Origin of the sequence: Bradyrhizobium sp. sBnM-33, assembly GCF_032917945.1 — a bacterium.
Lineage (GTDB): Bacteria > Pseudomonadota > Alphaproteobacteria > Rhizobiales > Xanthobacteraceae > Bradyrhizobium.
This window is the reverse complement of record NZ_CP136624.1, coordinates 7,421,377-7,536,719: the sequence shown is the minus strand read 5'-3', so window position 1 is coordinate 7,536,719 and position 115,343 is coordinate 7,421,377. Positions and strand designations below refer to the sequence as shown.

Below are 115,343 nucleotides of genomic sequence, written 5' to 3'. Positions count from 1 at the left end.
CAAACAGCTACTTTGCGTCGCCAGTGCGGTGGCATTTCCCCTCCTTTTGGATGTGCTCACGCTGAATTCGCATCGCGCCTTCGCCCAAGCAGAACCGGCACCACAAGCTGCCAGTCCCCGCTTTCGTGCGGATGGACCGACTGCAGACGAATTTGGCCAGAAGGACGGATATCCGAATTGCAAGGGTATCGACTATGTTGACCAAAAGCGCTGCCGGGTAGGCGCGCTAAGCCGCTATGACACGCTGTTTCCTGCACGCACTATCAGTGCTCCGAAACAGTCAATCCCGCTGGCTCGCGCAGCGCACGAACCCGTCATTCAATATGCCTTCGCCGGACTCAAGCTGACGCTCGACGACTACCTCAATCGCCAACCGGTCACCGGCCTATTGATCGCGAAAGACAATACGATCCTAGTCGAGCGTTACCAGTACGGACGCACCGATAGGGATCGCCTAGCGTCCTTCTCGATGGCGAAGACCGTGCTTTCGCTGCTAATCGGGATCGCCGTTAAGGAGGGCGCTATCCGGTCCGTCGATGATCTCGCGGGAAGCTATGTCCCTGACCTGAAGGACACCGAATACGGCCGGACACCGATCAAGGCTTTGCTGCTGATGTCTTCAGGTGTCGCATTCTCGGAGGATTACGGCAGCAGATCCAGCGATATTAACAAGCTGGCCCGTCTCACGATCGAGCTGGGCTCTCCCGGCAGCCTCTCCGCGGTGAAGCAGTTCAATACCCGTCTCTCCCCGCCCGGCGTGCGTTTTTCTTATTCGTCCGCTGAATCGCTGGTACTGGGCCTAGTGCTCGCGGCTGCCACCGAGCGAACCGTGTCCGACTATGCCGCCGAAAAGCTCTGGCAGCCAATGGGGGCGGAAGCTGATGCGACGTGGATCGTCGATGCGACCGGGCAGGAAATCACGTTTGCCTATGTCAACGCGGTGCTGCGCGATTGGGCGCGGCTCGGCCTGATGCTGGCCAATCACGGCAATTGGAATGGAAAGCATATCGTGCCTGCAGACTGGCTCACGGCATCGGCTGCTGATGCGCTTCCCACAGACTCACCCCTGGCGAAGTACGGTTATCAAGTCTGGTATTCCGCAGACACCAGGCGTTTCTCGCTCCAGGGCCTCCGCGGACAATTTGTCTTTGTCGATCCGGACCTAAAGCTTGTTCTCGTGCAGACCGCGCTCGGCGGTGAGCAGACCGCGACCGCTGAGCTGTTTGCTCTTTGGAATGCGCTGCGAGCGCAGGTTCGGTAGGCCGCGGGTGGCAAGACAGCGTTTCGGTTTGTGGCCCTTAGCGAACTTCAGAAACTGCACCGCGACAGGTCGGCTTGTGGCCGATTCCGTTGAAGAAGTCGGCCCGCGAGCGAGGCGAGCCGCAAATGCGGCACAGCCGACCGCTTCTCAGGCCGGATTTGGCTGCGGCATTGGGACCAGCTTGGCTAGTTTCCGGAGGTTCTGGGCGGTTGCTGCAAGGAGGAACTCGTCGCGAGCCCCGTTTGGTCCACGTAATCGCAGTCGGTCGAGCTTGAGAATGCGCTTGAGGTGAGCGAACAACATTTCGACCTTCTTACGTAGCCGTCGCGATGCTCGACCTTCCCAGGATTTAGCAATCGCCCGCGCCATGTCGCGGGCTCTCTCATGGATCGAGCGAGGCACCTTTCGAGCAGGCGTGTTCGGGCAGCAGTGTGGCCTCAAGGCGCAGGCGTCACAGTCAGCCTTGCTCGCTCGATAAAGCAACGTCTCGCCATCATTCACACGCGTCCCTGTTGTGGTCAGCGTCTTGCCGCCAGGACAGATATAGACGTCGCTGACTGGATCGTAGTTGAAGTCCTCCCGTGTGAAGGTCCCATCCTTGCGCGCTGATTTGTCGAACACGGTCACATGCGGCTCGATGCCGTGCTCATCGACCAGCCAGCCCAGCATGTCGGCTGAACCATAGGCGCTGTCACCGAGAAGCCTGGACGGGTGAAGACCGAAGTTCTTTGCGGTCCGCTCGATCATGCGCTTGGCAGCGAGAACTTCTGCCTGCCGGATCGCTGTGGTCGGCTCAACGTCGACAATGATCGCATTTTCCACATCGATCAGATAGTTCGTGGAGTAGGCAAAGAAAGCCTGTCCGCCATGGGCACCGGTCCAGCGCGCGGCAGGATCAGCCGGTGAGATGAACTTGGGGACGATCTCGGTCGCGGCCCCAAACGCCGCATCGTCCAGGACAGCTAGATACTCGTCGACGGCACGGCTTGCGGCTTTTGGCGGCAACCCCTTTTCGCCCTCGACGCCGTTCTGCCGGTTAGCATCGGCCTTGATCAGGCTAGCATCGACCGCAAAGCCTTCTCCGCCAACCAGACCCTCGTCGATGCAGCGGCGCAAGACGTCTTCGAACAGCCGTCGCAGCAGATCACTATCGCGGAAGCGGCCATGTCGGTTCTTTGAGAAGGTCGAATGATCGGGCACGTCACCATCGAGCCCAAGGCGGCAGAACCAGCGGTATGCCAGGTTGAGGTGAACCTCTTCGCACAGGCGCCGCTCCGAGCGGATGCCGAAGCAGTAACCGACCAACAGCATCCGGATCATCAGCTCGGGCGCGATCGAGGGCCGCCCGATCGTGCTGTAGAAGGGGGATAGCTCTCGCCTTAACCCATCGAGGTCCACGAACCTGTCGATCGATCGCAACAAATGATCGGCCGGAACGTGCCGCTCGAGCGAAAACTCATAGAACAACGCGACCTGCTCAACTCGCTGATGTCCCATCATGATTCAGTCCTCTCGCAACGACTGAATCAGCGAACATCAACCAGCGCAACCGAAGACTTTTTCAACACAATCGGCCACAAGGGGACATTACGGGCGTCGATTGATCACCGGGCTCGCTGAGAGCGGCTGATGAGAATCAATCATATAACCACTAAGGGGATCGCGGCGGCGTGGTACCAGCCGAGCCTTTCGCCAATCAATGCCATGGCCTGGACGGCGGCGAAGGCAGGGGTAAGGGTAAGCGACGCCGCGGTCAGCACCGGGCCATTGCGGGTCAGCGAGATGTTGTAGCCGAGGTAAGCGCCGATGCCCGTCGCGAGCACAACCACGGCTATCCACGGAAGCGTTTGTTCATCAATGATGGGCAAACCCGTTGAGACGATTTCGCTCGCGGCGAAGGGCAGCACGGCAATGCTCGCGCCGACGGACATGACGGCGAACTGCGCCATCGGCGTGAGGCGCGCTGGCATGCGGCGCATGGCCACCGTGTATCCCACAAACACAAGCATGCCCGCGGCCGCCCACAAGTCTCCCGGATTAAAACGCAGAGCTGCGAGTGCGTCGGGATGGCCCTTGGTGAAGATCAAGGTTGCGCCGAGGAGGCAAGCGGAAATGCCGACGATAAGCGGCGTGCTCGCGGCTTGGCGGCGGGCGACGATCTCCCATGCTGCCACCAATGCGGAGGCGCAGCCGTAGATCAGGCCGATGTTGGTAGCTTCCGTCGTCCGTGAGGCGACGTAGGCGGCAATGGAGCAGAAGCCCATACCGAGCGCAGCGAGGACCGACAACTGTAGCAGATGAGAGAGAGGGGCCTGCCAGCGGTCGTAGCCGGGCCGCATAAGGGCGAGTGTCCCGATAACGAGGCCCGACAGCGACCAGCGCACGAGCGTAAGTGTGGCCGGTCCGAAGGCGTCCACCAGCGCGCGCCCCGCGACCGGATTGAAAGCGAAGCAGGCGGGGGCAAATGCAAGCAGCAGAAGATACATCGGCTTAAGGCCGGTAGGAGCCGAATCTGTACCGCCTCCATCCGTCGAAGAGGCGTTCGCCGACCCACTATCCATGTTCCTGCCCTCGGTCTTCCTGCACAACAGTCACCATAGACACATCACTTAACAAGTCGCCAGATCAGAGGACGCGACTTCCGGTATGGGTCGATTGTGTTGAAAAAGTCTTCGGTTGCGCTGGTTGATGTTCGCTGATTCAGTCGTTGCGAGAGGACTGAATCATGATGGGACATCAGCGAGTTGAGCAGGTCGCGTTGTTCTATGAGTTTTCGCTCGAGCGGCACGTTCCGGCCGATCATTTGTTGCGATCGATCGACAGGTTCGTGGACCTCGATGGGTTAAGGCGAGAGCTATCCCCCTTCTACAGCACGATCGGGCGGCCCTCGATCGCGCCCGAGCTGATGATCCGGATGCTGTTGGTCGGTTACTGCTTCGGCATCCGCTCGGAGCGGCGCCTGTGCGAAGAGGTTCACCTCAACCTGGCATACCGCTGGTTCTGCCGCCTTGGGCTCGATGGTGACGTGCCCGATCATTCGACCTTCTCAAAGAACCGACATGGCCGCTTCCGCGATAGTGATCTGCTGCGACGGCTGTTCGAAGACGTCTTGCGCCGCTGCATCGACGAGGGTCTGGTTGGCGGAGAAGGCTTTGCGGTCGATGCTAGCCTGATCAAGGCCGATGCTAACCGGCAGAACGGCGTCGAGGGCGAAAAGGGGTTGCCGCCAAAAGCCGCAAGCCGTGCCGTCGACGAGTATCTAGCTGTCCTGGACGATGCGGCGTTTGGGGCCGCGACCGAGATCGTCCCCAAGTTCATCTCACCGGCTGATCCTGCCGCGCGCTGGACCGGTGCCCATGGCGGACAGGCTTTCTTTGCCTACTCCACGAACTATCTGATCGATGTGGAAAATGCGATCATTGTCGACGTTGAGCCGACCACAGCGATCCGGCAGGCAGAAGTTCTCGCTGCCAAGCGCATGATCGAGCGGACCGCAAAGAACTTCGGTCTTCACCCGTCCAGGCTTCTCGGTGACAGCGCCTATGGTTCAGCCGACATGCTGGGCTGGCTGGTCGATGAGCACGGCATCGAGCCGCATGTGACCGTGTTCGACAAATCAGCGCGCAAGGATGGGACCTTCACACGGGAGGACTTCAACTACGATCCAGTCAGCGACGTCTATATCTGTCCTGGCGGCAAGACGCTGACCACAACAGGGACACGTGTGAATGATGGCGAGACGTTGCTTTATCGAGCGAGCAAGGCTGACTGTGACGCCTGCGCCTTGAGGCCACACTGCTGCCCGAACACGCCTGCTCGAAAGGTGCCTCGCTCGATCCATGAGAGAGCCCGCGACATGGCGCGGGCGATTGCTAAATCCTGGGAAGGTCGAGCATCGCGACGGCTACGTAAGAAGGTCGAAATGTTGTTCGCTCACCTCAAGCGCATTCTCAAGCTCGACCGACTGCGATTACGTGGACCAAACGGGGCTCGCGACGAGTTCCTCCTTGCAGCAACCGCCCAGAACCTCCGGAAACTAGCCAAGCTGGTCCCAATGCCGCAGCCAAATCCGGCCTGAGAAGCGGTCGGCTGTGCCGCATTTGCGGCTCGCCTCGCTCGCGGGCCGACTTCTTCAACGGAATCGGCCCCAAGCCGACCAACTTCATCGTCTGCTGCTGGTCTGGTATTGAGGGCATTCCGGACTCCGCAGCAGCGCTGCTTCGACCGCCGCTTGTGACCCAAACCGGTCATTCGGGCGCGCGAAAACTTGATGCAGATTCGCGTCCTCTGTGCTGCTCCAAGTGCCGAGGGACCATGGCACGATTGGCATGTTTTGTATAACATCAGGGCGGGAATTCTGGCCAACATGCGGTGAGTTGCCCGCACTTCACCTACGGGGGTGCAGGATGGACGGTCTACCCAAAACCCACTACCTGAAGAGCGACGACGTTCACATTGCCTATCAGGTCTTCGGCGAGGGTTCGCTCGACTTGCTGTTCGTTCCGGGTTTCGTTTCGAACATCGAAGCGATCTGGGAATCACCCGACCACCGCGCATTCTTCCGGCGCCTCGCCTCGTTCTGTCGCGTTATCCTTTTCGACAAACGTGGCACCGGCATGTCCGACCGGGGCTCACAGATCTTCACGCTTGAGCAGCGCATGCATGACGTTCAAGCAATCCTTGATGCAGTCGGGTGCGAGCGGGCGGCGCTGTTCGGAGTGTCTGAGGGTGGACCGATGTCGCTGCTCTATGCCGCGACGTACCCTGCGCGCACGTCGGCCCTTGTGCTGTACGGCTCCTACGGCAAGCGCTCCTGGGCGCCGGACTATCCGTTTGGGTGGAAGGACGAGCAATGGGCGCGCGTGTTTGACGACTTCGAACACCACTGGGGGACGCCGCAAAGCATAGCTGTCACAATGTATGCGCCGAGCCTCGCCGGCGACCCCGAGGCTTCCGAGCGCCGGGCTGCCTATTTCCGCGCATCGGCAAGTCCGGGCGCGGCCATCTCGATTATGAAGATGAACCGCGAAATCGACGTGCGGCACGTGCTGCCTGCCATTCGGGTGCCAACGCTCATCCTGCACCGCGCGGCGGACCGCGCGATCGACGTTGCGAACGCACGCTACATGGCGGAGCACATTTCGGGTTCGAAGCTTATCGAGCTTGTTGGCGTGGACCATAGTTACCTCGTAGGCGACCGCGACGCGCTGCTAGATGAAGTCGAGGTCTTTTTGACCGGCGTGCGCCATGTGTACGAGCCGGAACGCGTGCTCGCTACGGTGCTGTTTGCCGATATCGTGGGCTCAACAGAGCGCGCCGCAGCGCTTGGCGACAATGCCTGGCGTGAATTACTTGAGGCATTCTATGCAAAGGTTCGCGAGGTTCTGCAGCATTACCGGGGACGTGAGGTCAACACTTCGGGCGACGGCTTGCTCGCCGCCTTCGACGGGCCAGCGCGAGCGATCCGCTGTGCCGGCGCGATCCGTGATACCGTGCGTTCGCTCGGTCTGGAGGTGCGCTGTGGCCTGCACACCGGCGAATGCGAGCTTGTCGGCAAGGACCTCGCCGGAATCGCAGTGCACATTGGCGCGCGCGTTGCCAGCCTTGCCGCGCCGGGTGAAGTGCTAGTTTCGCAGACGGTGCGTGATCTAGTGGCCGGCTCCGGCCTGGTATTCGAGGAGCGCGGCCCACAGAGACTGAGAGGTGTGCCGAACGAGTGGCTTATGTTTCGGGCTCTTCCAAATGAACTCGTAAGGTGAGCGCGCCGATGCATCGGCCATCCAGCCGTGCAAGTTCGGTGCTGATCATCAAACCCCAAAGCCGCCAAGGCGCTCGGCCTCATGATACCAGAATCATTCCTACTGCGCGCCGACCAGGTGATTGAATAAAGCTGGTAATTGCTGCGCTGCGTGAGTCTCCTGTTGGCACAAATGCGAAGTGCCGACTGACACTGGGATCGTCTGCTTATTGGGGTAGAGCGGAAGTCATCGGCGCTCAGTCAGAACGGCGCTTTTGACCCGAACCGGACGTCGATTGGGCGGAAATCGAAATGAAGGAGCTTCGAGGCCTAATCCCAAGAAATGCCATCAACGCTGACAGTACCGCGCATATAACCACGGCTGGACCGTCGCCCGCGAATGCGTTGTTCTTTGATTTCACCGGCAATCAAATGAGGACGCTGGTGCCCGGGCCTAGGTACTTATCCGATATCCGGAACCATGTCCCAAGGCGACGATGTCGGATAAGATCGTTGCCAGATCGAGCGAACTCGGTCCTCGCAAGAACGGTCACGGAGGAACGTCATGTCTAGGTGGAAAATATTAGCAGCGACGACGGCATTGGCTGCGATGATGATCGCCACGACAGCGTCGCTACCAGTCTGCGCACGCGAACTCCAGCCCCTCGCCACGGCAACGCCTGAACAGGTGGGCATGTCACTCGAGCGCCTTGGGCGCATTACCTCGGTGCTAAGGAAAGAGATTGCCGATGGTAAGTTGCCAGGGGCGGTAGTCATGGTCGCCCGCAAGGGGAAGATCGTCTATTCGGACGCCATTGGCTTCCAAGACAAGGGCGCGAATACGCCCATGAAGCTCGACTCAATTTTCCGCATTTACTCGATGACCAAGCCGCTTGCCTCGGTGGCGGCGATGATGCTGGTCGAAGATGGCGTCATCCAGCTCACCGATCCCATCTCCAAATTCCTGCCAGCCTTCAAAGACATGCAAGTGAGCGTGGCAACCCCTGGTCCCGATGGTAAGGCCACCTATACGAACGTACCGGCTGCCAAGCCGATCATCGTGCAGGACCTTCTGCGACATAGCGCGGGTCTTGCCTATGCGGAGATCACCAAGAACGAGCCAGTTAAGGCGGCCTACGTCGAGGCCAAGTTCTCCCAGCCGGGCATCATCGAGTACGACTCCCGCGGCATGACGCCAGCCGAGCAAGTCGAGCGCATCGCCAAGGCGCCCTTAATTCATCAACCTGGCACGATGTGGGAATACAGCATGGCCGTCGATATTCTCGGCCGTGTCGTCGAGGCTGCGTCGGGCAAGCGGCTCGCCGTCTTTTTGGATGAGCGGCTGTTCACGCCGCTCAAGATGGTGGACACGAGTTTTTGGCTTCCTGTGTCAAAGATGTCGCGCCTCGCGCAACCACTGCCAGTCGACCCGGCGTCGGGCCAGAAAATAAGCGTACTTGATGTGTCTGCGGAGCCGGGGAACGATTCCGGCGGCGCTGGAGCACTTTCAACCGCCACTGATTATTTGCGATTCGGACAGATGCTATTGAATGGTGGCGAGCTCGACGGCGTGCGCGTGATGAGCCGCTCCACCATCAAACTGATGACCTCAGACCATCTCGGCACGCGCATCGCAACACCGTTCCAGCCGGGTGAGCTTCTGCTGGGAACGCCAGGCTATACATTCGGCCTTGGCTTTGCAGTGCGCCAGAGCGACGGGATTGCTGGCGTTTCCGGCTCCGCGGGCGAGTTCATGTGGGCTGGTTACGCCGGCACTTTTTTCTGGGTAGATCCCAAGGAAGAGATCGTCGGTGTCTACATGACACAGGCGCCGAGCCCGATACGCGCGTATTACCGCAAGATGTTCAAGTCGCTCGTTTATCAGGCACTCGCGGATTGAAGTCGTCACCCTACCCGCCGTCGCATTCCGAAAAGCGAGGCAGTGGCTTGTCCCTGCCTCGCTATTCAATATTCGAACGGACGTGAGCCCGGCTTCGACCCTGGCCGCTATGGGTCGGGTATCAGGTGCGACTAGCCTGCAAGTGGCACACTTTTCGGACCTGATAGGCCCAGCCGATGATGTCTGTTCTTGAGAGTAAAGCGGACTGCCGAGTTGCACGATCGGACTTCCGAAATTGACCCGGAGCAGAAGTCAGAGATCAAGATAGTCTGAATCTCTGACACCGGTACCAGCCTCGAATCCGGAGTCAGGAGCTCGAACCTCTTCGGGCGCCACTACGCCGTTCAAGCCATTGGGAGGGGTCACATCCGTGAATTGGGTAGGTTCAGCATACGTGTCCTGTTTGACCTTGCGGACACTGCACCAATGAACGCCGATCCGTGGATTGCCTTACTAGTCCAACTCAGCAAGTAGCGCGGCGGCTTCTTTGAGATGGCGCGTATCGAAGCCTTCGGTGAAGGAGCCGTAGACCGGCGCAAGGAGATCGCGAGCCTCGATGCGCTTGCCGTGGTCGCGCCAGAGGCGAGCGAGACTTGTGGCGACGCGCAGCTCCCAAAACCTGGCCTCCTGGTCTCGAGCCACGGCCAGGGCGTGGCGGAGCGAGGCTTCGGCTTCCGCAGAATCACAGGGCGAGCTCGCAAGGACCGCCTCGGCCCTGAGGCGATGCAGCTCCGCTTCAAACCACCGCTCCTGCGTTCTGTCGACAATTCCCAGCGCCTCGGTCAGCAGGTCACGCGCTTCGGTTGGGTCTCCAGCTTGAGTGCAAATGTCTGCCAGCAAGCCCAGAAGGAAGGGTACCTGGTTGACAACGCCCAGGCCTTTGTTGGCCGCTATGGCACTGCGCATCTGCGCAGAGCCTGCTGTGACCTCACCAGCGGCGGCGAGCGCCCAGCCGTACCAAAACGCAGCACAAACTTCCCAGAGCGGAAAACCGTGCTCCGCGGTAAGCTTCATCGCCGCCTCCGCCCGCTCTCTCACGGTCGTCGAATCGCCGAGATGCTGATAAAGCCAGCAGTTCAGATGCAAGACATGACTGAGAGTATAGGCATCATTTAGCTCCTCTGCCGCGGCAAATGCCGCGCGGCTACGCGCTATCGCCTGGTCTATTTCGCCCCGCCACAGCAGGATCAAAGGGATAAAATTCAGCGAGGCGACCCGGCTGTCAGACGCCGACAGGAACACCGGGGATCGGCGATCAGCCTGATCCCAAAACGCGAGCGCCCGCTCGAAGTGCGCGAGAGCAAGCTGCTGGTTGCCACCGTGGAGCGCGCTCCCCGCTAAAAACCGGTGCCCAACGGCACAAGCAGCTGGGTCTTGCCGCTGTTCTGCGAGGCGCAGCAGCTCCTCGGCAACGTCGTACGCGACATGGACGCCGGATCGATGCAGATGATGCCCGAACAAACCGGACAGAACGGCGGGCAACTCGGGATGATCGGCCCGCTGCCGGCACAGTTCACGGGCACGTTCATAGGCCCTTCCGACCTCCAGCGCTGCGAAGCCCTTGGTGGCGGCGATCGCCGCCCCCAACGCCACCTGCACGTCAAGCTCGAGATGGTCACGCTCGTCTCCGGCGGGCAGGTCGGCTAATAATTCCAGACCTTGCGCCAACTGGGCCACGGCCTCGATCATCGCCGAGCGCGCCATCGCGTGACGTCCGGCCCGGTGCCGATAGGCGACCCCTTTCTCAATAAGACCCGCTCGTGTGCAGTGGTGGGCAAGAAGCTCGGGCTGTGTTTCGCCGGTACCTGGAAACTGCTCCTCCAGCACCCGCACGATGCTGGCGTGAAGTTGCTGGCGCCGGCCGCGCAGCAAGGTGCTGTAGGCGGCATCCTGTACAAGCACGTGCTTGAAAGTGTACTCCGCGTCAGGCGGCGTCCCGCGCCGGAAAATCAACTCGGCGCGCACGAGCCGCACCAAGGCATCGTCCAGTTCCTGCTGCGGCATCCGCGACACCGCGCCGATCAACTCATGTGAGAATTGTCGGCCGAGCGCCGCTCCGATCTGAGCCACTTCTCGCACCGGCGCCAATCGATCGAGCCGGGCCAGAAGGGAGGCTTGGAGCGTCGTTGGGATCGCCAGATGGTCGCCGGCATCGATCCTCCGTCCGCTCTCAACGACAGACTTGGTCAGCTCCTCGATGAATAGCGGCACGCCGTCCGTGCGATCAATGATCTGATCCGCAATCTTCTTGGGCAATGTCTTGCCCCCAGTTACGTGCGCGATCATCTCGGCGCGGTGGCGGGGTGCCAAGCGGTTGAGACTGAGCAATGTCACGTGCGGACGGCCGACCCAGGGCGGCGTGAACTCGGGGCGAAATGTGAGTATCATCAGGACCCGCAGCGTCGCGGCGCGGTCTATGAGCAGATCCAGCGACTCCAGCGTGGTGGGGTCGCTCCAATGGATGTCTTCCCATAGCATCAGCAGCGGCTGCCGCGCCGCGAGTCCTTCGACCTGGGCCACCTGCACATGAAGCGTTTTCTGTTTGCGCTTCTGCGGCGTGATATTGAGCGGCGGGTAGCGGTCGCCGGTCGGTATCGACAGCAAGTCCGCCAATAGGGGGACGGCTTCGCTCAGCTCCTGGTTGGCCAGTGCCAGCACCGCCACAAGCTTATCCAGGCGGGTCTCGGCCGTATCCTCGCGTCGAAATCCGGCCGCCTGCTCGAGCTGGGTGATGCTGGGATAAAGCGCACTGTGCTGATGATGTGGCGAGCAGAAATAACGCAGCCGCGTGTGCGGCTCCTTGCCCAACTGCTCCTGCAGACTTTCTGCGATGCGCGACTTGCCGATGCCCGGCTCACCGACGATCAGGACGACGGAACCGTCGCCGGCCTTGGCCCGCTCCCAGCGGCGCGTCAACAACGCGATCTCTTCCTCGCGACCGATCAACGGCGTGCTGGCGGCGCGCAGGGCCTCGAACCGACTGCCGACCAGGCTCGCGCCCACGACCCGCCAGACACGCACCGGATAGTGAATTCCCGCGATCGGCATTGTGCCCAGATCGCAATAATCAAACAGGCCGCCAAGCAGGCGGCGCGTGTCATCTGCGATGACAACCGAGTTCGGTTCGGCAAGCCCCTGTAGCCGTGCCGCGAGGTTAGGGGTTTCACCAATGACCGCCTGTTCCTGGGCTGCGCCCTCACCGAGCAGATCACCGACGACGACGAGGCCCGTGGCGATACCGACACGCACCCGCAACGAGGTCCCCTGGCCTGCATCGAGCTTGGCCACGGCTTCGATCAAGGCGAGGCCCGCGCGCACCGCTTGTTCGGCGTCCTCCTCATGTGCCTGTGGGTAACCGAAATAGGCCAGCACGCCGTCGCCGAGATACTTGGCAACAAAGCCGCCAGTCTTGGTGATGACCTCGGCGCAACGGCGGTGATAGGCGCCGATGATGTCGCGCAGCTCCTCTGGGTCGAGCCGCGCCGACAAGGCCGTGGAACCGACGAGGTCGGCGAACATGACCGTGAGCTGGCGGCGTTCGGCTTCGGGAGCCTTGCCGCGGGGGCGGTTGGGCTCGACCGAATGTGTGGTCGTGTCGTGAAAACTCTCGGTTCGCAAGGCGGCGATCGCATCGAGGAGAATACGGCGATGGCCAACTGCCGTCACGCCGAGGTCTTTGAGGTCCTCCGCGGTCAGCTTGGGCAGGATTGCCTCATCGATCGCGTTTTCCCGGAATGCCTGCTCGTAGCGTTCCAGGCCGAGGCCGCGCAGCCAGGCAGAGATATCCATGGCGTTCACACGCACACTTGGCCGCACTCATCCACTGGCGATGGCCGCCGCCACGCTGGCTGTGCGCTGTCGGTCGAGCCGTTCGGGGTCAAACCCGTCGCACCAGAATGAGGTAACCAGTTTACTCCATCCCTTGGGGCGAAGCATGTTTTTTTGGCTTCTGACGCGTTTAATCCGGGAACCACCCCGAAGCGAGCCTGGGAGGACTCCCCAGAAAACGGCGCTCAGCCTCACGATCCGGCCGCACTTCTCGTGCTCGCTGAGGAGGTGATCGAGTGAGAAGGCTCCTTCCGTTGTTGGCACGGAACGGACCAACTGGGCCAGCGTGGCGATGTCCGTTGATCGGGGTAGACCGGAAGTGGCTGGCGGAGGGGCAAGACGACGCGATTGACCCATTTCGGAGATCAGCATAGCCAGACATTGGTCCACAATTGTGCTATATGAACATTAAGTTTCCCCGAGCCCCGGGGGTGCATCTTGAGCAGAGAGCACGTAGAGCGGCGACTGGCAGCGATTCTGGCGGCGGATGTTGCGGGCTCTTGCCGCTTGATAGGGATCGACGAAGAAGGCGCGCTGGCGCAACTGAAAGCTCTGAGAAAGACGCTTTTTGATCCCAAAATCAGCGATCATCGCGGGCGCATCGTCAAGAATACCGGGGACGGCGCTCTCGTTGAGTTCGGGAGCGTCGTAGATGCCCTACGCTGCGCCGTCGAAATTCAGCGCGGCATGGCCGAACAAAATATCGATGTGCCGCCGGTCAAGCGGATCGAATTTCGCATCGGCATTCATGTCGGTGATATTGTTATCGAAGAGAACGATATCTTTGGCGAAGGGGTCAATATTGCGGTGCGTCTCGAAGAGATCGCAGAACCGGGCGGCATTAGCATTTCCGACGATGCGTACCGGCAAATTCGTGGCAAGGTAGATATCACCTTTGAGGACACCGGTTCGCAATCTTTGAAGAATATCGCCGAACCGATACGGGTCTGGCGCGTGCGCATTGCCGCTATCTCTTCTCCGGCAATGGTAACAAACCTATCGAGCGAGACTGCGCAGCCGCTCCCTCTCCCCGACGAGCCCTCCATTGCGGTGCTGCCGTTCGAGAATATGAGCGGCGATCCGAAACAGGAGTATTTTGCCGACGGGATGGTCGAGGACATCATTACCGGTCTGTCGCGGTCCAAATCGCTTTTCGTCATCGCGCGGCACTCCACCTTCACTTACAAAGGCAAAGCCTTCGATATCAAACAGGTCGGCCGCGAGCTTGGCGTCCGCTATGTGCTGGAGGGCAGCGTCCGCAGGGCCGGCAATCGCGTTCGCATCTCGGGACAGCTCATTGATGCCGCAACAGGAAAGCATATTTGGGCGGACCGGTTCGACAGCCAACTCGATGATATTTTCGATCTGCAGGATCGGGTCACCATGAGCGTGATCGGCGCAATCTCTCCTCAGCTTGAACGCGCCGAAATCGAGCGCGCAAAGCACAAGCCGACTGCGAGCCTTCAGGCCTACGACTATTATCTTCGCGCGCTCGCTTATTTTCGTAAATTCACCAGTGAAGCGAACATTGAAGCGCTCAAGCTCACCAAAAGAATTGCCAGCGATATCGATCCCGAATTCGCGGCAGCGTACGCGCTCGGCGCTCGTTGCTATGTACAAAGGAAAACATTCGGATGGAGCACCGCGGCTCAGGAAAGAGTTGAAGCCCGCCGGCTCGCGAGGCGGGCGATCGAACTCGATAGAGACGATCCATCGGTGCTCGCAAGGGCCGGAAATGTGCTCGCTTTCCTAGGTGAGGTCGAGGAGGGCGCAGCGCTCCTCTCACGCGCGATTAATCTAGACCCAAATCTGGCTACCGCACGACATTGGAGCGGTTGGGTCCACCTTTATCTCGGTGACGTAGATGCTGCGATCGAGCAATTCCAGGTCACCTTGCGTTTGAACCCGCTGGATCCACGGATCTTCATTGTCCAGACCGGGCTGGCCTATGCTCATTTTTTCGCTGCCCGCAATGCGGACGCCACATTATGGGCGACAACTGCTTTTCGGCAGCAACCAAATTATCGGAGCGCACAATTTATTCTGGCGGCATGCCATGCGACGTCTGGACGGATTGAGGAAGCACGAGAGATCTGCGCGCAACTGAACCCGCCCCCACGAATTTCTCGAATCAGGGACAGAACCCCATTTCGCAGGGCGGAAGATATCGACAGATTGGCGCAGGCTTTCCGCATCGCGGGGATGCCGGAATGACCATTATTGGGCACGAAACGGACATGCCGGGGCGGCCTAGCGACGTCCGCTTTTGGGGGTACAACGGACCTGCCGTGCGAGCAGAGACACTTCCGAGTTTGACCCGGGACGGACATTCCTACCAGCCGGTCGACATAGGGCGGACAATAGAGATTGGCTCGGCGTGTCCCACGACGCCGGCGCGTTTCCGAGGTGAAGTCTGATAGGCAAACCATCCATTCTGGTCGCGGGACGCTCAATGGGCGGAATCCGCCCACTGTTAACGATCTCTTAACCATCACAACTTAACTTTCGGTTAATAGACCGCGCGGTTCGTTCCAGGAGAACAGCCGATGCCTGTTGAAACACTGACATATGCCGCACTTGGCGCCCGCTTGACAATCTCGCCTAATGCCGCTCGTTCGCTTGTCAAGCGGCTCCGGCTGCCGCGCTCACTTTCAGATGACGGCAAAGCAATGGTGAGCGTGGATCTCACGGAAATACGGCACAAGCGTCGGCCACCACGTGAAGCAGGCAAGGTCGTCCTAGCTGCAAAGATCTAGCATTGCAGGGGAGATCGCGCGGCTCGAAGCAACAGCAGCGGGTCACCGGGCCGATTTCGAGCGTGAGCGCGCCGATCGGCTGATGGTTGAAGTGCTACAGGCGACCGCCGAGGCTACGGCAGCTAAGGAGGCGACGGCGCGGCTCGAAGGTTTTCTTCGGAAAGATGGCCGAGCTGGTGATGGCTCGACCGACAGCCGCGGACTAGCTGCACCCCGCCCGGAGCACCTAGCTGCGGACTTAATGGCAGCAGACCGCAAGGCTGCTCGTGGGTAAGCATGCGTGTCCCCGACGTAGCGGAGCAATCGGGAGAGAAAAAATGACCAGCATTGCCGATATCAGCGAGATGAAGGCGCGCATTATCGTGTTTGGGGTCGGCGGCGCTGGCGGCAATGCCGTCAACAACATGATCGCGTCTGAGCTGCAAGGCGTCGAATTTATCGTCGCTAATACCGACGCACAGGCGCTCGCCATGTCAAGGGCCAACCGGATCATCCAGATGGGCGCCCAAGTCACCCAAGGCCTTGGTGCCGGCTCGCAGCCCGAAGTGGGGCGCACGGCGGCCGAAGAGGCAATCAATTCGATCCGCGATCATTTAACCGGCGCACACATGGTGTTCGTTACTGCCGGCATGGGCGGCGGTACCGGCACTGGGGCAGCGCCGGTTATAGCCAAGACCGCCCGTGAGCTTGGCATTCTCACCATCGGTGTAGTCACCAAGCCGTTCCACTTCGAGGGCCAGCGCCGCATGCGCTCTGCCGAAGCAGGCATCGCGGAACTGCTCAGGGCGGTGGACACTCTGCTGGTCATCCCAAACCAGAACCTCTTCCGGGTGGCCAACGAGAAGACCACCTTCGCCGATGCCTTCGTGCTGGCCGATCAAGTGCTTTATTCCGGTGTGGCCTGCATTAGCGACCTTGTAGTCAAGGAAGGCCTGATCAATCTCGATTTTGCCGACGTTCTCACCGTAATGCGCGAGAAGGGCAAAGCCATGATGGGCAGGGGCGAGGCTTCCGGTACAAAGCGCGTGCTCAATGCAGCTGTGGCCGCAATTTCCAATCCATTGATCGATGACCCGTCGATCAAGCGCGCCAGTGGCCTCATAATCTCCATCACCGGCGGCAAGGACCTTATGCTGTTCGAGGTAGACGAAGCCGCGACCCGCATTCGCGAAGAGGTCGATAAGGACGCCAACGTCATCGTCGGCGCCACTTTCGATGAAAGCCTGCAAGGTATTGTCCGCGTGTCGGTGGTAGCGACCGGCATCGATAATCTTGGTGCGACGCGCCAGACGCAACCAACGGGCTCACTTACGGAACTCGCTAGCAGGCTGCGCAAGGAAAATCATCGCAGCCCCCAGCGGATCGAGAGTAGTGCACCGCGGCCGAATTTATACAGCCGCTTTTCCACTGTGCGCAATTCGATCGAGCAAGTTGTTTGCGATATCCCGGCCTTCCTGGGCCGCAAGGCTAACTGAATTCTCGTAGGAACCAAATCGGCTCGCTTAAAAGCGGGCCTAAGCGGACTTGCCAGTTGGCGCCTGTGATGTCCGCTTTGGAGGTAGAGCGGGCTGAGGCCCGGTAGACACTGAGGTCTGCTATTGGCCGATATTGTTGCAAAAGTCGAAAGTTGCAGGGCTCAAGATTTTTCGCGACAACGCTAAGCAGCGAGCGATCGCTGATTCGTATAACCTTTACCGAAGTCGCCTGTGAATTTTGCGTGAGGCCGTGAGGTCCCTCACATCTTGTACACGAAGGTCGCGCCCACGGCCCGCAGAATTTTGGTCATCGGCGAAAATCGACTTTTGCAACAATATCGGCCGAACGCAGACGGACTGCGAGCTGGCCATGATGTCCGCTGTTGGGAGTAGGGCCGACCACCGCAGGAGTGCTGGGACTTCTCGGACAAGAGTTGCGGTTGTCGCGCCGTCCCGCCTTGCCGGCTCCCCTACAGCTCCCCGTGCGGGCGCATGCTCAATTAATGTAAGGTGCTTGAAGGCGCTTGTCGCTCCGATTCTAACCTTCACAGGGTTGGGGGCGCAGGCAGGGCGAAAGCATCAAACCGGGCGCAGAAACATCTTGCGTTGGAGCTTGAAGATTAACCAGCGGTTACGTTTGACGGCGAGTGCGATCAATCGCGAGTTCCCGCTTCATTCGTCCAACTTTGCCTCAGCCGGTCCGCAGAGGCGCCCGGCTCTACTGTTTTCGGGAAAGATCTTACGCGTTGCAACGAGCCGGCGTTAAGAGCCTCACATGCCGTGGCTGGCAAATACTTTTTGGCAGCTCTTGCTCAGTCTGGCCCTGTTCTGCCGCAAGCATTGTTGAACCGCTCCATCATTGCCAAGTTGCTGTCGGCAAAATCGCTGCGCATCTCGCCTGCAGGCCTGCTGCTCTTGTGGCGTGCCCATGTGACCCTGCGCAAAAGATAGCGAAGTTTCAGTCAGCAAAAGTACTAGAACGAGGACAATGAAGCGCATAACGATCTCCCTATTGACACTAGCAGATGCACACATTGCCGGCTGCGACGGAATGACTCGATGTCTTGATTTGGCCTTCCGCAGCGACGGTCTGCTGTGATTCTGTATCTGGCACTTCGATTCCATTGAGGTGCCAAGATGTTGAACGAACAATTCAGGCTTGGTCGGTTCGGGGATGGCCGTCTCGATAAAGGGGGGCGGCTCTGCTCGAAGGGATGGTCACGCGCGCCAGCTCGTGCTTGCGTCGAGCGGCGGATGGTGATCGGGCCAAGATAGTCCGATACGGCCGATTTCTCGCCAATGAGAACGTGAGCTTGGAAGCACTGCTCGCAGGCTGGGGCGAACAGACGGCGGTTGCGGCGGCCGGCCGGCACGTGCTGGCGATCCAGGATACAAGCGAGATCAACTTTAGGACCCAACCCGAGCGTCGGCACGGGCTGGGTGAGATCGGCAAAGGGAACAGCCACGGCTTGCTGTTGCATGCGATGGCCGCCGTGGATGCCGCCAGTGACGCCTGTCTGGGGCTGGTAGGCGGGAAGATTTGGACGCGCCAGGGCCGGGTTACGGTGCCGCACGATCAGCGGCCACTGGAGCAGAAGGAGTCGGAACGTTGGATCAGCACGGCCCATCGAGCCAAGCAGGTGCTCTCTGCGGCCACGATGGTCACGGTGATCGACGATCGCGAGGGCGACATCTATGCCAAATGGGCGAGCGTATCGGCCTCAAACTTCCATCTGTTGACGCGGAGCATGCATGATCGCGTGCTGGCCGACGGTGCAAGCATGTATGCCACCGCCAGCAGTTGGCCCGTCGTCGACACTGCCACCATCGACGTTGTGGCGCGTGCCGATCGGCCCGCCCGACAGGCCAAGCTGGTGCTGCGGTTCGGTCGGGTCACCCTCAGAAGGCCGCAGAACGCGTCTGCCGACTTACCGCGGACAGTCGAACTCGCTTTGGTCGAGGTCGTTGAAGTCGATCCGCCAGCGGGCGTCGAGCCGCTGCACTGGTACCTGCTGACGACCCATGACGTCAACGATGTCGCGTCTGCCTGGCAGATCGTCAACTGGTACAAAAAGCGTTGGATTATCGAGCAGCTGTTCCGCCTGATCAAAACGCAGGGGCTGCAACTCGAAGACAGCCGGATCGAAACCGCCGATCGGCTGCTCAAGCTCACCGCGATCGCCGCCAAGGCTGCCGTCGTGATCCTGCAACTGGTTCAGGCTCGCGACGGACGCAGCGCCGAACCTGCCAGCAACGCGTTCAACAAAGAGCAGATCAAGCTGCTCGCCGCACTGGCCACCAAGTACGAAGGCAGAACCAAACTCCAAAGCAATCCACATCGCCCGCAAACCTTGGCTTGGGCCTCATGGATCATTGCTCGCCTCGGCGGATGGGATGGATACCCTCGCACCAAACCCGGCCCCATCACCATGAGGCATGGCCTCCAATACTTCTTGGGCGTGGCTTCCGCCTGGGAGACCCTCAAAGATGTGTGAATCAGCTAGCCTATTGACAGGGACAAAACGTTGCTTCCCGTCTGCCGGTTCCTCGATAGACATACCGATACACTGTGCACCCCAACAGAGATACGCTGTTGCGCACGAAGCGGACCTTACGAAGCAGCTACAATCCCGCTCGTCCTTGACTGAGTGGGATCGCTTGTGGAGACCTGGATGCCTCAGCCCCGCTTACTGCGCGCGAGGTAACCGGCAGTAACCTCGTCTTTGTGGGCGGCGAAGGCTGCCAGGACTTCGGCTTTCTCGCGCTTCGGAACCTTAGCAAAATCCAGGCTCCGAGCGAGTTCGGCTGCGACCTCGTCAAATTCTGCCGGGGAGATCCGGAGCTCGCGGTGGGCCTCCTCAAGGCCAAGCGGCGTCGTCCCGGGCTTCGTGGCCTTGAACCGGAAAGGCCCGCCGGAAACGTCGCAGACCCATAACGTGCGCATGAACTTGAGACCGGGCAGCCTTGTCAGATTCTTGGTGTGCCATTGCCGCAGCTGCGGGTTCTTGGATTTCCGGCCAACGATGGGATTCTTCATGACGGCATCGCTAAAGTGATCAACTACTGCCGCGATGGCGAAAACACCGCCCAGCCGCTCATACAGAGTTTTTTCGGGCTTGGTCTGCTGCGTCTGCGCGTACGCGTTGCCAGCTCCTGCCAAAGCCGCCGGGGCGGCGGCCAGCGCCAGCCCGGTGACAATGTTTCGTCTTGTCATGGAAGTCGAAAGAGGTCGTGCCATTGGTTACCTTCTTGAGCATAGTTCGAAAGTATTCCCTTCCAGCGGGTGTGGGCGCTGGACTAGTTTGGCAACGACCGGTGACATCACAAACGGGTCCGTCGGCTTTGCGCGCGTCCGCCTACCAGTCACATCGGCACTTTGTTGCCGTCCCGTTGGATGGGATTGGATAGAAAAGGTTCCCGGCAAAAAACCGCCGCTGGTTCACTATCTGTGCGGCGCTCTCAGCGCGAGCTGTGAGAGAGATGAATGTCCGTTCCTCGGAGTAAATCGGAAATCGTTTAGGAGAGCGCCGAAGTCCGAAAATGACCGATTTTGTTGCAAAAGTCGAAAATCGAACGATCCCGAAAATCTCGCGAAAGGTGATTTTCAGAGAGCTGTAACGTTGCGAAGCCACATCACGCCGCTACGCCAGGTCCGTGGTCGTTTTTCCGAGGAACGACGTGGTTCCCTCACGTCGCCACGTGCAACACGCGTCAGCGCCCCTGAAAATTTTCGTTCGTCACCCCAAAAAGACTTTTACAACGAAGTCGACCCAGAGAGGACATTGGCCTCTACCGCGGTCCAGTGCTCCGGAGCGGACTTCCTTCCATGGCGCGAAACTGAGCATTTGCATAAGATTAACCCCCGTCCTTGTCCTGACCCACCCGAGGGAGCGAAATGCGAAAACGCGGTGGACGCAAACAACCGGTCGAAGGTCGGCGCGCGACTAGGGCTCACAAAGTATCCATCGCCGCCGCATCCATCGCCGACCTACAGAATCAGGTAGGCGCTCTCGCTAGCGAACTGAAAGAGGCGCTTGAGCAGCAGACGGCTACCGCGGAGATTCTCCGCCTGATCAGCGCCGTGCCGGCCGATCCGCAGCCGGTATTCGAGATGATCGTGCGCCGCGCCGTCGCGCTTTGCGGCAGTTTGTTCGCGAACGTGTTCCGCTTTGATGGAGACCTCATCCATTTCGTCGCCAGTCACAACGTCGGGCCGAGCTACGTCGATATGCTTCGAGCGACCTACCCGATGCGGCCCGATCATTCTCAGGTATCCGGACGCGTACTGCTTAATCAATCAGTGGTCCGGCTCGCCGATGCGCTTGCCGATCCAGACTACGATCAGCGGTTTCCCCGGGCCATGGGTTGGCGTCGCATGCTGGGAATGCCGATAATGCGCGATCGCGATGTGCTCGGCGTCATCGTGGTGGGTTGGGCCGAGGCCGGACCTGTCGCTAAGGCCCAGGAGGAGCTTCTGAAGACCTTCGCCGACCAGGCGGTGATCGCGATCGAGAATGCCAGGCTATTGAACGAATTACGCGAGCGCAACGAGGAGATCGCCGGCTGGAATCGCGACCTGGAAGCGCGGGTCAAGGAGCAGGTTGAGGAGCTGGGCCGGGTTGGGCGGCTGAAGCGGTTCCTTGCGCCACAGCTTGCCGAAATGATCGTCTCGCAAGGCAATGAAAGGATCCTGGAGAGTCACCGCCGTGAGATCGTTGTCGTATTCTGCGATCTTCGCGGCTACACCGCCTTCACCGAGACCGCCGAGCCCGAGGAGGTTTTGGATTTCCTGCGCGAGTATCACGGCGAGCTGGGGCGTCTAATCAGCCAGTTCGAGGGGACGCTCGACCAATTCTCGGGCGATGGGATCATGGTGTTCTTCAACGACCCCGTGCCTGTCCCCGACCCGGCCGAACGTGCGGTCAAGATGGCCGTCGCGATGCGCGAGGCTGTGTCGACGCTGATCGCCGCGTGGCGCGAGCGGGGTCGCGAGTTGGGCTTTGGTGCTGGCATCGCACAGGGTTACGCGACCTTGGGCCAGATCGGATATTCCGAGCGCTCCGGATACACTGCGATAGGCACAGTGTGCAATGTCGCGGCACGGCTCTGCGGCGAGGCCAAGGACGGCCAAATTCTGCTCAGTAAGCGCGTAAACGTGGCGCTCAACGGAAGCGTAGCGACTGAACAAGTTGGCGCTCTCGCATTGAAGGGTCTCACCCAGCCGGTCGTCACCTACAACGTTCCGCTCACCGCTAGTTAACCGACTCTCCGCGTTATAGACGGAGGTAGTCACTAGACAGCCAGTCAGCGAACAGAGTCCGGTTGTGGCACCTTTCGGACCTGCTGATCCTCGCAGTGAACGTCGGCTATGAGGTGTAAATCGGAAGTGGCTCGGACATCGCTAAATCGACGCGATTGACCCAACTGAGACATTGGCGCGGGGCTTCTGTCCCGCGTTTTGCGTTTAGGACCACGGCGGCTCTTCGCTCGCCCCGGCTGCCTCGTGGTGGATCGTGACACCCGCCGAACGCAACCCGGTCAGCAATACAGTTCTTACAGAGGCAGGATCGAATCCAATATCCTTGGCGTTTGGTGGATGTGCCTCGCGGCCCTTCAATCGGAGCGCCAAGTGCAATTGCTCGCAAAGGTGCTGAACGACGAGATTGACCTGATCGTCAGTCATGATCTGCTTTTCCTGCTACCATTTTGCTACCCAACTAGGTTAGCACACATGAAAATAGGGCGGTACGCGATTGGACCGCCCCAAGGATCAACCCCACGCGGGTGGGGTCAGTTTGATTATGGCAGGATTGTTAACTCGAACCGGACAGTCCGAAGCGCATATTGGGGGCATGTCAGAATCCAATCATCGCACTTGTAAATGCGGCGCGGTTTACGACCGAAGCGAGCACATTGTAGAGGAGCGCGAGATCAGCAGCTTTGGAATGCGCCGTGTGCGGTGCAACTATCGAGAACTGGAACTCCGCTTGGGTTCCTCGATATCGATTCATTGCCCGTCCAGCTAGGACGCCCAATGACGCCAAATCCATCGTGGATATCGCGACGGGGCAGAAGCCGGACCGCGATCCCACGCTAGAAGAGCAGGGCAAGGACCCGGCTGCGGCGGAGTTGGGCGCCAGCTCTCACCTTCCATCGTCCAGGTGATGCCGGGCGGTGCAGGCCGGCCGCGCGGCTAATTAAGAAATCTTCGGGCGCGAACCGGCGGGCGGGTGCCGACCTTTCCTTCCACATATCGGCGAATTAACTCGCGTTTGGGCCCTGGCGGCGCATAATCAAACAATCACCGCTCCGCCTTCCAGGCATTACCGGTGACAGAGAGTGTTGCGCTCCCGCCCCTCCGAGCAGCCGACCTGAAAACCGTTGGCGAGGTGCGCGAGATATCGGACGAGACACTGATCAGCCTTCCGGATTTTGGAAAGGGCTCGCTCTCTGATCTACGCAGGAAATTGGGACTGCCGTCGACCGACGGGGTTAGATCCTTGGGCAAAAAAGCCCGCCTGATTTGCTGATTTGACATTCCGCGCCGGATAGTTTTGTGCGTTTGCGCGGGGCCCGCCATGGCAGTTGGAGAGTGCGATGCATAAGGCTACGACCTTCGAACACGGCGGCAAGGTCTACGAAGTTCGCGCGATCCCAACGTTAAACGGTTGGAAGGTTCGCATTTTCGTCGAGGGCATCCCGGCAACTGGCTTCACTTATTCAGTCGACGCCGAAGTCTATCAAGATGCTGCGATCGACGGAGTGCCGGAAGATTTGGTGGCCGGGCTGATGGAAACAGCGGAGCGTGATTTTCGGCGCGGCCTTGCCCAGGAATTGGTGGCCGCCGAAGAGGCTCCCGACGACGATATCGCGGCGGAAAACGATAAATTCAAACCATGAGATCACCCCCTGGCGCTCTTGCGAGATCCAGAAGCGGCCAGCTGACGCCGCGAATACCAGACCGACCGCAACCTGCGGTCGATGGCAATAGTGCACCTGCTAAAGCCGCTCGTGAGGGCTTGGCTACTGCGCGTCCGGTGGTTTGATTGTTGTCGGACGACCGGCTTGAACCGGCGCGCCGTAGGCGCATATTCCCGAGATGTCCGAATACCGACCCGCTTTCGTGGCGCGAAAAGGTAATCCCGGATTTGGCTGGGTGGTCGATGTTCTTTGGCCCGATGGCGAGACGGAAGTAGTCAAGGGTTTCGCCACCGAACAACAAGCCGCCGAGTGGATCGCCAAACATTCCGAGGGCTGGCAGGGAAAACTAAATGAGTTCTAAGAAATGGAATGATCCCCAACTCGACGCTGCTCAGTTCGCCATCGGTACCGCATACGGGTAACGCGGTCTGCACGGCCTGCGGGGCTGCGCCAGAGTCGTGGTGGAAAAGCCCCACGTTCCCTCATTCGAACTTGTCAAACGTCCGGACGGAAAGCCCGGTAGTAGGTCAGTTTGATTGTGGCAGGATGACTGGCTTGAACGGCAGCGCAGCCGGAGGCGCATATTTAGAAAATGAACCCCGATTTGTCTGCGCCATTGACCCACGAAGAATTCGTCTCGTTGCGGGACTGCGCTAAGGATTTGATGCACCACACAATCCCAGCCGAACACAAAGTCCGATTGATCCAACTAGGGTACATACAGGAATTGTCGGGCGGACTTCGACTAACGAACGCCGGCAGGCTGAGGATTGCGGAAGGCAAATGACCGACAAGCACTCCAAACGTCCATACGGGTTCTCCGTTTTCACGTCATAGCCGCTCAACAGCTAATGGCCACGTTGTCGCTTGCGCAAACGAGGACGTCGAACAGCCAACCTGCATCAAGGGTTCAGATCCTCAGTGGTCACTACAACACCGCGGTCAGAGTGCCCCTCCCGCTGCAACTTCGCGAGAGCGAGATGTTCGATCTCGGCTCGGTGCCTTACAAAGGTAGCGATGAGCTGTGCATAGCCTGCGTCCTTTCTGCTCATACGCTCTCTGTTCAGAAGGGCAGTCGCCGTTACCCGGCACTTTTCGATTTTGCCGCCGTACTCCACAACGAAATGGACGTAATCGCCGCCAGCAACAACCATGAGAATGGTCCTCAGACGGGGGTGAGACTAACATATGGTGGTTTTTCCGGCCCCCTACAAGCGAGGACTGCATGAGCATTAATCTGCCAGCGCCCATCTTCCATAGACCGACGCGATAAGCGTTTGGGCAATGGCCACGCCCGCGCGCGTCGGCATCGGATCAAGCGCGCCGTAGGTCCAATTCGGCCCCGTTCCTTTAGGGTACATGCGAATTATCTCGACGCGCTTAATGCCTCGCGTGTGCGGATCCATCGCCAGAAGCCGAAGGCACTCGGCCTCAAGTTCGGCTGCGGATTTACGCGGCATCTCCTCCATCAAGGTTCTCCGGCTTCGGAGATATCGACCTCTCGGAGGTGGTGCTGTTACCGCTCAAGCTCAAGCTGGGACCCGGTCATCAGTGAGGTCGGCAGCCATTTCGAGACAGGCTCTAAGGGGCGACCACCCCTGTTGCGCCGGCCGTCCCGCGGGTGTTTGCTTGTTCCATGCAGGCGGAGCAGTCAATCGTCGTTGACCCAGAAAGTCCTGGCGGCATCAACTCTCCGCACGGCCTGATCCTGTTCGACGGCGTATGCGTCCTATGCTCGCGCGGCTGCCGCTTCGTGAGCAAACGTGATCGCCGCGCCTATTTTCGCTTCGTTCCGATCCAGTTGGCCGAGGGACGTCCGCTCGCTGAGCAGCTCGGCATCGATCCTGATCACCCGGATTCCTTTGCCTTCTTGGCGAGCGGCCAAGCTTCCTTCCAATATCCGCGAATTAACTCGCGTTTGAGATCCCTGGAGGCGTATACTCCGACAATCACCGCTCCGCCTCCCAGGCATTACCGGTGACAGAGAGTGTTGCGCTCCCGCCTGTTCGAGGGAAGCATCATGCCCCAATCTCAATGCCTCTCGTCCGTCATTCCATTCGCTGCAATTGAGCGCCCCGCCTGTCCGAAGTGCAAGGCCCAGATGATGCTCGTTAGCATCGCGCCAGCACGCGCCCGGGGCGTCGACTTGCAAACGTTTGAATGCGCTGTCTGCAATCAGGTACTTACGAGCTTTGCCGCGTTTGAAGACCCCATGAAGTCCAAGGGCCTTGGACGCTGGCTTCAAGGCGATTTGCACTCATCGAAGTAAGGCCCGCCGACGTGAACCGACCGACCGGACGGCGCAGGACTAGCTCGCGCCCTCGTTGTCAGATCTCCTCGGTTTCAGCCTCCGGCTGGCTGCGGTAGGCGTCTCGGAGCCACAGGCGATTGAGGGGAAGCGTCCGCGCCAAACGCGCGCGAGCCGCCGGGCTTCCCCCAGCGGCTCAAGCGTTGCGTAGCGATGTGTTGCGACGCGCAGCGTCGCGTGGTGGAACGTTACGATGCGCCGAGGCGCGTCGCGTTGCCTACCGTGATGTCGATAAGTCCTACGCGTCTCATCGACGACCCCAACATGGTGCAGCCGCGGGGTGACTTCAAGACGGCGCTGCTGCCATAAAACGTGCGATGCCATCTCGTTATGATCGTGCTTAAGAAGGCCGCAACTCGTAACGAGATGTAACAAACCATGCGCGTCGTTTTTCGATTGCGAGCCTGCCTCGTCCGAGCCGGTCATCCTCATCAGCACCGACCTATTCGAGGAGTGAAGAGCTTTCGCGGCCATTGAGGACGCAACTATCCTCGAACGAAGGAGAACAACCCGTTTGTCGCAGTCTCCTAATCGACAACAGAAAAATAGAAATCTTCAAAGCCTCGGCATTGTCCGGGACATTTGCTTATAGCCTTCTCAGTGGCGCTCTCCTCGTCGTAAGAAATGCAAGCGCGCATGTCGCCTATTGGCACCTTTGAGACATCCCGAGGCTTGGTGTGGATGTCGCTTGCAGGACGAAAGCGGAAGTCGACCGGACATCCCCAAACTGTCGCGACTGACCCTGATGTATGGTCCGGCCGTGCGGTGCAAGAAGATTTCGATGATCCGGTAGATGCGGTCTTGCATCAATGTATCCGGCCTCTGCTTGGAGCGCAGTGCTCCGGGCCATCATGGATGTCAGCGCGCATGTGATCTGGTTAGCGGACAGGCCTCGACCGGGCCATTTGGGTCACCAGTGTTCGCATGCGTCGGGAAGACCGATTCTCCATCGTCGTCTCATCTTCTCGCAGACCTCGGCGGGTAAGGGGTGTTGTTACGTCATCGATAGCTCCTCACTTCGCGCTGTTCCTTTGTTCGTGCCTGGCGGTCGTTCCTTCGTCCCGGCCTGCGCGCGCAGACGCGCCGCGCGCAAGGGGTCGTCAAGGCCGGCCGTCGTGCTTTCCTGACGTCTTGCTCTCTGCTGCCAGGCTGCGCCTTGACGGCCCCGCGCACGGCGCGAGGGTCAAGCAGGTCGGGACGCTGTCTCCTCCGTCTTGACGCTCGCGAAGGCGCGTCCCTTGTTGAGGACCGCCCAGGCAATTCGGGCGAGTTTGTTAGCGAGCGCAATCGCCAGCACGTTGTGATGCAATCGTTTCTTGGCGGCTCGGATCCAAAAGTTGAGGCCATAGCGCTCCCAACACCTGATCTTGACCAGCACAACCCAAGCGGCTTGCACGAACAGCGCGCGCAGGTAGCGATTGCCGCGCCTTGATATACTGCCGAGGATCGTGCGGTCGCCGGTCGATGTCTGCTTCGGCACAAGTCCAAGCCAGGCGCCGAAGTCGCGGCCTTTCGAGAACACGTCTCCAGCGCCGATCGCGGCCACCATTGCGCTCGAGATGATCGGGCCAATACCAGGCACCGTCATCAGTCGCCGGCAGGCCTCATCTTGATGGGCTAGTGTTTCGATCTCGCTAGATAGCCTCTCGATACGCTGATCCAGCCGGCGCCAGTCTTCCACCAGGCCCTCGATGATGAGCGACATGCGAGGCGAGAGCACATCGATGCGTGTCGCCAAGATGCCCGGCAACTCGAACCGCAGGGAATGCAGGCCTTGCCGCACGGCGATGCCCCGCTCCAGCAGGAACGCACGGATCTGATTGATGACGCCGGTACGCTGACCGACCAATCGATAGCGGACGCGGTGCAGTGCCTGAAGGGCGAGCTGTTCGGCGGTCTTGGTCGCGACGAACTTCATCGTCGGGCGTTGGACCGCCTCGGCGATGGCTTCCGCATCTCGGAAGTCATTCTTCTGTCCCTTCGAATACGGACGCACGTACTTCGCCGGCATCAGGCGGGCGTCGTGGCCAAGCATCTGGAGTTTGCGGCTCAGATGATGGGCGCCTACGCAGGCCTCCATACCGATCAAGCACGGCGGCAGGTTGGCGAGCCGCGTTTCCACCTGGCCGCGTGACCACTTCTGCCGCAGCACGATGGCACCGCGGTGATCATGCCCCACGATGTGGAGCGAGTTTTTGCCAATATCGATGCCGATCACGGCGATTGCTGCGTTGATTTTCTGAGACATGGCGTGCTCCTTGTCTTGAGCGCCCCTTGCCAGCTTCTCGTGCTGGCAGGGCCGGAGCACGGCCGGACCATCCCATTAGCGGACAGTCGGTTGCTGAAAACTGATATCTTGTCCAAAATGCAATGATGCGAAGGCTCGACAGTTTCCAACCTTGGTGGTGCGCAGTGGCTTTTCTGGTCGCCGTGGCAGCACCTGCGTTGGCTATTGAACCGCAAGGGTCTGCCGGTCGCGGAGCACCCACAACAACATGACTACTCAATTAAAAATCGTGAGCGACGCCCTCGCGTCGGCCGAGTGGATATCAAGAGCGCTTTCGCAGTCGGGCTATAAGGCGGATTTCACCTTGGAAAGCCTTAAGCAAGTTGACCGATTTTTCGAGGAGCAGGCGGAGAACGGACAGCCTAAGGCGGGTGGACTTCTGTCACAACAATTGGGTGCACGTCTGTTTGCAATCGGTGCCTATGTTGGCGAGGTCATCCGTCGTCAGAATAGTGGCGAGTGGCAGGGTGACGACAATGACACTCACGCCGAGATCAATGTTGCCGTTCGCCTAAAGACGGGCACGATTTTATGGCCGGTGCAGCGCGTCATGAAACGCTTCAAGAATGGAGCGGAGGACGGCATTTGGATATACGGTGTCACAGCATCGGCGCCCGGGATGAAGCAATGACAGGTGTTGGCACTTTTCGGACCTGCCTTGTCACCTGACGATTTCCGCTTCTGAGGGCAGACCGGACACCTCTGCTACGAGGCCAAATTTCCGAAAGTGACCCAATTGAGACATCTGCTGCGCTTCGGTGACGTTTGGACGATGCCAGTGATGCGCGGCAATCTCGATCCTCGCCGCAGGACGACCTGCCCCCGGGAGGTCCACCATGAGTGTTAGTCGCATTGGTCTCGATCTCGCCGCATCGATCCTTAAGTGCACGGGTCAACTCTGCTGGCCACGCCGCCCTCAGCTGACGCTTGGCCACAGCCAGCTGCCCTGACTTTTAATTCAAGCTGCCAGCGATCCTCGAGACGTTCTTTCCGCGCGTCCCGTGCGAATGAAATTGCGAAGCACATCGCAAAACTCGTCCGTGGCCGAGAACATCGGGTTGTGCCCCTTGCCTTCAAACATGTAGAGCTGCGCGCCCGGGATGCGGGACGCGATAAATTCGCTCGCGGCGCTGGTGACGAGCTGGTCTTCTCGGCCGTGCGCGACAAGCGTCGGAACAGCGATCGATTCGAGCAGGGGCGCGATGTCCATGCCCGGATCCGGATCGTAGAAGCTGAGGATCGTCTCGGTTGGCAACTTGCACATGCGCTCGATGGCCATCCGCCGCAAATCTTCTGCATCTGGCTCGCTGTAGACGTACCGAGTTTGCAAGCGGATCAATTCCTCAACGCCGCCCCGAGCGTAGGCGTCCTGACGATGCGCCATGTAATCTGGGTTGAACACCGGCCGCCCGTCCGGCAGCGCTCCCATCATCGGCGTGCCCACCGTCATAATCTTTCCGACGAGTTCACGGTGCGCATGGGCGAGCTGGATCAGCAGGTTGGAGCCGCGCGAGATGCCGACGCCGACGATCGGGACGGCAGCGGCGGCCTCGATGATCGCGCGGAGGTCCTCCATGTGTTGGAGCGTCGAGTAAGGACGCACCAGAGGTGCGGATCGTCCGGCGCCCCGGCAGTCAACCGTGATGACACAGAATTCCTGGCGAAGCTGCTCGAGAATCGGCTCAAAGGTCGACAGCCCGTAGACAATTGGATTGATGAATACGATTAGCGGCTCGCCGCTGCCGTGCTCGTAGAAGACGAGACGCGCGCCGTCTCGCTCCGCGTACCGGGCGCGGTGAACGCAGTTGCGCGCGCGGTCGCGGTCGGCATCGGTCTCGCCGAGCGCCATCGCGCGCTCGTAGTAGTCGTTCGCTCTGTCGAGATCGTCCTCAACGCCGGCCAAGTCACCCAACATCAGGAGGCACTCGCGCTCGGTGCCTCGATCGGCCGATGGTGCATTGTCCCGAGGACGGGCCGTGAGCTGCAGGCACGTTTCAAGGTGGGAGATCGCCTCTTTGACCGCATGCCGCGCCTTTGCCAGCCGACCGGCGGCCAGAAGAAAGACTGCCCCTTGGTCGAGCAGGCCGCCTTCGATGAAATGATGGGCGACGATCTCGGGCTGGCCCGCCGCGATCTCCGGCCGCAACCGCTCGATCGCTTGCGCGATATGTGCATGCAGCTGCTGACGCGGTGACTTAAGCAAGGTGGCGTAGGCCGCGTCGCGGACGAGCGCGTGTTTGAAGCTGTACGTATGATGAGGCGGCGTCCCACGTCGTTGGATGAGACCCGCCCGGCATAGCTGATCGAGCACCGCCGTCAGCTGCTGCAGATTTGGGTATCCCGCGACCGCACCGACGATCTCCTCGTCGAACTCCCGGCCGATACAGGCAGCGATCTGCGCCACCTCGCGTGCCGGAGCCAGGCGGTCGAGGCGCGCCATGAGCGACTCCTGCAGCGTCGCCGGAATGGCCAGCGGCGGAAGTGGGCCGACGAGCTCGAGATGGTCATCGCCGGCCGTTGTCTTCCAGATCACCGATTCGAGGACCGCTTTCGTCAATTCCTCGACGAACAGCGGCACGCCCTCAGTGCGGGAGAGGATGGCTTCGATGACGATGGGCGGAAGCTGCCGTCCGCCCGCTGCACTCTGGATAAGCGCGCGGGATGCTGGCCGCCCGAAGCGATTGAGGCTGAGGAATGTAACATGCGGGAAATTCGTCCAAGGCGTCGGCACGTCGGGCCGCAATGTGGTGACGAGAAGTATCGGCAGAACCCGGATCCTGTCCACCATCCGCTCGAAAAGCTCCGCCGACGTCGGATCGAGCCAATGCGCGTCCTCAAGGACCATCAGCATCGGCCGCTGTCGTGAGAGCCCCTCCATTTGCGCCAAGAGGATGCCAAAGACGCGCGCCTTTTTCTCTTGCGGCGTGCCAGCGGGCGCTGCGTAGCGTCCAAGGAGCGGCAGCCCCATCAGGTCAGCGAGCAGCGGCGTCGCGTCCTCGCCGAACCCGCCCGCTTTGTCGAGGAGCTGCTCCAGCTTCTCGAGCTTCAGCGAGGGTGCATCTTCACGCAGATACCCTGCCGCCCGTTGGAGCTGCACGAACACGGGCCAGAGCGCGCTATCCATATGATGCGGCGAGCAGGAATAGCCGATCCGGAACCGAGGTTCGTTGCGGATACGCTCACGCATCGCAAGGACAATGCGAGACTTGCCGATGCCGGCCTCGCCGGACAACACGACGACCTGACCTTCGCCGCCCTTGCCCATCTCCCAGCGATCGAGGAGGAGAGCGAGTTCCTGTTCGCGGCCGATCAATGGACCCACCTCCGCGCGTCGCAGGGCCTCGAACCGATCCTCGGCGGCCGCTTCGCCAAGAACTCGGAACGCCAGTTCCGGGGACTCGATCCCCCGGATCTGTTGCGGGCCCAGGTCGGTGAGCGCGAACCAGCTGCCAAGAAGGCGTCGTGTGCTCTCGGAGATCACCACGCCGCCGGGTTCTGCGAGCTGCTGCAGACGCGCGGCGAGGTTGGGCGTGGCGCCGACGACCCCTTCTTCCTGGGCAGCGCCATCCCCGATCAGATCGCCGACCACGACCAGCCCGGTCGCAATCCCAACGCGCGCGGAAAGAGCTGCGCCGGCTCGTTTCTCTAACCCCTCTACGGCTTCCACAATAGCAAGCCCGCTGCGCACCGCACGTTCGGCCTCGTCCTCATGCGCCTGCGGCCAGCCGAAATAGACCAGCACGCCATCGCCCATGAGCTTGGCGATGTATCCCTCGAAACGGGCCACCTCCGCTGCGACCGCCTGGTGGTAGGCGGCAAGGATCTCCCTCAACTCCTCGGGATCGAGGCGCACCGAAAGGGCAGTCGAACCAACGAGGTCGACGAACATCACCGTCAGATGACGGCGCTCGGCGGGGCGATTTTTAATCGACGGTCGCGAAGGGCTAGCCTCCGCTAGCGGCGGCCCGCGATCGTCCTCCAGCCTGCCAAGTGTTGGGGATAGTGCGGCGATCGCCGCGAGGAGCTTCTTGCGGTGACCCAGCGATGTGATGCCGAGTTCACGCAGATCCTCTGCCGTCAAGCTGGGCAGGGTCTCCGCGTCTACGTCGTTGTCGCGAAACACGCTCTCGTACTGATGCAACCCGAGGCGGCGCAGCCAATCCGCTATGTCCACATCGACCTCCCGCAAGAGGGTCGTGTTTAGTCGCAGGTCGAGCCTACCGCAGCCTGTGACAGCACACCATCCCCGGTCCAACCAACTGGCAAAGAAATAGACTAGCTGGGATCGGCGCCGGCTCGAGTTGCCAGCGCAATCGCAATCATCGTCTTACCCGAGTAACCCCACCGGCGAGCCACGCGTAATGTCGGCTTCTGGCACCTTTCGGATCTGCCGATCCTCGCAGCGAACGTCGGTTATGAGGGGTAAAGCGGAAGTGGCTCGGACATAGCCAAACCGACCCGATTGACCCTCAACGGACCATGAAAGGCGCTGCGCGCAGGTCCGCTCTGCGAGGCCGAGCTGGCCTCAAGGAGCTGGCGCATGCGAGGAGATTCGATCCCGTGCCGGCTACTGAGCAAGGCCACAGTGCTTAGCCAACCGCAATAGTTCTAACTGATGACTCATTGTGTGACGAAAGCGTGCCACTTCCAATGCAGGAATGGAGTGCTTCTCTCAAGCCGGCGCTCGGCGCGCTGAAGGTTATAGCGCGTTTGCGAATTCAACCAGGGAATCGGGACCCTGCACTTTGCAGAGCGATTCGCAATTGCCGTCGCGTTAGTTATCGGCGTTACCTCTCACGATGGGCGGTCCAACGGCCGGCGTCGGTGCGCGACTCCTGATATCCCCAATAGCCATCGAACCCTGCGCCGCCGTCGGTCGCGTGGAGAGCGCCATGGCCATAGCTGGTGGCCCATTCCCAGACGAAGTACAGCGTGTCGCCGTCGACAATTCCTTTTGAGATCCGTCCTGCACCAAGGCCGAAGCTGTACTCGCCGGTTACGCTGTTGCCGCTGCGGCGCAGGGTGACAACGATCGCGCCCGGCTCATCCGGGTCGGAGTATTGTGTGAACTGCCCGACGAAACGGCCATTGAATGCTTGGTCGGTGGCCCCAGGCGACTGCCGGAGCGTCGCTGGCGCGCCCGGACGCCGAGGACCGAGATCGGCGGGGGTCGTGGCTTTGCCGACCGCGATGATGCTGGCCTGGATGTCCGGTTCGGCGAGAAACTTGCCGAGCGTGGCGATCTTGAGCGCGAGCGTCCGGTCGGAGAGGCGCGCCGCCAGAGCGCGCAGCCGGTCGGCACTCAAGGGATGCGTCGCGTTTCGTTGTGGCGGATAGTCCTCCATCTGCGCGTCCGCCATGAAGAAAACCATGATGCCGAGCGCCGGCAGCGGGGTGCGCTGCATCACATCGACCGCGAAGGCGTCGGCCTGCTCCTCGTTTGAAATGCTCGATCCGTCGTGGTGAAAGCGCAGATGGCCGAGCTCGTGCGCCAGGATAAAGGTACGCGCGGTGACGAAGTGGCCGAGCGCGAGCTGGGCCACCTCCTTGTCGCTGAGCGCGTCGACGGGGATGCCGAGCGTCGGGAGCACCGGCGGCAAGCTCGGCAGATCTTGGTATTTGAGCATTGCGACGTAGTCGGAAATCGTCTCCAGGCTGTAGTTGTGCACTTGAAGCCAAGCATAGGCTATGCAGAGATCGTCGAGGAATTTGAGTGACAGTATAGGAAGAACGATCTTGCCGCCGCCTGGATCGCTCACGCTATAGTAGCCGAAAGGCCTGCTGGCGCGCGGATCCTCGCCGGGCAAGGGGTAGAATATCTGCACCTGGCCCAGGGCGCGCCGCTCCTCCGATAGCAGAACCGGCGCAATGACCTGATCCAGGATCTTCCCGGTGGAGGCCTGGTAGCGCTTGCCCCAGTATTGCAGCGTCGCGCGATCGTAGAGGGCCGACAGGTCATTCATGTCGCCTCCTTTGGCCGGCGCCGTGGCCATCCAGGCAACGAGGGTCGCTAGCAACAAAACGAGTTGCCTCATGGTCGCACCCGCTTGGAGTTTCCGCTAAAGTAGAGTTCTGCCGCGTCGATGAGCGCGGGAGGCGGATCAGGGCGATCGCTTGCGAGCCAGCCGTCGAACGTCGACGGATCGCCCCAGCCGCTTTCCCAGACCGAACGCAGCAATTTGAGTTTTACGCGGCGGACCAGCTCGCCGACCTCGGCTCGATCTGGTTCCGCAAGGTCGTCCCGCAGCTTGCCCGAAAGCGCATTCAGCTCGACCATGTCCCGCCGCAGCAGCTTGCGAGCATCGGCGCGCTGCGCTGCGCCGCTGTCGGTGGTGTGCGCGCTGCCAAGACCGGCGAAGGACCGCGTCTCCACGCGAGATCCTGTGTCGGCATTCACGGTCACAGGAGCTCGGGCGACGTCGTGGCGCACGCTTGAATAAAGCGACAGCGCCACCACCGCCGTGCCGAACAGGGCGAAGAAAGCGCCCGGGCCGACCCGCGAGAGGATGACCTTGATATCAAGCGGGAGGTGGAACTCGCCGCTTGCGTTACGGATGGCGGGGAGCGCAAGGAACAAGCGGTAGCCGAGATAAATCGACATGCCGCCGATGCCGACCGCAAGCAACCGTTCGATCATTCTAAGTCCGGCTACAATATCCATGTGCGGGCTCCCTTCGTGAAAGGCAACACCGCTCCTCGTCAAGGAAGCTGAGCTACCTTAACAATTCGCCTGGAGAGTATAACAAGCCGCGCTCGGAAAGGCTCGGTCGACGCCCGTAGATGTTTCCTACAACATCTGAGTTGCCCTCAAAGCCCCAATTTCCGTTGGGCTGAAGCCAGTAGTAACCGTAAGGCAAGCCTCTGGCGGCCATGGCCTGTGCCACACTGAGAGAGGCCGGCTGGCGGTTGATATAGTACCAATCTTGTGCCCTTGCGGCAGAAACGGTCGCTACGAATCCGAAAGCTGCCACCAACCAAACTACAAGTTTTGAGCGTGTGCTTGTCATTGGTTTCATGACGCGTCTCCACTCTTTCAGAAGTGGCTTGGAAGCATGGCACAAGCAGGATTGCGCGTTTGTGATTTGCATCACATATCCCGAAATTCCTTTTTGCGCTTAGCGCCGCATTATTCAGTGCTCGGCCCTACCTGCCCCCTCAGCTACTTGCACTTGCCGACGAGGTGATCGAGTGAGGTCAGTCGACTTCCGGTAATGGCACTTTTCGGAACTCGTGCTCTGGGTCGACGATGTCTGTTGGCTGGGATAAAGCGGACCTGAGTACGATGTGCCGTTACTTCCGAAAATGACCAAAGCGGACGCGCGATTGCAAAGGACTTGGCCATAGACGCTATTTCTTTGTCCTATCGGAAAGATGCAGAGTGATCATTTCTATTATGCGATCGGCCGCGGTGCCTGACGGAAAGAAGCCGATATATTTCCCGCCTTTGTCGACCAAGTACACGAACGAAGAATGGTCGATGACGTAATTCGGGCCATCAGGCGGATGTTTGGCGTAGTAGACCTTGTAAGCGAGCGCCACGCGCCGAATCTGCTCCGCGTCGCCGGTTAGGCCGATTAGCCGCGGGTGGAACAGCGGCACGTACTCGGTGAGGTGCGCAGCGGTGTCGCGTTCGGGATCAAGGGTGATGAAGATCGGCTGGACCGCGTCCGCTCCGGCGCCTAATCCATCGACCGCCAGACCAATCTGCTGCAGATCGGTTGGGCACACGTCCGGGCAATAGCTGTAACCGAAGTAGATCAGCAGAAGTTTGCCGCGAAAATCCTCGTCCGTACGCGGTTTGCCGGTGTGGTCGATCAAAGCGAACGGTCCGCCGATCGGGCCGCGGTTCCACATCAGGTCGTCCATCAGCCGCGCGGCCGAAGTCGCCTCGGACGATTGCACTCGCGACGACCGTCCTGGGCCGGCCAGCAGGAGACCGGCCGCGAGGCCGAGAAGGCGCCGCCGGGTCGCAATCACGCCACGCCGAAATTGAGCCGCGCCGCCGCCGAGGCCAGCAGCAGCTTGTCCGGCATGATCTTGCGCACGGAATCGACGAAGGTCAGGCCGCTACAGTGCATCGGCACTACCACGTCCGGCTCGAACGTCTTGAGTTCGCTGACGACCTGATCCGCATAGTCCGGCGTTGCGGGCCCTAGATGGAAGCCGCCGATCAGGGCGTGCAGCTTCTTGATGCCGGATACCTCCTGCGCCTGCCGGATGATGTTGAGAATGCCGACGTGGCCGCACGAGGTGATGACGACGAGGCCGCGGTCCTTCACGTTGAAGCAGGTCGCGTGCTCGTGGGTATGCTCGTCCGGGACGATCTTGCCCTGCAGCTCCGCCGCGGTGAAATGGGTGTACTGGGTGGCATCGCAGCCGAGCCCGTCCTTGATCCCGTACTCCACCATGGTGTTGGGCAAGACCTTCTCGATGCCGGAACGCCTGATCTGCCCGGTGGTGAAGGCGTGGCCGGCAATCACGGTCGGGTGCTCGCATAGAACAGTCGCAACCTTCTGAGCAGCTAGAGCGCGCCGGTCGAGCGTGCCGTAGTCGGTCAATTGGCCCGGCGCCCCGGCCAGGCGATGGCAGAAATTGTCCTCGCCGCCGGCGTAGAGCTTCACGTCCGCCGGCAGTGCGCCACGGTACTTATCGAGGAATCCCATCAGGCCGCCGAAATGATCGAAATGGCCGTGGCTGAGGATCAAGGCGTCGACCTTCTTCACGTCGACGCCCATGATGCCCATATTGGTGATAAGCACGTCCGGCGTGTAGCCGTAATCGAGCATCAGGGTGCGGAGCTCGTTGCCGCGCTGGGATTCGAGCCAGAGCGACAGGCCCCATTGGGTGTGAATCACATTCGGAAACCCCGTCTGGAGGGGAGTCGGCTGCACGCTCACGCCGTTGACCGTGCGGGGGCGCAGGAAAAGATCGTGGGTGGAGTCGACGAGCACCCTGATTGACAGCTTTTCGACCATCGGCACCTCGATCGGTGCCGCCGAAGCGAATTCGACGCACATGAAGCCGCTACCCACCGCCGCCCCAGCGAGCGCCGCAGAGCCTGCGAGGAGGTCACGCCGTCCCAATATACGGGTCATACGGGTCATGTCGGCCTCCGTACTATGCTTTGAGGCCCCCCGACTGGCGCGCAGCATAACAAACTTCGCGACTGCCCGGAAGTCAGGCCCCGCGCTGGGGCGGCCAAACGCTAACTTCCGGTTTTGGCCGATTCCGTTGAAGAAGTCGGCCCGCGAGCGAGGCGAGCCGCAAATGCGGCACAGCCGACCGCTTCTCAGGCCGGATTTGGCTGCGGCATTGGGACCAGCTTGGCTAGTTTCCGGAGGTTCTGGGCGGTTGCTGCAAGGAGGAACTCGTCGCGAGCCCCGTTTGGTCCACGTAATCGCAGTCGGTCGAGCTTGAGAATGCGCTTGAGGTGAGCGAACAACATTTCGACCTTCTTACGTAGCCGTCGCGATGCTCGACCTTCCCAGGATTTAGCAATCGCCCGCGCCATGTCGCGGGCTCTCTCATGGATCGAGCGAGGCACCTTTCGAGCAGGCGTGTTCGGGCAGCAGTGTGGCCTCAAGGCGCAGGCGTCACAGTCAGCCTTGCTCGCTCGATAAAGCAACGTCTCGCCATCATTCACACGTGTCCCTGTTGTGGTCAGCGTCTTGCCGCCAGGACAGATATAGACGTCGCTGACTGGATCGTAGTTGAAGTCCTCCCGTGTGAAGGTCCCATCCTTGCGCGCTGATTTGTCGAACACGGTCACATGCGGCTCGATGCCGTGCTCATCGACCAGCCAGCCCAGCATGTCGGCTGAACCATAGGCGCTGTCACCGAGAAGCCTGGACGGGTGAAGACCGAAGTTCTTTGCGGTCCGCTCGATCATGCGCTTGGCAGCGAGAACTTCTGCCTGCCGGATCGCTGTGGTCGGCTCAACGTCGACAATGATCGCATTTTCCACATCGATCAGATAGTTCGTGGAGTAGGCAAAGAAAGCCTGTCCGCCATGGGCACCGGTCCAGCGCGCGGCAGGATCAGCCGGTGAGATGAACTTGGGGACGATCTCGGTCGCGGCCCCAAACGCCGCATCGTCCAGGACAGCTAGATACTCGTCGACGGCACGGCTTGCGGCTTTTGGCGGCAACCCCTTTTCGCCCTCGACGCCGTTCTGCCGGTTAGCATCGGCCTTGATCAGGCTAGCATCGACCGCAAAGCCTTCTCCGCCAACCAGACCCTCGTCGATGCAGCGGCGCAAGACGTCTTCGAACAGCCGTCGCAGCAGATCACTATCGCGGAAGCGGCCATGTCGGTTCTTTGAGAAGGTCGAATGATCGGGCACGTCACCATCGAGCCCAAGGCGGCAGAACCAGCGGTATGCCAGGTTGAGGTGAACCTCTTCGCACAGGCGCCGCTCCGAGCGGATGCCGAAGCAGTAACCGACCAACAGCATCCGGATCATCAGCTCGGGCGCGATCGAGGGCCGCCCGATCGTGCTGTAGAAGGGGGATAGCTCTCGCCTTAACCCATCGAGGTCCACGAACCTGTCGATCGATCGCAACAAATGATCGGCCGGAACGTGCCGCTCGAGCGAAAACTCATAGAACAACGCGACCTGCTCAACTCGCTGATGTCCCATCATGATTCAGTCCTCTCGCAACGACTGAATCAGCGAACATCAACCAGCGCAACCGAAGACTTTTTCAACACAATCGGCCCTTAGCCGACATCGGCGTTGAGCCGAATGTCCGCTTTGCGCCGATTCCGTTGAAGAAGTCGGCCCGCGAGCGAGGCGAGCCGCAAATGCGGCACAGCCGACCGCTTCTCAGGCCGGATTTGGCTGCGGCATTGGGACCAGCTTGGCTAGTTTCCGGAGGTTCTGGGCGGTTGCTGCAAGGAGGAACTCGTCGCGAGCCCCGTTTGGTCCACGTAATCGCAGTCGGTCGAGCTTGAGAATGCGCTTGAGGTGAGCGAACAACATTTCGACCTTCTTACGTAGCCGTCGCGATGCTCGACCTTCCCAGGATTTAGCAATCGCCCGCGCCATGTCGCGGGCTCTCTCATGGATCGAGCGAGGCACCTTTCGAGCAGGCGTGTTCGGGCAGCAGTGTGGCCTCAAGGCGCAGGCGTCACAGTCAGCCTTGCTCGCTCGATAAAGCAACGTCTCGCCATCATTCACACGCGTCCCTGTTGTGGTCAGCGTCTTGCCGCCAGGACAGATATAGACGTCGCTGACTGGATCGTAGTTGAAGTCCTCCCGTGTGAAGGTCCCATCCTTGCGCGCTGATTTGTCGAACACGGTCACATGCGGCTCGATGCCGTGCTCATCGACCAGCCAGCCCAGCATGTCGGCTGAACCATAGGCGCTGTCACCGAGAAGCCTGGACGGGTGAAGACCGAAGTTCTTTGCGGTCCGCTCGATCATGCGCTTGGCAGCGAGAACTTCTGCCTGCCGGATCGCTGTGGTCGGCTCAACGTCGACAATGATCGCATTTTCCACATCGATCAGATAGTTCGTGGAGTAGGCAAAGAAAGCCTGTCCGCCATGGGCACCGGTCCAGCGCGCGGCAGGATCAGCCGGTGAGATGAACTTGGGGACGATCTCGGTCGCGGCCCCAAACGCCGCATCGTCCAGGACAGCTAGATACTCGTCGACGGCACGGCTTGCGGCTTTTGGCGGCAACCCCTTTTCGCCCTCGACGCCGTTCTGCCGGTTAGCATCGGCCTTGATCAGGCTAGCATCGACCGCAAAGCCTTCTCCGCCAACCAGACCCTCGTCGATGCAGCGGCGCAAGACGTCTTCGAACAGCCGTCGCAGCAGATCACTATCGCGGAAGCGGCCATGTCGGTTCTTTGAGAAGGTCGAATGATCGGGCACGTCACCATCGAGCCCAAGGCGGCAGAACCAGCGGTATGCCAGGTTGAGGTGAACCTCTTCGCACAGGCGCCGCTCCGAGCGGATGCCGAAGCAGTAACCGACCAACAGCATCCGGATCATCAGCTCGGGCGCGATCGAGGGCCGCCCGATCGTGCTGTAGAAGGGGGATAGCTCTCGCCTTAACCCATCGAGGTCCACGAACCTGTCGATCGATCGCAACAAATGATCGGCCGGAACGTGCCGCTCGAGCGAAAACTCATAGAACAACGCGACCTGCTCAACTCGCTGATGTCCCATCATGATTCAGTCCTCTCGCAACGACTGAATCAGCGAACATCAACCAGCGCAACCGAAGACTTTTTCAACACAATCGGCCAACAGCGGACATGCGCCGCCTCACCACCGATACCGCAAGCTCGTCAGCACCCGGCGCCACGCAATCGAATACCCGAAATGGTCGACCAAGCAAAATTTTGTACTTGAGCTTGACATCGTCATATCGCATCGTTCAACGGTTAGTTATCATTTCGATGTGAGTGATCATGTAGGTTGCACTCGGACATCTCTTTAGCGATTTTCTTTCGACCATCCTTTTTGTGATCGTCTTTGGACTAACCGGCAACCTCTATCTGGCCGTAGCGATTGGCGTCGGGATTGGTCTGCTGCGTATCGGCATCCTGAAACTTAGAGATAAGCCGATTGAACCGATGCAGTGGATGGCTCTTGGTCTTGTGCTCGTGTTTGGTACAGCTTCGCTCATTACCAATGATAGTCGCCTCCTAATGGCGAAGCCAAGCATCAGCAGACTAGCGATCGGTTTGATCATGTTGCGGCGAGGTTGGATGTGCCGCTATCTGCCTCAAGTTGCGCGCGATACATTGCCGAAAGTCATCATTGACCGCGCCGGATATGCTTGGGCAGCACTAATGATGACGCTTGCTGTCCTAAATATAGTCGTCGCCACGACCTTCGATTTCCAGACTTGGGCTTGGTTCGCTTCATTCGGTGTCATTGGTGCCAAAGTTGGCGCGTTCACGGTAAACTATGTGCTCTTTAGGGCGATAGTGAACCGCAAATTGGGCCCAGCGCCAGCGCGATGATGATCATTCGCGACCGCGCTGGCGAGGTCCGCTAAGGGTCGATTGTGTTGAAAAAGTCTTCGGTTGCGCTGGTTGATGTTCGCTGATTCAGTCGTTGCGAGAGGACTGAATCATGATGGGACATCAGCGAGTTGAGCAGGTCGCGTTGTTCTATGAGTTTTCGCTCGAGCGGCACGTTCCGGCCGATCATTTGTTGCGATCGATCGACAGGTTCGTGGACCTCGATGGGTTAAGGCGAGAGCTATCCCCCTTCTACAGCACGATCGGGCGGCCCTCGATCGCGCCCGAGCTGATGATCCGGATGCTGTTGGTCGGTTACTGCTTCGGCATCCGCTCGGAGCGGCGCCTGTGCGAAGAGGTTCACCTCAACCTGGCATACCGCTGGTTCTGCCGCCTTGGGCTCGATGGTGACGTGCCCGATCATTCGACCTTCTCAAAGAACCGACATGGCCGCTTCCGCGATAGTGATCTGCTGCGACGGCTGTTCGAAGACGTCTTGCGCCGCTGCATCGACGAGGGTCTGGTTGGCGGAGAAGGCTTTGCGGTCGATGCTAGCCTGATCAAGGCCGATGCTAACCGGCAGAACGGCGTCGAGGGCGAAAAGGGGTTGCCGCCAAAAGCCGCAAGCCGTGCCGTCGACGAGTATCTAGCTGTCCTGGACGATGCGGCGTTTGGGGCCGCGACCGAGATCGTCCCCAAGTTCATCTCACCGGCTGATCCTGCCGCGCGCTGGACCGGTGCCCATGGCGGACAGGCTTTCTTTGCCTACTCCACGAACTATCTGATCGATGTGGAAAATGCGATCATTGTCGACGTTGAGCCGACCACAGCGATCCGGCAGGCAGAAGTTCTCGCTGCCAAGCGCATGATCGAGCGGACCGCAAAGAACTTCGGTCTTCACCCGTCCAGGCTTCTCGGTGACAGCGCCTATGGTTCAGCCGACATGCTGGGCTGGCTGGTCGATGAGCACGGCATCGAGCCGCATGTGACCGTGTTCGACAAATCAGCGCGCAAGGATGGGACCTTCACACGGGAGGACTTCAACTACGATCCAGTCAGCGACGTCTATATCTGTCCTGGCGGCAAGACGCTGACCACAACAGGGACGCGTGTGAATGATGGCGAGACGTTGCTTTATCGAGCGAGCAAGGCTGACTGTGACGCCTGCGCCTTGAGGCCACACTGCTGCCCGAACACGCCTGCTCGAAAGGTGCCTCGCTCGATCCATGAGAGAGCCCGCGACATGGCGCGGGCGATTGCTAAATCCTGGGAAGGTCGAGCATCGCGACGGCTACGTAAGAAGGTCGAAATGTTGTTCGCTCACCTCAAGCGCATTCTCAAGCTCGACCGACTGCGATTACGTGGACCAAACGGGGCTCGCGACGAGTTCCTCCTTGCAGCAACCGCCCAGAACCTCCGGAAACTAGCCAAGCTGGTCCCAATGCCGCAGCCAAATCCGGCCTGAGAAGCGGTCGGCTGTGCCGCATTTGCGGCTCGCCTCGCTCGCGGGCCGACTTCTTCAACGGAATCCGCCAAATCCGGACATGAGCCGAGGCCATGGTTAGGATGAAGACCGTCCGTCGTTGCGGCTGAAGAAGTAAAGCTTGGTCAAGAAGTAGAGCGGCAAGACGAAGAGGCTCTCGAAAAGCAGCACCGCGGCTATGAACAGCACAGGCTCTTCGGACGCAACAATCGTTCTGGTCAAACCGAGTTCTTTCCATCCAATTGTCAGGTGCCCAACTAGGCAGGGATACAACACGAGCACAATCGCCCCCGTTGCAAGCCTGCGATATTGAGCCACTTCTCCCAAAGCGGCCGAGCGGCCAATCGTCTGAACTGCTCGGTCTTGAACTTTTGGCGTTCGGCATCGCTCATGAGCAGGACGTGGCGGTTAAGGATGCCGACGTTAGCGAGCCATCGTTTCCACCGCGGCCAAGCCGTGAAGCGCTGAGCTTTGCTCTCTTCGGATTCAATGGTGTTACGAGAATGAAGACGAAGCCTGTCTCCGGACAATGTCCGCTATGATCTGAGCGGTTGTTCGTATTGTGAAGCTGTAGAAGCAGCGAACGGAATGGGAAGGCCACCAGCCTTAATTTCGTTCTAAATTGCGCGCCACCGATCTCTGAGTTGGGCCCTCGATTTGACAGCATCTCAGTCATTTCCGGTCTGCCCCTGACAGCCGATGTAGAGACGAGTGTTGGGGTTGGTCGGTACGGGCCACAAGCGAAAGGTTGCAGCGTCAAGCCACAAGAGCCGTCACGCTTCCAGCAGGCGTTGAACGGCTCGTTGGCTAAATCGTGCGCTACTCCGCTTGGCCCCCACGGCACCGACGCGCGAGCTTCAGAGATTCGAAATCTGCAAAAGCTTGCGGTCGCCGATCCAGGTTTTGGCAAGGTCGGCCTCGGCCTTGCGGGCCGCGCTGGTGCTGCCGCGTGCCTTGTACAGTTCCGCCAGTCCGTAATACGACCAGCCATTGGATGGCGCTCGGCGAAGCGCACGCTGGAACTGTCGCTCTGCCTCCGCGTAGCGGCCTGCCTGCAGCAAGGCAGCGGCGAGAGACTGCCGGATCGGATAGTACCAATAGGGTGGTTCGGTATATGGTAATTCGTCCTGCAATAAGGACGCCTGCTCGAACCGGGCGATGGCAGTGCGACGGTCGCCTTTAGCTTGGGCCACGCGCGCCAGGATCACTGTGCGCGCGATGCGAAGCACCTCCTGCGCAGGGACGTTCGACTCCTTCAGCAACTTGAAGTCCGCGGTGCGCTCCAGCGTCTCGATGGCGTTGGCTGCCGCCACAGCGCTCGCGAAGTCCCGGCGCACTGCCAGTGCGATGCCGCGCGCGTAGAGCCATATCGCTTGGACATAAGGGATGGCATCGCCGGGATCGGGGAGCGCCAGGATGATCTCGGGCGTACTGAACTGCGCGTGCGCGAAATAAGGCGCCGCCTTGACCGGCTGCACCATCGCAATGCCACGGGCAACCTCGTCGGGAATGAGATCGCGCAGCTTCTCCGCGGCGGCGATCACCGTCTGACCGTCGCCAGCCATCTGCGCCGACGCCATCACGAAGTGCACATTGTGCGGATAATACCCGAGCCGATAGACGCCCATCGGCGCGTTGGTATCGGCCAGGTATTTTTCATCGACCTCGGCCGCAACCTTGTTGTCTTCCAGCGCGTCGAGATAGCGGCCGATCCGATAGTAGATGTGGCTCGGCATGTGCACGAGATGGCCGGCACCGGGGATCGCACCGCGCAACCGGTCGGCATAAGGCTCGGCGCGCCTGGGCCGATCTGACGCCTCGACCGCATGGATGTAGAAGTGAATTGCACCGGGATGATTCGGATTGCGAGCCAGCACGCGCTCCAGTGTCGGCACGATTGGCACGCTCTGCGGGTTGGGTTCGCGGCCGCCCGGCTTCCAGTAGTCCCACGGGCTGAGATCCATGAGCGCCTCGGCATAGAGCGTGGCGATTTCGTCATCGTCGGGAAATTGCGTTGCAACCTTCGCCATTTCGGCCGCATAGGCTGCATCTAACGGCGCGCGAGCGGCCTTCGGATCGCTGCCGTAGCGCGCCGCGAGAGCACCGATCAGTGCCTGCTCGCGTGGGCTTGCCTTGCCGGCAAGCGCCTTCGCCTTCTGCGCGGCAGCGTAGGCGGGCGCGACCGCGTCCTCCTGCATCGGAAGATTGATGTTGGGACCGAGCACCAGCGCCTCGCCCCAGAAGCACATGGCGCATTCCGGATCGAGCTTGTGCGCCATGCGGAACGCGCGCTGCGCCTCAGCATGATTGAACGCGTAGGCGAGACGCAGGCCCTGATCGAAGTAAGCCTGTGCGCGCTCATTTCCGGTGGTGATCTTGTAAGTGATGGAGCCGAGCCCGTCCCACAGCGGCGGCTCGGTGTCCGCGAATGCTGCCGCGGATGTGGCTGCACTCATCTCGGCCCGTGGCACTTCGGTCTGTGCCAGACGCAACATCATGTTCGGCGAGCCGATTTCGGCCGGCGTGCGGCAGACCGGAAAATCCGGGCCGGCGAATGGGGGCGATACGTCGACGGCGGTTGCGCCCGCACCCGCGATGGTAATGATGTTGCCGGCCAGCAGCGTCACCAGTGCAGCGCCGCCGAGTGCCGCAGCTCCCGCGGAAACCAGTAATCTCTGCGATTGTGTGAATGTCGCCATGTCGTACTCCAAAATAAGGCGGAGGAAACATCTGCCAATGCGAAATTCAATGGGCCGGCACTGAGTCGAAATTTAAAGAAGATCTTTAGCGCGAATTCTGAAGCTTTTCCGGTCGTGCCACAAGACAACTGCAGAGATGACCGCGACACTTAAGCGTGATGCACTTGCGAGTCATGCGTTGGCCAGGTCCCCTGATGGGATGGTCCGGCCGTGCTCCGGCCCTGCCAGCACGAGAAGCTGGCGTGGGGCGCTCAAGACAAGGAGCACGCCATGTCTCAGAAAATCAACGCAGCGATCACCGTGCTCGGCATCGATATTGGCAAAGACTCGCTCCACATCATGGGTCATGATCACCGCGGTGCCATCGTGCTGCGGCAGAGGTGGTCACGCGGCCAGGTGGAAACGCGGCTCGACAACCTGCCGCCGTGCTTGATCGGTATGGAGGCCTGCACCCATCATCTCAGCCGCAAGCTCCAAATGCTTGGCCAAGACGCCCGCCTGATGAATATGAGTCGCGATCCGGAGCAGGAATACTTTGCCGACGGCATGGTGGAAGACATCATCAGGGTCTGCCGCGTTCATCCCTTAACGATTGACGACCTTCAGCGCGACGCCCTCTCCGGCATGTGGTAGGGGAAACTCGAGATCGCGTGCGCTCTCAGCGGCATGTGTGAGGTAGCGGAAACCAGCTATATCGGCCGGCCTCCCCACCAAATAGCCCTGAACTTGATCGCACAGCTCGGCACCCAAGAAACCGAGTTCCTCGCGCGTCTCAACGCCTTCAGCCAACACCGGCAGCTTGAGCCCGCGTCCAATTCCGAGCACCGCCCGAACGATGGTCGCCGCCTGCTCGTTGGCCTGGACCGACTTGATGAATGAGCCATCGATCTTGATTTTGTCGAACGGGAATGCCCGCAAGTTCGACAATGACGAGTAACCCGTCCCGAAATCGTCCATCGCGATCCGAACCCCAAGCGCCTTGAGCTGACGCAAGGTCGCCAGCGCCCGATTGAAATCGCGGATCAGCGCGGTTTCGGTGATCTCCAGTTCAAGCCGTCCCGGCTTCAGTCCGGTTTGAACAAGGATTTCGTGAACAAGATGTGTAAACTGCGGATTGTGCAGTTGCATCGCGGAGACGTTCACGGCGACGCTGAGCGGGTTAGTCCAGCCGCTGGCTTCCTGGCATGCCTGCCTCAGCACCCATTCGCCAATGTGCTGTATCGCACCACTTTCCTCCGCGACGGGAATGAACAAGCCCGGTGGAACCTGACCGCGCTGCGGATGGCGCCACCGCAACAAGGCTTCGAAGCCAGCGATCTCGCGCGTATCAAGCCGGGCTTGCGGCTGATAGGCCAGTTCAAACTCATGGCGTGCAATCGCGCTGCGAAGATCGCGCTCCAGCATGCGCCGATCTCGCACCTCAATGCCCATCTCGGCTTCAAAGAAGCGATAAACTCGGCGACCATCGGTTTTGGCGCGATAGAGTGCAGTATCGGCGTGGGTGAGAAGGCCCCGTCCGTCCTGAGCGTCGTTTGGGAAAATCGCTATGCCAATGCTGGTGGAGACGAACGAGGCCGTGGTCGATGATTCGTTTTCGATCCGCAGCGCGTCGATGATATTCTCGGCGATGCGGCCCGCCGCCGATGGTCCAGAGAGATTTGTTGCGATAATGGCAAATTCATCGCCACCGAGCCGCGCCATCATCTGGCTCCGATCGAGAACGGCGGTAACGCATTTCGCAACCCTCTTCAGGAGTGCGTCGCCGGCGGCATGACCGAACAGATCGTTTACCTCCTTGAAGCGATCAAGATCGAGACAGAACACGGCAAATGACTGACCTGAGACTTGGTGCACCTCGATTTCGCGGTCGAGCCGGGCGTTGAAGCTGTTTCGGTTAGGCAAGCCCGTTAGTGCGTCGTGGTGCGCCAGGAAATGAATATGTTCCTCGGCTTTCTTCCGATCACGTAGATCGCGGACGGCGATTGCATGATGCGGCTGACCGGCGAAATCGATCGAGCGAAGGATGAACTCAGCCGGAATGAACTGGCCGTTGACGTCGCGCAATTCAGCCTCGATCCGCTCGCGCGGCCTCGCGACCAGCTTGCGCCTGACGGACTCCTCCGGCAGGCAGATCGCCAGGGATTCTCCGATCACATCGTCGGGGACATAGCCTGTCAGTTCCGTTAGGCTTGAATTGATCGAAACAATCTTGTCGCCGTAGCAGACCAGCAGCCCCTCGGCCGACGCATCAGCAAGGCCGCGCATGCGATCGACTTCCAGTTCGGCGCGATGGCGTTCGCGAATATCGAGCGCAAGACCTGCGCAAGCGAGAAACAGGATCGTCAGCGACGCAAGCGCGACGCCGAGCGCAAGCCAGCCGGCCGGAAGCGCCATTTCCGAAACCACGACCGTAGGGTCCGGGATTATCGAAACCGCGCCCATGGCCGTGAAGTGGTGACTACAGATTGCCAGCGTGAGCAGCACCGCCCCGATGGCCTTCCATTTCATCGATCCGTCGCGCAAACCTGCTGGCAGCGCGGTTGCTCCGATCGCCGCCCCCAGCACGATGGAAACGGCAACGAAAACAGGGTCCCAATGAATCCGTCCGGCGATCTCGAAAGCTGCCATTCCGGTATAGTGCATCGCCGCGATGCCGCCGCCGACGGGTCGCTCCACCGATCCAGCGCCCGGCAGGCACTCTATTTCCGGACGCGATCGAAAGACCCACGCCGGTGAGCAGGATCGCCGCGAGGAGCGACAGTATGGTAAGGATAATGTTGTATCCGCTCGGAATGCCTGGCGAGTACGCAAGCATAGCGATGAAGTGAGTCGCCCAGATGCCGAAGCCGCTGGCGGTGGCGGCGACGCACAACCAGACATCGCGCATGTAGCCCGTTGTCTTGCGGACATGATTTAAGAAGTTGATTGCTGCGAAAGACGCGAGTGCACATACCAACGCCGCCATCACCACCAGTCGCAGGTCATGCTCGTAGGCGATGCAGTTGTATATGGTAAACATCGAGGTAACGCCCCGGTGAAATATCTTGCATATTTTCAATTCTGCTGACCGTGCGGCCGTCGGCCTTGCGCAATCCTGAACAAGGCTTACACAACTGACACTATGGTTTTTTTTAAGTGACTGCCCGTCGGTAACCGGTCCGAGAGTCCCCAGAAGCTTGTTGATTGTCGTTACGTTGTCCGAAGGTTGGATAGGCCAATTCGCTGGCGGCCTTGTGCGCCTCCTCCGCAAACTCTGCGACTGTGTGATCAGGAATGTCCCGTGAGCCGCTCCCGTCAGGTGGCACGCATTCGCTGGTGGGCCTGGAGCGGCGGGTCGTTTGGCGCGATCTTCATCGGACTTTCGAGCGTTGTCGCGAACCAGCTTCGGGCCCGCGGCGCTGATCACTCTTCTGCTGACGGAGCAAATGATCGCATGCATCACTATCGATCACTTCGGCTGACTGGGCCTGGCGCAAAGGTCGATTGATCTTTCCCTTCCTCATCGGCGGAAGGCTCCTCATCGCAGGGATCCGTCGTTGAGACTTTGTGGGACCAGATCAGTTCCGTTCGGACGCCGAGATAAGCGTCGGCGCGCCTTCGACTGCTTTGGGTCAATCACGGCGTTCTGTGGGTGCGCTGATGACTTCCGGTCTACCTCGACAAGCGGACATCTCTGGGAGCGACCACGATTTCGCAAAAGCGGATGAAGAGAGAAACGGTCTACTGTGCCGGTAGGGGTATGGGCAGAATGCTCGACACTTGCCAGCCCGTTGGTGTTCGCATCAAGATCTGATTCATTAGAAATCTCATTTGCTGCGCTGGCTGGCCCGGCGCTCCGATCGAGAAGGTGATTGGGACATAGATTTGCGCTACGCCGTCACCGAGCATCATAATTTTTAAACCTGATACATCCGGATCGAGGCGCCACGTTCCTTCGTACAATGCACTGAATCGTTTGAGCGCCGCGTCCTGTCCCCAGACGGGGATGCCGCGTGTAATCCAGAGGAAATCGGGTGAAGCCCTCAGCAGAGATTCCACCGCCTTGACGTCATGCGAGTTTTGCGCCGTGACGAAGCGGTCGAACGTCGCCCGGACCTCATCTTCGGATGCAGCCGCGGCTGGCTTGATCGCGACAAAAATAGCCGCAAGCAAGGTGCAGGCAACCAAAAAGCTTGTGATGCAACTGCGCAGGTTGGTCCGGTTCGCGGGACAGTTTGTTAGATCGTCCATGCCACGTTCCTCCATAACTGCGAGTGACGCTTCACTTGCAATCAAATGATCGCGCCGCGGTTGGTCCAAGGTCCCTGCGATTTCCTTAAATTTTTCCTGCAAATTTGCTAAGCTTGGGCGATGCCCGACGAGATCGATCAGATTTTCGAGTTCGGTGACTTCATTTTGTCGCCTAAGGAGAGGTTGTTGCTCTGGGGCGGCGAGCCGGTTGCTCTCACAGCAAAGGCCTTCGATTTGCTTGTCGTACTCGTCCGTCACGCCGGACACCTCGTGAGCAAGGAGGAGCTGCTGAGCAAAGTCTGGTCCGACACCTTCGTTCAGGAAGTGAATCTAACCGTAAATATCTCCGCATTGCGCAAGGCCCTGGAGCGAGGACGCAACGGAGGCCGACTGATCCAGACTGTGCCGGGACACGGTTATCGCTTCATCGCGCCTGTACTGACGCGAAGCGTATCGGTCACTCACGGTCGTGCTCGGCACATTACAGCCAACGCGGATGCATACCGCGCCTATCTTCAAGGGCGCCATGATTGGAGTTTGAGATCGGAAGAAGGACTGAAACGGGCGATCGAGAAGTTTCGTCGCTCCGTCGGGATCGATCCGCGCTTTGCGCCTGCCTATTCCGGGCTCGCAGACTCCTTCGCGACGCTGGGGTACTTGAGTTATTTGGCTCCGGCGGAGGCATTTTCAGCCGCGAGATGGCATGCGACAAAAGCTCTGGAATTGGATCCGTCACTCGCCGAGCCGCATGCGTCGTTGGGTTTCGTGAAATTGTATTTCGACTGGGATTGGTCAGGGGCCGAAGCGGAATTCCAGCGTGCAATCGGGCTCGATCCGCACTATCCGGCGGCACACCAGTGGTACAGTATCTATCTGCTCGCGGCTGGTCGGCCTGCGGAGGCATTTCACGAAATTCAACTCGCGCGACAGCGCGATCCCCTTTCCTTGCCGATAAACTCAGACCTAGGCTTTCACTACTACTACACGGGCCAGTACGACGAAGCCGCAAAACAATTGAAATTTGTTCTGGATCTGAACGCAGATTTTCCGCCGGCGCACCTCTGGCTCGGCCGAACTTACCAAGAACTGGGACGATTCAACGAAGCAATCGCCGAATTTCGGCGCGTGGAGAAAAGACTGCACGAATGGCCGGTTTCAATCGCCGCGCGCGGATTCGTCGCCGCAATTGCTGGCCGCGCCAATGAAGCCCGGAAGATACTAGCCGAATTGGATAGGCTGGCGGGCAAGAAATTCGTGACATCCTACGGCGTCGCGCTTGTCCACGCTGGCCTCAATGAAAACGACGCCGCTTTCGCGTGGCTCAATAGGGCTGTCCACGAAAGATCAAACTGGCTGGTCTGGCTGCGGCTCGATCCCCGCTGGAATCAACTACGCCCGGATCCAAGGTTTGCGGAGCTCGAGACACGCATAGGATTTCCGCATTAGGCTCGGCTCAGGTAGTGTCCCGCCGCTGCGTGGCCATGTCCGATGAGGGTCAATCGCCTCGGTTCGCGTTACCGCTGACCACTTCCGGTTTTCCCTCAACTGCAGACATCGCGCATCGGGACGACGACTTCCGAAAAGTGCCAACAGCCGACATCGCGCCTGTGCCGGAATGACGAAAGAGGCCGCCGATTGAGGCGGCCTCTTTTTATGCTTCGGCGCTTCGTTTTTACTTCTTGCGCGGATCGTCGGCTGGATCGATGAACACGATGCCCCCCGGCCCGGTGAATACAATTTGGACCATCGTTTCTTCGTTTGTCGTCCAAACATAATGGGGATGCTTCGCCGGCAGCGCGAAGACGGAGCCCGGCTTCAATATCTCGCCTTTGGAGGGATCAAACTTTTCCCCCATGGCGTTCCCAAAGCTGCCACTCATCACGGTGACGACCTCGGCATAGGGATGAGTGTGCGGCGGAACTTTATAATTCGGCGGGAATTTCACCCGCTGGACGATCGTCTCGGCCTTTGTTGGGTCACCGATCAAGATGGCGGTTTGCACGCCCCTGAAGACCGGATGCTCTATCCACGTCAGCCCATCGGGCTTGACCACCTTCATCGCATCTTGAGCCATCGCAGAACTTGCCAACGCGATCAAAGTGGCGGCGACAAAGGACTTGTTCATCCTAACCTCCTCCCAAATGTTGCGGAGCTCGAAGGCCCAATAGGATACAGCAAAAACTCAGACTGAAGCGCTTAAATTCATTTTCGGATCGGCTTGAACCGTCCATCGCGAACCAAGTCCGAATTGGCTCAGAACCAGAAGTGATCCAGCCAGGATGGCGTGTCCGTACTACCCCTCTCAAGAGCGGACATCGTCGGACCGTCCAGGCATGTCAGTTTGGTGCCAGATTCGGAAGTGACTAACCGGGCCAGCGCGTCGGCCTTCCGGTTGAACCTCCTCGCAGTTCCGATGACCCACAGAAGCGGGTTTGGGGGAACGGAGGTTCCCATGACCAGTTCCAATAGACGCCGGCCGACGCGGCTTTATCGGTTGATTGTAGCCTGCATGATGGGATTGAGTGCGGTTGTTTTTTTTCGGGATCAGCACAGCCTATCCGCATAACCCGATGCGACCAGAACTCAACACGTGGTTCAAAAATCTCAAGAATAAAGCGGGTGAACCGTGCTGTGACACCGGAGATGGCCAGCACGTGGAGGCCGAGTGGGATATGGCGAAGGAGGGGTATAAGGTCTTATTGAAGGATCCGCGTAGGCCAACCAAACCGGGGCAATGGTTCGACGTGCCATACTCCGCCGTGATCGACCAGCCGAACCTCAGCGGCATCGCGATGGTTTGGTGGTCGCCGTCCTACAACAACATCGATGGAAGAATGACCCCTGTGTGGCGCTGCTTCATTCCGGGACCGGGGGATGATCCTCACTGAGCAAACAATAACGCCCAGCTAGGGGTCAAAGCAAACCAGCCAGGAAAAAATATCTTCGCTCGCGAGTATTGAGGGAATTTGCCCGAGGAATTGCATTCAAAAATGGAGCTGATCATGAGCAGGATGGCACTGGTGATTGCATTCGTGCTGGCGTTGATCGGACCAGCGTCGGCGCAGAAGGCAGAGATTGAGGCGGCAAACGCTAAATTGACCGAATTCTTCAACAAGGGCGATTTCGCCGGGATCGCGTCATTGTACACCGCTGATGCCATCGCACTTCCGCCCGGTTCTGCGATGGTGCAGGGCCGAGTGGCGATCGAGTCAATGTGGAAAGGCATGGCCGAGCAAGTTAGCGATCCGAAACTCACAACCCTGGACGTCAAGCCGCTCGGCCCCTCCGCGGCCCGCGAGATCGGGACGTTCAGCCTGAAGACTAAGGGCCCGACGCCACAGGAGGTGAGCGGGAAGTATGTTGTGGTTTGGGAAAAGGTCGGAAATGACTGGAAACTCGCGACCGATATTTGGAACGATGGTAAGTAGGCTTCTCGCGGTTTTTGGCTGCTGCCGCTCGTGATGTTTTTGGCTCGCCGTTGCAATCGTGTTGGCAAGATCATCACGGCCCGCAACTGTAAGTGTCCAAATCAGGAGAGCAACCTGAGAGGTCCGTTGTGGGTCAATCGCGTCGCTTTGACATTCGGCCAGCCACTTCCGGTCTACCCCGAGCAACGGACATTGTCAGCGCCAGTCGGCAGGTCTGTTTCGTGCCAACAACGGAAGTCGCGTCACTTATTCAATTACCTCGTCGGCACGAACGATGATCGATTGAGCCCCTATCAAATCAAGCGACTCAGCGGGGTTTAGATTGATTACGGGTTGAAATTTGGTGGTTGATAGAACGAATTTCGCCCGGTTTAGCCCCGTTGAGGATCTGGTGTAGGTCATTAGCAAGACGCTCGGCGAGTTCGCCAAGCGCCGGCGCATACGACGTCAGTCCACCTGCGTCCACGTAGTCGCAGTACGGATAGATAAAAGGGAGACGGTATTTCCCGGCCTGCTCAACCACTAGGGCACGTCGGGCCCAAAAGCTGCCCCCTCGTCGACGATGGCGGGCCGGCGGCCCTGTTCTATGCAAAGGGAATTGCGGCTGCTCGCAATCTCTAACAGTACTTAACTGGCAATTTCCAGGCTTCTGCGCGAATGTTATTTGGCCTCAGCTCGGTCAACGCAACTGCACCCAAACCTAAGGAGCTCGATATGAGCAGTACTCAGGCCCGCAGAGAAATGAGCCGACTCGATGTGATCCGCCTGTTCGCCTTCGGCATGCTGTTGATCCTCCCTGCGGCTTCTGGGGCTCAACAGCTCCCACCGATTGCCGAACAGATGGCAAAGACCTACGGCCTTGATTCATTTCCGCAAGTCGAGGCAATCCGTTACACTTGGAATGCGGAACTTCCTGATGTCAAACTTTCTCGCACGTGGGAATGGAGCCCGAAGAACGACACGGTCTCTTACGAGGGGAAAGATAAGGAAGGCAAACCGGTAAAGGTTAGCTATCAGCGCTCGCAGCTCAGCAGCCAAAGCGATGCCATAAAGAACGAGATCGATCCGGCATTCGCCAACGATCAGTATTGGTTGCTCCTCCCGTTGCACGTCGTATGGGACGGCCCGACTGTGACCGCTGAGGGCACGCACAAACTACCCCTGGGTGATGCTTCCGCTGAACGGGTCGTGGTGAAATACCCATCGGAGGGTGGCTACGAGCGCGGCGACACCTGGGACCTGTACGTTGGCGTCGATAAGCGAATAAAGGAGATCGTCTATCACCGGGGCGGAACCAAGCCGCCCAAACTCGTGATCGCGACGTGGGCCGACTACAAGAACGCTGGCCCACTCCTCATCTCAACGGATCACCGCGGGACGTTGGATGGAAAGCCCATGCGAATTTCGTTCTCGGAGGTGTCGGTTAAGCTGACGGGATCAGAGAACTGGATCAACGCACAATGAACATCGGAAAGGTTCATTCGAGCAACTGATTGTGTGCTTCACAAATTAGTCGTGGCGCTTCCTGAGCCAGCCGCTCGCCAGCGGGGGTACGCGCGCTGTCGAAGTGAACCGGCGCTCTTCAGCGCAATAACAGCATGTCTTACTGCCTAGTAGCCTAGGTAGGCGCACCCCCTCGATCGCCCGCGCGGGCGGTGCGCCTTGTCACCTAACCGATACGTCGGCAGCCGTAGATATAAAGCTTCAGAAGAACCGAGGGGGAGGCAGGCCGCCCTGTCGCTGCAGGCTCGACGCCTTCGAAACCGAGATCGGCCAGATCGAGCGCGGCGACAAAGGAATCCGCCACACGTACTGAATTGCTATCCTCGACCCACTCACCGACGCATTCCGGCAACAGCGTCCATTGTCCGCGATCGGCACCCTCAACGAAGCGCTTCATCCATTGCCCCCGGCACGCAGCCAGGGTCATTTTTGGACCTGAGCGCGATGGCGGTTAAGTCCGCCTTGGCCCGATCAACGAACACCGCCAGCGCGACTCTTTACTTCCGAAAAGTGCCACTTCCGGACATTCTGCTGCACGCCTATTTAGATCGTACGAAGGTGACGATGCTGCGCGTCATCCCCTTGTCCGGCCAATTCGGGTTCACTCGCCATGGCGACAACACTTGCAGCCGGTCACCGTCCACCGTGAGAGATCGGACTTGCTCGGTGCCGACCCACTCGGGAATCCACGCCACCTCGACCTTGGTAGTCCACTTGTGCCCTTCAATGCGATACGTGCCGGTATAGGCGATGAGTGTGGCAAATAGTTCGGCACGTTCCTGGGCCGCGGGAAGCCGTACAGCGCGCCGGAGCGATAGGCGACAGGACGCCGGGCAAACCGCGCCAGCGCATCCACAGCCCATCGCGCGACAGGGACCCCGCGCAAGGGACACTATACGGACGCCACTTTTCCGTTTAGCCCGCTGCGTCAATCGGTTAGGTAGAACTCCCTCAAGGGCAGAAGGGAAGGGCCAAACCCATCGGCGAGAATGCTTACGCCACCGACACCAAAAACTCGGCGGAAACCTGTCGGGGGGAACGTAGGTAGCGCTCCACCGACTGAACCCCCGACTGGATCCTTCTTGGCCAGCGCGCTCCAGATCGAGACGTTCGCGGGGGTATGCGGTACCGCATCGAGAGCGGCGAAGTTCTGTGCGTGGCACAACCGGCGGTCTACCGAAGCTCGGGGTAGCCAGGAGCTACAACGTCGGCACGTGGCCCTAGGGCCTCCCCCGAACCGCGCTACCATCAACAATGCGCTGACCAATTTGTGAGCAGACGACGGACGGCACCTCCGATTGTCGCGGATGTTTTTCTACACATGGCCGGGTCATTTTGCATATTGGTTCGACGGCGCGCGTCCCAGGCTCAAGACACCGCAACCTTCGTATCCCCTGCGGGCCCTTTCGTATAATGGAGCCTCAATCTCAATCATTGCAAATAGTTAACAGCTCGAGGAGGGGCGACAATTTGGACCAGCGGCTGTTCCGTTCCCGAAGCAGGGCTGCGCCGAATCCACGCGGCCTGCGCCGATCTGCAGCGGACCACTCAAGTCCTGATGCTGCCATTGAGATGGCCCGCATCCTGGATGAGCCGCCGGTACTGGTGCCTGAGGTTTTGCACGGTGATACGCGCCTGACTCGGAAATGGGCGCATGGCGGGTTGCAAGAGGATTACATGCGGGGCGTTGCTGGGCACGTCGCTGTCGGCTGCTACGAAGGACAGCACGAGATATCCTGGCGGATTGAGAACAAGCGCCTGACTTCCAGAACCAACTCGAAAGCCTTCACCCTCATTCCGAAAGGCGTTGACGGCCACTGGAACATTGCTGGCCCGGTGGTCGTCTCGCATGTCTATCTCACTCAGGAACGTCTCCAGGCATGCGCCGACGAGATTGCGGGTGGAAGACGTGTCGAGATTCTTCCGCGCGTGGCTTTCGCCGATCCAGCGGCGGCGGGGCTGCTTGAAATTCTAAGTCACGAGGCGACGCGGGACAGTGCATCGTCTCGTCTGTTCGTGGAGCAGGCGATCGACCTTCTCTGTTCGCGGCTGATCCGGGAGCATTCATCATTTGGCAGCTTGCTTGCTCCCGTCAGAAAGGGCGGCCTTGCTGACTGGCAGGTGCGGCGTGTCACGACGTACATGCGCGAGAATCTCGAACAGCATATCGGGCTCAACGAGCTCGCCACCCTCGTCGGCCTGAGCCGCTTCCACTTCTGCACGGCTTTTCGCCAGTCGACCGGCCAGACCCCGCATGCATGGTTGACCGCGCAGCGCATGCGCCGCGCCCGCGAGCTTCTCGCCAATTCAGGCCTGAGTGTCACAGAGGTCGCGCTTGCAGTCGGTTACGAGACGCCATCAGCCTTCACGGCGGCTTTCCGTACGATTGTCGGAGTGACCCCATCGGTGTTCCGGCGCGCTCTGTAGGTGCGCGGTGGCAATTCATCGCAATACTGCGATAGCCGCCGCAATATCCGAACGGTACGCCCCATCGGGTTCATGCTTAGTTCGCGGTGCCCTGGGGCGGTGGCTCGGCTGCACTTGATACTCGTGCGCAGCACAATCCGATCCGCCTCAGAGCGTCGAAGAGGAATTATGGCGCCATCCTGTCGCAGTCATCGAACGATCATCATCAATCAGCAAGCGAGCAGACGACCATGAAAAACGATGAGCCGTTCACCGACGGTGCTGTCGAGACCGAACAAAGGCGTGGCGGATTATCGCGCCGCTCGGTCCTGCTTACGGTCGGCGGAGTAGCCTCTCTCGCGGTAGCATCGGAAGTTGCCGCGCAACCCATATCTGATCGACCTCCCGCCGCATCCACAGGACGGGTCCGGCTGGTAGTGAACGGCAGGCAGCATGAACTTGACCTGGATCCCCGCCGCTCACTGCTCGATGTGCTGCGCGAAACGCTCGATCTCACCGGCACGAAGAAGGGCTGCAATCAAGGCGCCTGCGGCGCTTGCACTGTGCTTCTTAATGGCAGGCGGATCGTCTCCTGCCTGACGCTGGCTGCGATGCATGACGGGGCTGAGATCAAGACGATCGAGGGCCTTGAAACGAATGGCGAGCTTCATCCGCTCCAGAGTGCATTCGTCGAGCATGACGGTTTGCAGTGCGGCTTCTGCACCCCGGGACAGATCATGTCGGGAATAGGCTGCATCGCGGAAGGCCATGCAGGTTCGCCAGATGAAATCAGGTTCTGGATGAGCGGCAATATCTGCCGTTGCGGGGCCTATCCGGGGATCGTCGCCGCGGTCGCCGACGCTGCCAAGAGGGCCTGACCATGCTTCCATTCACGCTCGAGAAGGTGACCTCCGTTCAAGCCGCCATCGCCGCTGCATCGTCCGGCCGGCGTTTCATCGCCGGCGGCACGACGTTGATCGACCTCATGCGGGAGGAGGTGGAGCAGCCGGCGCATCTTGTCGACATCAATATGCTCCCGCTTTCCGAAATCCGCATCGAGGGTTCCGATCTCGTTATCGGCGCGCTCGCCCGCATGGCCGATGTCGCCGCCCATCCGGACGTGCAGCGCCTGCACCCGCTTATCGCCGAAAGCCTGATCGAGGGCGCCTCGCCGCAATTGCGCAACATGGCTTCCATCGGCGGCAACCTGCTCCAGCGTGTCCGCTGCCCCTATTTCCGGATGCACGATGCGCCCTGCAACAAACGCACCCCGAACTCCGGCTGCGCCGCGATCGATGGCCTCAATGCCGGCCACGCCATTCTGGGCACGAGCAATCATTGCGTGGCAACGCATCCTTCGGACGTCGCCGTCGTGCTGGTCGCGCTCGACGCCACAATGCAGGTGAGGGGGCCGCGGGGCGAGCGCAGCTTTCCAGTCGAGGAACTGTTTCGGCTGCCGGGAGATACGCCGCATCTCGAACACACGCTGCTGCCCGGCGAACTCATCCTCGCCGTGCGGGTACCCGGCGGTCCGTACAGCCGGCGGGCGCGCTATCTCAAGGTGCGCGACCGCGCTTCTTACGAGTTCGCGCTCGTATCCGCCGCGGCCGCACTCGATGTCGGGGACGGCGTGATCCGTCAGGCGCGGCTCGCTGTCGGCGGCGTGGGCACCCGGCCATGGCGCCTGCGCACGGTGGAGAAAGCAATGATCGGCAGGGCACCGGATCGCAAAATCTTCGAAACAGCCGCCCGGCTGGCGCTCGAAGGAGCCCGTCCCTTGTCGGACAATCATTACAAGCTCGAACTCCTGCCGCGGACGATCGTCCGCGCTCTTGAAATGACGGGAGAAGCCGCATGACAACGAACGTGATCGGAAACCCGCTGCCGCGCGTGGATGGTCGCGCCAAGGTCACGGGCGCGGCGCGCTACGCGGCCGATTTTAACCAGGGCGGCCAGGCCTATGCGGTGATCGTCGGTGCCACGGTGGGGCTCGGCCGCGTGACCGGTATCGAGACCGCGCCGGTTGAGAAGATGCCGGGCGTCGTTGCCGTCATCACGCATCGCAACGGTCCACGGCTGCCATACGCGCCGCACAAGAGCTATATCGATCCGGCAACTGGCGAGCGGCTGCATGTGCTGCATGACGACCAGGTGCGCTTTTACGGGCAACCGGTAGCGATCGTCGTCGCCGATACGCTCGACCAGGCGGAGCGCGCGGCTGCGGCGCTGCGCATCTCCTACACGGCCGAGCAGCCCCTCGTTGATCCTGCCGACCCCAAAGCCCGACCTGTCGTTCCGGAAGCCGGGAAGCAGCCGGATGCGAGGCTGCCGGCCGACACCGCGCGCGGCAATGCCGACAGCGCTCTCGCGGACGCACCGGTGAAGGTCGATCAGATCTACGAAATCGCGCGCGAGAACCACAATCCGATGGAGCCGCACGCCACCGTTGCAGCCTGGAATGGCAATCGGCTGACGCTGTGGAGCAAGAGCCAGTTCGTCGTCAACGAACAGGCCGAGATCGCAGCCGTGTTCGGCGTGCCGCCCGAGAACGTACAGGTGATCTGTCCGTTTATCGGCGGTGCCTTCGGCACGTCGCTCAGGACGTGGCCGCATGTGACGCTTGCGGCCATGGCGGCGCGACAAGTGGGACGTCCCGTCAAGCTCGTACTCACGCGCAAGCAGATGTTCTTCATGACGGGCCACCGGCCCCGCACCCTGCAGCGGATGGCCCTCGGGGCCACGGCGGACGGCAAGCTCACCAGCATTGTCCACGAAGGCACCGGAGAGACGAGCCGCTACGAAGAGTTCATGGAGGCCCTGACTTCGGTCACGAGCTTCCTGTACTCCACGCCGAACGTGCGGACCCGCTATCGGCTGCTGCCACTCGATATCGGTACCCCGAACCATATGCGCGGCCCCGGCGAGGCGAGCGGTGTCTTTGCGCTCGAATGTGCCGTCGATGAACTGTCGTACAAGCTCGGAATCGATCCCATAGATCTGCGACGTCGCAACGAGCCGGCGATCGATGAGGGCGAGAACAAGCCCTTCTCCAGCCGATCGCTGATGAAATGCCATGACCTTGCCGCCGAACGTTTCGGCTGGTCGCGGCGGTTACCCGAACCGCGTTCGATGCGCGATGGCCGGCTGCTGGTCGGCATGGGCGTGGCATCGGCGAGCTATCCGGCTTTCCATGCGCCGGCGAATGCGCGGGCGCGTCTGCTCCCGGACGGCACCGCTGAAGTTGAAGTCGCGGCAAGCGACATGGGTCCCGGCACCTACACGTCCATGACGCAGGTTGCCGCCGAAACGCTAGGGCTGCCCGTTGAACGGGTGCGTTTGAGCCTTGGCCGCTCTGACTATCCGCCGGCTCCATCCCATGGCGGCTCATGGACGATGGCCTCGGTCGGCTCTGCGATCCGCGCCGCCTGCATTGCCGTGCAAGAGGAAGCCGCAAAGCGCCCTCGGGACGGCCGACCCATCGAGGCTACGGCTTCGGCTCAGCGCGTTCCTGGTGTGGCCGCCCGATTTTCGATGCACTCCTTTGGAGCCGTATTTGCGGAGGTGGCTGTCGATCCGGACGTCGGCACGATCCGGCTGCGCCGCGCCGTGGGCGCTTATGGCATCGGCCGCGTCGTCAATCCGCGACTTGCCAGGAGCCAATGCATTGGAGGCATGATCGGCGGGATGGGCATGGCGCTCATGGAACGCACTGTCCTCGATCCGCGCGACGGCCGCCCGGTCAATGCCCATATGGCCGATTACCTGCTGCCCGTGAATCTCGATATTCCCCAACTCGAGTCGCACTTCGTTGCGGAGGAGGATCCACACGTCAATCCCCTCGGCGTCAAGGGCCTCGGCGAAATCGCTCTTGTCGGTATGGCGCCGGCCATCGCCAATGCCGTCTTTCACGCGACGGGCAAGCGCGTGCGTACCCTGCCGATCCGGATTGAAGATGTGCTAACCGTGTAGCTCCCATCTCGCTCCTAGCGTGCAGCGAAGCCGCGAGAACAAGCATGAGGGCCTAGAAGCCCAGCTTAGATGTTGCCGTTCTTGGGGCCAAACTCTGAGTCCTTATCAAGCATTTTGGGACCGGCAGGGTTGAGCCCGTCCTTCCCGACGACTTGAACCTTGATGGTAGTGTTTGGGGTGTTATTCCGATCAGGCGAGCAGGTGGTTGCGATCTGGAACGCACGCAACATCGGCAAATAGAACCCGCGCAGCGCTTGGCATCGAATTGGCGAATTCGACGAGTTCAGGCTCGATATTACAAGGTCCGAGCCTTTCCGGACGAATTGGTTTAGCCGGTATGGATTTCACTTCGGAGATATTTCGCGGGGCGGCCTCTTGGTTGAGGACATTGGCTCCGCCGTGGCTAGAATGATATCCGATATTTTTATTTGCGTTGATGGGATGCTACTAACTGGCGAATGGACGTTTATTAGACGCTCTTGAGTATAGTGCTCAGCTGCCCAGTAGCTGGCTAGGCCCGCTGCAGCCGGGTTAACGGCAGAACTTTACGGGCGCACGTACTTCGCCGATCACGGCGATCGCTGCGTTGATTTTCTGAGACATGGCGTGCTCCTTGTCTTGAGCGCCCCTTGCCAGCTTCTCGTGCTGGCAGGGCCGGAGCACGGCCGGACCATCCCATTAGCGGACTATCGACTGCTCCGCTCTAGAGTGCAACGTTTCCGATTTGAGCGATGCAGTATGACAGCGGCTCCGCTCTCGCGTGTTGAAATCCATGCGCACCAGCGCAACATGGCTTAGCAATGTATCCGGACGAAAATTGGTGAGCCACACGTTGTGGCACGCGCTAGCAGCGCGTACGAGCAACCGACCGGCAACGGTGACGACTGTGAGGAGGCGCACAACGCAGCCAAAACGCAAGCCCAAGTTCGTCGAGTATTGACGGATGCGCTAGACGCGGTGCAAAGATTCCGGGTGAAACGTTGCTTCTCCTGCCGGCCAGGCGATGGTCACTAGCTCACCAATATCAACAACTAAACCGACCGGACTTCCGCTATTCAGTCGGACACGTTCTCCTATCTTCAGGGGTATGCGACGGCTCGCGCCTGATCTCTTCTCCAAAAGAAAGCTAACAACCGGCAGCGCAACCGCGACAAGAACGACAATCCGTGCCCAGTTGATTGGTTGCTCGTAACCGTCCGCGATGCTTGTTGGATCAATCAAGTCGCCACTCCTTCTTTGCCTATGCCGCGAAGGTCGCGAAACCGGGAAATTCGGGCGTACTGGCCGCCTCATCGCGCTCGCCTTTGATTTCTGGAGCGAGCGTGACCTGCGCGGAGTGAATTTGGGCAAGGTCGGCCCAACGCATGTCTTTGTAATTAAAGCCGCGCGCGAGCGTGGGCTTGATGACCATGAAGTAGGGCGAAATGTCGAAATCGCGTGGCGCATAAAAAGACGAGTGACGGATCTCGGCGACTTCGCGCCGCCCTGTCTCGCCCTCGACGCGCTTGATCTCGGGCAGGATCGGATAACGCACGGCGTCGAAAGCTTGCGCAATCAGCGAAGAACAGATGATGCGGCTGGTATCGCCGGAACCGAGCGCGATCGTTCGGCGACGCCAACGCTGCGTTACCGGACTTGGCAATAGATACCGCATCAGGTCGATGACGTTCTTGAAGTCGTAGCCGAGACCAATGCGTTCGGAAGGGTAGCGGCAGACCGTCTCGCAGTCCGCTTGGGTGAGGCCCACCGGCCGGCAGATTCGGGTTCGACAATGCAGATACTTCGACAGCGGCGCCGACACGACTCCTTCATCGATATTGGCTTCGATCAGGACGTGGGGTTCGCCCTCGGTTTCTGCGTCGGCGATCGGCCCGACGTACAACGCCGAATGCGACCAAGCCGACTGAGTGAGATATTTGATGCTGCCCGAGATACGACCTTTGCCCTCGACCAGCAAGACATCGCCGGGTCGCAGGGTCTCGCGTAAAGCGGTCAAATCGTTTGGAGCGGGCGGCTCACAGCTGACTGGCTGCTGCAGCCGGGCAATCAAGCGTCCGACATTGCCGAACAACGAGCCCATGTCGTCCCTCACGTTGGTGTTCCCTTATGGCAGTGCGGAGCAGCTCACGTGCCGCCCACTACCAGGTTCCTCACCAAGCGTAATCGTGAGAGGTGGACCGGACAACTGAACAGAGGTTGATCCGTATGTAATCTTTTGCAGAGGAGGGCATACCTAAGTTTGACCGGCCGTGTCGCCAATAAGAGTGATGGGAATGGTGCACCTCGTTCAGCTGGCGACACCCCTCATCGTTGATCGCGCTCCAAAAAGACCTAGCGAGTGATGAAAGTTCAATCCTCTGCGGAGCTTTGCAGGGTCGAACGATGACTCCACCTCAACGCTGGGCATTCTCGTCTCATCTGGCCCACCGCGTCATTTCGCTGCTGCGCAGTAATCTCGCCGCTTTAGTACGATTGTGTTGAAAAAGTCTTCGGTTGCGCTGGTTGATGTTCGCTGATTCAGTCGTTGCGAGAGGACTGAATCATGATGGGACATCAGCGAGTTGAGCAGGTCGCGTTGTTCTATGAGTTTTCGCTCGAGCGGCACGTTCCGGCCGATCATTTGTTGCGATCGATCGACAGGTTCGTGGACCTCGATGGGTTAAGGCGAGAGCTATCCCCCTTCTACAGCACGATCGGGCGGCCCTCGATCGCGCCCGAGCTGATGATCCGGATGCTGTTGGTCGGTTACTGCTTCGGCATCCGCTCGGAGCGGCGCCTGTGCGAAGAGGTTCACCTCAACCTGGCATACCGCTGGTTCTGCCGCCTTGGGCTCGATGGTGACGTGCCCGATCATTCGACCTTCTCAAAGAACCGACATGGCCGCTTCCGCGATAGTGATCTGCTGCGACGGCTGTTCGAAGACGTCTTGCGCCGCTGCATCGACGAGGGTCTGGTTGGCGGAGAAGGCTTTGCGGTCGATGCTAGCCTGATCAAGGCCGATGCTAACCGGCAGAACGGCGTCGAGGGCGAAAAGGGGTTGCCGCCAAAAGCCGCAAGCCGTGCCGTCGACGAGTATCTAGCTGTCCTGGACGATGCGGCGTTTGGGGCCGCGACCGAGATCGTCCCCAAGTTCATCTCACCGGCTGATCCTGCCGCGCGCTGGACCGGTGCCCATGGCGGACAGGCTTTCTTTGCCTACTCCACGAACTATCTGATCGATGTGGAAAATGCGATCATTGTCGACGTTGAGCCGACCACAGCGATCCGGCAGGCAGAAGTTCTCGCTGCCAAGCGCATGATCGAGCGGACCGCAAAGAACTTCGGTCTTCACCCGTCCAGGCTTCTCGGTGACAGCGCCTATGGTTCAGCCGACATGCTGGGCTGGCTGGTCGATGAGCACGGCATCGAGCCGCATGTGACCGTGTTCGACAAATCAGCGCGCAAGGATGGGACCTTCACACGGGAGGACTTCAACTACGATCCAGTCAGCGACGTCTATATCTGTCCTGGCGGCAAGACGCTGACCACAACAGGGACACGTGTGAATGATGGCGAGACGTTGCTTTATCGAGCGAGCAAGGCTGACTGTGACGCCTGCGCCTTGAGGCCACACTGCTGCCCGAACACGCCTGCTCGAAAGGTGCCTCGCTCGATCCATGAGAGAGCCCGCGACATGGCGCGGGCGATTGCTAAATCCTGGGAAGGTCGAGCATCGCGACGGCTACGTAAGAAGGTCGAAATGTTGTTCGCTCACCTCAAGCGCATTCTCAAGCTCGACCGACTGCGATTACGTGGACCAAACGGGGCTCGCGACGAGTTCCTCCTTGCAGCAACCGCCCAGAACCTCCGGAAACTAGCCAAGCTGGTCCCAATGCCGCAGCCAAATCCGGCCTGAGAAGCGGTCGGCTGTGCCGCATTTGCGGCTCGCCTCGCTCGCGGGCCGACTTCTTCAACGGAATCGTACCAAAGCGGACATCAACCTCGTTGCGTGACACCACCAGAGTTATGATGGGGTGGACGCCCCGCCGACGGCATCGATGTGCCAAAGTGGAGGTGTTGAGCACCACTTAAGGGAGGCGTCCGTGTCAGAGGTTATCACAGTCGGTCTCGATATCGCCAAGCATGTTTTCCACGCTCATGGAGCGGACGGGCGGGGGCGAGCGATATTCAGCAAGCGGATCAGTCGTAGAAGGCTGCTGGATTTCTTCGCAGCCCAGCCGAGCTGCACGGTAGCGCTGGAGGCATGTGGTGGAGCACATCACTGGGCCCGTCAGCTCACCCAGCTTGGCCATGAAGTTCGGCTGATCCCGCCCGCCTATGTAAAACCGTTCGTGAAGCGGCAGAAGAACGACGCGATCGATGCTGAGGCGATTTGCGAAGCAGCGCAGCGGCCGAGCATGCGGTTCGTGGCCGTGAAGAGCGAACAGCAACAGGCGGCGGGTCTGGTGTTTCGGACCCGTGACCTGTTAGTGCGGCAGCGAACGCAGCTCATCAACGCGATCCGGGGACACCTCACTGAATATCGTTGGGTCGCACCTAAGGGGCCGTCGCATGTGGCGATGCTTGCCGACCTGATCGAAGAAGATGATATGGCCAGCTCGCTTCCCAAAGCGGCCCACGCCATGTTTCGATTGATGTTAGACCTGCTCGCCCCTCAATGGCAAGATCGCAGATCTTGACAGGGAGATCGCGCGACGTGCTCGCGAGGACGAAGTATCCCGCAGGCTATTGACCGTTCCCGGCATTGGCCCAATCTCTGTCACCGCGATCGCCGCTCTAGCACCGCCGGCCGAGACCTTCGCAAAAGGCCGTGACTTCGCGGCTTGGCTCGGTCTCACGCCTCTTCGAAGATCGACAGGCGGCAAGCAGAAGCTCGGTGCGACCGCTTGCGTCTGGCGGGGCGTCCACAGACACAGCCACGCCACGCTGTCAATGGGACTGATCGGCTTCTCCGCCTGCTCGCGGCACTCCTCGGCTTTCTGTGGCGTGCGCTGCGTTGGTAGAGACGATGGACTTGGCGCCGACCTTCGTTGACTGGTTTGGCGGGAAGCCAGCACGTCATACTCGAAGGACAGTCGCTGACGCCCTGGTTGCGGGGACGGGAGCCGGTGCAATGGCGGAAAGTCGTAGTCTCGGAATACGACTATGCGATGCAAGAGGCACGTCGCGCTCAACCGATTAGCCGCAGCCGTTGTTCATGGCGTTCGACGGTCGTTGGAAAAATATCCACGCGCCAGGCTTTCGGCCGATGCTGTTTGATCTGGTGACCGATCCGTCTGAATTCGCAGATCGCGGTGCCTTTCTTGCGAGCATGAGCGCACGAGCATGCGCGAGGCTTTGTTGGAATGGGCGCTGACCGATCACAATCGAATTACGACACCTAATATCCGTCGAGGCGTCTAGTTCGACTGTTCAGAGCCGATTGGCCGGCGCGCACCAGCCAACGAAAAAGTCCATCACGTCCGCCACAAGATCCTCCGAACGCTCGTCCCCAACACTTCGAAGTCCGTTTTTCAAATCAGTCAGCGCTGCGAAAATCTCATCGCGGTCAACGCCCGATGATATCAATTCCGCAATCAGTTCGCGAATGTAGAGCGCGTCCTTGCCCGCCCTCACAGCTTCTCGTATCGGAGCCAAGGTCCATGTCATGAACTACTCCTAAGTCCGTCAAATTTTGATAGCAAGTCCGCTTTTGGGCCGATATCATTGAAAAAGTCGAAGGTGAGCAACTCGGAAAGCCTCGCCAAAGTGAGGCCATTAGCTAACTTTTTGAGCTACGAGCCACCTCAGGCGCTGGTACGAAGAGCTCCCGGCGCAAGCCAAACCACCAGCGCGCTTAAGAGTTTCGTTGGCCATCCTGAAGAGAGTTTTCAACAGTATCGGCGCAATGCGGACGTTCGCTGAAAAAGCCGTGTCAGCTAAGTGCCAACGGGCAACATCATTCGATCAGTTTGCCGGGCCCGAAGAGAAGCGATTTGGCACGTACCGTGTAATCCCTCCGGTTCGTCTAGCACGCGCAACGGTACCTGCAGTAAGTTGCATTGCCGCGCCTGTGGACCATTAGTCCGAAGCGAAGATTTGGGCGATGGTTCAATCAAAGGAAAGCTAGTAGAAGCCAGGTACGGAACACGCCGAGCTGCTCCTTGCGTTTTACGCCTTGATGGGTTTTAAGCCCGGTGACTTCATGACCATAGGCATGAACGAGAAGCGAGCTGCGTGGCTTTGTGCGCTTTAGATAGAGTGACGCACTCCGCGTAGCTCATGCGCTTTAAATTGTTCTGAGCCGCCGCAAAGGAATCCATCATGGCCAAGATGACCAAGAACCAGTTGATTGATGCAATTGCAGACGGAACACAGGTTTCCAAGGGAGACGTAAAGGCCGTCATCGAGCAGATGGCGACTGTGGGCTATAAGGAGCTGAATGAATCTGGCGAGTTCATCATTCCCGGTTTCGTCAAAATGTCGGTCGTGAACAAGCCTGCTACTGAAGCCCGCAGCGGTGTAAATCCTTTTACGAAAGAGCCTATGGAGTTCGCGGCCAAGCCAGCCAGCAAGTCGGTCAAGGCGTCACCCCTGAAGGTTGCTAAAGACGCTGTTTGAGGCGGGCGGGTTGGTTGAGGCGTGTTCGTTCGTCTGAACTGTGGGTAATTCCATAACACCCTAGACAGACACCTCCACCCGCACACTATGCGCCCCGAGACGGATTCTCTGGAGGGCCTAGGGGAACTGTCTCGCAAAGGCCATGCGGTGTAATGCCCGCGTGGCCTTTTGTTTTTTGTTTATTTGCGATTGTCTGACCGTAAAAATACGGAATATGTTCGTTCTCCGTGAACAGATTGTGATTTCAGGCCGCCGTCGTCGGAGCGGCTAGGCTACGAGATTGTTGCTATCCACCGGGGGCCGGTCTGCATCCCCCCGTGAAGATTTTTCGGGCAGCCGGCATATGCCTTGTCGAGGTCGGCGATGACGATCTTTTGCATCACGCCGGCGACGGTGGAACAGGTATCCTTCCCGCAGGCGGAGATCGTCGGCGAGGTCGGCGCGAGCCTCGCTTGCCTGGCCGATCGCCTCGAAGGCAAGCTCCCCGATGGTCAGGCATTGCTGGGTTTGCGGGAAAGGATCCTTGCCCGCCTCGCCGAGCGGTCGACGGAGGATCGGTTTCGGCTGACGCCGCAGCGCATCGTGCACGACGTCCGCCAGGTCATCCCGCCGGACGGCATCGTTGCTCCCGCTGTAGTCCACGGGCACCACGATGATCCCGCTTGGTGACGTCATGCGTGCGGCAAGTGTCGGCCAGGTGATTCAATCCCGGCATCCGGGCTACAAGCCCGGCGAGCCTTCGGAAACGCTGCGTCAGGCAGCCCGCGAACCTGGTGGCGGCGACGTAGCCGTGAATGGAAACCGGCGCGCAGCTCGGGCCGCGGCGTGGACTTTGGCAAAGCGCATAAATCCGCTTGCCAATGCTCGCTTAGCCGCCAAACCTCACTTCCTTTCTTTGGAGGCTGATGGAAGTTGAACTCCCCGGAGGCGACGAAGATGAGTACAACTGAATCGCAGAATGCTGCCAGGCATCTGAAGTCTTGGGCTCCGACCTTGTTCGTCGCCGTTCTTCTGTTCGGTTTTGCGTTCATCGCACTGGAAGTGACCGAAGGAGAGCCTATCGCGTTCGACCGTTGGTTGATGGTCGCCTTCCGCCATGCGTCCGACTTGTCGCGGCCAATCGGGCCGCCATGGTTGCTTGACGTTGTACGAGACATCACCGCACTGGGCAGTACCGCGGTACTTGCACTGCTGGTCATGGTTGTGACCACGTTCCTTTTTGCCATAGGCAAGCGCCACGCCGGTTTGTTCGTCCTGACGACGGTCCTGAGTGGCGCCATTCTCAATACTCTTCTCAAGCTTGCCTTTGCGCGAGCGCGCCCCGATCTCGTCGCTCAACTCACTCAGGTCTCTACGCTGAGCTTTCCGAGCGGGCACGCAGCGATTTCGGCTGTCTGCTATCTGACGCTCGGCTTGATGCTTGCTCAAACGCAAGCTTCCCGCTCTGTTCGCATCCATCTTATAATGACCGCCGCGATCCTTACCCTGCTGGTCGGAGTCAGCCGCATATATCTCGGAGTTCATTATCCGAGCGATGTGTTGGCGGGCTGGTGCTTCGGCACTTCGTGGGCGCTAATTTGCCAGATGCTCATGTCGTATTTTCAGCGCACCGGAATGATCGAGCAGCCGAGCGACTAGTCAGCGTTGCGCCGCTCAGGCGGCAACTTTGCTCGCCTGCACCGACGAAGTGATCGATGACGTCGGACTTCCGCCGCACAAAGCGGTGATTCCTTGGATACCGCGACGGGATATTTGATACTGCGTTTTGTTTTCGGTAACGAACTTGCTTGTGAGCTAGAGCTGCTGCCCATCGCGCAAGGTATGCAGAGTTATCTCCGGCGGGCAGTTTAAGCGGACCGGCAGATCGAAGTGCGCTTCATCCCAGACGGCAAGGACGGCACGCGGTCCTGGGCGAAAGTCTGGCGCAGACGCCCCTAGTCTGCGAATAACAACGCGGATCGCTCGAAAGTTCGTACATCTGCAGTAGCTGCCCCGTTTTTTGTCTCTCTGGCCCGAGACCGCCAGAGGCGGCTGTCTTGCCGATCGATCGTTTTAAGCTGCCCTGGAAGGGCTGTTTTCATTTGGAAACGGCAGCCAAGCTATTGAAGTTGCTGGAGCGTCTTTCGGCCATTTTTTCCAAATGTGCCTTGAAATCGTTGAATAATCAAGCTGATTTGGATTCCGCCATTCGGAGGTTCGATCCCTCCCGCCCCAGCCAGGGCTCAAAGCGCCAGTCCGGCACAGCCGCGGCGTCCTCTCGCGTCGGATACGCGGCAACTCGCCGGCAACCCGATGCGCACAAGCAGATTGCGGCGGACTCTGTTGACGACGTCGCGCGGGAGCACGACATATTCTGTGCCGTCGATCCAGGTCACTGCTCAGGAGCAAGATATGAACGCGCCGCCAAAAATCGATCCCGTTACCGCGCGCTCTGACGGGGACATCTTGCATTGGCTGACAAACGAAACGCGCGATGAGCGCTTCATTGACAACATTTTCGCTGAGCTGTGTATCCGGCTTCAGCGAGCAGGCATTCCCGTCAAGCGGGCGTCGCTTCATATCCTGATCCACCATCCGCAATGGCTTGGCGCCCGGATCATGTGGGCCGACGGGATGCGCGAGGCGGAGATTGCCAGGGTCGACTACGATGTCAGGGAGCGATCCGAATACATCGATAGTCCTGCCAACGAAATCCATGACGGTGCCACCGAGGTGCGCGAGAATCTCGAACGGGAGGCGTCACTGGGCCGCAAGCACGCCGTCTTTGACGAGCTGCGGGCGAAAGGCCTGACCGACTATGTGGCGTGGCCGCTGTACCATACGCTCGGCAAGCGGCATATCGTGACCTTTGCAACCGACCGGCCAGGAGGTTTCGACGAGGCGCATATCGGCAGCCTGTTAAAGCTGTTGCCGGTTCTGGCGCTGGTCAGCGAAATTCGTGTCAAGAACCGGCTGGCGCGAACGCTGCTCGAAACTTACGTCGGGTCGCATGCCAGCGAGCTCATTCTAGCCGGCGCCACCAGGCGCGGCAGCGGGACGACGGTACGCGCCGCCATCATGATCTGCGATCTGCGTGATTTCACCAGGATCTCCGACAACTGGCCGCGCGATGACGTCATTGATCTTCTGAACGGCTATTTCGATGCAATGTCGGAGCCGATTGCGCGACATGGTGGGGAAATACTGAAATTCATCGGCGACGGTCTGCTTGCCATTTTTCCGCTCAGCCAGCCGTCGGCCTGCGCAAATCTGCTGCATGCGGTGGCTGAAGCCCGTCAGGCTATGCTTGCCCTCAATGAGAAAAACAGCCAAACCGGTCGTGCGCCGCTGAATTACGGCATCGGCGTCCACGTCGGAGACGTCATGTACGGCAATATCGGGTCGCGCAGTCGGCTCGATTTCACGGTCATCGGTCCTGCGGTCAATATGGCTTCGCGTCTCGAAGCCCTCACCAAGCAATTGGGGAGAACGGTGCTGCTGTCCCGCGCGTTCGCCGACTTCGTCAAAAGCGATTTCGATCTCGAACGCGTCGGCGAATATCCGGTCCGCGGCTTCAACGACCCAATCGAGCTGTTTACGTATCATGGCTGAACGACGATCAATCGCGAGGTGCCGGGCCGCGCCTAAGGGGCGCGAACTCGTCAAACGGCGCTATCAGCTAGTCTCCGCAACAACGCTCAGACACTGACGTGACAGGTGGAGCCACGGCTTTCTGTCAGGACTGGTGTCGCGATTCTTCACCGATCGCTTGACACTCCTCCTATTTGTTCTCATTATGTTCTTCTCGTCGAGAACCTCTTCGTAACGTCATGGGCGAACGGTCGGGATGGCAACGACAGCCACCATCCTCCATGCGGACCTGGATGCTTTCTATGCCTCGGTAGAGCAGCTCCTTGACCCTTCGTTGCGCGGCAAACCCGTCGCCGTAGGTGGTGGAGTTGTGCTTGCCGCTTCTTACGAAGCCAAGGCCTTCGGGGTCCGCGGCGGCATGCCGGGACGGCAAGCGCGCGAACTCTGTCCGCAACTCACTTTTGTCAGCGGTCATTTCAGCGAATACCAACGGCTAGGTGACGCCGCCATCAAGGTGATTGGGGATTTCACGCCCCTCGTCGAGCGGATTTCCATCGACGAGGCCTTTGCCGACGTTGCGGGCTGCACCCATCTCTTCGGTTCGCCCGCCGAAATTGCAAGGACGATCCGCCGACGCGTGCGGGCGGAGCTTGGCCTTCCGATCTCAGTCGGCGTAGCCCGCACCAAGCATCTGGCAAAAATTGCCTCGCAAGTGGCCAAGCCCGACGGGCTGGTGGTTGTCGATCCCGACACCGAGCTGCAATTCCTTCACCACCTGCCGGTCGAGCTGATGTGGGGAGTAGGCCCGGTCACGAAGGTGCGGCTGGCCGAGATCGGCGTGCTCACGATCGGGCAGCTGGCAAAGACGCCGGGATGGTCGCTTGAGCGGTTGCTCGGTCCCGCCGCAGGAGAGAAACTCGCAGCGCTGGCTTGGAATCTCGATCCGCGAGAAATCAAGTCGCACCGACGAGCTCGATCCGCGGGAGCCCAGTCGGCGATTGGCAGGAAGCCTGCCGAAGAGCGGGTTTTTCGGCCCACCTTGTTTCACCTTGCAGACCGGATTGGCACTCGGCTCCGCGCAAAGTCCAGGCCTGGCCGAACCGTGACGGTGCGCGTTCGCCTCGCCAATCTGAACTCAGCCACCCGCTCGGTGACGCTCGACGCGCCAATCTCAGCAACCGTAATCCTTGCCGAGCTTGCCGAGGAGCTGGTGCGCGCGGTCCTTGCAGATCATCCGGACGAGAAGACCATCTCGCTCCTGGCGATCTCGGTATCGCATCTCGAGGAGCACTGGGATCTGGAACTGGAGCTTCCGCTTGGACTTCAAGACGAATCCCGCCGCCCCGGCACCAAAACAGGCATGGCACGTTGGGCGGCCGACCGTGCCGTCGATCTGATTCGCGGTCGCTTCGGATGGGATGCTATTGGGTACGGTTCGGTAGTGCTCGGCATCTCTCGTTCCGTTCCCGACGCGTTTCGCGAACTTGCCCAAAAGGAGCTGTGATCGTTGCATCAGGTCTTCGGGACTGATCCTCCGTGTGTGGACTACTTCTTTATTTGGAAACGACTGCCAAGCTATTGAAAATGCCAGAGGCATTTTCTTACAGTTGCCCAAATGCGCCTTGAAACCGTTGAATAATCAAGCTGATTTTGATTCCGCCATTCGGACGTTCAATCCCGCCCGCCCCAGCCAGGCTTTCCGCCGAACTTGGCCTCTTCAACTATTCGGCACCGGAACAATGCACTGTTGGAAAAACGGTGCTATTCAGATGCTTCCCTTGCATCGTCGACGGAATGCATCACCATCCAGGCGCCCACGACCCCGTTCTTGTCGCGCTGTCAGTCCTGATCGCCGCACTTTCTTCCTACACGGCGCTGGATCTTGCGACGCGCATGCGGGCTGCTTCCGGCTCTGCCAGCCTGGGCTGGCTTGGGGCTGCGGCCGTCGCCATGGGTGGCGGCATCTGGTCCATGCATTTCGTCGCCATGCTGGCGTTCAGCCTGCCCAGCGTCGAAATTTCCTACGATCCGCTCCTGACGCTGCTCTCGCTCGCCCTTCCCATTTTGGTCGCTGCAGCCGCGTTCGTCGTCGTAAGTCAGCGGGCGAACGCGCTCGTTGTTTCCGGCATTGGAATGGGACTCGCGATCTCCGGCATGCACTACACCGGCATGAGCGCGATGCGGATGGCGGCTTCCATTCACTATGATCCCGTCTGGGTCGTGCTTTCCATCGCGATCGCGATCGGCGCGTCCATCATCGCGCTGTGGCTCGCCTTTCGCACGACGAGCGTGCTGGAGCGCATATCGGCCGGCGCCGTTATGGGCCTGGCGATCTCCGGGATGCATTACGCCGCCATGCAGGGCTCCTCCTTTGTTGCCACCGATGCCTTCCTTGGCCGCGCAGCCCATGGCGCCGTGGGGCAGGCGCCGCTCGCGTTCCTGGTCGCCGGCACCACGATCGTCGTCCTCGTCATCGGGCTCGCCGCGGCCGTGTACGACCGCGCCTCGGCAGAACGTGCCGATCGCGAAGCCGAGGCACTCAGGCGAAGCGAGGAGAAATTCCGCCTGCTGGTGGAGGGCGTAGCCGATCATGCCATCTTCATGCTCGACCCCGAAGGGCGGGTGGCGAACTGGAATCTCGGCGCTCGCCGGCTGATCGGCTATGGCGACGAGATCGTCGGGACGCATTACGCCATCCTCCACACCGAGGAGGACCGAGGCTCCGGGATTCCTGACGCCGTGCTTCTGGACGCAAAGCAGGAAGGCAAGTCGGCAACCGAAGGCTGGCGCGTTCGCAAGGACGGTAGCCGCTTCTGGGCCGAGGCGACGATACGCGCGGTGCGAAACGAGCGTGGCGAGGCCATTGGCTTCGCCAAGATCGTGCGGGACGTGACGGAACGCCGCCGGGCCCAGGAAGCGCTGGAGCGTACGCGCGATGCGCTCGTGATATCGCAGAAGATGGAGACTGTCGGACAGCTTACCGGCGGCGTCGCCCATGACTTCAACAACATACTCGCCGTGATCCTGGGCAGCCTCGAACTGGCGAAGAAGCGCCTCCAGCCGGAAGATCCCAGGATTCACCGGCTGCTCGATAATGCGATTCAGGGTGCGCTGCGCGGCGCCTCGCTGACCCAGCGCATGCTGGCGTTCGCGCGCAAGCAGGACCTCAAGCCCGTCGTCGTGGATGTCCCGGAGCTGGTGCGCGGAATGGCAGCTCTCCTGAAGTTTGATCCGGCCATCCGGGTCGAGACCCGTTTTCCGATCGAGCTTTCGAAGGTGAAGGTCGATGCCAACCAGCTCGAGCTCGCGATCCTCAACCTCGCTGTCAATGCGCGCGACGCGATCGCGGCAAGTGGCGGGGTCATCAGCATCGCCGCACGCGAAGAGCAGGCCATCGATGGCCTTACCGAGGGACGATACGTCGCGCTGTCGGTGAGCGACACCGGATGCGGCATGGACGAGGAGACGCTCAAGCATGCGCAGGAGCCGTTCTTTACGACCAAGGGCGTCGGCAAGGGAACCGGTCTCGGCCTCTCGATGGTGAAAGGGTTGGCCGAACAGTCCGGAGGCGTGCTGCGGCTGAAGAGCCGCATCGGCGAGGGGACCACGGCCGAGATCTGGCTGCCTGCCGCTCAGGACGAAAAGGTGGAGGAGCCCGATGCGGCAGAGCCGTCACGCTCCGCGCCCCGCAGCAGCCGACCTCTTTCGGTGCTGGTCGTCGACGATGACCTTCTCGTCCTCGACAGCATCGCTGCGATGCTCGATGATCTCGGCCACGCCGTGATCGAGGCGCGCTCCGGCGAGGAGGCCGTCCAGCTGCTGCGCCGAATGCCGAAGATTGATATCGTGGTGACCGACTACGCCATGCCGGGGATGAACGGGTTGCTGCTTGCCGAGGCAGTGGCCGCCGAGCGGCCGGGTACGCCCGTGGTGCTCTGCACAGGATATGCCGAACTGCTGGGCTCGACGCAGCCTCACCTGCCTCGCATTTCCAAGCCGTTCGACCAGGCGGCGCTCCTGGCCGCCATTGATGAGGTGATGCGCGCACAGGCCGCTTCGCGCTCGGTCTTGACCTTGCACCCGAAGAGAGCCTGACAGTTGATGAGTCTCCTGAGGCCTCGGGAGCCGAGGGAATTGCCACTACGTGAGTGCCGCATGCGCAGTCACATCCGTCCGTCCGTCAAACTATGCTTTCCGGCTGCCGCATAATTCCTGCCGCCTCAGTGCCGCGGTTGTTCAAAAAGTTTTGCCGTGTCGTTTGCCGCTAGCTCATCCTCTTGCTGCGGCCTAGAGGATCAGGTGTTCAATGCCCATCGAGATCATGGCGCTATCTGTGATGTACTTCACAGACACCGCAGGCCCAGGTTTGCTAAGACGCCGCGCGGCCCGTCTCAGCGGCGGACCAAACAGGGCATCCGGAAGAATAATCCCTGCGCAAAGCGGACATCGTAAATGTCAGCTCTAAATGCCGATATCGTTACAAAATCTAATGTTGAAGGAAGCCCGAAGGCGTTTGCCGCGCGGTCGCTTGGATTGTGCTGTGAAGGCTTTGCAGTGGGTGAGCGATCTCCCATACTGACGCAATATACCTAGCGAATTAGACAAGATACCTAACGAATTAGACAAGTGGTATTATAGTAAGGGTGTTGGGGCGAGCGGCGTTGCGCTTCATTCACCCCTCATTGCGAGGAGGTTTTTATGGCCGATCGCGCGCGCAACAAGGACGGACTTGGCAAAGCCGTTACCTTCAACGTGATCACGCCGATGAATCGCTTCGGCACCTACTATGTCCGTCTGTTGCTTTGGATATTCGATAATGTGAAAAGAACTCAGAACACGGCCAAGGCGCTGGCGTTTTTGCCCTTCGTCCATTGGGTCGTAGTCAAGCGTGATTGTTTTCCGCGGGTTGACGACGGTCAGCCGGCGGAAAAACTTAATTACGATTATTTGTTCTTCCTGAGCACGTTCAACGGCCCGTGGGGGCCTTACATCGAGGCCTTCGCCGACGTCCTCTATGTGCCGCTCGACGCCGTATGGTTCGCGAGCATTCGCTATCCCATGGCGAGGCCAGTTGGGCCATTGAAGACGTACATTAGGCGCAATCAGGTCGAGTCGGATCACTCGTATAGTGCTTACCCTGGCGCTTCGGTGCGCGACGTTCGCGCGGGCCTCGAAGTGCACCGCGAACTCGAACAGTTTGCGAAAAATTCACTCGACCTAGCGCCCGATAAGTTTGCGACGGAATTCAACCGCCTGCTCATGAGTGTGCAGAACAAGTTAGGTACGTTCGGTCCCATCCCGGAGTAGCGGGCCTATCGAGCGGAGTACGCGCGTATGGCAAATCAAAACGGAAAAAAATACGGCTTTACCGGTCTGTTTCCAATCAAGGTTGGGCAAACAGCCGAGCTGCGCACATTTTTGCGTAGGCTGGACCTCAGCATAAAATATCCGCGCGGTTCGCCCTTGAGTGAGGTGCCGATCGTCCACATGGCCCGCTTTGTCGTGATCGACAGACTTGCCTATCAGGGTACGCCGGCGAAAGTCGATACACTCAAGTCAGCGTATCTGCTGTTCGCCTGCGACTTCGACGGTTTCAGCATCGACGTCCTGATCCGTGCAATGGTCAAGTATATTCCGTGTGAATTAGAGGCCATTTGGCAGCATTGCCGTGGCTTTCCTGGCATCGAGAGCTGTGACGATCTCGCTGCATATTTCGAGCAATGCCAGATTACGACCAATCTGCTGTTGGCCGACCAGCCCAACGCAAGCGTGAACGATATTCTGAAGGGACTGATGTATCGGCGCCGGCTGGCGGAGTTCATCAGGCACGTTCAGGACGCGCAGCCAAATCCGGCAGACCTCAAAGCCGATTTCGAGAGGATGTGGCAAAGCCTGCAAGAGGTCAGGCCGAGCGCAGGAGAGTTGTAACGACATAGCGATTGTTAGTGAGGCCTGCGATGTTTGATTTCTCCAGTATTCAAGGCAATATTCTCCGTGGCTATGCGTCCTTTTCGCATGCACGCTTCCTTTATTTGTTCATTCATAATGCGGGTGATGCCAGGTCGTTGATGCAGAAACTGCTGGACGCGGGCTACGTCACTCCCGGCCAGTGGCAGGAAAAACCGGACGCGACGCTCAATCTCGCCCTGACCTTCGACGGACTGCGCGCCCTCGGCCTTCCGGAAGAAAGTCTCGCGACTTTCCCGGCTGAGTTTCGCGAGGGCATGAAGGTGCGTGCAGAGGTGCTCGGCGATGTCGGCCTGAGTTCGCCGGAAAATTGGGATGAACCCTGGAAGACGCGCCGTGTGCATATTTTGGTTATGATCTACGGCCGGACGGCGGATGCGCTTGAAGAGCGTTGCCGAAAGCTCAGGCAGTTGTTGCCGGCCAGCGTAGAGGAATTAGCTCCTGATCAACCCGCCGAGTCTTTGAGCATCAATGGCGAGACTGTGCGCCGTGAGCATTTTGGCTTCGCCGACGGGCTGAGCAATCCCGATGTCGAGGGCGTACCGCGCGAGGCGGGCGCCAGCAAGGATATCGGCAATCCCGATCACAGCGGGCGATTTAGAAAAATTCCGCTGGGGGAGTTCATTCTCGGCTATCCCGGTGAAGGCGGCGATCTCGCGCCTATGCCGCTGCCGAACCTGCTTGCGCACAACGCAACCTATATGGTGTTCCGCAAGCTCGAACAGAATGTGCCGGCGTTTCGAGACTACATCAAGGCGCAAGCAGACAAGTTTGCCCGGACGATCCCCGGCGGCCTGCCCGACGACGTGAGCGCGGAAGAATTTCTGGCGGCCAAGATGATGGGACGCTGGCAAAATGGATCTTCGCTGATCGAGTATCCGCATAGACCGGGCAAGTCTCTCGCCAATTCATTCGCCTATGCCGGCGATCCCGCGGGCGCGCGATGTCCATTGGGAGCCCATGTGCGACGCACCAATCCGCGCGACGCGCTCGGGTTCGGCGGCAAGACGATGAGCAGGCACCGTCTGATCCGGCGCGGGATCATCTATGGCAAGTTTCTGCCGCCCGGCAAGGAGGATAATGAGAGGCGCGGCATTATCTTCATCGCCTTCAATTCCGGCTTCGATCAGTTCGAGTTCGTGCAGCGGTTCTGGGTCAATTTTGGCGACGATTTCGAACAGGGCAACGACGCCGATCCGATTGTCGGCAGCAACCAACGCGGGCAAATGGTAATCCCGGGCGATGAGGCTACCGGGCGGCGGCCATTTATCTGTTTCGACATTCCGCGCTTTGTCGAAACCAAGGGCGGCGACTATTTCTTCGTCCCGAGTCTTGCCGCGCTCAGGCTGTTGGCCTCCGGCAGGGTTCACGCGTCATGATGCGGTCCGATGCCCGGCGGCGGTTCGACGATCGCGCAAGCGGAAAGAGGCTCATGGACCGCCTCTTCAGCCTCGGCTTTCGCACACTACGCCGTCTGGCTGAATTCGGGCAGGCGCTGCCTGAATTCGGGCAGGTGCTGCTCGCGATGGTGCGCCCGGCGCAAACGGGCGACGCGCGGAGATCGTCCGCGACCCCGGCGCGATATCGGGAGCTTGTGAACGCGCTGGAGCCGCCGCCGGACCGGCCAATGCCGTTGCACGAACTAGAGCGCGCCGTGCCCGGCGAGGCAACCATGATCCGGCAAATGGCGCGCATTGCCGCAGAAGCAGTGGTTACCAACTACTGCGAGATGAAGGTTTCGGATTGCTCCACTCCTGCGATGCGCGATCAGCATGCCAAAACGCACGGGTGCGTGAGCGCGGAATTTATTGTTCGCCACGATCTTCCCCCCGAGTTTACGACGGATCTGTTTCGTCCAGGCGCCCGCTATACAGCCACGCTCCGGTTTTCCAACGGACGCGGCACAGCGGGCAGCGACCGGAAGATCGACGCGCGTGGCTTGTCCATAAAGCTTCACGAGGTCGGGACGGACACCATTCTTCGTATGCTGGCGCCCGACAAAGCGTCCGCCGGCGAACATGATTTCGCGCTCAGCAGTTTTCCGATCTTCTTCTGTAAGAATGTGATCGACTATACGCTGTTGATGAATGCGGTGAGTGCACCACATGCAACCTGGCGCGAAAAACTCGGCCGGGGCCTGCGATGGCTCGAGTTCGTTATTCGGTGTCCACGCCAGTTTTACCTGTTCTTGCGAATTGCGGTGGAAGGCCTGCTTACCGTCCGCAATCCGCTGACCGCCACCTATCACAGCATGTCGCCGTTCTTGTTCGGCGAGCACAAGGTCGTGCGTTATTTGGTCGGTCCTCGCGACGGCCAGGATGAGGGCGCCAGATGGCGCACGTTTGTGCCTTGGACCAAGCCGGAAAACTTTCTCCGGGACGCGCTTGTGAGGGACCTGGACCCGCATCAACCCGGCGCTGACGTCGTGCTCGATTTCTCTATACGCGTGCGGCATGCCGCAACGCCGGATGATGTCGAGGACGCCTCGCGGTGGTGGACCCGCCCTCAAGACGAAGTCGTGCGACTGGGTAGCATTGCCATTCCAAGGCAGAGCCTGCTGGCGCAAAATCAACTGTACGACTGCGAGCACATGGTGTTCAATCCCTGGAATTGTCTGCCCGAGCACAGGCCGCTCGGCAGTGTCAACCGGATGCGGCTGGCGGTCTATTTGGCCTCGCGGCAGGTACGGCGGAAACTGAACATGGTGGCGTGATGAGTAGCCAGCCGAGGCCCGATCGGTCGGACGGACTTCAGCAGATGCAGGCGCCGCCGCATGTCGAGAACGAAGCGCTACACGCCGAACGGCGGCAGCTTACCGTTGTATTTATCGACATCGTCGGCTCGACGCCCCTGAGCGAGCGGATTGATCCCGAAGAGTTCTTCGCGGTTATCAGAACCTACCGCGATATCTGCGACGAGCAGATTCGCCGCTACGGCGGTCACATCGCCAGAATGATTGGCGACGGATTGCTGGCATATTTTGGCGTGCCGCAAGCCCATGAAAATGATCCTGAACGCGCGGTCCGCGCCTCGCTGGCGGTGGCCGCGGCGATCAAGGAGCAGAAGTTTCTGCTGTCGGATGGCAGCTTCGTTCGCCTGGGCGTGCGCATCGGGGTTAATACCGGGCTCGTCGTCGTCGGCAGCGTGCCCGGCGAACCGCCCGATCGGCGGGAAGTGTTCGGCAGCTCGGCTCATGTCGCGGCCCGCCTGCAAGGGCTCGCCGGTGAGAATGATGTCGTGGTCGGTTCGAGCACTTACGAGCTGACCCGCGGAACGTTCAGCTACGCGCCGCTTGGCAGACGACCGCTCAAGGGCGTGGAAGAGTCGGTCGAAGCCTGGCGTGCGGACGCTCTTGCGTCCAACGAAAGCAGGTTCGAGAGGGCGCGGAGGTCGCCTCTTGCCCCGATGATCAACCGAACCAGCGACATCGCATTGCTTGCCGAGATGTGGCGGCAGAGCGTAGCGGGCTCGGGACAGGTCGGCGTCGTTTCCGGCGAACCCGGCATCGGCAAGTCGCGCCTGATCCGCCAGTTCCGCAGTTCCCTTGATGCGTCTCCGCGTGAGGTTCTATCGCTGCAATGCTCGCCGTTTCACATCAACACGCCGCTTGCTCCGGAAATCGAGCGGCTCACGCGCGCGACCGGCATCCAGGAGGCCGACAACGCCGAACTCGCATTGGCAAAATTGCGTTCGCTTTTGGCAAGAGCCGTCACCAACGTCGAGCACACACTTCGTTACTACGGAGCGGTCTTGTCGATACCCGCCTGCTCGGGATACGAGCCTGCGGATCTCGGATCTCCGTTCGAGCGCGAGCGCGCTCTTCAGGTGTTCGTCGATGCTCTCATTGCGGCCTCGCGCAAGCTGCCGATCCTCATGATTGTCGAGGACGTCCAGTGGATCGATCCGACTAGCATCGAGCTGCTGGTACGCGCGATAGCTCACTGTTCTGGCGAGCGGATCATGATCCTGATCACGCATCGCGATGACTACCGGGCCGACTGGTTGTCGGGCTCGGCGGTTCGACGGATTACTCTGCAAAAACTGGCAGTGTACGAATGCGAGCAAATGGTCGCGGCTGTCGCAGGTAGCGATTTCGTACCGCGCCGGATTACCAGCCAGATCGTGGAAAGAACCGACGGTGTGCCACTCTTTGTCGAGGAGTTTACGCGGGCTGTCGTTGATTCCGGAGCGGTCCCACGCGCCGCCGACGGCCCTGTGCCGAGCGGGAAATTGCCGGAACCTCTGGTGCCGGCAAGTATTCACGATTCACTGATGGAGCGCCTTGATCGTCTCGGTCCGGCCAAGCGCGTCGCCCAGATCGCCTCCGTCTTCGGAAGGCAATTCAATTATGAAGGTATTTTCAATGTATTTCCAGGTAAAGGCCAAACGCTGAAACACGCGTTGTGGGCACTGGAGAGCGCCGGGATCGTGTATCGCATCGAGGGACCTCAAGGCGCCATCTTCACGTTCAAGCACGCGATGATACAGGAAGCGGCCTATTCCTCGTTGCTCAAGGAGGAAAGGCGCGAGCTCCATGCGCGCGTTGCATCGTGGTTGCTTCAGGAGGCCGCAATCGGAGAGAGCAGCCAGCCCGCCGTGCTCGGCTATCACTACGCGCGCGCAGGTAACGTTCCGGAAGCCATCGAGGCCTGGCTTCAGGCGGGCAAATCCGCGCTCCGCCGCTCGGCCACCAAGGAGGCCGTGGCCCATCTTCGCGAAGGCCTCTCGCTGATACCCAAGATGCCCGCCTCACCACGGCGCTTCGAAGCTGAAATCGCATTGCAATCCAACTTGGCGATGGCGTACACCGCCAACGCGGGGTGGTCCGATCCGAACGTCTATGGCCCCTACAGTCGCGCACTCAAGCTTTGCGCGAACCACGGCACCATTCGTGAGAAGGCGACGGTGCTTTGGGGAAGTACGATCGCCAAGCTCGTCAATTGCGAGCTCAACAAGGGCCTCGAACACGCCGAAGATTTCGTTCGCCGGGCAGAGGAGTGGCGCGACGACGAGGCTGCTCTCATGGCGTACGCCGCTGCCGTGATCGCCAATTTCTTTCTCGGCCGCCTGGAGCAGGCGAGCGAGCTCGCGGCTTTGATCAGCGCCCGCTACAATCCTCGTGAGCACGGCAAGCTGGTCCAAATTTATCAGCATGATCCATTGATTGTATCGCTCATCTATTCCGGACACATCGAATGGTTATTGGGTCGGCCAGGCCGGGCCAGAGAATGCTGTGAGACGGCACGGCAGCTCGCGAATGAGATCGGCCATCCGTTCATGCTGGCATTTGCCTCCATTCTGGGCGTTTCCGATCACTGGTATGAAGGCGACCTTGCGGCCAACCTGGCCAGTGTCGAGCGCGGCATGAAGGTCGCTGATGAGTATGGCTATCCAATGTACCGGGTCATCGGTCCGTTGTGGGCGACCGCCGCGTTGGCGGAACGTGGTCCTGCGCCGAAAGTGCTCGAACTACTATGCGGATTGCTCGGCAAGCTACCCGCCCGGTGCATTCAGCTTCCGCTCTATCGAATCCTGCTCGCCACGGAATTCGGACGGGTCGGGCAGATAGAAAGGGCTCGAAGCTTCGCCGCTTCGGCCGAATCCCTGATGAAGCAAACCGGCGAGCGCTGGGCTGCTCCCGAGATTTATCGGATCTACGGCTCCCTGCTATGTCGCGAACCGCTGCGAGACGACCGGGCAGCCATGCGCCTGTTCAAACGTTCGCTTGCCTCTGCCAGGAAGCTCGGGGCGGTCGGTTGGGAATTGCGGACGGCGATCAGCATCGCGCACCTCGTCACGGCCGGCGAGAGCGCATCCGGACGCGTCGAGGCACGAGACCTGTTGATATCGACCAGGGCGAAATTTGCGTCCGCGGAAACTTCCCGCGACCTACGTGAGGCTGATGATCTGGCAAGAGCGTTGGCCTAGTAAGTCAACGCAGATCGGATATGTCCGTTCGATTTCTCTCATTCGGCCGGCGTCAGCTTGGCGCTCCCCTCGGTCGCCGGCTTCTTCTTGCCGAATAGCCAGGTTTGCAGCCGGTCGAGGTAGATGTAGACCACCGGCGTCGTATACAGCGTGAGAAGCTGCGACACGGCCAGCCCTCCGACGATGGCGTAGCCCAGCGGCTGACGTATCTCGGAGCCCGCGCCGGTGCCGAGCATCATGGGAACGCCAGCAAGCATGGCTGCCATCGTGGTCATGAGGATCGGCCGGAATCGCATGACGCAGGCGCGATAGATGGCGTCTTCCGCCGACAATCCCTCCTGCTGGCCGACATGCAGGGCGAAATCGACCAGCATGATGCCGTTCTTCTTGACGATACCGATCAGCAGGATGATGCCGACGATCGCGATCACGCTGAGATCGAGGTGAACCGCCATCAACAACAACAGTGCCCCGAGCCCAGCCGACGGCAGCGTCGAGATGATGGTGATGGGGTGGATCAGGCTCTCATACAAGATGCCGAGGATGAGATAGATCACGAACAGCGCCGCCACGATCAGGATCGGCGTGGTCGACAACGAATCGCCGAACGCCTGCGCGTTGCCCTGGAAGCTGGTCTGCAGCGAAAGGGGCTTGCCGAGCTGCTTCTCGATATTCTGGATGGCGCTGGTCGCCTGGCCGATCGCCGTGCCCGGCAAAAGGTTGAAGGAGATCGTCACCGACGGAAATTGTCCCTGGTGGTTCACCACGAGCGGGGCGACCTTGACGACGCTGTCGACGAGCGTCGATAGCGGCACTTCCTGGCCGGTTGAGGATTTGACATAGATTCCGGTCAATGCCTCGGGCGAGTACTGGAATTTCGGATTGACCTCCATGATCACGTGGTACTGGTTCAAGGTGGTGTACATTGTCGAAACGATGCGCTGGCCAAAGGCGTCATCGAGCGTGTTGTCGATGGTGAACGGCAGGATGCCGTAGCTCGAAGCCACCTCGCGCTTGATCGAGATGTCGAGCAGGGGACCGGAATTGAGCTGGTCGGTCGCGACGTCGGTGATGCCGGGGACCTTTTTGATCCTGTCGAGGAACAGCGCGGCCCAGTGGTTCAGCTCGCCGGGATCGGCGTCGCCCAGCGTGTACTGATACTGGGTTTTCGAGACGCGGCCGCCGATGGTGATGTCCTGCGCGGCCTGCATATAGAGTGTGATGCCCTGGATCTTGGCCAGGTTGGTCCGCAGGCGGGCGAGCACCGTTTCCATGCTGTCGCGTTGCTTGTAGGGCTTGAGCGCAATATAGATGCGGCCATTGTTGACCGTGGTGTTGCCGCCGCCTGCGCCGATCGCCGAGCCGATGGATGCGACGGCCGGATCCCGCATGATGGCATTGAGCAGCGCCTGCTGGCGCTCGGTCATCGCAGAATAGGAAATATCCTGCGCCGCTTCGGACAGGCCGATGATCAGCCCGGTGTCCTGCTGCGGAAAGAAGCCTTTGGGAATGACGATGTAGAGATAGCCGGTCAGCCCGATGGTGACAAACATCGTCAACAGGGTGATGAAACGGTGACGAAGCACGATCTTGAGACCGGCCTCGTAGACTCCCAGTAGTGAATTGAAGCCACTTTCGAGGATGCGGAACAACCGCCCGTGCGTCCTGTTTCCGGCTTGAGCAGCCGCGCGCACATCATCGGCGTCAAGGTCAGCGAGATCAGGAGCGACAGCACCAGGGCTACGCTGACGGTAACGGCAAATTCGCGGAACAGCAGCCCGACATATCCGCCCATCAGGAACAGTGGAATGAACACGGCGATCAGCGACAGCGTGATCGACATGATGGTGAATCCGATTTCGCCGGCGCCTTTCAGGGCCGCTTCGAATGGCGTGGCGCCTCCCTCCATGTGCCGCACGATGTTCTCGATCACGACGACGGCATCGTCGACCACGAAGCCCACGGCGATCGACAGGGCCATCAGCGACAGGTTGTTGAGGCTGTAACCCAATTCGTAGAGGACAGCCAAGGTGCCGATCAGCGACAATGGAACAGTGACTGCCGGGATAACGGTCGCCCAGAAATTCCTCAGGAAGATGAAGATCACCATCACGACAAGCGCAACCGTCAGTATCAGCGTGAACTGAACATCGTGGATAGATGCGCGAACCGTATCGGTGCGATCGGAAATGACATTCACCTTGATGGCAGGCGGGATCGAAGCCTGCAGCACCGGCATTTCTGCCTTGATCCGCTCCACGGTGTCGATGACGTTTGCACCCGGCTGACGCTGGATCGCCATGATGACCGCGCGCCGGTTGTTGTACCAGCCGGCGATCAGGTCGTTTTCCGGCGCGCTGACGGCGCGGCCGACGTCGCGGATGCGAACCGGCGAGCCGTTTCGGTAGGCGATCACGAGATTGGCATAGTCCTCCGCCTTCAGGAGCTGATCGTTGGTGTTCAGCGTAAAGGTCTGGCGCGGGCTGTTGAGAGTGCCCTTCGGCAGATCGACGTTGGCCTGACCGAGCGCCGTGCGGACGTCCTCGAGATTGATGCCGCGCGCGGCAAGCGCCTGCGGATCGAGTTGCACCCGCACGGCGGGCTTTTGCTGGCCGCCGAGGCCGACCAGGCCGACGCCCGGTATCTGCGAAATCTTCTGCAGCAGAATGTTTTCCGCGTAGGCGTCCACAGTGGTCAGCGGCAGGCTGTCCGAGGTCAGACCGAGCACCAGGATCGGCGTATCGGCCGGATTGACCTTGCGGATCGTCGGCGGATAGGGAATGCCGGGCGGCAGAAACGGACTGGCGGCGTTGATCGCCGACAGCGTATCGCTGACCGTTCCGTCGATCTGGCGGTTTAGGTCGAACTGCAGCGTGATCTGGGTGTAGCCAAGTGCGCTTGCCGACGTCATCTGGGTGAGACCCGGAATCTGGCCGAACTGGAGCTCGAGCGGCGTCGCCACCGATGCCGCCATGGTCTGTGGATCGGCGCCCGGCAGCTGCGCCGTGACCTGAAGTGTCGGATAGTTGACGTTCGGCAGCGCTGCGATCGGCAGCAGCGGGTAGGCGATCAGGCCGCCGACCAGAAGGCCGACCATCAGGAGCGCGGTCGCGATCGGTCGCTGAATGAAGGGTGCGGATATGTTCATGGGATTGTCGCCTGTTGTGCTTGTTGTGCCGCCGCTTCGTCAGCCGCTTCGCCGTGCAGGATCGTGACATGCGTGCCCGGCTGCAGCCGGTATTGTCCGTCGACGACGACCTGCTCGCCGGCCTTCAGGCCGGAATCGATCAGCGCCTCGCCGTCGGTGATCTGTGCGACCTTGATGGGGCGCATCGCTACTGTACTGTCGGGCTTGATGACATAGGCATAGGCGCCGTTCGGTCCCTGCTGCACGACCGAAGCGGGCACGGTCAGCCCGTTATGTCGGGTCGTGACAAGCAGCCGCGCGTTCACCAATTCACCCGGCCACAGCTCGCGAGATTTGTTGGGGAAGGTTGCCTTGAGCTGGATCGAGCCGGTCGTCTGCAGGATCTCGTTGTTGACCAGCGCGAGCTCGCCCCGGCCCAGTTGGAGGGTGTCATCCTGGTTATAGGCAAGGACCGGAAGCGGCGTCTTGGTCGCCTGCTGTTGCCTTAGGATCTGCGGCAGCACGCCTTCCGGCAGCGTGAAGATCAGCGAGATGGGATCGAGCTGGGTCACGACGACGAGTCCGTTGGCCGTGGTCGGGCTGATGATGTTGCCGACGTCGATCTGGCGAATGCCGACCACGCCGTCGATCGGCGAGGTCAGCCGCGTGTAGCTGAGCTGCACCTTGGCCGCCTCGATCAGCGCCTGGTCGGTCTTGATCGCGGCCTCAAGCTGGCCGACCTGCGCCTTCTGGGTTTCGATCAGTTGCGGCGTGGCCCAGCCCTTGTCGCCAAGCTGGTTGTAACGCGCGAGATTGGCGCGGGCATTGGTGAGTTGGGCCTGGTCGCGCTCCAGATTTCCCTCGAACTGGTCGATCTGGGCCTGGTACGGACGAGGATCGATTTGCGCGAGCAGGTCGCCGGCATGGACGGTCTGGCCTTCGGTGAAATTGATGCTGATGAGCTGGCCCTGGATCTGGGCCCGCACGACATCGGTGTTGTACGCAATCACGGTGCCGACGCCGTTCTGGTAAATCGGCACGGCACGCTGCGCGACCACGCCGGCGACGACCGGAACCGGAGGTGGCGGCGCGGCCGCGACAGCGGCTCTGAACGCATCGGCCTGCGTGAAGTAGAGGAGGCCGCCGGCGGCGACGGCACCGAACACGACTGCAGGTATTGCGAATTTCTTTTTCATGGCTGCTTCTCGCGCGTGGGCTTCCGCTCAACGGAACATCGTGGCGGCGGTTGATAGGCCTGGTATCGGGTTCGGCGTTCCTGTGATGTTCGGTATCCCTGTGATGGGGTCGGTGGGCGCGGCGACGGCCGTCGTGTTCGGTGCCGGCAGCGTGACGGCGGGCACCGTCGGGATCGTCGGCGCGATGGTGCTGACGGTCGGGCCGACGGTGATGGTTGGCACCGTCGCGGCGGAGCTGATCCCGAGATTGCCGAGCTCGGTCGAGCCCATCGGAATGCCGGTGCGCGGCACGCCGCCTGGCGTCGTGGGAGATGTCGGCGTCGATGACGCAGCAAGATTGCCCGAGCCGGCACCGCACATGCTTTGGGCACCCGACGTGTCGATCAGGGCCGATGTCGGCGGAATGCCCGACGACGACATCGCTGATGTCGTCGTCATCCCCGGCATCGTCGACAACGTGCTCTGCGGTGTGACGCTCCCGACATCAACGCCGCCGCCGTCAAAGGTGGTCGCCGATCCGAACATCGTTGACGGTGCCGTACCGATGGTCGAGCACACGGTGCTGCCGATGGTCGACGAGTTCGGCGCCGGACTTACGCCGGGGGAAGCGATTTCCGTTGCGCCTAAGGGGATGCCGGTGCCGCCGACCGGCGCACTTGGCACCATGCCGAGCGGCGACGTGGCCGAGAGCGAAGGTGTCGGCATCACCGCGGCCTGCTGCGCAAAGGCCGGGCCGCACAGCAAGACAGAGGCTGTCGTGATCATCAGGAAACGTTTCATGTTGCTCTCCAGCACCGTTCGACCGGCACGACAACGCGTGGCGCGAAGTCCACGCGATATCATTCGGGCTATTGGGGGATCCGGTCCGGAGGACGTTTAAAGAAAACAGCAAAACGTCCTCCGAACCGACAGCCTGCGCGCAGGGTCCTGCGCTGCGGGTTCAGCTGCAGCTCAGCGGCAAGGGGCTGTAAGGGTGCAGGTAGTACCAGTCGTAGCAATCGGGATAACCGTAGTACCCGTAGCCGTATCCCGGCCCGTACCTGTCGAAGCGATGCACGGCGTGCTGGTGGAGTCCGAAACCGTGCGTACCGATGTGGCCGCCGCCGATGTGGTCACCGCCGAGGCCTCCCACATGTTCGCCGACGCCTATGCCGCCGATATGCGCGCCGCCGCCAAAGCCTCCGATGTGGCCTCCGCCGCCAAAGCCGCCCATGTGGCCACCGCCACCGAAGCCACCGCCCATATGGCCGCCGCCACCAAAACCTCCGCCGTGGCCACCACCGCCACCGCCACCGCGGGCCTCGGCCGCGCCCACCACCAGACTCGAAGCGAGAAGAGCCGTTGCCAATATCGTGATCATTCGTTTCATCGTGACACTCCTTTTCAGTCAGATTGCTCGGCGCCGTGGCGCGCGAACTTCAACGGGACGCGCGAACGAAACGTCGGATGAGTGACAGGTAGGTGCGATGCACAAGGCATCCATTAAATTCGGCGTTAGTCGCATTCACGAACTGGAATAGCGTATGCAGGCGTCAAAGGCGGATGCTCCGGAGCGCGGCAAAGAAAACGGGCTGGCGGGGAAATCCCGCCAGCCCGGCATGCGTCGTTGTTACATCGCAACGCGAGCGGATCAGTAACCGGTGTTGGGTTCGCAAGGCGGGTTGGTCCACGGTGCCGTGGCATAGGCGCCGACGCGCGGAGCGCGGACGCAGCTATCGCCCTCGTCGCGATGCATCGTCGACACCACGCGGCCATTGGCATCGGTTACGACATGCCGCGTGTTGGCGGCCAGTACCGGAGTGGCGAAGGTGGCTGCAGTGAGCAACACAGCCGGTAGAAGTTTGACTTTGCGCATGGGTGTTCTCCATAGGTGGGGAAGCCAGGCCGGCTTCTTCCTGTGACGTGCGGCTGGCCTGCCGTCGTCCAAAGCGAATATCGCTTCGCGCGCTCTCAACTCGGCGTGAAGGTGACGTGGGCCTCGATCCTTGCTCGAATTCGCGCCGGCTGGATCGGGCAGTGCAGGTCTGCCGATTTATTAAATTGCTATTTATTGGCGCTACAGGCCGCCGACGGCTAACTGTTTCGGGCGGGCCCGCCGTACTCGTACCGAGGCGGCGGAATGGCGGCCCGGCGGATGGCGTCTGCGGGGTCCAAGGGCTCGCGGCGCTGCCTGGCTTCCCTGAACCGAGAGACTCGTGCGCACCGCCATGGCTTTATCGGCTGCCCAGCGTATCATTGCCACTTGGCGAACGGTATCTTGATGGCAATCGGACGGATCAGATGACGAAGGTTCTCATCATAGAAGATGACGGCGAGACGGCGGGGGAAATCACGGCCGAACTGGCCGATCGTGGCTTCGAGGTGGAATGGTCGCCCGACGGGCTGGATGGCCTTGCCAAGGCGCGCGACCTGCGGCCGGACGCCATGATCGTCGACCGCCTGCTGCCGGGAATGGATGGTCTCACCGTCATCGAGTCCTTGCGGAAAGATCAGGTGCGCACGCCGGTGCTGGTGCTGAGCGCGCTTGGCGCCGTCGATGACCGCGTGCGCGGATTGCGGATGGGAGGCGACGACTATCTCACCAAGCCGTTTGCGATCGTCGAGCTCGTCGCCCGAATAGAAGCGTTGCTCCGCCGCCCGTCGGAAACGCGGGAAACGATCCTGCGGGTGGGTCAACTGGAGCTCGACCTGATCGAACGCACAGTCAAACGCGGCGAACGCAAAATCGACCTCCTGCCGCGCGAGTTTCGCCTGCTCGAATACATGATGCGGCGGAGCGACCAGCTCTTGACGCGCGCGATGCTGCTCGAAGAGGTCTGGAATTACAAGTTCGTTCCGGCGACCAACCTGGTTGACGTGCATATGGGACGCGTTCGGCACAAGGTCGACGGTCCGGGCGACGCCCCGATGATTCAAAATGTCCGCGGCGCCGGGTTCATTCTTCGTGCCGTGCCCTGACTGATTTTTGGCGACCTCGCCGGGCGCTCGCGCCGTCGGGGCCGGCAAGGCAACCGGACGGCAGGATCGGGAAGCTTCAGTTGCAGTTCTTTCGCTCGAAGACGTTTCACTGGACCACGGTGCTGGCGGGCCTGTTCGCGATCTTCGTCACGGTTTTGTTCGGCTTCATCTACTTCAGGATCGACGATTACCTGATCGCGCGGTCCGATCGCACGATCACGACCCAGATCGGCTTCTTTGCCGGATTACCGCGCGAGCGTCTGCTTGGTGCGCTCAGTGACCATCTTGGGCAGGATTCCCGCGGCGTCCAGTTCGCCGGCGTGTTCGACGCGAAGGGGAATCGGCTGGCCGGCAACGTCGCAGCCCTGCCGGACGGGCTCGACATCGGGGCACCGGCGCAGAGCATGCCGCTCGTGCGCCTTGATGACAAGCAAAGCGGTGCGACTTCCGTCAGAACCGTCGCGCGGCGCCTCGAGAACGGCGACATATTGGTGGTCGGGCGAAACGTCGACGAAACGGCGGAAGTCTTCAGGGTCGTCGGAGCGGCGCTCGCGCTTGGCCTGTTGCCTGCGTTCTGTCTCTGGTTGCTGGCCGGCGCCTGGTTGAGCGCGCGCGCCCACAGGCGGGTCGAGGAGGTCAACCTGCGGGTCCAGCGCATCATCGCCGGAGATCTGCGCGAGCGGCTGCCGCATCGGAATGTCGATGAACCGTTCTCGCGGCTCGCTGCCATCGTCAACGGTATGCTCGATGAGCTGGAGACCACGATCAACGCGCTAGCCGGCGTCGGCAACGATATCGCCCACGATCTGCGAACGCCGCTGACGCGCGCTCGCCTGACGCTCGAGCGCGGCCGCACCAACGCGACGACCCTGGAGCAGCTCCAGGAGGTTGTCGACAAGGCCATCGCCGGGATCGACCAGTCGCTGTCGATCGTCACGGCGCTGTTGCGGCTTGCCGAGATCGAGAACAGCCGCCGGTCGTCCGCGTTCGGCGACGTTGCGCTCTGCGACATGCTGCGCGAGGTCTGCGACATGTACGAGCCGATCGCCGAAGACAAGCAGATCGCGCTGAGCGTGAACATAGCCGACAAGTTTTCCGTGCGCGGCGATCGCGACCTGCTGCTGGAGGCAGTGGCCAATCTCGTCGACAATGCCATCAAATTCACGCCCCCGAGCGGCAGGGTCGAGCTCGCGCTGCTGCGCGGTGAGGGCGAAACTATCCTGCGCGTGACCGATACGGGTCCGGGTATCAGCGCGCACGAACATGACGCTGTGTTGCGCCGGTTCTATCGCTCGGACAAGATTCGCAACACGCCGGGTGTCGGACTCGGATTGAACCTGGTTTCGGCAATCGTAAAGCTGCACGGCTTTCGCTTGATCATCCACGCCGGTCCGGGAGGCCGGGTGGAGATCGTTTGCCCCGATGAGCAAGGTGGCCGGACATAGGTCACTATCCGCCGACGTCACCCGTGCCGGCGGTCATCATGCTCGGCGCGGGATGCGTGGTGTACACGCCGATGCTGCCAGACACTGGGGCCGGCCATGCCGCTTTCCCTTTCGTTATAGGCCTGCATCACCGAGGGCGGCAGCCCTTCCATCCTGTAAGCCGGCGTGGGCGCACCGCCATTCAGGACGTCCAGATTCGGATAGAAAAATGCAAAATTACCCGGCTCCTGGATGGCTTCTTGCGCGAAGGCAGGCGCTGCGGCCATCATCGTCAGCAGTCCTGCGACAGCGATTGTCTTGATCGAGGTCATTGTCTTTCTCCATATCTTCGACGCGGCAATTCGCCGGACGCGCAAGTGCGGTCGCACGCCATAACGGGCGCGTGTTCTTCCGAATGCGAACTGCTCGCTTGAGGCTGCATCCAGGCAGCGGATGCATGACGGAGATGTAGGGCGGGTGCGATCTCGTCCCACTAAATTGGCTTTTACAAAAACTCAACTGGTCTTGAGCTGTCTTGCAAAGCGTTTGCACGGGAGGCGGACGCTTGGAATTCGCACCAGCGCGCCGAAGCTCACCGCTGGACGTTTCGCGATCTTGCCTCGAACGAGATCGTGATTTTGAAATTGAGACAAAGCGGCACGGACGCTAACAGCGAATTTAGATTCCTCAATTCCAATTTAATGGCTGCATCGCGGCGTCTTTCCTAGGGTCTCTCTGCCGGACCCGATGGATTGGAGCCACCCATGAACGCCCACAGCACGACCATACTGTCAGACAGGCGCGAGATGCTGACTGTAGACAGATCGCGAGATATCGTCGATGAATATGCCACGCTCATCAAGCGATACGCTCTGCTCGAGCAGCCACGAGAGCAGCAGCTTGCACGGCGCTGGCGGGAGCATGGAGATCGCCGCGCGACCGATGCGCTCGTCACCAGCCATCTCCGGCTCGCCGCCAAGGTCGCGCGCCGCTACCAGCGATACGACCTGCAGCTTGCCGATCTGATTGGCGAGGCCAATCTCGGCCTTGTCATCGCAGCCTCGCATTTCGAGCCGGGCCGTGGTGCCAGGTTCTCCACCTACGCATTGTGGTGGATCAAGGCCGCGATCCACGATTACATTCTGCGGTCGCGCTCGCTGGTCAAGATCGGGACGACGGCCGCGCAGCGGAAGCTGTTCTTCGGCCTCAGGCGCGCCATGCGCAAGTTCGGAGGCGACAGGACGGGCCTTACGCCGGAGGTGACCGAGGCCGTCGCGCGGGAACTCGCGGTCCCCGTTCGCGAAGTCATCGAGATGAGCAGCCGTCTGACGGGCGACCTTTCCCTGAATGCTTCCGTCGATGATGACGGGCCTACCGAATGGGAAGCGAGGCTGGTCGACCCTTCGCCGAACGCCGAGGCGATGATCGCCGAACAGGATGAAGGCGGGCAACGGACGAAAGCGCTCCATTCGGCCCTTGATGTGCTGACCCCGCGGGAGCGTCGTGTGTTCGAGGCCCGGCGGCTTCGCGAGGATCCGCCGAGCCTGGAGGAGCTTGGGCGTGAACTGTCGATTTCCGGCGAGCGCGTGCGGCAGATCGAAGCTTTGGCCTTCGAAAAGGTCAGGCGTGCGGCGACAAGGCGTTTAAAGCATGCCACCCTGGCGGCTTGAGGGGGCGCATGAGCATCACACGCTGCACGCACTATCCCCAGCTGCTGAGCACGAGCTCGTTCACAAGAACCAGGAAACGACCAGGCCTGCACTTGCCGAGAAGATCGCCGCCACTGTCGCCCAACCCAGCAGATTCATCCAGGCGCTGTTGGTTTTGTCGCCCATGACCGCGCGGCTGGTGGTCATCAGCATGATCAACAGCAGCAGTGGCGGCGTCGAAAAACCTTGCACGACGCCGGAATAAACAAGTGCCTTCATTGGATTGAAGCCGAGGAAATTCATGACGACTGCGATCACCGTAAAGGAAACGATCAGTGCATAGAATTTCCCTGCCTCTTTCGGCTTGGCGTGAAGGCTGCTCTTCCACCCCAACACCTGGCAAAGATCATAAGCGGCGCCGGTCGTCATGATGGGTACCGCAAGAAAGCCGACGGCAATGATTCCGACGGTGAAAAGCAGCCCCGCTGCGTCTCCTGCCAGGGGGCGCAACGCTTCGGCCGCCTGGGCGGCCGTCTCGATGTTCTTTTCTCCTGCTTTGTGAAGCGTTGCTCCCGTCGAGAGAATGATGAAGTACATGATCAGGTTGGAGAACAGCATTCCGATCACGATATCGATGCGGGATTGGCGCAACTCGTCGGATGTTGCGCCCTCCCGCTGCTCCAGCTTCGTGCGCCCTTGTGCGATTTCTTCTTCGACCTCGACGTTGGATTGCCAGGTGTAGAGGTACGCGGAAAGCGTGGTGCCGGTAATCGCAACCAGAATGGTCAGGAACTCGCGTGAAAATTCGATCGTGGGAACGAAGGTGCCGCGCAACACTTCCTGGAGATCGGGCTTGGCGAGGATGGCCGACCCGACATATGCAAACAACACGAGAGCCAGCCATCGGAAGATATTGCGAATGAGCTGGTAGGAACCCCAGATCTGGACGGCGAGAATGGTCGCGGCGACTCCAATGACGATCCACGGGATGGGCAGCGGTATTAACAGGTTCAGCGCGGCGGCCATGCCGCCGAGGTCTGCGGCGGCCTCGATGGTGTTGCCGATCAGCACGGCGATCAAGGCGGGCCACAGGATCCAGCCGGGGTAGTGCTCCTTGATGACGTGGAAGAGACCGCGTCCCGTCACCTGCCCAAGTTTGGAGGACAGATACACGACAGCGAACATCATCGGGAAGGTGACGGGTGCGGTCCAAAGCAGCGCGGGGCCGAATTGAGCACCCGCGCTTGCGTAAGTGCCGATGGCCGAGCAATCGTCGTCGGCGGCTCCGGTGACGACGCCAAGGCCTATAGCGCGCATGAAGCCGCGGCGCTTGCCATCTTTCCGAGATTGGTGAGGCGCCTTCGCCGCGGTCTCAGGCACAGCCGTCAATATCCCTTCGCAGCCACCCACTTGTTCAATAGTGGTTGCGATAGTTGGTTCCTAAGCGCGGCTGCGGTCAGCGCACGGCGCGCTCGACGGCGATCGCGGTCGCTTCACCGCCGCCGATACAGAGCGCAGCGACACCGCGCTTTAAGTTCCGCGCTTCCAGCGCATGCAGCAGCGTCACGATCAATCGCGCGCCGGTGGCGCCGATCGGGTGGCCGAGCGCGCAGGCGCCGCCATTGACGTTCAGTTTTTCTCCGGGAATGCCGAGATCCTTCTGCGCCGCCATCGCCACCACCGCGAACGCTTCGTTGATCTCGAACAGGTCGACGTCCGAGACAGTCCATCCGACCCTGTCGAGCAGCTTGCGGATTGCCGGGATCGGTGCGGTGGTGAACCATTGCGGCTCCTGGCTGTGGGTGGCATGGCCCTTGATCTCTGCGAGCACCGGCAGCCCGTCGCGATCGGCGAGCGAGCGCTTGGCCAGAATCAGCGCGGCAGCGCCGTCGGCATTCGCGGAAGAGGCGGCCGGCGTGATGGTGCCGCTAGCGCGGAATGCGGGCTTCAATCCGGGAATCTTGGCCGGATCCACCTTGAGCGGGTGCTCGTCATTGGCGATGACGCGCGGACCCGCCTTCTCGGACAATGTGATCGGCGCGATCTCGGCCCTGAACGCGCCGCCCTCGACCGCTTTGCGGGCGCGCGTCAAGGTCTCCATCGCGTAAGCGTCCTGATCCTTGCGGGTGAACTGATAGGCTTCCGCGGTGGCCTCGCCAAAGTCGCCCATCGAGCGGCCGGTCTCGTAAGCATCTTCCAGCCCATCCATCATCATGTGATCGATGATCCGGTCATGCCCGGCGCGATAGCCGCCGCGCGCCTTCGCCAGCAAATAAGGCGCGTTCGACATGCTCTCCATGCCGCCGGATAGCACGATCGAAGCTGAACCGGCATTGATGATGTCGTGCGCCAGCATCGTCGCCTTCATGCCGGAGCCGCACACCTTGTTGACCGTGGTGGCCCCGGTGGCGTCAGGCAGTCCGGCGCCGCGCGCAGCCTGGCGTGCCGGCGCCTGGCCCTGTCCGGCCGGCAGCACGTTGCCCATGAACACCTCCTCGATCCGCTCCGGCGCGAGCTTCGCCCGTTCCAGCGCCGCGCCGATCACGTGAGCGCCGAGCTTGTGCGCGCTGAAGGGCGACAACTCGCCCATGAACCGGCCAAGCGGCGTGCGGGCGGCGGAAAGGATGACGACGGGATCGGGGCTCGCGGCCATTGGGGTGCTCCTGTTCGATCGCTGTTATATGACGATAATCATATATTACGACATTGCAATGGGATACCGCCGCTTTCCGCCACGAGGCGCTGGCTGACAGCCCGCCGGAGGAATTGCCGCGAGTTCCGGCAGAGCGATGACAGGGAACCGATGAATAGGGAACCGATGATAGGGAACGAGGGGAGAGCGAAGGTCTCGCCAGCACCTATCTTTCGTGCCCTATATCGTAAGGATTATCACCAATGATCCGTTAACTGCTCCAACGGGCTCATTGTGGCAGCGACCGGGTCCTGTTTCATTTCCGTGTGGGACGATGCAATCCACTCCGAAAACTGAACTTCGATGAGCGCCCATGGCCCCACATCCGAAGTCAGCCCGGGCGCAGTTTCCCTTTTACTGGTGACTTCTTACGTGCGAATCGCAGAAGCGCCGATCCAGGATGGCCCAATGGCAACCGGCGCAATGCCGAAAATCCATCGCTAATGAGATATGGATGACCTGACCGTCATGGGTGAATCCGGAGTAATCAGTTCGACGGGACCGTCCAAGCAGACGCGCGCCGCGGCGATCGCGACTTGGGTCCGGTTGCTCACGCCCAGTTTGCGCATGATTTCGCGGACGTGGACTTTCACGGTCGTTTCGGTCATGCCGAGCTTACGACCGATCACCTTGTTGGGATCGCCTTGGCAGAGGCAAGCCAGCACCGCGTACTGCCGCTCGGTAAACTGCCGCGCGCCGTTTACGCCATGGTCGCGCTGCACGCTTACTGCCTTACCGTCGAAAAGGGACCCTTGCTGGTCGTAAGGACCGTCATCCGGCCCGAGAGGGGGCGCCTGCGTCTGTTCTTCAAGCCCTGGAAGCGCTTGCTCCTGGGATATATCCGGTTGTCTGTATTCGACAGGCGCCGGCGGACTGAAGGTCTGGCTGGCCAGGATGGCGGCCGGCGGAAAGTAAGTGCCGCCATGGAGGACGAATGAAAGAGCGTGCAACGCAAGGTCGGGCGCCATGGAGTTGCTGAAGTAGCCCCGGGCTCCGCAACGGATCGCGGCGAGAACGGTGGCGGGATGCTCATCGTCAGAGATGATGGCGAGTGCCGCCTCCCGGCGAAGGGTATGCAACACCTGTATCTCGGTGAAGACCTCATGGGGAGAGGGGGCGCCGACGCTGTAGATCAGCATCTCGCATTCGGTGCGCTCGATAAGCCTTGTGTGCGCCTCATCAGGATCGAGCGAAATCAGCTCGACCTGTTCGTTGCTGGCCCAGGGACTTAAGAAGCTCTCCGCTCGAGCTCGTCGAAAGGCCATTGCGTCTACAACAAATACAGTCTTTTTGCGTGGGACTGACATAACGCGCCCCCGGATAATTATGACCGATGCTATCGATAGATTCCTTCGGAACCGCACATGGTCGCTATGAATTAGTTCACTCTGCATCTTAAATGTTCAAAAAAACTTTACCCTCGTTAAAGGGGAATGCCAAGCAGGCCAAATGTGACCGGACGTCGTCAAAAATTTGTCATTAAAACGTGCCTTTTCATTCCCCATTGCAAAAACGGCACCCCGCAATCCTCCCTAATATATCTTTTGATATGTACGTCTGCCGTAACGAAGCAGGTACGGTAGTATCGTTGCGGCCTTGCAAGGCGCGGAACCATACGATGTTTGTCAGCAAGCTGCCTCCAAAGCCGGATTTCGACCTGCTCGCTGCCGCGGCTCCCGCCTCGGCGGATCGCCGTACCTTCGTTCTCGCTTTGATGGGAAACCTGATCTGCAGTTGGTCGAATAACGAGAGCCTTTTCATCTACGTGCTGATGATTCTGTTGCGCACCGACGAGGCTTCCGCCGCAGTCGTGTTCGCGACATTGAACACGACCCGCGCCAGACTCGATCTGATCCAGCGGCTGGCCAAGATCAGGGTCAGCGACAAGGCACTGTCGAAAAATCTGACAGCTCTCATCGAACGTTTTTCGGAATCGACCAAGGTTCGCAATGAATTGAATCATTGCATGTTCATTTTCGATTCCTCGGGCGCCATCACCCACACGCAATCGATGCGATTGATGGAAACAAAGTCGAGCTTGCGGTTCGGAGAGATAAAGGCGCTGGACGAAAGCCGTCTGCACGAGATGGTGCGGACGACCCACGAAATGACGAAGATCAACCGCGAGATCTGGGATCTCCTGCCGCGCCTTGAAGCGCATGTTTACGGCGTGAAGCCACAAAGCGTGCCGCGCGACGCGGCTTGAAGCAGACCGCGATGACGGACGATCATGCATCGTCGCGCCGCTATTCATTCAAAAAACTGACTCGCTCTGAACGCCAACCGCGTCGATGGTTGATATCGCAAGATACAGCGACGCATCTAATGCATGCATGTTGTTGGCGAAGATGTGTCGGCATTCTGACCGTGCCGTCGTTCGCAATAAGGCGAGTGTCGGCAGTCGGGAGAACCGACGTAAAGAGCACCGCCCGCGTATCGAAGACCGCAGACTTAGAAGATCAGCGATCTCGTTCCGCCCGCGATGCTCCAACCACAGGAGCGCGTTATGGGTAAGCAGGCCAAGAATTATTGGGATCCCAACGATCAGGAACAGGACCAGGACCAGAAGCAAGACCAGTTGCAAGCGCAGGCCAATCTCCAGGCTCAATTGCAGGGCCAGGGTCAAGGCCAAGGTCAGGGCCAGGGCCAATTGCAGTTCGCCGTTCAGTCGCTGGATTCCAAGAGCGAGAACGAGAACGACAACGACAATGACAACAAGAATGAAAATGAGAATGAGAACAAGAACGAAAACTCGAACGAGGTCGACAACAAGCTCGACAACAAGGTAGATAACGACCTCGACAACGACGTCGACAACACGGTCGACAACAAGATCGACAACGACATCGAAAACAAGATCGAAAACACCGTCGAAAGCAAGGTAGACGTCGATGTCGATGTGGATGTCGATGTGGACACAAGCGGCCTGAGCACCCCGGTCATCGCTCTCTACGACTTCGACACGCACGGTTCGGTCATCATGCCCGACGTGGTGGACCAGAAGATGAACGACGGTAACCAGTTCAATATTGATCAGGTCAACAACCTGGTCGATAACGACAGCAACAGCTCGTCTGCCAACTACAACGGCGGCGCGGGCGGATCGTGGTGTGAGCCGGGTGCCAGCTTCAGCATGGACGCCAAGATCGAGGGCGGCGAGTCCAGGATCGGCGACGTCGGCGATTTTGGGGCGCGTGGCAGCGTATCTTCGAGCGCCGACGCAGTTCTCAACCAGTCGGCCTTCGATCAGAACATCACGCAGGGTGCGAACATTCAGTTCAACAGCATCACCATTCAGGCTGCTGGTGGCGATCTGACCGACAGCGATACAGCTTAGCTTTCACGTTCGACCCGCGCGGCACCAGCCGCGCGGGTTTTTTTCAGTCAATTCATTTCAGTCGCTGCTGTTGCCGCCAAGAAGCTGCGGGTCGCGCACGCGCCCCGTAGTTCGCGGCGACACGGGGAGGTTCCCATGGCGTCAGCGAGCTTCGACGAGATCGTTTCCCACTTCGCAGGATATCTGCAGATCTTCCACGACATCGCCCGCGACCGCGTCCATTATGACGATAGTCTCGCGCCGCGTCCTTCCGAAGACTACACGACGCCGCGGCCGCATTACGACCATCGCTTCGTGCCGGAGGACATGGAGACCCTGGCAGGCCCGGTGCCGGAGCCGATACCGGAGGATCTGATTCAGTTCGGCCGGGGACGCCCGCTGAAGCTCCGTAGTCCGCAGGACGACGATTCCGATTTCTTTCCGCGTTCGCCGGCGCCAAGCGTCCCGCTGCCAAAACTGCCGGGCGGCGGTGGCGGCGGAGGCAGTCCCGACTATCACGTCAAGGTGCGATACGAGGATGGTGGCCCGGAGAGCCAACTGACGGTTCATCAATACAATTTCATGGATGATGACGACGCCAATTTGCCGGCGGATCTCCTACTCGCCGTTGAACCTCTGATTACACAGCTCAACAGCGATGCGATGGCCACCATTGCGGAGTTGGCGGCCGATGCGAACGCCGCGATTCCCACCGATTGGCAGATGCCCCAGACCGACGGCGGTGCTACGGATTTCCTGATCGCTCGCGACGCGGCCTGGGCTGATGGCGGCGGCGAGCCGGACGCGAACTCGGTGACCCCCGGCTACTATGTCAACGGCGAGCTGCAGGAGCGACCCTCGGAACCGACGCCGCCGCATGAGCCGCAAGAATTGCCGGACACCGGCGACGGGATCGGGCAATGGGCGACGTTGGGCGGCAACTTCAGCATCAACGCAGCGCTGCTCGTCGATCTCGGCGAGTCCGCCCGCACTATGGTAGTGATGGGAGACTACTTCAAGACCGATGCCATCTTCCAGACCAACACCATCGCCAACGATGACGGTGTCCGCGTATCGGGCGGGGACCGTGTGCCATCATCGAATAGCGATCAGAACGTCGCGACCAACATCGCCGATTTTCTCCAGAACCCCAGCATCTACGCCGGCTTCCCGGCCCAGTTCGCCGGCCCGAACTGGATCGTCGATGTGGTCGACGGCGACTTCTACAGCGTTCATGCAGTGGCTCAGGTCAACTATCTCTCCGACAATGATGTGGCAACGCAGGTCAGCGACAGTAGCCACTACAACCTCGTCGGTGGTTACAACACCCAGGGCAATCTGGCCCAGATCCTTGATGGCAGCATCGAATACGACCTGATCATCATCAAGGGCAGCTATCACGGTCTGAACGTCATCTTTCAAAACAACATCTTGTTGGACAACGACAAGATCAAGATGGCGGCCGACGGCGCCGATCCGTCCCAATCTGTGAGTTCAGGTGACAACAGTCTGTTGAACGAAGCGGCAGTTGCAAACTATGGCGGCGATACCTTTGACGGACTGCCGGCACATCTCGAACTGATCGAAAGCCTGCTGGCCGCCGGGTTGACATCACTCGATCCCGAACTGGCCGGCGCCCTCATCGGCCATGGCGGCCCCCTAAGGGTGCTCTACATCACCGGCGACTATTACGACATCAATGCGATCTGGCAGACCAACATCACCTCCGACGTCGACGTGATGTATCAGCTTCAGAACCAGCCGTTAGCCGATCTGATGGCGCTTGATCCCGATGGGGCCGTGACGCAGTCGGTCACCACCGGAGGCAATGAACTGGCCAACGACGCTGCGATCGTCGACGTCAACCCTGATGCCACCTACGTCAGGGGCGAGATCTACACCGATTCCATTCTGGTGCAGGCCGATCTGGTGCCGGCGGAGTCCAATGCCGTCAACGCCGATACCAACGCGCTGGTGACCGAACTCATTGCTTTCGTCGATGACCACCCTCAGGACGCGACGACCCAGCCGCCGGCAGGGATGGGCAATTCGGTGCAGTCAGACCCGATGGCGAGCGTGCTGCATTAGCGACAAGCAAGATGTTTTGATTATTGGAAGTAACGGAGTTTTCCAAATGTGGGGTTGGGATGTTCGTCCAGGCGGTAGTTGGCGCTTGAGGGAGTATGACGAAGCAACGCCGCATATGGCAAAGATAATTCCGCTTCGTCCATGGTTTGATCAGCCCTCTCCGCATGCCAAGGATCCGCCGGTCGAACTAGCGGACGAGAAGACATCTCCGGCCGAAGCCAAAGTCGCCGATCCGCCGGCGGTCGAGCCATCCCTACGGGAGGAAGCCAAGACCCCGGCGCCGGGATCCACCGTCGTGATCGAGCAGCAGACTCCTGCGCCCCCGCTGCAGCGTGGAGGCGACAGGGACGGTGGCGGCTCCTCCGGTGGTGGTGGCGGCGGAGGCGGTGGCGGCTCGCCGCCGCTGCAAAAGCGCTCCAGCGACAATGAATTTCGCGATGTTCTCGGCAAGGGCCTCGCGAGCGCCCGCCGCAACCTCGTGACCGTGGCGTTGTTTTCGGTTGCGGTCAACCTGCTGGTGCTCGCTATTCCGATCTACCTCTTCAACATGTCCGATCGCGTGCTGACCAGCCGCAGCACGGACACGCTGGTGATGCTGACCATCATCGTGGTTATCGCAATCGGGGCCCATGTGCTGATGGACATGATGCGCCGCATCATCCTGATGCGGGTCGCAGTCGAGACCGAAGCTAAATTGGGCGGACCCGTGCTGAGCGCCGCTGCCAAATCCGCGCAGAGTGGATCCAGCCGCGAATTCCAGACGCTGGCCGACCTGCAGCACCTCCGCGCGTTCATTACCGGTCCGGTATTGCTGACGATGTTCGATACGCCGGTCGCGCCGGTCTATTTCGCCGTCGTGTTCCTGATCCATCCGCATCTCGGTTTCATCGTGCTAGGGTCGGGCGTCGCGCTGATCATCGTGGCGCTGCTGAACCAGCGCGTCACCGCGATTCCGTTCAACCAGGCGAACAATTACGGCGCCAGGGCAAACCTGACGGCGGAATCGATGGCCCGCAATGCCCAAGTCATCAATGCGATGGGCATGATTCCGGAAGGCGTCCAGGTATGGGGCCGCGAGACCGTGGAGTCGCTGAAGGCGCAGGTGATCGGACAGGATCGCAACATCCTGATGACGGGGTTGTCGAAGTTCCTGCGGCTGTGCACCCAGATCGCTATCCTGGGCTGGGGCGCATGGCTGGCGCTGGAAAGCCAGATCACCGCCGGCATGGTGATTGCGGCCTCGATCGTCGCGAGCCGCGCGTTGGCGCCGCTGGAGGGCACCATCGAAGGCTGGCGCAACTTCGTGCAGGCGCGTTCGGCCTATGCTCGCATCAAATCTCTGTTGCTCAACTCGCCGCTCAACCTGGAGCGGCTCCGCCTGCCGCGTCCCGCCGGATATCTTAACGTCGAGCGCATTCTCTACGTGCCGCCGCCGAACAAGAAGGTGATCCTGAACGGAATCAGCTTTCAATTGAAGCCCGGAGAATCGCTGGCCATCGTTGGAGACTCCGGAACCGGGAAAACTATGCTGGCGCGCATGCTGGTTGGATCCATTATTCCGACCGCCGGCAGCGTCAGGCTGGATATGATGGATCTGCGCAACTGGGATCCGCGGCAGTTCGGCGAGAGCGTAGGCTACCTGCCGCAGGACGTGCAATTATTCCCCGCATCCATCAAGGCCAACATCGGCCGCATGCGCGACGACGCACGCGACGAGGATGTTTTCGACGCCGCCGAGATGGCCGATGTGCATGAGATGATCTCTAGTTTTGCCCAGGGCTACGAGACCATCGTCGGCATGGACGGCAGTCCGCTATCGGGCGGCCAGCGGCAGCGGATCGGACTGGCGCGCGCCTTCTTCGGCAACCCGCGCCTGATGGTGCTCGACGAGCCGAATTCGAATCTCGACTCCAATGGCGAGCGGGCGCTGGCCAAGGCGCTGCTGCGCGCCAAGGAAAAGCAGATCACGGTGGTGACGATTACGCAGCGCGCGGCACTGCTGATGAGCGTCGACAAGATCATGATCCTGCATCAGGGCGCGGTGCAGGCTTTCGGCAGCCGCGACGAGATCATTCCGATGATTAGCGGACGCAAGCCGAACAATACCCCGACCGGGCCGGGTAGTCCCCCTTCGCTGAATTGAGGGACGTCGGCTGGATTTGACAGGAACGAGGTTGCGCGATGGCCAACAGGAAAATTGCGGACCGGTCCGCAGAATCAGCGGGCACCTGGTACGATTCGCTGCCGCGATCGACCAAGCTGCCAACCGTCGCCGGTGCGCTGATCATGGCGGTGGTGCTGATGGGCTTCGGCGTGTGGGGCAACACGGCACCGATCGCCGGCGCCGTGGTCTCGTCGGGTGTGTTCGTCGTCACCGGGCAGAACAAGATCATCCAGCATCTCGAAGGCGGAATGATCCGCGAAATCTACGTGCGCGAAGGCGACACGGTGGAAGCCGGACAAACCTTGCTTGAGCTTGACGACACCGCGGCGCGTGCGGAGCTGCAGCGGCTGTTCCTGCGGCGCATCCGCCTGTCGGCCATGGATGCAAGGCTGCAGGCCGAGATGAGGGAAGAGTCGGATATCACGCTTCCGACCGAGGTCGTGACTTGGCTGGACAAGTCGCCCGAGGTGAAGGAAATCGTGGACAGCCAGCAGATGACGTTTGCGGCGCGCCGCAACAACCTCAACAGCGACGTCAAGAGTATTCAGGAGAGCATCAACGCTCTGGAGGAGCGGATCCGGGGATCGCGGGTGCAACTGGACGCGGTCCGGCGCCAGATCGCTCTGCTCGACGAGGAAATCGTGACCAAGGACAAGCTGGTGCAGGCCGGGCTGGTGCGCAAGCCGGAACTGATGCTGCTGCAGCGGTCGAAGGCCAATCTGGAAGGTGAGGTCGGCCGCATCATGGGCGACATCGGCGATGCCAAGGAACGTATCGCCCGTGCGGTCGAGCAGATCAATGGTGTGCGCAAGACCGCGATCAAGACCGCGGTCGAGCAGATGCACGAGATCCGCGGCGAACTGGCTGACGTCCGCGAGCGGATGCTGAGCGCCAAGGGCGTACTTGATCGGGTCCGCGTCGTGGCGCCGGTAAGCGGCGTGGTGGTGAAGCTTCGCTATCATACGCGGGGCGGCGTGGTCGAAGCCGGCAAGAACATCATGGAGCTTTTGCCGCTGAAGGACGAACTCATCATCGAGGCGCGATTGCGGCCGCAGGACATCGACAGCGTGAAGCACGGGCAGACGGCGATGGTGCGGTTGACGGCACTGAACCAGCGCATCACGCCGATGGTATCCGGCGACGTCATCTATCTGTCCGCAGATACGCTGGCGGATGAAAAGAAGTCCCAGCAGGTGGGACCGACCGACATTTATATCGTGCGCGTCAAGCTCAACAGCGAAGAGAGCCGGAACCTTCCGGGCTTCAGTCCGACGCCCGGCATGCCCGCCGAGGTCTACATCAAGACGGCGGAGCGTACGTTCTTCCAGTACCTCATGAGGCCCATCTACGACAGCTTTATGCGCGCATTCCGGGAGCGCTAGGCACACGACAGGAACTCAACACGCACTTTGGAAAGGCGTCCGCCGTGCATATCGACATCATCGAAGGCTTGCCGTCGCTGGCAAAACTCGAGGACAACTGGAATGCCGTCTACGACGCGGACGACGAAGCGCAGATATTCCTGTCATGGAAATGGCTGAGCGGCTGGCTGTCCTGCATCCCGGGACCATGGTTCATCCTGGCGGCGAAGGAGCGTGACGCTGCCGATCTGCCTTACGTCGCATTCTTTCCGTTGCGGCTTCAGACCACGATCGAGAAATCCGACGTTTTGGGCAACATCCGGATGGCGGGCAATTTCGGTGCCGACTATACCGGCATCGTCTGCAGGCCAGAGGCGGAGCACAAGGTCATTCCGGCCTTTGCCCGCACCATCAGGCAGATGAACTGGGCGCGTCTCCATCTCGACAATGTCAGAATATCCGAGCGGCGCTGGCGATTGCTGACGGCATGTTTTCCGAAGGCAAGCTTTCACTCGACCAAAGTCGACAAGATCATCAAGGTCGACGGGGTCGACAACAGTCTCTGCCCCTACGCCACGCTGCCGAAGGACTGGAACAGTTATCTCGACGCGCTCAGCACCAATACACGGCAGAAGATCCGGCGGCTGCTGAAGCAGGTCGAAGCGTCCAGCGAATATCGAATAACCGTCGCCACGCCCGACACGTTTGATCGCGACCTCAAAACCCTGCTGGGATTCTGGGATACCAAGTGGCGTGCGCGGAAGGGGGATCGGATGGATAGCCTGATCCGCTCCAACGGCACCATGCTGACACGCAGTTTCCATTCCGGTCTGGTGTACCTGCCGACCTTTTGGCATGGCGACCGGCCCGTTGCGGCGCTGGCCACCCTGGTGGAGCCGCGCAAGCGGACCTTCTCGTTCTACATGACCGGACGCGACGAGACGTTCGAGGGACCGCCGGCGGGCATGATCCTGCATGCCTACAGCATTCGCCACGCCATCGAGCACGGATTTGTCGAATACGACTTCCTGCGCGGCAACGAGCCGTACAAATATTCGTTCGGTTGCAAGGAGCGCAAGATCCACTCCATCGTTGTGGAAACCAGGAGTGGCAGGAATCTGGGCGGCCGGATCGACGTCAGGTGCATTCCCGACCTGCTGCAACAGGCGACCGAACTTCACCGCAAGGGACAGTCCGCCGACGCCGAAATGGGCTACCGTCGGATTTTGGACGTGCAGCCGAGACACGCCGACGCATTGCACCGGCTGGGCCAGTTGTTGGCGGCGAAGACTGATTTCGCCGCGGCCAAACGGTTGTTCCGAACCTTGACCACGGTTCGCCCCGATGCGGCCAAGGCATGGCAGTGCCTGGGCCAGGTCTGCGAAAGCCTCGGTCAGCACGAGGAGGCACTGCGTCAGTATCTCGAGTTCATGCGGCTGCAGCCGGATTCGCCGGACGGGTTCGTCGCGGTTGCCAGATGCATGGTGAAGCTCGGGCGGATGGCGGAAATCAATGCTGCGCTATTGGCCGCGATCGAACCGGCGAGCGGACCGTCGGTGAGAAAGTGGCGCGATTGGCGCAGCATTCCGGACCGGCAAGGTGCCCACGAAAACTCCATCTCGGCATAGCGCAGAATTGTCCGAATTGTCCCGTTGGCCGACCCACGGTCGGGAGGAGGACAGCATGCTCATGATGACAGGAAAGGTCAGGCGTTGGCTGACGGCCGCGATGACCTCCGGGACGCCACCGTTCGTCAATCGTATGGTGCGCCGGTGGATTTCTCGCCATGCATGCGAGACCGAACGTATTTCATCGCCGGCGCATCGATGAACCGGCGAAGGCGCTTGGCCCGAGGATGCGATCCCCCAAGGAGCCACCCGATCACCGGGCCCCGTTGCCTGAACGGACACGCGTCAGGATGAGCGCACTTGGAGCGGCGCGCTGCCCAAAGTTCGCCGGCCGGGAAGGGGTGATCATCGGCTCCGGCCGCTATCGCAGCACCGTCCGCATCATGTTCGACGGTTTCAAGTCCCCGACCTCGCTGCACAGCACCTACATCGAACCTGTGGTTGAGGAAGAAAGTGCCTCCCGCTCGGACCGGGACGCCATGCCCCCGGATAACACCGATACGCGCAACCGTCGCTAACGCGCGTGTCTGGTGATCCAACGACGTGCCGAAGGCGGAGGGAAGGCGGCAAGTTCCGCTTGGCTGGAACTGTCGCGCCTGCAGATCGTTGGATTGGCGTCGGGCGAACATTCGTTCGTGATCCCGAACGGGTTTCTCATTCCGTTGCCGAGGTGCCGTCTGCTGCAGAGCTCATCCATCCTCATTCCTGGCGAAACCGTTTGGAGAAGGTGCAAGGCAGGGCGGCTGACAATCCTCAATGATGCGGCCGCATATTTCGCCGCTTTGCGGGAAGCGCTGCTGCTCGCAACGCGGCAGGTGTACATCATCGGCTGGGACATCCACAGCCAGACCCGGTTTGTGGGGCCTTCCGGGTACGCCGACGACGGCTATCCGCAAGAGCTCGGTGCGTTTCTGAAAGCGCTGCTGAAGGCCAAGCCCGATCTGCGGATCAACATCCTGATCTGGAATTTCCCGGCTCTCTACGCCGCGGAGCGGGAGTGGAATTCGGTCGCCAAGTTCACCGCGCACGCGTCGGACCGGTTGCGCTTTTGTTTCGACTCCAGCCTTCCTTTGGGCTCAGCGCAGCATCAGAAGATCGTCGTCATTGACGGTGCGCTTGGCTTCGTCGGCGGTCTCGACCTGACGATCCGGCGCTGGGACACCAGCGCGCATGAGACGCATCATCCGCTTCGTACCGATCCCGACGGCAGACCCTATCCGCCGTTTCACGACGTGCAGTGCATGGTGGATGGCGAAGCTGCGGCCAGCCTGACGGAAATCGCAGAGAACAGGTGGCGCGTCGCCGGCTGCACGGTCGAGCGGCCCGCAGCGATCAAGGGCGAGCGATGGCCGGCCTCGGTCCCGGTGCAGTGCCGGGGAATGACGGTGGGCATCGCCCGGACCGAGATAGCCACCGCGCGCGGTGGCGGCGTGAACGAAGTCGCGCGGCTGTTCGCAGCGTCCATCAACGCGGCCGACCGCTTCATCTATATCGAAAACCAGTTCACCAGCGCCACCGACATCGCGCGCCTCCTGGCGCAGCGGATGCTGGACGTGCCGCAGCTCCGCGTCCTGATCGTCATGCCGAAGATGCATTCGTCCTGGTTCGAATCGCAGGCCATGCAGAGCGGGCGCGGCGGATTTATCGCGCGCTTCGTGTCAGCAGGCGTCATGGACCGGGTCCGCTTTGTCTATCCATCGACGCGGGATGCCGAGCAGGGGGCCGCGGTCATGGTGCACAGCAAAGTGATGATCGTCGACGATCGCATCCTGCGCGTGGGATCGGCCAACCTCAACAATCGCTCGATGGGGGCGGACACCGAATGCGATCTGGCCTTCGAGGCCACCTCCGATGCGCATTGTGAATACATCGCCTGGCTTCGCCGTTGTCTGATCGGGCATTTCTGCGGCGTCGATGAACGCGAAATCGAACGCCACGAAGCCGACCTGTTTGGATTTCTCGACCGCCTGGCGGAGGACGACGGCCCGAAATCGTTGCAGCCGATTGATCCGGCCGCGTCGGTCGGCGGCGTGGCGATCATGGTGCAGCCCGTCGCCGATCCCAGGGAACCGCTTCACCTCGACCGCGCTGCCAATCGCATGTGGACGGCAAAAACCATTTTGGCCGTATCTGGCCTCGCGGCGGCGCTCGCCGGCCTGGCGCTCGCCTGGCAATACACGTCGTTGCGCGATTTCACCGATGTCGGCTTGGTCTCCTCGATCATCTCGCAGCCTGCGTGGTCGCAATTCGCGCCGCTGTTTGCGATTGCCGCCTTTGTTGTCGGCGGGCTGGTGGTCTTTCCGGTGCTGGTACTGATCGCCGCGACCTCTGCGGCGCTGGGGCCGTGGATGGGGTTCTTGAGCGCGAGTGCCGGCGTGCTGCTCAGCGCGCTCACGCTGTTCTCGATCGGCCGCGTGCTGGGCCAGGCGCGCTTGCAGCGGCTGCTCGGGCGCCGGGCCGCCCGGGTTCAGAGCCGCATCATCGGCAAGGGGGTCATGGCGGTCGCTATGATCCGGATGGTGCCGATCGCTCCGTTCTCGATCGTGAACGTGGTGGCGGGCGCCAGCAAATTGAGCCTGCGCGATTTTGTGCTCGGCACGGTGCTGGGTATGGCGCCGGGAATCGCTGTGATGGCCGCGCTCGGCGCGCAGATCGCGGATCTGGCGCGAAACGCCTCTTGGACCAATGCGCTACTGCTGGCACTGGCGATCATCGCCTGGATCGCACTGTGCCTTGGCGTGCAGTTCCTGGTGACTTGGCTGGCGGGGCGAAGAACGTGATGGCTACGACTCGCATCATGACGTGGAACGTTCACGGCATCTTCCACCTCAATCCCGGGTTTGATTTGGATGGCGTCTGTTCCGTCATTCGCCGCTGGTCGCCTGATATCGTGGCATTGCAGGAGGTCGATTCGCGCGGAAGAACCGACGATCCCTTTGCCCTTCTGGCGAAAGCCGTCGGCGACCACAGCGTCGATGCGCGATCGATCGTCACCGAGGACGGCGACTACGGACAGGTGCTGTTGAGCCGCTGGCCGTTCGCCGAGCCTCCGAAAATCTCCGACGTCTCGTATCAGGAGCGGGAGCCCCGCAGAGCCATCACCGCGCGCATTTTGTCTGATCATGGCGAGGTAAGGGTCATTGCCACGCATCTCGGCCTGAGCATCCATGAACGGCACGCCCAGGCGCATGCCTTGGCCGAGCTGGTGCACCCGACGCGGACGCTCGTGCTCGGCGATTTCAATGACTGGTTCTGGGTGAAATCGGTGCGGGGCGTGCTGGCGCGGATTTGCCCGGTCCGAACGCGGTTGCGGACGTTTCCAGCGCGCTTGCCGATGATGCGGCTCGACCGAATCTACGCCTCGCGCGATCTCGTGATCCGTTCGGCCTGGACCGATCGCAAGGCGCGCGCCTATTCGGACCATCTTCCCGTCATCGCGGATGTTGCGTTTCCGGAATAGAGGTCCGCATCAGTCGGGCTTGGCCGGATGTTGCGTTCTGGGATGGCGGTCATGCAGCAGCTTCGCCAGATCGTGACGCAGCTCGGAGCGGTTGCGCATCGCGGTTTCGAACAGCGCCTCCTGAATGTCCCGGGGCATGTCGCCCCAAATGGCGATGGCCGCCTCGCCCAGGATGGGCGCAAAGATCTTTTCTTGCGTCATGTGATCCTCCGCCGGCTTTACGTCTGAGCGTCGCCAAGGTTCCCGCGCGCTTGCATCGGTCACATGTTCGGAACCGCGGCTTGCCCGACGAATTGTTGTCGCGAACGCGTCGGCGGCCGGCAGTCATAAAGATTTCGCCGTCCTTCGGCAGGATTATCCATCGCGACCCGACTTCGTGGTCCCCGCATCGGAACGATTGACAGCCATGAATGGTTCGAGGCCGTGGTGGCAATCCGCCGTCATCTATCAGATCTATCCGAGGTCCTTTCAGGACACCAATGACGACGGCATCGGCGACCTCAACGGCATCACCCAGAGGCTGCCTGATCTGATCGATCTTGGCGTCGACGCGATCTGGATTTCGCCGATCTTCCGTTCGCCGATGAAAGATTTCGGCTACGACATCTCCGATTACGTCGACGTCGATCCGATCTTCGGCACCATGGCGGATTTCGAGCGGCTGATTGCCGAGGCGCATGCGCGCGGGATCAAGGTGATCTTGGACTTCGTCCCCAACCATTCTTCCGACCAGCATGCGTGGTTTCTCGAGAGCCGCGCGTCGCGCACCAGTGCGAAACGCGATTGGTACATCTGGCGCGATCCGGCTCCCGGCGGAGGTCCGCCCAACAATTGGCTGTCCGAATTTGGCGGCAGCGCCTGGGAGTTCGACGCGGCGACCGGCCAGTATTACTATCATGCGTTCCTGAATTCCCAGCCCGACCTGAACTGGCGAAATCCGGAAGTTGTGGCAGCGATGCGTGACGTGCTTCGCTTCTGGATGCGCAAGGGCATCGATGGCTTCCGCGTCGACGTCATCTGGCATTTGATCAAGGACAGACAGTTTCGCGACAATCCGCCCAATCCGAACTACCACGCCGGACGGCCGCCGAACGAAGCGCTGATCCCGCTCTACACCACCGACCTACCTGAGGTGCACGATGTCATCGGGACGTTGCGCCGAACGGTCGACGAGTTTCCCGATCGCCTGCTGATCGGAGAGATATACCTGCCGGTGGAGCGCCTGGTCGCCTATTACGGCAGGGATCTCGGCGGCGTGCACCTGCCGTTCAATTTCGCGTTGCTCAGTGCGCGCTGGGACGCAAAGCATCTCCAGGCGCTGATCACGGAGTATGAAGGCGCTCTGCCGAAAGGCGGGTGGCCGAATTGGGTGCTCGGCAACCACGACCGGCCGCGCATTGCCGGCAGGGTGGGGCAACGGCAGGCCGCCGTCGCCGCCATGCTCCTGCTGACGCTGAGAGGTACGCCTACGATCTATAATGGCGATGAACTGGGAATGCCTCAGGTCGATATTCCCCGGCATCGCGTGCGCGATCCCTTCGAGCGCAACGTGCCGGGGATCGGCGTCGGCCGGGACGGCTGCCGGACGCCGATGCAGTGGGACTCGAGCCGGAATGCCGGCTTCAGCAGGGTCGATCCGTGGCTGCCGCTCGCGGACGATTGGCGATCGAACAACGTCGCGAACCTGCGCGAGGATGCCCTTTCGATCTTAAATCTCTATCGCCGCCTGTTGCGCGTTCGCAAGGAAAGGCCCGCGCTGTCGCTTGGCTCGTATCGGCCCTATGTCGTGGACGAGGATCTGCTGGCCTATTACCGGGAGCTCAATGACAGTAGGCTACTCATCGTCTTGAATCTGACCGACGGTCCGCAGGCCCTTAAGCTGGAAGAGGGCGCACATGCGAGAATTCTGGTGTCGACCGAAGCGAAGCGGGACGGAGACCTGGTTAAGGGCACCGTCACGCTTGCTGGTGACGAGGGGCTCGTCATCGATATGGCGAGCCGTTAGGAACCACCGCATCCAGCAGACGTTTGGCACTCATGTCAGGCGATCCCGCCTGACGAAGGGAGCTTAGCTGCGCGCGTGAGTGCAAAGAAAACGTCGGCGGCCTGGTGGCGCGACGCCGTCATCTACGAAATCGCTGCCATCTCATTTCAGGACAGCAATGGCGACGGCTACGGCGACCTTCCGGGTCTGTTGCAACGGATCGGTTATCTCAAGTGGCTCGGTGTTGGCGCCGTATGGCTGACGCCGATTTACAAGAGCCCCGATCAGGACTTTGGTTACGACATTTCAGATTTTTGCGCCGTCGATCCGCGCTATGGCACGATGGCGGATTTCGATCGCCTCAAGGACGCGTTGCACGAGGCCGGCATCAAACTCATCCTCGATTTCGTCCCTAACCACACCTCCGATCAGCATGCTTGGTTTCAGGAAAGCCGCGCGTCCCGAAACAATCCCAAGGCCGACTGGTACGTGTGGGCGGAAGCGGGCGCGAACGGCGGCCCCCCGAACAACTGGCTGAGCCGCTTTGGCGGCAGCGCCTGGGAATGGTGCGAGGCGCGCCGGCAGTTTTACTACCACTCGTTTCTGACCAGCCAGCCCGATCTGAACTGGCGAAACGAACAGGTCCGCCGGGCCATGGCCGACACCATGCGCTTTTGGCTCGACCGCGGCGTCGACGGGTTTCGCGTCGACGCCAGCGCCGTGCTGATCAAGGACGATCTTCTGCGCGACAATCCTGCCGATCCCGAGGCTGACGACAGCACGCCGCCGCCGCAGAAATATACGCCTGTCTTCACCGATGACCGGCCAGAAGCCATGCGCTGCCTCGAATTTATCAGGAGCGTTCTGAACGAATATGACGAGAGGCTGCTTTGCGGCGAGGTGCAGGGCAAGACCGATCGCATCGGCCATTTCTACGGCAACGACAAGCCGCGGCTGCATCTGCCGCTCAACTTCGCTCTTCTGGATACGGAATGGAATGCGATCGCCCTGCAGGCGACGATCGATGCCTATTTCAACGCGATTCCGGATGGCGCCTGGTCCGACTTCGTGATCGGCGGCCACGACAAGCATCGGGTGGCGAGCAAGCTCGGCCAGGCTCAGTCCAGAATTCTGGCGATGCTGCTGATGACGATCCGTGGCACGCCCTTCCTGTTTGCCGGCGATGAGATCGGATCCGAGCAGGTGAGGATGCCACCCGAAAGAATCCGGGACCCGTTCGAAAAGCTGGTGAAGGGATTTGATCTCAACCGCGATCCGGAGCGTGCGCCGCTGCGCTGGGACGATACCGGGCGCGGCGGGTTCACCACCGGCGAGCCCTGGTTGCCGCTCAGCGAAGACCGTTCGCGCAACATCGAGGCGCAACGGCGTGACGCGCGATCATTGCTGAATCTCTACCGTGAACTCATCGCCCTGCGGCGCAAGGAGCCCTGTCTATTGCGCGGCGAATACCGGCCGCGGCGGGCGCACAACGAGATCTTCTGGTTCGCACGAACAGTTGACCAAACCGAAATCCTGGTCGCTCTCAATCTCTGCAGGGAGCCGAGATTGTGGGAGTGGCAGGGCAGCGGCACCAGGTTGATGTCGACCTACCTCGACCGCGAGGCGGGTAAGGTCGAGGGCCCGACGCATCTGCGGCCAAATGAAGGCGTGATTATCAAAGTGAACCGGTGAAGCCGCGATCACGTGCCAAGCGGCAACCCAAGCCGGCCGACACCCGGCAGTTTCAATGCGGGGCGGCGGATGTCGAAGCCGAGAACGCCGCCGAAAAAATTGAGTTCGATGCCTTCGATCCATCCGATCGTCAGCCCAAGATAACCTCCGAGGGAAGCAAACACGCCGGTTCGGGACGGCGTGAAGCCGATCCAATCGCCGTGGTAAGGGTAATCCTTGCCGATTGCCGTCGGCGGCAACACCGCTTCAAGTTCCGGAACGGCGTCCAGAATCGCCTGGATGAACGTGTTGGAGTTCGGACCCGGCCAGGCGCTGTAGTCTCCATTGGCGCGAAACTTGTAAGTCTCGATGACCGAGCGGATTTTAGGAATCAGCGCTTCCGCTTTCGGACCATCGACTCTGACGACCGTTTCGGGGATCTCGCCAAACCAGCGCCCGTCGGCCTGGAATCCGTCGATCCGGATCGGTTCACCCCAGGCGGTGTAATCGTAGCGGCTGTAACGCCTGGCCCCGCGCTCCTTCACGACGATCCAGGTGTGAACCGCGAATATTCCGCGCCAGCGTACGGTTCTTGCCGCGAACACCCTGATCACGGCATCTGCGTGTTCGGAAGCTTTGGGAAGAAGCCCGGCGCTTGAACGGTCCGCCGTTTGCCAGTTCTCGCGCCTGTCGCCGAGCAGGTATTTCACGGCGGAAACAGCCATGGGAACGAGCATAAGCAGAAGGAAAATGACGAGGAATTTCTTCACGGCGGGAAATCAATGTGAGCGGGCACTTGATGTAATGACTTCAACTCTGATTTCCAGTTCAGCCCTCCGCAATTTTCGCGATCAAAAACGGAGAACGCCGAGCGCAAAAAGCAGGCCGATGGTCACGGCTGCCGAAAGTAACAACGAGCCGAGACATCCCAGCCTGTTCGAGAAAAACAGGAACATGCCGCCTTTGCTATGATTTCGCCTCTCCGATCGTGTCGGCCATCGTCGCGCCGCGCTGACCCAGCGGCTTGTTTCCGTCCTCGGTGCTATCGGCCGCGGTCTGATGTTCGATCTCCGCATTGAGTTCGGCGCCAAGCAAGACCACGATCGTCGACATCCACATCCACATCATCAAGCCGATCGCGGCTCCGAGTGAGCCGTAAGTCGCATCGTAATTCGCATAATTGGCGAGATAGAAGGATAGCAAGGCCGATCCGGCAAGCCACGTCAGTGTTGCAACCACGCTGCCGACGCTCAGCCAACGCCATTGCGGCCTGCGGCGGCTTGGTCCGAACCGATAGAGCACCGCAAGGCCAAAAAGCATCGTCAGGACCAGGACAGGCCAACGTCCGAATCGAAACAGCGCATCGGTGACGGCCCCTAGCCCGATAGTGG

87 protein-coding genes and 5 pseudogenes (2 of these 92 only partly in view) are annotated in these 115,343 nt (G+C 60.4%); 55 read left to right on the top strand and 37 right to left on the bottom strand.

The window, feature by feature from the left end:
- Positions 1 to 1,261, top strand: partial view of a serine hydrolase domain-containing protein gene (locus RX328_RS35270; RefSeq protein ID WP_213257429.1) — the 3' portion only. Its footprint begins 17 nt before the window's first position; the window shows 1,261 of its 1,278 coding nt (coding positions 18-1,278); the start codon falls outside the window, past its left edge; the stop codon is at positions 1,259 to 1,261.
- A gap of 147 nt (positions 1,262 to 1,408) precedes the next feature.
- Here the strand turns inward: RX328_RS35270 and RX328_RS35265 are convergent, their stop codons facing one another.
- The gene (locus tag RX328_RS35265; RefSeq protein ID WP_213257637.1) at positions 1,409 to 2,761 is read right to left on the bottom strand and encodes a transposase; all 1,353 of its coding nucleotides are present in this window, start codon (positions 2,759 to 2,761) and stop codon (positions 1,409 to 1,411) included.
- A gap of 140 nt (positions 2,762 to 2,901) precedes the next feature.
- The gene (locus RX328_RS35260; RefSeq protein ID WP_213257653.1) at positions 2,902 to 3,747 is read right to left on the bottom strand and encodes a DMT family transporter; all 846 of its coding nucleotides are present in this window, start codon (positions 3,745 to 3,747) and stop codon (positions 2,902 to 2,904) included.
- A 239-nt stretch (positions 3,748 to 3,986) separates the two neighbouring features.
- Between RX328_RS35260 and RX328_RS35255 the strand changes: the two genes are divergently transcribed.
- The 3 genes from RX328_RS35255 (at position 3,987) to RX328_RS35245 (ending at position 8,898) form a co-directional block, all read left to right on the top strand.
- On the top strand, positions 3,987 to 5,339 hold the full coding sequence (locus RX328_RS35255; RefSeq protein ID WP_213257637.1) for a transposase: 1,353 nt from the start codon (positions 3,987 to 3,989) through the stop codon (positions 5,337 to 5,339).
- Between the two features lie 328 nt (positions 5,340 to 5,667).
- On the top strand, positions 5,668 to 7,020 hold the full coding sequence (locus RX328_RS35250; RefSeq protein WP_213257235.1) for an adenylate/guanylate cyclase domain-containing protein: 1,353 nt from the start codon (positions 5,668 to 5,670) through the stop codon (positions 7,018 to 7,020).
- 543 nt (positions 7,021 to 7,563) lie between these two features.
- Positions 7,564 to 8,898 (top strand): serine hydrolase domain-containing protein, encoded by a 1,335-nt coding sequence (locus RX328_RS35245; protein ID WP_213257237.1) that lies wholly within the window; start codon positions 7,564 to 7,566, stop codon positions 8,896 to 8,898.
- Positions 8,899 to 9,351: 453 nt separating this feature from the next.
- On the opposite strand, the gene RX328_RS35240 is transcribed toward RX328_RS35245, so the two are convergent.
- The gene (locus RX328_RS35240; RefSeq protein WP_213257239.1) at positions 9,352 to 12,687 is read right to left on the bottom strand and encodes an adenylate/guanylate cyclase domain-containing protein; all 3,336 of its coding nucleotides are present in this window, start codon (positions 12,685 to 12,687) and stop codon (positions 9,352 to 9,354) included.
- Positions 12,688 to 13,164: 477 nt separating this feature from the next.
- Here RX328_RS35240 and RX328_RS35235 point away from each other — a divergent pair, with 477 nt between their 5' ends.
- From RX328_RS35235 to ftsZ, 3 genes are all read left to right on the top strand, one after another.
- Positions 13,165 to 14,940, top strand: a complete 1,776-nt coding sequence (locus tag RX328_RS35235; protein ID WP_249727319.1) for an adenylate/guanylate cyclase domain-containing protein — start codon at positions 13,165 to 13,167, stop codon at positions 14,938 to 14,940.
- Between the two features lie 332 nt (positions 14,941 to 15,272).
- Positions 15,273 to 15,482 (top strand): hypothetical protein, encoded by a 210-nt coding sequence (locus tag RX328_RS35230; protein ID WP_317258569.1) that lies wholly within the window; start codon positions 15,273 to 15,275, stop codon positions 15,480 to 15,482.
- Positions 15,483 to 15,799: 317 nt separating this feature from the next.
- Positions 15,800 to 16,957 carry a cell division protein FtsZ gene (ftsZ, locus tag RX328_RS35225; protein WP_317258568.1) on the top strand — a complete coding sequence of 386 codons (1,158 nt, stop codon included), beginning with the start codon at positions 15,800 to 15,802 and terminating at the stop codon, positions 16,955 to 16,957.
- A 771-nt stretch (positions 16,958 to 17,728) separates the two neighbouring features.
- Here ftsZ and RX328_RS35220 read toward each other — a convergent pair.
- The gene (locus tag RX328_RS35220; RefSeq protein ID WP_213257679.1) at positions 17,729 to 17,956 is read right to left on the bottom strand and encodes a cysteine rich repeat-containing protein; all 228 of its coding nucleotides are present in this window, start codon (positions 17,954 to 17,956) and stop codon (positions 17,729 to 17,731) included.
- 308 nt (positions 17,957 to 18,264) lie between these two features.
- Here RX328_RS35220 and RX328_RS35215 point away from each other — a divergent pair, with 308 nt between their 5' ends.
- Positions 18,265 to 19,452 (top strand): IS4 family transposase, encoded by a 1,188-nt coding sequence (locus RX328_RS35215; protein WP_317258567.1) that lies wholly within the window; start codon positions 18,265 to 18,267, stop codon positions 19,450 to 19,452.
- Positions 19,453 to 19,634: 182 nt separating this feature from the next.
- Here the strand turns inward: RX328_RS35215 and RX328_RS35210 are convergent, their stop codons facing one another.
- Positions 19,635 to 20,195 (bottom strand): group I truncated hemoglobin, encoded by a 561-nt coding sequence (locus tag RX328_RS35210; RefSeq protein WP_213257359.1) that lies wholly within the window; start codon positions 20,193 to 20,195, stop codon positions 19,635 to 19,637.
- A 657-nt stretch (positions 20,196 to 20,852) separates the two neighbouring features.
- Here RX328_RS35210 and RX328_RS35205 point away from each other — a divergent pair.
- Positions 20,853 to 22,217, top strand: a complete 1,365-nt coding sequence (locus tag RX328_RS35205; protein WP_213257357.1) for an adenylate/guanylate cyclase domain-containing protein — start codon at positions 20,853 to 20,855, stop codon at positions 22,215 to 22,217.
- 204 nt (positions 22,218 to 22,421) lie between these two features.
- On the opposite strand, the gene RX328_RS35200 is transcribed toward RX328_RS35205, so the two are convergent.
- Positions 22,422 to 22,640, bottom strand: a complete 219-nt coding sequence (locus RX328_RS35200; protein WP_213257355.1) for a hypothetical protein — start codon at positions 22,638 to 22,640, stop codon at positions 22,422 to 22,424.
- A 646-nt stretch (positions 22,641 to 23,286) separates the two neighbouring features.
- On the opposite strand from RX328_RS35200, the gene RX328_RS43930 reads away from it, so the two are divergent.
- From RX328_RS43930 to RX328_RS35190, 3 genes are all read left to right on the top strand, one after another.
- On the top strand, positions 23,287 to 23,487 hold the full coding sequence (locus RX328_RS43930; protein WP_409410921.1) for a DNA-directed RNA polymerase subunit alpha C-terminal domain-containing protein: 201 nt from the start codon (positions 23,287 to 23,289) through the stop codon (positions 23,485 to 23,487).
- A 67-nt stretch (positions 23,488 to 23,554) separates the two neighbouring features.
- Complete coding sequence (locus RX328_RS35195) at positions 23,555 to 23,857, top strand: hypothetical protein (protein WP_213257351.1); 303 nt, start codon at positions 23,555 to 23,557, stop codon at positions 23,855 to 23,857.
- A gap of 199 nt (positions 23,858 to 24,056) precedes the next feature.
- Positions 24,057 to 24,239: a hypothetical protein gene (locus RX328_RS35190; protein WP_317258566.1), complete on the top strand. Its 183-nt coding sequence runs from the start codon at positions 24,057 to 24,059 to the stop codon at positions 24,237 to 24,239.
- Positions 24,240 to 24,780: 541 nt separating this feature from the next.
- Here the strand turns inward: RX328_RS35190 and RX328_RS35185 are convergent.
- Together RX328_RS35185 and RX328_RS35180 are read right to left on the bottom strand one after the other, a co-directional pair.
- Positions 24,781 to 25,032: a DUF1488 family protein gene (locus RX328_RS35185; protein ID WP_213257347.1), complete on the bottom strand. Its 252-nt coding sequence runs from the start codon at positions 25,030 to 25,032 to the stop codon at positions 24,781 to 24,783.
- Positions 25,033 to 25,110: 78 nt separating this feature from the next.
- Positions 25,111 to 25,347 (bottom strand): hypothetical protein, encoded by a 237-nt coding sequence (locus RX328_RS35180; protein WP_213257345.1) that lies wholly within the window; start codon positions 25,345 to 25,347, stop codon positions 25,111 to 25,113.
- Between the two features lie 167 nt (positions 25,348 to 25,514).
- Between RX328_RS35180 and RX328_RS35175 the strand changes: the two genes are divergently transcribed.
- The gene (locus RX328_RS35175; RefSeq protein WP_213257343.1) at positions 25,515 to 25,859 is read left to right on the top strand and encodes a thiol-disulfide oxidoreductase DCC family protein; all 345 of its coding nucleotides are present in this window, start codon (positions 25,515 to 25,517) and stop codon (positions 25,857 to 25,859) included.
- Between the two features lie 1,510 nt (positions 25,860 to 27,369).
- On the opposite strand, the gene RX328_RS35170 is transcribed toward RX328_RS35175, so the two are convergent.
- Positions 27,370 to 28,434, bottom strand: a complete 1,065-nt coding sequence (locus tag RX328_RS35170; RefSeq protein ID WP_317258565.1) for an IS110 family transposase — start codon at positions 28,432 to 28,434, stop codon at positions 27,370 to 27,372.
- Positions 28,435 to 28,681: 247 nt separating this feature from the next.
- Between RX328_RS35170 and RX328_RS35165 the strand changes: the two genes are divergently transcribed.
- A complete protein-coding gene (locus tag RX328_RS35165) occupies positions 28,682 to 29,104 on the top strand; it encodes a hypothetical protein (RefSeq protein WP_213257367.1) in 423 nt (140 codons plus the stop codon).
- 327 nt (positions 29,105 to 29,431) lie between these two features.
- Here the strand turns inward: RX328_RS35165 and RX328_RS35160 are convergent, their stop codons facing one another.
- The 8 genes from RX328_RS35160 to RX328_RS35125 form a co-directional block, all read right to left on the bottom strand.
- On the bottom strand, positions 29,432 to 32,647 hold the full coding sequence (locus RX328_RS35160) for an alpha/beta fold hydrolase (RefSeq protein ID WP_213257365.1): 3,216 nt from the start codon (positions 32,645 to 32,647) through the stop codon (positions 29,432 to 29,434).
- 613 nt (positions 32,648 to 33,260) lie between these two features.
- Positions 33,261 to 34,466 carry a phage exclusion protein Lit family protein gene (locus tag RX328_RS35155; protein ID WP_213257363.1) on the bottom strand — a complete coding sequence of 402 codons (1,206 nt, stop codon included), beginning with the start codon at positions 34,464 to 34,466 and terminating at the stop codon, positions 33,261 to 33,263.
- Positions 34,467 to 34,504: 38 nt separating this feature from the next.
- Complete coding sequence (locus RX328_RS35150; RefSeq protein WP_213257361.1) at positions 34,505 to 35,110, bottom strand: hypothetical protein; 606 nt, start codon at positions 35,108 to 35,110, stop codon at positions 34,505 to 34,507.
- A 76-nt stretch (positions 35,111 to 35,186) separates the two neighbouring features.
- On the bottom strand, positions 35,187 to 35,489 hold the full coding sequence (locus RX328_RS35145) for a hypothetical protein (RefSeq protein ID WP_317258564.1): 303 nt from the start codon (positions 35,487 to 35,489) through the stop codon (positions 35,187 to 35,189).
- Between the two features lie 331 nt (positions 35,490 to 35,820).
- Positions 35,821 to 36,375, bottom strand: coding sequence for an SCO family protein (locus RX328_RS35140; protein WP_410733922.1), 555 nt, complete (start codon positions 36,373 to 36,375; stop codon positions 35,821 to 35,823).
- Between the two features lie 71 nt (positions 36,376 to 36,446).
- Positions 36,447 to 37,568, bottom strand: a complete 1,122-nt coding sequence (locus RX328_RS35135) for an MBL fold metallo-hydrolase (RefSeq protein WP_317258808.1) — start codon at positions 37,566 to 37,568, stop codon at positions 36,447 to 36,449.
- A gap of 194 nt (positions 37,569 to 37,762) precedes the next feature.
- Positions 37,763 to 39,115, bottom strand: a complete 1,353-nt coding sequence (locus RX328_RS35130; protein WP_213257637.1) for a transposase — start codon at positions 39,113 to 39,115, stop codon at positions 37,763 to 37,765.
- Positions 39,116 to 39,298: 183 nt separating this feature from the next.
- A complete protein-coding gene (locus tag RX328_RS35125) occupies positions 39,299 to 40,651 on the bottom strand; it encodes a transposase (RefSeq protein WP_213257637.1) in 1,353 nt (450 codons plus the stop codon).
- Positions 40,652 to 40,947: 296 nt separating this feature from the next.
- Here RX328_RS35125 and RX328_RS35120 point away from each other — a divergent pair, with 296 nt between their 5' ends.
- Together RX328_RS35120 and RX328_RS35115 are read left to right on the top strand one after the other, a co-directional pair.
- Positions 40,948 to 41,451 (top strand): inner membrane-spanning protein YciB, encoded by a 504-nt coding sequence (locus tag RX328_RS35120; RefSeq protein WP_312018183.1) that lies wholly within the window; start codon positions 40,948 to 40,950, stop codon positions 41,449 to 41,451.
- A 112-nt stretch (positions 41,452 to 41,563) separates the two neighbouring features.
- A complete protein-coding gene (locus RX328_RS35115; protein ID WP_213257637.1) occupies positions 41,564 to 42,916 on the top strand; it encodes a transposase in 1,353 nt (450 codons plus the stop codon).
- A gap of 875 nt (positions 42,917 to 43,791) precedes the next feature.
- Here RX328_RS35115 and RX328_RS35110 read toward each other — a convergent pair.
- Positions 43,792 to 45,633, bottom strand: coding sequence for a tetratricopeptide repeat protein (locus tag RX328_RS35110; RefSeq protein WP_213256579.1), 1,842 nt, complete (start codon positions 45,631 to 45,633; stop codon positions 43,792 to 43,794).
- A gap of 270 nt (positions 45,634 to 45,903) precedes the next feature.
- On the opposite strand from RX328_RS35110, the pseudogene RX328_RS35105 reads away from it, so the two are divergent.
- Positions 45,904 to 46,137 (top strand): annotated as a pseudogene (locus tag RX328_RS35105) (IS110 family transposase); the annotation flags it as partial.
- 81 nt (positions 46,138 to 46,218) lie between these two features.
- Here RX328_RS35105 and RX328_RS35100 read toward each other — a convergent pair.
- Positions 46,219 to 48,652: pseudogene (locus RX328_RS35100) on the bottom strand (EAL domain-containing protein).
- Between the two features lie 261 nt (positions 48,653 to 48,913).
- Here RX328_RS35100 and RX328_RS35095 point away from each other — a divergent pair.
- A complete protein-coding gene (locus RX328_RS35095; RefSeq protein WP_317258563.1) occupies positions 48,914 to 49,120 on the top strand; it encodes a DMT family transporter in 207 nt (68 codons plus the stop codon).
- Positions 49,121 to 49,353: 233 nt separating this feature from the next.
- Here RX328_RS35095 and RX328_RS35090 read toward each other — a convergent pair whose 3' ends face one another.
- The gene (locus RX328_RS35090) at positions 49,354 to 50,121 is read right to left on the bottom strand and encodes a nuclear transport factor 2 family protein (RefSeq protein WP_312018146.1); all 768 of its coding nucleotides are present in this window, start codon (positions 50,119 to 50,121) and stop codon (positions 49,354 to 49,356) included.
- Here RX328_RS35090 and RX328_RS35085 point away from each other — a divergent pair.
- Positions 50,029 to 51,309 (top strand): winged helix-turn-helix domain-containing protein, encoded by a 1,281-nt coding sequence (locus RX328_RS35085; RefSeq protein ID WP_317258562.1) that lies wholly within the window; start codon positions 50,029 to 50,031, stop codon positions 51,307 to 51,309. The genes RX328_RS35090 and RX328_RS35085 overlap by 93 nt on opposite strands.
- A gap of 226 nt (positions 51,310 to 51,535) precedes the next feature.
- On the opposite strand, the gene RX328_RS35080 is transcribed toward RX328_RS35085, so the two are convergent.
- Positions 51,536 to 51,988, bottom strand: a complete 453-nt coding sequence (locus RX328_RS35080) for a cupin domain-containing protein (protein ID WP_057853859.1) — start codon at positions 51,986 to 51,988, stop codon at positions 51,536 to 51,538.
- A gap of 397 nt (positions 51,989 to 52,385) precedes the next feature.
- Here RX328_RS35080 and RX328_RS35075 point away from each other — a divergent pair, with 397 nt between their 5' ends.
- From RX328_RS35075 to RX328_RS35065, 3 genes are all read left to right on the top strand, one after another.
- Positions 52,386 to 52,751, top strand: coding sequence for a hypothetical protein (locus RX328_RS35075; RefSeq protein WP_213256585.1), 366 nt, complete (start codon positions 52,386 to 52,388; stop codon positions 52,749 to 52,751).
- A gap of 102 nt (positions 52,752 to 52,853) precedes the next feature.
- Positions 52,854 to 53,291: a YybH family protein gene (locus tag RX328_RS35070; protein ID WP_249727233.1), complete on the top strand. Its 438-nt coding sequence runs from the start codon at positions 52,854 to 52,856 to the stop codon at positions 53,289 to 53,291.
- 714 nt (positions 53,292 to 54,005) lie between these two features.
- A complete protein-coding gene (locus tag RX328_RS35065; RefSeq protein ID WP_213256587.1) occupies positions 54,006 to 54,755 on the top strand; it encodes a hypothetical protein in 750 nt (249 codons plus the stop codon).
- A 205-nt stretch (positions 54,756 to 54,960) separates the two neighbouring features.
- Here RX328_RS35065 and RX328_RS35060 read toward each other — a convergent pair whose 3' ends face one another.
- A complete protein-coding gene (locus RX328_RS35060) occupies positions 54,961 to 55,191 on the bottom strand; it encodes a hypothetical protein (RefSeq protein ID WP_213256589.1) in 231 nt (76 codons plus the stop codon).
- Between the two features lie 142 nt (positions 55,192 to 55,333).
- A complete protein-coding gene (locus RX328_RS35055) occupies positions 55,334 to 55,657 on the bottom strand; it encodes a lipocalin-like domain-containing protein (RefSeq protein ID WP_213256600.1) in 324 nt (107 codons plus the stop codon).
- A 607-nt stretch (positions 55,658 to 56,264) separates the two neighbouring features.
- On the opposite strand from RX328_RS35055, the gene RX328_RS35050 reads away from it, so the two are divergent.
- From RX328_RS35050 to RX328_RS35035, 4 genes are all read left to right on the top strand, one after another.
- Positions 56,265 to 57,221: a helix-turn-helix domain-containing protein gene (locus RX328_RS35050; RefSeq protein ID WP_249727234.1), complete on the top strand. Its 957-nt coding sequence runs from the start codon at positions 56,265 to 56,267 to the stop codon at positions 57,219 to 57,221.
- A gap of 230 nt (positions 57,222 to 57,451) precedes the next feature.
- A complete protein-coding gene (locus RX328_RS35045) occupies positions 57,452 to 58,078 on the top strand; it encodes a (2Fe-2S)-binding protein (RefSeq protein ID WP_213256590.1) in 627 nt (208 codons plus the stop codon).
- Between the two features lie 2 nt (positions 58,079 to 58,080).
- On the top strand, positions 58,081 to 59,058 hold the full coding sequence (locus RX328_RS35040; RefSeq protein ID WP_213256592.1) for an FAD binding domain-containing protein: 978 nt from the start codon (positions 58,081 to 58,083) through the stop codon (positions 59,056 to 59,058).
- The gene (locus tag RX328_RS35035) at positions 59,055 to 61,169 is read left to right on the top strand and encodes a xanthine dehydrogenase family protein molybdopterin-binding subunit (protein ID WP_213256594.1); all 2,115 of its coding nucleotides are present in this window, start codon (positions 59,055 to 59,057) and stop codon (positions 61,167 to 61,169) included. The genes RX328_RS35040 and RX328_RS35035 overlap by 4 nt, the downstream gene beginning before the upstream one ends.
- Positions 61,170 to 62,117: 948 nt before the next feature.
- Here the strand turns inward: RX328_RS35035 and RX328_RS35030 are convergent.
- Both RX328_RS35030 and RX328_RS35025 read right to left on the bottom strand, forming a co-directional pair.
- Positions 62,118 to 62,390: a hypothetical protein gene (locus tag RX328_RS35030; RefSeq protein WP_213256596.1), complete on the bottom strand. Its 273-nt coding sequence runs from the start codon at positions 62,388 to 62,390 to the stop codon at positions 62,118 to 62,120.
- Between the two features lie 19 nt (positions 62,391 to 62,409).
- Complete coding sequence (locus RX328_RS35025; protein ID WP_213256604.1) at positions 62,410 to 63,249, bottom strand: YiiX/YebB-like N1pC/P60 family cysteine hydrolase; 840 nt, start codon at positions 63,247 to 63,249, stop codon at positions 62,410 to 62,412.
- Positions 63,250 to 63,711: 462 nt separating this feature from the next.
- On the opposite strand from RX328_RS35025, the gene RX328_RS35020 reads away from it, so the two are divergent.
- Together RX328_RS35020 and RX328_RS35015 are read left to right on the top strand one after the other, a co-directional pair.
- Complete coding sequence (locus tag RX328_RS35020) at positions 63,712 to 65,064, top strand: transposase (protein WP_213257637.1); 1,353 nt, start codon at positions 63,712 to 63,714, stop codon at positions 65,062 to 65,064.
- A 187-nt stretch (positions 65,065 to 65,251) separates the two neighbouring features.
- Positions 65,252 to 66,053: pseudogene (locus tag RX328_RS35015) on the top strand (IS110 family transposase); the annotation flags it as partial.
- A 528-nt stretch (positions 66,054 to 66,581) separates the two neighbouring features.
- Here the strand turns inward: RX328_RS35015 and RX328_RS35010 are convergent.
- Entirely contained in the window at positions 66,582 to 66,818 is a 237-nt protein-coding gene (locus tag RX328_RS35010) for a hypothetical protein (RefSeq protein WP_213249299.1), read from the bottom strand.
- Positions 66,819 to 67,472: 654 nt separating this feature from the next.
- On the opposite strand from RX328_RS35010, the gene RX328_RS35005 reads away from it, so the two are divergent.
- The 12 genes and pseudogenes from RX328_RS35005 to RX328_RS34950 all read left to right on the top strand — a co-directional run bounded on the left by RX328_RS35005 (position 67,473) and on the right by RX328_RS34950 (position 83,234).
- Positions 67,473 to 67,769 carry an HU family DNA-binding protein gene (locus RX328_RS35005; RefSeq protein WP_213249301.1) on the top strand — a complete coding sequence of 99 codons (297 nt, stop codon included), beginning with the start codon at positions 67,473 to 67,475 and terminating at the stop codon, positions 67,767 to 67,769.
- 381 nt (positions 67,770 to 68,150) lie between these two features.
- Positions 68,151 to 68,396: pseudogene (locus tag RX328_RS35000) on the top strand (acetolactate synthase large subunit); the annotation flags it as partial.
- Positions 68,397 to 68,705: 309 nt separating this feature from the next.
- Positions 68,706 to 69,407 (top strand): phosphatase PAP2 family protein, encoded by a 702-nt coding sequence (locus tag RX328_RS34995; protein ID WP_213249305.1) that lies wholly within the window; start codon positions 68,706 to 68,708, stop codon positions 69,405 to 69,407.
- Between the two features lie 398 nt (positions 69,408 to 69,805).
- Entirely contained in the window at positions 69,806 to 70,204 is a 399-nt protein-coding gene (locus RX328_RS34990) for a hypothetical protein (protein ID WP_213249308.1), read from the top strand.
- Complete coding sequence (locus RX328_RS34985; protein ID WP_213249310.1) at positions 70,161 to 71,360, top strand: adenylate/guanylate cyclase domain-containing protein; 1,200 nt, start codon at positions 70,161 to 70,163, stop codon at positions 71,358 to 71,360. The genes RX328_RS34990 and RX328_RS34985 overlap by 44 nt, the downstream gene beginning before the upstream one ends.
- A 235-nt stretch (positions 71,361 to 71,595) precedes the next feature.
- Entirely contained in the window at positions 71,596 to 72,843 is a 1,248-nt protein-coding gene (gene dinB / locus RX328_RS34980) for a DNA polymerase IV (protein WP_213249312.1), read from the top strand.
- Positions 72,844 to 73,133: 290 nt separating this feature from the next.
- A complete protein-coding gene (locus RX328_RS34975) occupies positions 73,134 to 75,434 on the top strand; it encodes an MHYT domain-containing protein (protein ID WP_213249314.1) in 2,301 nt (766 codons plus the stop codon).
- Positions 75,435 to 76,037: 603 nt separating this feature from the next.
- Positions 76,038 to 76,646, top strand: coding sequence for a hypothetical protein (locus RX328_RS34970; RefSeq protein ID WP_213249316.1), 609 nt, complete (start codon positions 76,038 to 76,040; stop codon positions 76,644 to 76,646).
- A gap of 27 nt (positions 76,647 to 76,673) precedes the next feature.
- Entirely contained in the window at positions 76,674 to 77,267 is a 594-nt protein-coding gene (locus RX328_RS34965; RefSeq protein WP_213249318.1) for a hypothetical protein, read from the top strand.
- Between the two features lie 140 nt (positions 77,268 to 77,407).
- Positions 77,408 to 78,685, top strand: coding sequence for a Dyp-type peroxidase (locus RX328_RS34960; protein WP_213249320.1), 1,278 nt, complete (start codon positions 77,408 to 77,410; stop codon positions 78,683 to 78,685).
- A gap of 215 nt (positions 78,686 to 78,900) precedes the next feature.
- On the top strand, positions 78,901 to 80,019 hold the full coding sequence (locus RX328_RS34955; RefSeq protein ID WP_317258561.1) for a hypothetical protein: 1,119 nt from the start codon (positions 78,901 to 78,903) through the stop codon (positions 80,017 to 80,019).
- Positions 80,019 to 83,234 (top strand): adenylate/guanylate cyclase domain-containing protein, encoded by a 3,216-nt coding sequence (locus tag RX328_RS34950; RefSeq protein ID WP_213249324.1) that lies wholly within the window; start codon positions 80,019 to 80,021, stop codon positions 83,232 to 83,234. Before RX328_RS34955 ends, RX328_RS34950 begins: the two co-directional genes overlap by 1 nt.
- 38 nt (positions 83,235 to 83,272) lie before the next feature.
- Here RX328_RS34950 and RX328_RS34945 read toward each other — a convergent pair.
- Positions 83,273 to 86,382 (bottom strand): annotated as a pseudogene (locus tag RX328_RS34945) (efflux RND transporter permease subunit).
- Entirely contained in the window at positions 86,379 to 87,557 is a 1,179-nt protein-coding gene (locus RX328_RS34940) for an efflux RND transporter periplasmic adaptor subunit (RefSeq protein WP_213249326.1), read from the bottom strand. The pseudogene RX328_RS34945 and the gene RX328_RS34940 overlap by 4 nt, the downstream one beginning before the upstream one ends.
- A gap of 85 nt (positions 87,558 to 87,642) precedes the next feature.
- On the opposite strand from RX328_RS34940, the gene RX328_RS34935 reads away from it, so the two are divergent.
- Positions 87,643 to 88,437, top strand: coding sequence for a hypothetical protein (locus RX328_RS34935; protein ID WP_317258560.1), 795 nt, complete (start codon positions 87,643 to 87,645; stop codon positions 88,435 to 88,437).
- 60 nt (positions 88,438 to 88,497) lie between these two features.
- On the opposite strand, the gene RX328_RS34930 is transcribed toward RX328_RS34935, so the two are convergent.
- Together RX328_RS34930 and RX328_RS34925 are read right to left on the bottom strand one after the other, a co-directional pair.
- Positions 88,498 to 88,926, bottom strand: a complete 429-nt coding sequence (locus RX328_RS34930; RefSeq protein ID WP_213249330.1) for a hypothetical protein — start codon at positions 88,924 to 88,926, stop codon at positions 88,498 to 88,500.
- 261 nt (positions 88,927 to 89,187) lie between these two features.
- Complete coding sequence (locus RX328_RS34925; protein ID WP_213249332.1) at positions 89,188 to 89,412, bottom strand: hypothetical protein; 225 nt, start codon at positions 89,410 to 89,412, stop codon at positions 89,188 to 89,190.
- Positions 89,413 to 89,837: 425 nt separating this feature from the next.
- Here RX328_RS34925 and RX328_RS34920 point away from each other — a divergent pair, with 425 nt between their 5' ends.
- Positions 89,838 to 90,515 (top strand): response regulator transcription factor, encoded by a 678-nt coding sequence (locus RX328_RS34920; protein WP_213249334.1) that lies wholly within the window; start codon positions 89,838 to 89,840, stop codon positions 90,513 to 90,515.
- Between the two features lie 80 nt (positions 90,516 to 90,595).
- A complete protein-coding gene (locus tag RX328_RS34915) occupies positions 90,596 to 91,960 on the top strand; it encodes a sensor histidine kinase (RefSeq protein ID WP_249726211.1) in 1,365 nt (454 codons plus the stop codon).
- Positions 91,961 to 91,977: 17 nt separating this feature from the next.
- Here the strand turns inward: RX328_RS34915 and RX328_RS34910 are convergent, their stop codons facing one another.
- The gene (locus tag RX328_RS34910; RefSeq protein WP_213249336.1) at positions 91,978 to 92,271 is read right to left on the bottom strand and encodes a hypothetical protein; all 294 of its coding nucleotides are present in this window, start codon (positions 92,269 to 92,271) and stop codon (positions 91,978 to 91,980) included.
- Positions 92,272 to 92,703: 432 nt separating this feature from the next.
- Between RX328_RS34910 and RX328_RS34905 the strand changes: the two genes are divergently transcribed.
- Entirely contained in the window at positions 92,704 to 93,609 is a 906-nt protein-coding gene (locus RX328_RS34905; RefSeq protein ID WP_213249338.1) for an RNA polymerase factor sigma-32, read from the top strand.
- A 60-nt stretch (positions 93,610 to 93,669) separates the two neighbouring features.
- Here RX328_RS34905 and RX328_RS34900 read toward each other — a convergent pair whose 3' ends face one another.
- The 3 genes from RX328_RS34900 to RX328_RS34890 form a co-directional block, all read right to left on the bottom strand.
- Complete coding sequence (locus tag RX328_RS34900) at positions 93,670 to 94,905, bottom strand: Nramp family divalent metal transporter (RefSeq protein ID WP_213249340.1); 1,236 nt, start codon at positions 94,903 to 94,905, stop codon at positions 93,670 to 93,672.
- Positions 94,906 to 95,044: 139 nt separating this feature from the next.
- A complete protein-coding gene (locus RX328_RS34895; RefSeq protein ID WP_213249342.1) occupies positions 95,045 to 96,241 on the bottom strand; it encodes an acetyl-CoA C-acyltransferase in 1,197 nt (398 codons plus the stop codon).
- 479 nt (positions 96,242 to 96,720) lie between these two features.
- Positions 96,721 to 97,545, bottom strand: coding sequence for a response regulator transcription factor (locus RX328_RS34890; protein ID WP_213249658.1), 825 nt, complete (start codon positions 97,543 to 97,545; stop codon positions 96,721 to 96,723).
- Between the two features lie 353 nt (positions 97,546 to 97,898).
- Here RX328_RS34890 and RX328_RS34885 point away from each other — a divergent pair, with 353 nt between their 5' ends.
- From RX328_RS34885 to RX328_RS34845, 9 genes are all read left to right on the top strand, one after another.
- Positions 97,899 to 98,486, top strand: coding sequence for a hypothetical protein (locus RX328_RS34885; protein ID WP_213249344.1), 588 nt, complete (start codon positions 97,899 to 97,901; stop codon positions 98,484 to 98,486).
- A 300-nt stretch (positions 98,487 to 98,786) separates the two neighbouring features.
- Positions 98,787 to 99,617, top strand: coding sequence for a hypothetical protein (locus RX328_RS34880; RefSeq protein WP_213249346.1), 831 nt, complete (start codon positions 98,787 to 98,789; stop codon positions 99,615 to 99,617).
- A 135-nt stretch (positions 99,618 to 99,752) separates the two neighbouring features.
- The gene (locus RX328_RS34875; RefSeq protein WP_213249348.1) at positions 99,753 to 101,684 is read left to right on the top strand and encodes a hypothetical protein; all 1,932 of its coding nucleotides are present in this window, start codon (positions 99,753 to 99,755) and stop codon (positions 101,682 to 101,684) included.
- 115 nt (positions 101,685 to 101,799) lie between these two features.
- Entirely contained in the window at positions 101,800 to 103,827 is a 2,028-nt protein-coding gene (locus RX328_RS34870; protein ID WP_249726213.1) for a type I secretion system permease/ATPase, read from the top strand.
- A gap of 38 nt (positions 103,828 to 103,865) precedes the next feature.
- A complete protein-coding gene (locus RX328_RS34865) occupies positions 103,866 to 105,230 on the top strand; it encodes an HlyD family type I secretion periplasmic adaptor subunit (protein WP_213249350.1) in 1,365 nt (454 codons plus the stop codon).
- Positions 105,231 to 105,274: 44 nt separating this feature from the next.
- Positions 105,275 to 106,837 carry a GNAT family N-acetyltransferase gene (locus RX328_RS34860; protein WP_213249351.1) on the top strand — a complete coding sequence of 521 codons (1,563 nt, stop codon included), beginning with the start codon at positions 105,275 to 105,277 and terminating at the stop codon, positions 106,835 to 106,837.
- A gap of 290 nt (positions 106,838 to 107,127) precedes the next feature.
- A complete protein-coding gene (locus RX328_RS34855) occupies positions 107,128 to 107,355 on the top strand; it encodes a hypothetical protein (RefSeq protein WP_213249353.1) in 228 nt (75 codons plus the stop codon).
- A gap of 12 nt (positions 107,356 to 107,367) precedes the next feature.
- Positions 107,368 to 109,617, top strand: a complete 2,250-nt coding sequence (locus tag RX328_RS34850) for a VTT domain-containing protein (RefSeq protein ID WP_312017969.1) — start codon at positions 107,368 to 107,370, stop codon at positions 109,615 to 109,617.
- Positions 109,617 to 110,297, top strand: a complete 681-nt coding sequence (locus tag RX328_RS34845; protein ID WP_213249355.1) for an endonuclease/exonuclease/phosphatase family protein — start codon at positions 109,617 to 109,619, stop codon at positions 110,295 to 110,297. The genes RX328_RS34850 and RX328_RS34845 overlap by 1 nt, the downstream gene beginning before the upstream one ends.
- Positions 110,298 to 110,306: 9 nt before the next feature.
- On the opposite strand, the gene RX328_RS34840 is transcribed toward RX328_RS34845, so the two are convergent.
- The gene (locus RX328_RS34840) at positions 110,307 to 110,498 is read right to left on the bottom strand and encodes a hypothetical protein (RefSeq protein WP_213249357.1); all 192 of its coding nucleotides are present in this window, start codon (positions 110,496 to 110,498) and stop codon (positions 110,307 to 110,309) included.
- Positions 110,499 to 110,703: 205 nt separating this feature from the next.
- Between RX328_RS34840 and RX328_RS34835 the strand changes: the two genes are divergently transcribed.
- Positions 110,704 to 112,302, top strand: a complete 1,599-nt coding sequence (locus RX328_RS34835) for an alpha-amylase family glycosyl hydrolase (RefSeq protein WP_213249359.1) — start codon at positions 110,704 to 110,706, stop codon at positions 112,300 to 112,302.
- A gap of 75 nt (positions 112,303 to 112,377) precedes the next feature.
- Complete coding sequence (locus RX328_RS34830) at positions 112,378 to 113,973, top strand: alpha-amylase family glycosyl hydrolase (RefSeq protein WP_213249361.1); 1,596 nt, start codon at positions 112,378 to 112,380, stop codon at positions 113,971 to 113,973.
- Positions 113,974 to 113,981: 8 nt separating this feature from the next.
- Here the strand turns inward: RX328_RS34830 and RX328_RS34825 are convergent, their stop codons facing one another.
- Complete coding sequence (locus tag RX328_RS34825; RefSeq protein ID WP_249726214.1) at positions 113,982 to 114,677, bottom strand: DUF3750 domain-containing protein; 696 nt, start codon at positions 114,675 to 114,677, stop codon at positions 113,982 to 113,984.
- A gap of 241 nt (positions 114,678 to 114,918) precedes the next feature.
- Positions 114,919 to 115,343 carry the end of a YihY/virulence factor BrkB family protein gene (locus RX328_RS34820; RefSeq protein WP_213249363.1) on the bottom strand. The gene runs 601 nt beyond the window's last position, so the window shows 425 of its 1,026 coding nt (coding positions 602-1,026); its start codon lies off the right edge, out of view; its stop codon occupies positions 114,919 to 114,921.

What these genes read in the sequence shown, in the direction of transcription:
- RX328_RS34910 (WP_213249336.1), bottom strand. Translation starts at nt 92,271, where the DNA reads ATGACCTCGATCAAGACAATCGCTGTCGCAGGACTGCTGACGATGATG.
- RX328_RS35170 (WP_317258565.1), bottom strand. Translation starts at nt 28,434, where the DNA reads ATGTCTCAGAAAATCAACGCAGCAATCGCCGTGATCGGCATCGATATT.
- RX328_RS34895 (WP_213249342.1), bottom strand. Translation starts at nt 96,241, where the DNA reads ATGGCCGCGAGCCCCGATCCCGTCGTCATCCTTTCCGCCGCCCGCACG.
- RX328_RS34995 (WP_213249305.1), top strand. Translation starts at nt 68,706, where the DNA reads ATGAGTACAACTGAATCGCAGAATGCTGCCAGGCATCTGAAGTCTTGG.
- RX328_RS35255 (WP_213257637.1), top strand. Translation starts at nt 3,987, where the DNA reads ATGATGGGACATCAGCGAGTTGAGCAGGTCGCGTTGTTCTATGAGTTT.
- ftsZ (WP_317258568.1), top strand. Translation starts at nt 15,800, where the DNA reads ATGACCAGCATTGCCGATATCAGCGAGATGAAGGCGCGCATTATCGTG.
- RX328_RS35080 (WP_057853859.1), bottom strand. Translation starts at nt 51,988, where the DNA reads ATGAACAAGTCCTTTGTCGCCGCCACTTTGATCGCGTTGGCAAGTTCT.
- RX328_RS34985 (WP_213249310.1), top strand. Translation starts at nt 70,161, where the DNA reads ATGAACGCGCCGCCAAAAATCGATCCCGTTACCGCGCGCTCTGACGGG.
- RX328_RS35260 (WP_213257653.1), bottom strand. Translation starts at nt 3,747, where the DNA reads ATGTATCTTCTGCTGCTTGCATTTGCCCCCGCCTGCTTCGCTTTCAAT.
- RX328_RS35200 (WP_213257355.1), bottom strand. Translation starts at nt 22,640, where the DNA reads ATGACTGACGATCAGGTCAATCTCGTCGTTCAGCACCTTTGCGAGCAA.
- RX328_RS34880 (WP_213249346.1), top strand. Translation starts at nt 98,787, where the DNA reads ATGGGTAAGCAGGCCAAGAATTATTGGGATCCCAACGATCAGGAACAG.
- RX328_RS35180 (WP_213257345.1), bottom strand. Translation starts at nt 25,347, where the DNA reads ATGGAGGAGATGCCGCGTAAATCCGCAGCCGAACTTGAGGCCGAGTGC.
- RX328_RS35145 (WP_317258564.1), bottom strand. Translation starts at nt 35,489, where the DNA reads ATGAAACCAATGACAAGCACACGCTCAAAACTTGTAGTTTGGTTGGTG.
- RX328_RS34970 (WP_213249316.1), top strand. Translation starts at nt 76,038, where the DNA reads ATGGCCGATCGCGCGCGCAACAAGGACGGACTTGGCAAAGCCGTTACC.
- RX328_RS34920 (WP_213249334.1), top strand. Translation starts at nt 89,838, where the DNA reads ATGACGAAGGTTCTCATCATAGAAGATGACGGCGAGACGGCGGGGGAA.
- RX328_RS35240 (WP_213257239.1), bottom strand. Translation starts at nt 12,687, where the DNA reads ATGGATATCTCTGCCTGGCTGCGCGGCCTCGGCCTGGAACGCTACGAG.
- RX328_RS34940 (WP_213249326.1), bottom strand. Translation starts at nt 87,557, where the DNA reads ATGAAAAAGAAATTCGCAATACCTGCAGTCGTGTTCGGTGCCGTCGCC.
- RX328_RS35055 (WP_213256600.1), bottom strand. Translation starts at nt 55,657, where the DNA reads ATGGGCTGTGGATGCGCTGGCGCGGTTTGCCCGGCGTCCTGTCGCCTA.
- RX328_RS35185 (WP_213257347.1), bottom strand. Translation starts at nt 25,032, where the DNA reads ATGGTTGTTGCTGGCGGCGATTACGTCCATTTCGTTGTGGAGTACGGC.
- RX328_RS35020 (WP_213257637.1), top strand. Translation starts at nt 63,712, where the DNA reads ATGATGGGACATCAGCGAGTTGAGCAGGTCGCGTTGTTCTATGAGTTT.
- RX328_RS35125 (WP_213257637.1), bottom strand. Translation starts at nt 40,651, where the DNA reads ATGATGGGACATCAGCGAGTTGAGCAGGTCGCGTTGTTCTATGAGTTT.
- RX328_RS34845 (WP_213249355.1), top strand. Translation starts at nt 109,617, where the DNA reads ATGGCTACGACTCGCATCATGACGTGGAACGTTCACGGCATCTTCCAC.
- RX328_RS35115 (WP_213257637.1), top strand. Translation starts at nt 41,564, where the DNA reads ATGATGGGACATCAGCGAGTTGAGCAGGTCGCGTTGTTCTATGAGTTT.
- RX328_RS35220 (WP_213257679.1), bottom strand. Translation starts at nt 17,956, where the DNA reads ATGCGCTTCATTGTCCTCGTTCTAGTACTTTTGCTGACTGAAACTTCG.
- RX328_RS34930 (WP_213249330.1), bottom strand. Translation starts at nt 88,926, where the DNA reads ATGAAACGAATGATCACGATATTGGCAACGGCTCTTCTCGCTTCGAGT.
- RX328_RS35150 (WP_213257361.1), bottom strand. Translation starts at nt 35,110, where the DNA reads ATGATCGAACGGTTGCTTGCGGTCGGCATCGGCGGCATGTCGATTTAT.
- RX328_RS34905 (WP_213249338.1), top strand. Translation starts at nt 92,704, where the DNA reads ATGAACGCCCACAGCACGACCATACTGTCAGACAGGCGCGAGATGCTG.
- RX328_RS35130 (WP_213257637.1), bottom strand. Translation starts at nt 39,115, where the DNA reads ATGATGGGACATCAGCGAGTTGAGCAGGTCGCGTTGTTCTATGAGTTT.
- RX328_RS35205 (WP_213257357.1), top strand. Translation starts at nt 20,853, where the DNA reads ATGCGAAAACGCGGTGGACGCAAACAACCGGTCGAAGGTCGGCGCGCG.
- RX328_RS34840 (WP_213249357.1), bottom strand. Translation starts at nt 110,498, where the DNA reads ATGACGCAAGAAAAGATCTTTGCGCCCATCCTGGGCGAGGCGGCCATC.
- RX328_RS34870 (WP_249726213.1), top strand. Translation starts at nt 101,800, where the DNA reads ATGGCAAAGATAATTCCGCTTCGTCCATGGTTTGATCAGCCCTCTCCG.
- RX328_RS34935 (WP_317258560.1), top strand. Translation starts at nt 87,643, where the DNA reads ATGTTCGGTATCCCTGTGATGGGGTCGGTGGGCGCGGCGACGGCCGTC.
- RX328_RS35070 (WP_249727233.1), top strand. Translation starts at nt 52,854, where the DNA reads ATGGAGCTGATCATGAGCAGGATGGCACTGGTGATTGCATTCGTGCTG.
- RX328_RS35265 (WP_213257637.1), bottom strand. Translation starts at nt 2,761, where the DNA reads ATGATGGGACATCAGCGAGTTGAGCAGGTCGCGTTGTTCTATGAGTTT.
- RX328_RS35230 (WP_317258569.1), top strand. Translation starts at nt 15,273, where the DNA reads ATGCCTGTTGAAACACTGACATATGCCGCACTTGGCGCCCGCTTGACA.
- RX328_RS34855 (WP_213249353.1), top strand. Translation starts at nt 107,128, where the DNA reads ATGAGCGCACTTGGAGCGGCGCGCTGCCCAAAGTTCGCCGGCCGGGAA.
- dinB (WP_213249312.1), top strand. Translation starts at nt 71,596, where the DNA reads ATGGCAACGACAGCCACCATCCTCCATGCGGACCTGGATGCTTTCTAT.
- RX328_RS34835 (WP_213249359.1), top strand. Translation starts at nt 110,704, where the DNA reads ATGAATGGTTCGAGGCCGTGGTGGCAATCCGCCGTCATCTATCAGATC.
- RX328_RS35065 (WP_213256587.1), top strand. Translation starts at nt 54,006, where the DNA reads ATGAGCAGTACTCAGGCCCGCAGAGAAATGAGCCGACTCGATGTGATC.
- RX328_RS35035 (WP_213256594.1), top strand. Translation starts at nt 59,055, where the DNA reads ATGACAACGAACGTGATCGGAAACCCGCTGCCGCGCGTGGATGGTCGC.
- RX328_RS35165 (WP_213257367.1), top strand. Translation starts at nt 28,682, where the DNA reads ATGACTACTCAATTAAAAATCGTGAGCGACGCCCTCGCGTCGGCCGAG.
- RX328_RS35060 (WP_213256589.1), bottom strand. Translation starts at nt 55,191, where the DNA reads ATGAAGCGCTTCGTTGAGGGTGCCGATCGCGGACAATGGACGCTGTTG.
- RX328_RS35210 (WP_213257359.1), bottom strand. Translation starts at nt 20,195, where the DNA reads ATGGCACGACCTCTTTCGACTTCCATGACAAGACGAAACATTGTCACC.
- RX328_RS35250 (WP_213257235.1), top strand. Translation starts at nt 5,668, where the DNA reads ATGGACGGTCTACCCAAAACCCACTACCTGAAGAGCGACGACGTTCAC.
- RX328_RS35010 (WP_213249299.1), bottom strand. Translation starts at nt 66,818, where the DNA reads ATGACATGGACCTTGGCTCCGATACGAGAAGCTGTGAGGGCGGGCAAG.
- RX328_RS34890 (WP_213249658.1), bottom strand. Translation starts at nt 97,545, where the DNA reads ATGGCCTTTCGACGAGCTCGAGCGGAGAGCTTCTTAAGTCCCTGGGCC.
- RX328_RS35175 (WP_213257343.1), top strand. Translation starts at nt 25,515, where the DNA reads ATGCAGGCGGAGCAGTCAATCGTCGTTGACCCAGAAAGTCCTGGCGGC.
- RX328_RS34900 (WP_213249340.1), bottom strand. Translation starts at nt 94,905, where the DNA reads ATGCGCGCTATAGGCCTTGGCGTCGTCACCGGAGCCGCCGACGACGAT.
- RX328_RS35110 (WP_213256579.1), bottom strand. Translation starts at nt 45,633, where the DNA reads ATGGCGACATTCACACAATCGCAGAGATTACTGGTTTCCGCGGGAGCT.
- RX328_RS35190 (WP_317258566.1), top strand. Translation starts at nt 24,057, where the DNA reads ATGTCCGAATACCGACCCGCTTTCGTGGCGCGAAAAGGTAATCCCGGA.
- RX328_RS34825 (WP_249726214.1), bottom strand. Translation starts at nt 114,677, where the DNA reads ATGGCTGTTTCCGCCGTGAAATACCTGCTCGGCGACAGGCGCGAGAAC.
- RX328_RS34925 (WP_213249332.1), bottom strand. Translation starts at nt 89,412, where the DNA reads ATGCGCAAAGTCAAACTTCTACCGGCTGTGTTGCTCACTGCAGCCACC.
- RX328_RS34975 (WP_213249314.1), top strand. Translation starts at nt 73,134, where the DNA reads ATGCATCACCATCCAGGCGCCCACGACCCCGTTCTTGTCGCGCTGTCA.
- RX328_RS34885 (WP_213249344.1), top strand. Translation starts at nt 97,899, where the DNA reads ATGTTTGTCAGCAAGCTGCCTCCAAAGCCGGATTTCGACCTGCTCGCT.
- RX328_RS34960 (WP_213249320.1), top strand. Translation starts at nt 77,408, where the DNA reads ATGCAGAAACTGCTGGACGCGGGCTACGTCACTCCCGGCCAGTGGCAG.
- RX328_RS35005 (WP_213249301.1), top strand. Translation starts at nt 67,473, where the DNA reads ATGGCCAAGATGACCAAGAACCAGTTGATTGATGCAATTGCAGACGGA.
- RX328_RS35045 (WP_213256590.1), top strand. Translation starts at nt 57,452, where the DNA reads ATGAAAAACGATGAGCCGTTCACCGACGGTGCTGTCGAGACCGAACAA.
- RX328_RS35155 (WP_213257363.1), bottom strand. Translation starts at nt 34,466, where the DNA reads ATGGCCACGGCGCCGGCCAAAGGAGGCGACATGAATGACCTGTCGGCC.
- RX328_RS34875 (WP_213249348.1), top strand. Translation starts at nt 99,753, where the DNA reads ATGGCGTCAGCGAGCTTCGACGAGATCGTTTCCCACTTCGCAGGATAT.
- RX328_RS34950 (WP_213249324.1), top strand. Translation starts at nt 80,019, where the DNA reads ATGAGTAGCCAGCCGAGGCCCGATCGGTCGGACGGACTTCAGCAGATG.
- RX328_RS35025 (WP_213256604.1), bottom strand. Translation starts at nt 63,249, where the DNA reads ATGGGCTCGTTGTTCGGCAATGTCGGACGCTTGATTGCCCGGCTGCAG.
- RX328_RS35245 (WP_213257237.1), top strand. Translation starts at nt 7,564, where the DNA reads ATGTCTAGGTGGAAAATATTAGCAGCGACGACGGCATTGGCTGCGATG.
- RX328_RS34865 (WP_213249350.1), top strand. Translation starts at nt 103,866, where the DNA reads ATGGCCAACAGGAAAATTGCGGACCGGTCCGCAGAATCAGCGGGCACC.
- RX328_RS35040 (WP_213256592.1), top strand. Translation starts at nt 58,081, where the DNA reads ATGCTTCCATTCACGCTCGAGAAGGTGACCTCCGTTCAAGCCGCCATC.
- RX328_RS34965 (WP_213249318.1), top strand. Translation starts at nt 76,674, where the DNA reads ATGGCAAATCAAAACGGAAAAAAATACGGCTTTACCGGTCTGTTTCCA.
- RX328_RS35195 (WP_213257351.1), top strand. Translation starts at nt 23,555, where the DNA reads ATGCATAAGGCTACGACCTTCGAACACGGCGGCAAGGTCTACGAAGTT.
- RX328_RS35135 (WP_317258808.1), bottom strand. Translation starts at nt 37,568, where the DNA reads ATGACCCGTATATTGGGACGGCGTGACCTCCTCGCAGGCTCTGCGGCG.